The organism is Natronococcus pandeyae, assembly GCF_008122205.1.
Lineage (GTDB): Archaea > Halobacteriota > Halobacteria > Halobacteriales > Natrialbaceae > Natronococcus > Natronococcus pandeyae.
This window is the reverse complement of sequence record NZ_PHNJ01000002.1, coordinates 396,379-507,626: the sequence shown is the minus strand read 5'-3', so window position 1 is coordinate 507,626 and position 111,248 is coordinate 396,379. Positions and strand designations below refer to the sequence as shown.

113 protein-coding genes, 2 tRNA genes and 2 pseudogenes (1 of these 117 running past the window's edge) are annotated in these 111,248 nt (G+C 65.1%); 64 read left to right on the top strand and 53 right to left on the bottom strand.

Going from position 1 to position 111,248, the window contains the following annotated elements; all coding sequences use genetic code 11:
* Positions 1-1,081 carry the 5' portion of a helix-turn-helix transcriptional regulator gene (locus CV102_RS06075; RefSeq protein ID WP_148856992.1) on the bottom strand. 44 nt of this gene lie to the left of the window's left edge, so only the first 1,081 of its 1,125 coding nucleotides appear in the window; its start codon is at positions 1,079-1,081; its stop codon lies off the left edge, out of view.
* A gap of 90 nt (positions 1,082-1,171) precedes the next feature.
* On the opposite strand from CV102_RS06075, the pseudogene CV102_RS06070 reads away from it, so the two are divergent.
* From CV102_RS06070 to CV102_RS26360, 3 genes and pseudogenes are all read left to right on the top strand, one after another.
* A pseudogene (locus CV102_RS06070) lies at positions 1,172-1,351 on the top strand (DUF7554 family protein); the annotation flags it as partial.
* Positions 1,352-1,403: 52 nt separating this feature from the next.
* Positions 1,404-1,904: a 2'-5' RNA ligase family protein gene (locus tag CV102_RS06065; protein WP_148856990.1), complete on the top strand. Its 501-nt coding sequence runs from the start codon at positions 1,404-1,406 to the stop codon at positions 1,902-1,904.
* A gap of 13 nt (positions 1,905-1,917) precedes the next feature.
* Positions 1,918-2,091, top strand: coding sequence for a hypothetical protein (locus tag CV102_RS26360; protein ID WP_222863684.1), 174 nt, complete (start codon positions 1,918-1,920; stop codon positions 2,089-2,091).
* Positions 2,092-2,148: 57 nt separating this feature from the next.
* Here the strand turns inward: CV102_RS26360 and CV102_RS06060 are convergent, their stop codons facing one another.
* Positions 2,149-2,628 (bottom strand): hypothetical protein, encoded by a 480-nt coding sequence (locus CV102_RS06060; protein ID WP_233710638.1) that lies wholly within the window; start codon positions 2,626-2,628, stop codon positions 2,149-2,151.
* 145 nt (positions 2,629-2,773) lie between these two features.
* Here CV102_RS06060 and CV102_RS06055 point away from each other — a divergent pair, with 145 nt between their 5' ends.
* Positions 2,774-3,436: a helix-turn-helix domain-containing protein gene (locus CV102_RS06055; RefSeq protein ID WP_148856989.1), complete on the top strand. Its 663-nt coding sequence runs from the start codon at positions 2,774-2,776 to the stop codon at positions 3,434-3,436.
* Between the two features lie 66 nt (positions 3,437-3,502).
* Here the strand turns inward: CV102_RS06055 and CV102_RS06050 are convergent, their stop codons facing one another.
* The gene (locus CV102_RS06050) at positions 3,503-5,680 is read right to left on the bottom strand and encodes an ATP-dependent DNA helicase (RefSeq protein WP_148856988.1); all 2,178 of its coding nucleotides are present in this window, start codon (positions 5,678-5,680) and stop codon (positions 3,503-3,505) included.
* Between the two features lie 126 nt (positions 5,681-5,806).
* Between CV102_RS06050 and CV102_RS06045 the strand changes: the two genes are divergently transcribed.
* The 3 genes from CV102_RS06045 (at position 5,807) to CV102_RS26980 (ending at position 7,824) form a co-directional block, all read left to right on the top strand.
* A complete protein-coding gene (locus tag CV102_RS06045) occupies positions 5,807-6,202 on the top strand; it encodes a hypothetical protein (RefSeq protein ID WP_148856987.1) in 396 nt (131 codons plus the stop codon).
* A 646-nt stretch (positions 6,203-6,848) separates the two neighbouring features.
* Positions 6,849-7,370 carry a metallophosphoesterase gene (locus tag CV102_RS06040; RefSeq protein ID WP_148856986.1) on the top strand — a complete coding sequence of 174 codons (522 nt, stop codon included), beginning with the start codon at positions 6,849-6,851 and terminating at the stop codon, positions 7,368-7,370.
* 322 nt (positions 7,371-7,692) lie between these two features.
* A complete protein-coding gene (locus tag CV102_RS26980) occupies positions 7,693-7,824 on the top strand; it encodes a DUF7859 family protein (RefSeq protein WP_256493404.1) in 132 nt (43 codons plus the stop codon).
* Between the two features lie 15 nt (positions 7,825-7,839).
* On the opposite strand, the gene CV102_RS06035 is transcribed toward CV102_RS26980, so the two are convergent.
* Entirely contained in the window at positions 7,840-8,859 is a 1,020-nt protein-coding gene (locus CV102_RS06035) for a threonine aldolase family protein (protein ID WP_148856985.1), read from the bottom strand.
* A 92-nt stretch (positions 8,860-8,951) separates the two neighbouring features.
* Here CV102_RS06035 and CV102_RS06030 point away from each other — a divergent pair, with 92 nt between their 5' ends.
* The 4 genes and pseudogenes from CV102_RS06030 (at position 8,952) to CV102_RS06015 (ending at position 11,878) form a co-directional block, all read left to right on the top strand.
* Entirely contained in the window at positions 8,952-9,959 is a 1,008-nt protein-coding gene (locus tag CV102_RS06030) for a hypothetical protein (RefSeq protein ID WP_148856984.1), read from the top strand.
* A 19-nt stretch (positions 9,960-9,978) separates the two neighbouring features.
* Positions 9,979-10,176 carry a hypothetical protein gene (locus tag CV102_RS06025; RefSeq protein ID WP_148856983.1) on the top strand — a complete coding sequence of 66 codons (198 nt, stop codon included), beginning with the start codon at positions 9,979-9,981 and terminating at the stop codon, positions 10,174-10,176.
* Positions 10,177-10,236: 60 nt separating this feature from the next.
* Positions 10,237-11,331 (top strand): aminopeptidase, encoded by a 1,095-nt coding sequence (locus tag CV102_RS06020; RefSeq protein ID WP_148856982.1) that lies wholly within the window; start codon positions 10,237-10,239, stop codon positions 11,329-11,331.
* 133 nt (positions 11,332-11,464) lie between these two features.
* Positions 11,465-11,878, top strand: a pseudogene (locus CV102_RS06015) (universal stress protein).
* A 44-nt stretch (positions 11,879-11,922) separates the two neighbouring features.
* Here the strand turns inward: CV102_RS06015 and CV102_RS06010 are convergent.
* Both CV102_RS06010 and CV102_RS06005 read right to left on the bottom strand, forming a co-directional pair.
* Positions 11,923-12,696, bottom strand: a complete 774-nt coding sequence (locus CV102_RS06010; RefSeq protein WP_148856981.1) for an SDR family oxidoreductase — start codon at positions 12,694-12,696, stop codon at positions 11,923-11,925.
* An 86-nt stretch (positions 12,697-12,782) separates the two neighbouring features.
* Positions 12,783-13,313: a hypothetical protein gene (locus CV102_RS06005; RefSeq protein ID WP_148856980.1), complete on the bottom strand. Its 531-nt coding sequence runs from the start codon at positions 13,311-13,313 to the stop codon at positions 12,783-12,785.
* Between the two features lie 436 nt (positions 13,314-13,749).
* Here CV102_RS06005 and CV102_RS06000 point away from each other — a divergent pair, with 436 nt between their 5' ends.
* Positions 13,750-14,835: a glutamate-cysteine ligase family protein gene (locus tag CV102_RS06000; protein ID WP_148856979.1), complete on the top strand. Its 1,086-nt coding sequence runs from the start codon at positions 13,750-13,752 to the stop codon at positions 14,833-14,835.
* 59 nt (positions 14,836-14,894) lie between these two features.
* On the opposite strand, the gene CV102_RS05995 is transcribed toward CV102_RS06000, so the two are convergent.
* The 3 genes from CV102_RS05995 to CV102_RS25770 all read right to left on the bottom strand — a co-directional run bounded on the left by CV102_RS05995 (position 14,895) and on the right by CV102_RS25770 (position 17,481).
* Entirely contained in the window at positions 14,895-16,112 is a 1,218-nt protein-coding gene (locus CV102_RS05995) for a C45 family autoproteolytic acyltransferase/hydolase (RefSeq protein WP_148856978.1), read from the bottom strand.
* A gap of 463 nt (positions 16,113-16,575) precedes the next feature.
* Positions 16,576-16,650 (bottom strand) — tRNA-Arg (locus tag CV102_RS05990).
* Between the two features lie 381 nt (positions 16,651-17,031).
* On the bottom strand, positions 17,032-17,481 hold the full coding sequence (locus CV102_RS25770; RefSeq protein ID WP_187432868.1) for a hypothetical protein: 450 nt from the start codon (positions 17,479-17,481) through the stop codon (positions 17,032-17,034).
* A 365-nt stretch (positions 17,482-17,846) separates the two neighbouring features.
* On the opposite strand from CV102_RS25770, the gene CV102_RS05980 reads away from it, so the two are divergent.
* The 3 genes from CV102_RS05980 to CV102_RS05970 all read left to right on the top strand — a co-directional run bounded on the left by CV102_RS05980 (position 17,847) and on the right by CV102_RS05970 (position 19,889).
* Positions 17,847-18,434: an AAA family ATPase gene (locus CV102_RS05980; RefSeq protein WP_148856977.1), complete on the top strand. Its 588-nt coding sequence runs from the start codon at positions 17,847-17,849 to the stop codon at positions 18,432-18,434.
* Positions 18,431-18,844 (top strand): RNA-binding domain-containing protein, encoded by a 414-nt coding sequence (locus CV102_RS05975; protein WP_148856976.1) that lies wholly within the window; start codon positions 18,431-18,433, stop codon positions 18,842-18,844. The genes CV102_RS05980 and CV102_RS05975 overlap by 4 nt, the downstream gene beginning before the upstream one ends.
* 76 nt (positions 18,845-18,920) lie before the next feature.
* Positions 18,921-19,889 carry a CBS domain-containing protein gene (locus CV102_RS05970; RefSeq protein ID WP_148856975.1) on the top strand — a complete coding sequence of 323 codons (969 nt, stop codon included), beginning with the start codon at positions 18,921-18,923 and terminating at the stop codon, positions 19,887-19,889.
* 2 nt (positions 19,890-19,891) lie between these two features.
* Here CV102_RS05970 and CV102_RS05965 read toward each other — a convergent pair whose 3' ends face one another.
* Both CV102_RS05965 and CV102_RS05960 read right to left on the bottom strand, forming a co-directional pair.
* The gene (locus CV102_RS05965) at positions 19,892-20,860 is read right to left on the bottom strand and encodes a hypothetical protein (RefSeq protein ID WP_148856974.1); all 969 of its coding nucleotides are present in this window, start codon (positions 20,858-20,860) and stop codon (positions 19,892-19,894) included.
* Between the two features lie 97 nt (positions 20,861-20,957).
* The gene (locus CV102_RS05960) at positions 20,958-22,355 is read right to left on the bottom strand and encodes a signal recognition particle protein Srp54 (protein ID WP_148856973.1); all 1,398 of its coding nucleotides are present in this window, start codon (positions 22,353-22,355) and stop codon (positions 20,958-20,960) included.
* Positions 22,356-22,708: 353 nt separating this feature from the next.
* Between CV102_RS05960 and CV102_RS05955 the strand changes: the two genes are divergently transcribed.
* From CV102_RS05955 to CV102_RS05935, 5 genes are all read left to right on the top strand, one after another.
* Positions 22,709-24,061 carry an NAD(P)/FAD-dependent oxidoreductase gene (locus CV102_RS05955; protein WP_148856972.1) on the top strand — a complete coding sequence of 451 codons (1,353 nt, stop codon included), beginning with the start codon at positions 22,709-22,711 and terminating at the stop codon, positions 24,059-24,061.
* A 225-nt stretch (positions 24,062-24,286) separates the two neighbouring features.
* Entirely contained in the window at positions 24,287-24,505 is a 219-nt protein-coding gene (locus CV102_RS05950; protein WP_148856971.1) for a type II toxin-antitoxin system HicB family antitoxin, read from the top strand.
* A gap of 303 nt (positions 24,506-24,808) precedes the next feature.
* Positions 24,809-25,840: a DMT family transporter gene (locus CV102_RS05945; RefSeq protein WP_148856970.1), complete on the top strand. Its 1,032-nt coding sequence runs from the start codon at positions 24,809-24,811 to the stop codon at positions 25,838-25,840.
* Between the two features lie 184 nt (positions 25,841-26,024).
* Positions 26,025-27,470 (top strand): dihydrolipoyl dehydrogenase, encoded by a 1,446-nt coding sequence (locus CV102_RS05940; protein WP_148856969.1) that lies wholly within the window; start codon positions 26,025-26,027, stop codon positions 27,468-27,470.
* A gap of 32 nt (positions 27,471-27,502) precedes the next feature.
* Positions 27,503-29,128, top strand: coding sequence for a sensor histidine kinase (locus CV102_RS05935; protein ID WP_148856968.1), 1,626 nt, complete (start codon positions 27,503-27,505; stop codon positions 29,126-29,128).
* A 35-nt stretch (positions 29,129-29,163) separates the two neighbouring features.
* Here the strand turns inward: CV102_RS05935 and CV102_RS05930 are convergent, their stop codons facing one another.
* Positions 29,164-29,979 (bottom strand): sulfurtransferase, encoded by an 816-nt coding sequence (locus tag CV102_RS05930; protein WP_148856967.1) that lies wholly within the window; start codon positions 29,977-29,979, stop codon positions 29,164-29,166.
* A gap of 283 nt (positions 29,980-30,262) precedes the next feature.
* Here CV102_RS05930 and CV102_RS05925 point away from each other — a divergent pair, with 283 nt between their 5' ends.
* Complete coding sequence (locus CV102_RS05925; protein WP_148856966.1) at positions 30,263-31,123, top strand: sulfurtransferase; 861 nt, start codon at positions 30,263-30,265, stop codon at positions 31,121-31,123.
* Positions 31,124-31,172: 49 nt separating this feature from the next.
* Here CV102_RS05925 and CV102_RS05920 read toward each other — a convergent pair whose 3' ends face one another.
* On the bottom strand, positions 31,173-31,397 hold the full coding sequence (locus CV102_RS05920; protein WP_148856965.1) for a hypothetical protein: 225 nt from the start codon (positions 31,395-31,397) through the stop codon (positions 31,173-31,175).
* Positions 31,398-31,429: 32 nt separating this feature from the next.
* Here CV102_RS05920 and CV102_RS05915 point away from each other — a divergent pair, with 32 nt between their 5' ends.
* Together CV102_RS05915 and CV102_RS05910 are read left to right on the top strand one after the other, a co-directional pair.
* Positions 31,430-32,059 (top strand): rubrerythrin family protein, encoded by a 630-nt coding sequence (locus tag CV102_RS05915; protein WP_148856964.1) that lies wholly within the window; start codon positions 31,430-31,432, stop codon positions 32,057-32,059.
* A gap of 74 nt (positions 32,060-32,133) precedes the next feature.
* A complete protein-coding gene (locus tag CV102_RS05910) occupies positions 32,134-32,790 on the top strand; it encodes a helix-turn-helix domain-containing protein (RefSeq protein ID WP_148856963.1) in 657 nt (218 codons plus the stop codon).
* A 68-nt stretch (positions 32,791-32,858) separates the two neighbouring features.
* Here CV102_RS05910 and CV102_RS05905 read toward each other — a convergent pair whose 3' ends face one another.
* From CV102_RS05905 to CV102_RS05890, 4 genes are all read right to left on the bottom strand, one after another.
* A complete protein-coding gene (locus CV102_RS05905) occupies positions 32,859-34,256 on the bottom strand; it encodes a cytochrome P450 (RefSeq protein ID WP_148856962.1) in 1,398 nt (465 codons plus the stop codon).
* Positions 34,257-34,367: 111 nt separating this feature from the next.
* Positions 34,368-35,198, bottom strand: coding sequence for a hydroxyethylthiazole kinase (gene thiM, locus CV102_RS05900; protein WP_148856961.1), 831 nt, complete (start codon positions 35,196-35,198; stop codon positions 34,368-34,370).
* The gene (thiE, locus tag CV102_RS05895; protein ID WP_148856960.1) at positions 35,195-35,863 is read right to left on the bottom strand and encodes a thiamine phosphate synthase; all 669 of its coding nucleotides are present in this window, start codon (positions 35,861-35,863) and stop codon (positions 35,195-35,197) included. Before thiE ends, thiM begins: the two co-directional genes overlap by 4 nt.
* A 68-nt stretch (positions 35,864-35,931) precedes the next feature.
* Entirely contained in the window at positions 35,932-37,491 is a 1,560-nt protein-coding gene (locus CV102_RS05890; protein WP_187432867.1) for a S8 family peptidase, read from the bottom strand.
* A 188-nt stretch (positions 37,492-37,679) separates the two neighbouring features.
* Between CV102_RS05890 and CV102_RS05885 the strand changes: the two genes are divergently transcribed.
* Positions 37,680-38,369 (top strand): haloacid dehalogenase type II, encoded by a 690-nt coding sequence (locus CV102_RS05885; protein WP_148856959.1) that lies wholly within the window; start codon positions 37,680-37,682, stop codon positions 38,367-38,369.
* A 56-nt stretch (positions 38,370-38,425) separates the two neighbouring features.
* Here CV102_RS05885 and CV102_RS05880 read toward each other — a convergent pair whose 3' ends face one another.
* The 7 genes from CV102_RS05880 to pfdA form a co-directional block, all read right to left on the bottom strand.
* Positions 38,426-39,040: a GNAT family N-acetyltransferase gene (locus tag CV102_RS05880; protein ID WP_148856958.1), complete on the bottom strand. Its 615-nt coding sequence runs from the start codon at positions 39,038-39,040 to the stop codon at positions 38,426-38,428.
* A 66-nt stretch (positions 39,041-39,106) separates the two neighbouring features.
* A complete protein-coding gene (locus CV102_RS05875) occupies positions 39,107-39,997 on the bottom strand; it encodes an alpha/beta fold hydrolase (RefSeq protein WP_187432866.1) in 891 nt (296 codons plus the stop codon).
* A 100-nt stretch (positions 39,998-40,097) separates the two neighbouring features.
* The gene (locus CV102_RS05870; protein ID WP_148856956.1) at positions 40,098-41,852 is read right to left on the bottom strand and encodes a Coenzyme F420 hydrogenase/dehydrogenase, beta subunit C-terminal domain; all 1,755 of its coding nucleotides are present in this window, start codon (positions 41,850-41,852) and stop codon (positions 40,098-40,100) included.
* Entirely contained in the window at positions 41,842-43,542 is a 1,701-nt protein-coding gene (locus CV102_RS05865) for a nitrite/sulfite reductase (protein WP_148856955.1), read from the bottom strand. Before CV102_RS05865 ends, CV102_RS05870 begins: the two co-directional genes overlap by 11 nt.
* Positions 43,543-43,925: 383 nt before the next feature.
* Positions 43,926-44,768, bottom strand: a complete 843-nt coding sequence (locus CV102_RS05860) for an NmrA/HSCARG family protein (protein ID WP_148856954.1) — start codon at positions 44,766-44,768, stop codon at positions 43,926-43,928.
* Between the two features lie 110 nt (positions 44,769-44,878).
* Positions 44,879-46,330, bottom strand: coding sequence for a signal recognition particle-docking protein FtsY (gene ftsY, locus CV102_RS05855; protein WP_148856953.1), 1,452 nt, complete (start codon positions 46,328-46,330; stop codon positions 44,879-44,881).
* 23 nt (positions 46,331-46,353) lie between these two features.
* On the bottom strand, positions 46,354-46,809 hold the full coding sequence (pfdA, locus tag CV102_RS05850) for a prefoldin subunit alpha (protein ID WP_148856952.1): 456 nt from the start codon (positions 46,807-46,809) through the stop codon (positions 46,354-46,356).
* Positions 46,810-47,048: 239 nt separating this feature from the next.
* Here pfdA and CV102_RS05845 point away from each other — a divergent pair, with 239 nt between their 5' ends.
* Entirely contained in the window at positions 47,049-47,360 is a 312-nt protein-coding gene (locus CV102_RS05845) for an ASCH domain-containing protein (protein WP_148856951.1), read from the top strand.
* Positions 47,361-47,542: 182 nt separating this feature from the next.
* On the opposite strand, the gene CV102_RS05840 is transcribed toward CV102_RS05845, so the two are convergent.
* From CV102_RS05840 to thpR, 4 genes are all read right to left on the bottom strand, one after another.
* Positions 47,543-48,208: a translation initiation factor IF-6 gene (locus CV102_RS05840; RefSeq protein ID WP_148856950.1), complete on the bottom strand. Its 666-nt coding sequence runs from the start codon at positions 48,206-48,208 to the stop codon at positions 47,543-47,545.
* 2 nt (positions 48,209-48,210) lie between these two features.
* The gene (locus tag CV102_RS05835) at positions 48,211-48,489 is read right to left on the bottom strand and encodes a 50S ribosomal protein L31e (protein WP_148856949.1); all 279 of its coding nucleotides are present in this window, start codon (positions 48,487-48,489) and stop codon (positions 48,211-48,213) included.
* Positions 48,490-48,491: 2 nt separating this feature from the next.
* Positions 48,492-48,644 (bottom strand): 50S ribosomal protein L39e, encoded by a 153-nt coding sequence (locus CV102_RS05830; protein ID WP_148856948.1) that lies wholly within the window; start codon positions 48,642-48,644, stop codon positions 48,492-48,494.
* A 110-nt stretch (positions 48,645-48,754) separates the two neighbouring features.
* A complete protein-coding gene (gene thpR, locus CV102_RS05825) occupies positions 48,755-49,312 on the bottom strand; it encodes an RNA 2',3'-cyclic phosphodiesterase (RefSeq protein WP_148856947.1) in 558 nt (185 codons plus the stop codon).
* 104 nt (positions 49,313-49,416) lie between these two features.
* Between thpR and CV102_RS05820 the strand changes: the two genes are divergently transcribed.
* From CV102_RS05820 to sufU, 8 genes are all read left to right on the top strand, one after another.
* A complete protein-coding gene (locus CV102_RS05820) occupies positions 49,417-50,832 on the top strand; it encodes an FAD-dependent oxidoreductase (protein WP_148856946.1) in 1,416 nt (471 codons plus the stop codon).
* Positions 50,833-50,934: 102 nt separating this feature from the next.
* Positions 50,935-51,789 (top strand): tetratricopeptide repeat protein, encoded by an 855-nt coding sequence (locus CV102_RS05815; RefSeq protein WP_148856945.1) that lies wholly within the window; start codon positions 50,935-50,937, stop codon positions 51,787-51,789.
* A gap of 3 nt (positions 51,790-51,792) precedes the next feature.
* Entirely contained in the window at positions 51,793-52,086 is a 294-nt protein-coding gene (locus tag CV102_RS05810; protein WP_148856944.1) for a DUF424 domain-containing protein, read from the top strand.
* Between the two features lie 148 nt (positions 52,087-52,234).
* Positions 52,235-53,107, top strand: a complete 873-nt coding sequence (locus tag CV102_RS05805; RefSeq protein WP_148856943.1) for a hypothetical protein — start codon at positions 52,235-52,237, stop codon at positions 53,105-53,107.
* Between the two features lie 319 nt (positions 53,108-53,426).
* Positions 53,427-54,674, top strand: coding sequence for an aminotransferase class V-fold PLP-dependent enzyme (locus tag CV102_RS05800; RefSeq protein ID WP_148856942.1), 1,248 nt, complete (start codon positions 53,427-53,429; stop codon positions 54,672-54,674).
* 205 nt (positions 54,675-54,879) lie between these two features.
* Entirely contained in the window at positions 54,880-55,512 is a 633-nt protein-coding gene (locus CV102_RS05795; RefSeq protein ID WP_148856941.1) for an HD domain-containing protein, read from the top strand.
* A gap of 105 nt (positions 55,513-55,617) precedes the next feature.
* Positions 55,618-55,866, top strand: a complete 249-nt coding sequence (locus tag CV102_RS05790; protein WP_148856940.1) for a hypothetical protein — start codon at positions 55,618-55,620, stop codon at positions 55,864-55,866.
* Between the two features lie 154 nt (positions 55,867-56,020).
* Positions 56,021-56,440 carry a Fe-S cluster assembly sulfur transfer protein SufU gene (sufU, locus tag CV102_RS05785; protein ID WP_148856939.1) on the top strand — a complete coding sequence of 140 codons (420 nt, stop codon included), beginning with the start codon at positions 56,021-56,023 and terminating at the stop codon, positions 56,438-56,440.
* Between the two features lie 152 nt (positions 56,441-56,592).
* On the opposite strand, the gene radA is transcribed toward sufU, so the two are convergent.
* The 3 genes from radA to pspAB all read right to left on the bottom strand — a co-directional run bounded on the left by radA (position 56,593) and on the right by pspAB (position 59,823).
* A complete protein-coding gene (radA, locus tag CV102_RS05780; protein ID WP_148856938.1) occupies positions 56,593-57,624 on the bottom strand; it encodes a DNA repair and recombination protein RadA in 1,032 nt (343 codons plus the stop codon).
* 247 nt (positions 57,625-57,871) lie between these two features.
* Positions 57,872-58,951: an outer membrane protein assembly factor BamB family protein gene (locus tag CV102_RS05775; protein WP_148856937.1), complete on the bottom strand. Its 1,080-nt coding sequence runs from the start codon at positions 58,949-58,951 to the stop codon at positions 57,872-57,874.
* Between the two features lie 266 nt (positions 58,952-59,217).
* A complete protein-coding gene (gene pspAB / locus CV102_RS05770; RefSeq protein WP_148856936.1) occupies positions 59,218-59,823 on the bottom strand; it encodes a PspA-associated protein PspAB in 606 nt (201 codons plus the stop codon).
* Between the two features lie 83 nt (positions 59,824-59,906).
* On the opposite strand from pspAB, the gene CV102_RS05765 reads away from it, so the two are divergent.
* Positions 59,907-60,230, top strand: a complete 324-nt coding sequence (locus CV102_RS05765) for a hypothetical protein (RefSeq protein ID WP_148856935.1) — start codon at positions 59,907-59,909, stop codon at positions 60,228-60,230.
* A 100-nt stretch (positions 60,231-60,330) separates the two neighbouring features.
* Here CV102_RS05765 and htpX read toward each other — a convergent pair whose 3' ends face one another.
* A complete protein-coding gene (htpX, locus tag CV102_RS05760; RefSeq protein ID WP_148856934.1) occupies positions 60,331-61,206 on the bottom strand; it encodes a zinc metalloprotease HtpX in 876 nt (291 codons plus the stop codon).
* 401 nt (positions 61,207-61,607) lie between these two features.
* Here htpX and CV102_RS05755 point away from each other — a divergent pair, with 401 nt between their 5' ends.
* From CV102_RS05755 to CV102_RS05730, 6 genes are all read left to right on the top strand, one after another.
* Entirely contained in the window at positions 61,608-62,039 is a 432-nt protein-coding gene (locus CV102_RS05755; RefSeq protein WP_148856933.1) for a hypothetical protein, read from the top strand.
* Positions 62,040-62,257: 218 nt separating this feature from the next.
* The gene (locus CV102_RS05750; RefSeq protein ID WP_148856932.1) at positions 62,258-63,724 is read left to right on the top strand and encodes an outer membrane protein assembly factor BamB family protein; all 1,467 of its coding nucleotides are present in this window, start codon (positions 62,258-62,260) and stop codon (positions 63,722-63,724) included.
* A gap of 92 nt (positions 63,725-63,816) precedes the next feature.
* Positions 63,817-64,950, top strand: coding sequence for a 60S ribosomal export protein NMD3 (locus CV102_RS05745; RefSeq protein WP_148856931.1), 1,134 nt, complete (start codon positions 63,817-63,819; stop codon positions 64,948-64,950).
* Positions 64,943-66,181: a class I SAM-dependent methyltransferase gene (locus tag CV102_RS05740; RefSeq protein ID WP_148856930.1), complete on the top strand. Its 1,239-nt coding sequence runs from the start codon at positions 64,943-64,945 to the stop codon at positions 66,179-66,181. Before CV102_RS05745 ends, CV102_RS05740 begins: the two co-directional genes overlap by 8 nt.
* A gap of 41 nt (positions 66,182-66,222) precedes the next feature.
* Positions 66,223-66,321: a surface glycoprotein gene (locus CV102_RS05735; RefSeq protein WP_148856929.1), complete on the top strand. Its 99-nt coding sequence runs from the start codon at positions 66,223-66,225 to the stop codon at positions 66,319-66,321.
* 124 nt (positions 66,322-66,445) lie between these two features.
* A complete protein-coding gene (locus CV102_RS05730) occupies positions 66,446-67,252 on the top strand; it encodes a helix-turn-helix transcriptional regulator (protein ID WP_148856928.1) in 807 nt (268 codons plus the stop codon).
* A gap of 90 nt (positions 67,253-67,342) precedes the next feature.
* Here the strand turns inward: CV102_RS05730 and CV102_RS05725 are convergent, their stop codons facing one another.
* Complete coding sequence (locus CV102_RS05725; protein ID WP_148857113.1) at positions 67,343-69,181, bottom strand: helicase C-terminal domain-containing protein; 1,839 nt, start codon at positions 69,179-69,181, stop codon at positions 67,343-67,345.
* A 200-nt stretch (positions 69,182-69,381) separates the two neighbouring features.
* Here CV102_RS05725 and CV102_RS05720 point away from each other — a divergent pair.
* Positions 69,382-69,469 (top strand) — tRNA-OTHER (locus tag CV102_RS05720).
* Between the two features lie 93 nt (positions 69,470-69,562).
* Here CV102_RS05720 and CV102_RS05715 read toward each other — a convergent pair.
* On the bottom strand, positions 69,563-69,808 hold the full coding sequence (locus tag CV102_RS05715; protein ID WP_148856927.1) for a DUF7561 family protein: 246 nt from the start codon (positions 69,806-69,808) through the stop codon (positions 69,563-69,565).
* A gap of 80 nt (positions 69,809-69,888) precedes the next feature.
* On the opposite strand from CV102_RS05715, the gene CV102_RS05710 reads away from it, so the two are divergent.
* The 3 genes from CV102_RS05710 (at position 69,889) to CV102_RS05700 (ending at position 72,605) form a co-directional block, all read left to right on the top strand.
* Positions 69,889-70,872 (top strand): YkgJ family cysteine cluster protein, encoded by a 984-nt coding sequence (locus tag CV102_RS05710; RefSeq protein WP_148856926.1) that lies wholly within the window; start codon positions 69,889-69,891, stop codon positions 70,870-70,872.
* A 72-nt stretch (positions 70,873-70,944) separates the two neighbouring features.
* Entirely contained in the window at positions 70,945-71,898 is a 954-nt protein-coding gene (locus CV102_RS05705) for an NAD(P)H-binding protein (RefSeq protein ID WP_148856925.1), read from the top strand.
* Positions 71,898-72,605 (top strand): DUF7530 family protein, encoded by a 708-nt coding sequence (locus CV102_RS05700; RefSeq protein ID WP_148856924.1) that lies wholly within the window; start codon positions 71,898-71,900, stop codon positions 72,603-72,605. The genes CV102_RS05705 and CV102_RS05700 overlap by 1 nt, the downstream gene beginning before the upstream one ends.
* A 20-nt stretch (positions 72,606-72,625) precedes the next feature.
* Here CV102_RS05700 and CV102_RS05695 read toward each other — a convergent pair whose 3' ends face one another.
* Complete coding sequence (locus CV102_RS05695) at positions 72,626-72,799, bottom strand: DUF5786 family protein (RefSeq protein WP_222863685.1); 174 nt, start codon at positions 72,797-72,799, stop codon at positions 72,626-72,628.
* A gap of 180 nt (positions 72,800-72,979) precedes the next feature.
* Between CV102_RS05695 and CV102_RS05690 the strand changes: the two genes are divergently transcribed.
* On the top strand, positions 72,980-73,987 hold the full coding sequence (locus CV102_RS05690) for a DUF5784 family protein (protein ID WP_148856922.1): 1,008 nt from the start codon (positions 72,980-72,982) through the stop codon (positions 73,985-73,987).
* Positions 73,988-74,299: 312 nt separating this feature from the next.
* On the opposite strand, the gene CV102_RS05685 is transcribed toward CV102_RS05690, so the two are convergent.
* Positions 74,300-74,587, bottom strand: a complete 288-nt coding sequence (locus tag CV102_RS05685) for a DUF5789 family protein (RefSeq protein WP_148856921.1) — start codon at positions 74,585-74,587, stop codon at positions 74,300-74,302.
* A 323-nt stretch (positions 74,588-74,910) separates the two neighbouring features.
* Between CV102_RS05685 and CV102_RS05680 the strand changes: the two genes are divergently transcribed.
* Both CV102_RS05680 and CV102_RS25765 read left to right on the top strand, forming a co-directional pair.
* On the top strand, positions 74,911-75,687 hold the full coding sequence (locus tag CV102_RS05680; RefSeq protein ID WP_148856920.1) for a PHP domain-containing protein: 777 nt from the start codon (positions 74,911-74,913) through the stop codon (positions 75,685-75,687).
* A 59-nt stretch (positions 75,688-75,746) separates the two neighbouring features.
* Positions 75,747-75,911, top strand: a complete 165-nt coding sequence (locus tag CV102_RS25765) for a DUF6757 family protein (RefSeq protein WP_187432865.1) — start codon at positions 75,747-75,749, stop codon at positions 75,909-75,911.
* Between the two features lie 24 nt (positions 75,912-75,935).
* On the opposite strand, the gene CV102_RS05675 is transcribed toward CV102_RS25765, so the two are convergent.
* The 4 genes from CV102_RS05675 to CV102_RS05665 all read right to left on the bottom strand — a co-directional run bounded on the left by CV102_RS05675 (position 75,936) and on the right by CV102_RS05665 (position 78,760).
* Positions 75,936-76,259 carry a 4Fe-4S dicluster domain-containing protein gene (locus CV102_RS05675; protein WP_148856919.1) on the bottom strand — a complete coding sequence of 108 codons (324 nt, stop codon included), beginning with the start codon at positions 76,257-76,259 and terminating at the stop codon, positions 75,936-75,938.
* A gap of 171 nt (positions 76,260-76,430) precedes the next feature.
* On the bottom strand, positions 76,431-77,219 hold the full coding sequence (locus CV102_RS05670; RefSeq protein WP_148856918.1) for a TrmB family transcriptional regulator: 789 nt from the start codon (positions 77,217-77,219) through the stop codon (positions 76,431-76,433).
* Positions 77,220-77,284: 65 nt separating this feature from the next.
* Positions 77,285-77,437 (bottom strand): hypothetical protein, encoded by a 153-nt coding sequence (locus tag CV102_RS25760; protein ID WP_187432864.1) that lies wholly within the window; start codon positions 77,435-77,437, stop codon positions 77,285-77,287.
* A gap of 150 nt (positions 77,438-77,587) precedes the next feature.
* Complete coding sequence (locus CV102_RS05665) at positions 77,588-78,760, bottom strand: MFS transporter (RefSeq protein ID WP_148856917.1); 1,173 nt, start codon at positions 78,758-78,760, stop codon at positions 77,588-77,590.
* 341 nt (positions 78,761-79,101) lie between these two features.
* Here CV102_RS05665 and hemB point away from each other — a divergent pair, with 341 nt between their 5' ends.
* On the top strand, positions 79,102-80,124 hold the full coding sequence (gene hemB / locus CV102_RS05660; RefSeq protein ID WP_148856916.1) for a porphobilinogen synthase: 1,023 nt from the start codon (positions 79,102-79,104) through the stop codon (positions 80,122-80,124).
* A 414-nt stretch (positions 80,125-80,538) separates the two neighbouring features.
* Positions 80,539-82,272, top strand: coding sequence for an ammonium transporter (locus tag CV102_RS05655; RefSeq protein WP_148856915.1), 1,734 nt, complete (start codon positions 80,539-80,541; stop codon positions 82,270-82,272).
* Between the two features lie 67 nt (positions 82,273-82,339).
* On the opposite strand, the gene CV102_RS05650 is transcribed toward CV102_RS05655, so the two are convergent.
* Positions 82,340-83,275: a DMT family transporter gene (locus CV102_RS05650; protein ID WP_148856914.1), complete on the bottom strand. Its 936-nt coding sequence runs from the start codon at positions 83,273-83,275 to the stop codon at positions 82,340-82,342.
* Between the two features lie 106 nt (positions 83,276-83,381).
* Between CV102_RS05650 and hemL the strand changes: the two genes are divergently transcribed.
* A complete protein-coding gene (gene hemL / locus CV102_RS05645) occupies positions 83,382-84,728 on the top strand; it encodes a glutamate-1-semialdehyde 2,1-aminomutase (RefSeq protein WP_148856913.1) in 1,347 nt (448 codons plus the stop codon).
* A gap of 89 nt (positions 84,729-84,817) precedes the next feature.
* On the top strand, positions 84,818-85,504 hold the full coding sequence (locus CV102_RS05640; protein WP_148856912.1) for a hypothetical protein: 687 nt from the start codon (positions 84,818-84,820) through the stop codon (positions 85,502-85,504).
* A 5-nt stretch (positions 85,505-85,509) separates the two neighbouring features.
* On the opposite strand, the gene CV102_RS05635 is transcribed toward CV102_RS05640, so the two are convergent.
* A complete protein-coding gene (locus CV102_RS05635) occupies positions 85,510-85,878 on the bottom strand; it encodes a group I truncated hemoglobin (protein ID WP_148856911.1) in 369 nt (122 codons plus the stop codon).
* A 129-nt stretch (positions 85,879-86,007) separates the two neighbouring features.
* Here CV102_RS05635 and hemC point away from each other — a divergent pair, with 129 nt between their 5' ends.
* From hemC to CV102_RS05620, 3 genes are read left to right on the top strand one after another with little or no spacing between them, the layout of a single operon-like run.
* Positions 86,008-87,144, top strand: coding sequence for a hydroxymethylbilane synthase (hemC, locus tag CV102_RS05630; protein WP_148856910.1), 1,137 nt, complete (start codon positions 86,008-86,010; stop codon positions 87,142-87,144).
* The gene (gene cobA / locus CV102_RS05625; RefSeq protein WP_148856909.1) at positions 87,145-87,972 is read left to right on the top strand and encodes a uroporphyrinogen-III C-methyltransferase; all 828 of its coding nucleotides are present in this window, start codon (positions 87,145-87,147) and stop codon (positions 87,970-87,972) included.
* Positions 87,973-87,977: 5 nt separating this feature from the next.
* Positions 87,978-88,721, top strand: coding sequence for a uroporphyrinogen-III synthase (locus tag CV102_RS05620; protein ID WP_148856908.1), 744 nt, complete (start codon positions 87,978-87,980; stop codon positions 88,719-88,721).
* Positions 88,722-88,725: 4 nt separating this feature from the next.
* Here the strand turns inward: CV102_RS05620 and CV102_RS05615 are convergent, their stop codons facing one another.
* The 3 genes from CV102_RS05615 to CV102_RS05605 form a co-directional block, all read right to left on the bottom strand.
* Positions 88,726-89,670, bottom strand: a complete 945-nt coding sequence (locus CV102_RS05615) for a YndJ family transporter (protein ID WP_233710637.1) — start codon at positions 89,668-89,670, stop codon at positions 88,726-88,728.
* A 77-nt stretch (positions 89,671-89,747) separates the two neighbouring features.
* Positions 89,748-90,431 carry a DUF4166 domain-containing protein gene (locus CV102_RS05610; protein ID WP_148856906.1) on the bottom strand — a complete coding sequence of 228 codons (684 nt, stop codon included), beginning with the start codon at positions 90,429-90,431 and terminating at the stop codon, positions 89,748-89,750.
* Positions 90,432-90,502: 71 nt separating this feature from the next.
* Positions 90,503-91,372 carry an NAD(P)H-binding protein gene (locus CV102_RS05605; RefSeq protein WP_148856905.1) on the bottom strand — a complete coding sequence of 290 codons (870 nt, stop codon included), beginning with the start codon at positions 91,370-91,372 and terminating at the stop codon, positions 90,503-90,505.
* 226 nt (positions 91,373-91,598) lie between these two features.
* On the opposite strand from CV102_RS05605, the gene CV102_RS05600 reads away from it, so the two are divergent.
* Both CV102_RS05600 and CV102_RS05595 read left to right on the top strand, forming a co-directional pair.
* Positions 91,599-91,952 carry a hypothetical protein gene (locus CV102_RS05600; RefSeq protein WP_148856904.1) on the top strand — a complete coding sequence of 118 codons (354 nt, stop codon included), beginning with the start codon at positions 91,599-91,601 and terminating at the stop codon, positions 91,950-91,952.
* An 89-nt stretch (positions 91,953-92,041) separates the two neighbouring features.
* Complete coding sequence (locus CV102_RS05595; protein WP_148856903.1) at positions 92,042-93,637, top strand: DHH family phosphoesterase; 1,596 nt, start codon at positions 92,042-92,044, stop codon at positions 93,635-93,637.
* Here CV102_RS05595 and CV102_RS05590 read toward each other — a convergent pair.
* Positions 93,634-94,389 carry a PHP-associated domain-containing protein gene (locus CV102_RS05590; RefSeq protein ID WP_148856902.1) on the bottom strand — a complete coding sequence of 252 codons (756 nt, stop codon included), beginning with the start codon at positions 94,387-94,389 and terminating at the stop codon, positions 93,634-93,636. The two genes, CV102_RS05595 and CV102_RS05590, sit on opposite strands and share 4 nt — an antisense overlap.
* A 231-nt stretch (positions 94,390-94,620) precedes the next feature.
* Positions 94,621-95,004, bottom strand: coding sequence for a hypothetical protein (locus CV102_RS05585; protein ID WP_148856901.1), 384 nt, complete (start codon positions 95,002-95,004; stop codon positions 94,621-94,623).
* A 164-nt stretch (positions 95,005-95,168) separates the two neighbouring features.
* Between CV102_RS05585 and CV102_RS05580 the strand changes: the two genes are divergently transcribed.
* Both CV102_RS05580 and CV102_RS05575 read left to right on the top strand, forming a co-directional pair.
* Complete coding sequence (locus CV102_RS05580; RefSeq protein ID WP_148856900.1) at positions 95,169-95,486, top strand: DUF5783 family protein; 318 nt, start codon at positions 95,169-95,171, stop codon at positions 95,484-95,486.
* Between the two features lie 70 nt (positions 95,487-95,556).
* Positions 95,557-95,913: a NifU family protein gene (locus CV102_RS05575; protein WP_148856899.1), complete on the top strand. Its 357-nt coding sequence runs from the start codon at positions 95,557-95,559 to the stop codon at positions 95,911-95,913.
* Positions 95,914-96,004: 91 nt separating this feature from the next.
* Here the strand turns inward: CV102_RS05575 and CV102_RS05570 are convergent, their stop codons facing one another.
* Both CV102_RS05570 and CV102_RS05565 read right to left on the bottom strand, forming a co-directional pair.
* Positions 96,005-96,904: a ketopantoate reductase family protein gene (locus CV102_RS05570; protein ID WP_148856898.1), complete on the bottom strand. Its 900-nt coding sequence runs from the start codon at positions 96,902-96,904 to the stop codon at positions 96,005-96,007.
* A 39-nt stretch (positions 96,905-96,943) separates the two neighbouring features.
* Positions 96,944-97,243: a DUF7130 family rubredoxin-like protein gene (locus CV102_RS05565; RefSeq protein WP_148856897.1), complete on the bottom strand. Its 300-nt coding sequence runs from the start codon at positions 97,241-97,243 to the stop codon at positions 96,944-96,946.
* Positions 97,244-97,531: 288 nt separating this feature from the next.
* On the opposite strand from CV102_RS05565, the gene CV102_RS05560 reads away from it, so the two are divergent.
* Positions 97,532-99,247, top strand: a complete 1,716-nt coding sequence (locus CV102_RS05560; RefSeq protein WP_148856896.1) for a rhomboid family intramembrane serine protease — start codon at positions 97,532-97,534, stop codon at positions 99,245-99,247.
* 72 nt (positions 99,248-99,319) lie between these two features.
* On the opposite strand, the gene CV102_RS05555 is transcribed toward CV102_RS05560, so the two are convergent.
* Positions 99,320-102,949: a DNA polymerase II large subunit gene (locus CV102_RS05555; RefSeq protein ID WP_148856895.1), complete on the bottom strand. Its 3,630-nt coding sequence runs from the start codon at positions 102,947-102,949 to the stop codon at positions 99,320-99,322.
* Between the two features lies 1 nt (position 102,950).
* Positions 102,951-103,370, bottom strand: a complete 420-nt coding sequence (locus tag CV102_RS05550) for a PPC domain-containing DNA-binding protein (RefSeq protein ID WP_148856894.1) — start codon at positions 103,368-103,370, stop codon at positions 102,951-102,953.
* Between the two features lie 271 nt (positions 103,371-103,641).
* Between CV102_RS05550 and CV102_RS05545 the strand changes: the two genes are divergently transcribed.
* From CV102_RS05545 to CV102_RS05525, 5 genes are all read left to right on the top strand, one after another.
* Positions 103,642-105,315 (top strand): ABC transporter substrate-binding protein, encoded by a 1,674-nt coding sequence (locus CV102_RS05545; RefSeq protein WP_148856893.1) that lies wholly within the window; start codon positions 103,642-103,644, stop codon positions 105,313-105,315.
* Between the two features lie 103 nt (positions 105,316-105,418).
* Positions 105,419-106,417 carry an ABC transporter permease gene (locus tag CV102_RS05540; RefSeq protein ID WP_148856892.1) on the top strand — a complete coding sequence of 333 codons (999 nt, stop codon included), beginning with the start codon at positions 105,419-105,421 and terminating at the stop codon, positions 106,415-106,417.
* A 2-nt stretch (positions 106,418-106,419) separates the two neighbouring features.
* Positions 106,420-107,421, top strand: coding sequence for an ABC transporter permease (locus tag CV102_RS05535; protein WP_148856891.1), 1,002 nt, complete (start codon positions 106,420-106,422; stop codon positions 107,419-107,421).
* A gap of 2 nt (positions 107,422-107,423) precedes the next feature.
* Positions 107,424-108,542: an ABC transporter ATP-binding protein gene (locus CV102_RS05530; protein ID WP_148856890.1), complete on the top strand. Its 1,119-nt coding sequence runs from the start codon at positions 107,424-107,426 to the stop codon at positions 108,540-108,542.
* A gap of 16 nt (positions 108,543-108,558) precedes the next feature.
* On the top strand, positions 108,559-109,869 hold the full coding sequence (locus tag CV102_RS05525; protein ID WP_187432881.1) for an ABC transporter ATP-binding protein: 1,311 nt from the start codon (positions 108,559-108,561) through the stop codon (positions 109,867-109,869).
* Between the two features lie 516 nt (positions 109,870-110,385).
* Here the strand turns inward: CV102_RS05525 and CV102_RS05520 are convergent.
* Together CV102_RS05520 and CV102_RS25755 are read right to left on the bottom strand one after the other, a co-directional pair.
* Positions 110,386-110,904, bottom strand: coding sequence for a hypothetical protein (locus tag CV102_RS05520; RefSeq protein WP_148856888.1), 519 nt, complete (start codon positions 110,902-110,904; stop codon positions 110,386-110,388).
* 118 nt (positions 110,905-111,022) lie between these two features.
* Positions 111,023-111,184, bottom strand: a complete 162-nt coding sequence (locus CV102_RS25755) for a DUF7556 family protein (protein WP_187432863.1) — start codon at positions 111,182-111,184, stop codon at positions 111,023-111,025.
* Between the last annotated feature and the right edge of the window lie 64 nt (positions 111,185-111,248).

The following is a 111,248-nucleotide window of genomic DNA, read 5'->3' as shown; positions in this document are numbered from 1 at the left end:
CGTTCTCCCGGCCGATGCGGAAGACCTCGACCTCGCCGTTCTCGCGGAGACCACTGACGACCTGACTGGTCTTCGCCTCGGTCCAGTCGAGTTCCGAGACGACCTCTTGCTGTTTGACCCGGCCGCCGCGCTGCTCGAGCAGGTGCAAGACGCGCTCTTCGTTGCTCAGCAGTTCCGGTGGCGGCCCCTCCTGTGGCGTCTCGCCGGCGTCTGCCGGCGGTTCGCTGCGGCTCTCGACTCCGGGATCCGGTTCGCGTCGGTATCTGAGCCACCAGCCGACGACTGCGAGAGCGGCCAGCAGCGCGAGCGCACCGACGACTGCGAGCCACGGCATCGCCGGACCCTCCTCGGTTTCGGTCGGTTCGTCGGTGGCTTCGCTGTTTTCGATCAGGACGATTCGGGGCTGATCGTCGGTAAACTCGGTTCCGTCCCCGTCCCAGAAGACCGACCCCTCGCCCCGGTCGTCGGAGTCCGGATCGATATCGTAGGCCGAATAGCTCTCCGGCCAGAACACCTGCAGGGTCGTATCACCCATGAGCGTAAAGCCCGACAGCGCGTCGCCCGCCTCGATTCGGTTCAGTTCGACGTGGGAGAACGACGACCACTCGAAGGTGAACTCGACGTGGCCCAGGTCCCTCGGCGCGGAGCTTTCGTCGACACTGACGGTGAAATTCGAGAGGTTCATCTCTCGATCCGTCGCGTTTTCGCCGTCTGTCGCGACGTCGGTCCAGTCTTCTTCCTCCGACTCGAGGTACTCGCCGGGGTTCGACTCGAGGTCGTCACGGAACGCCTGCCACTCCTCCTCCGATTCGTTCTCGTCGTTGATGGGGAACCGATAATCGACGACGAACGTCGCCGAACCGTTCTCGTACAGGTAGATGTCGATGTGGATCTCGTCTGCGTCGTCGAGCTGGAGACCCTCGTCGTCCGCCTCCGGTTCGTCCTCCTCCTCCTGTAGCGTCAGCTGCTCGGTCTCGCCGCCCCCGTCAGCCACCACAGCCGACGCAGCCGGAATCGGCACGACCAGGCACCCGACCACCACCACGAGCACCACCAGGGCCCGCAGCCCCCTCACATCCATTACAAAGAGATGATGGAGCCGTCTAAATAGGTCTTTCCGACCACGACGACGGAGTGTTTTTTAGATTGTTCTTCGACATCATTCAGTACGATTGATACGCGCGGTGCACTCGAGGTCGGAACGCTGCTAAAAATCGTCCTCGCGTCAGTCGCCGTTCTGCTCGTGATCGAAATCCTGAGCGTGCTCGTCAGCGGCTTGCTCACCCTGCTGCGGCCACTGCTGATCCTCGCCATCCTCGTCGTGATCCTTCTCTGGCTACTCGATCGGATCTCGTCGCGCAGAACGCTACACTCATACATCGGTCGCCCCTACTGACGGAGACGTGTACAGCGTCAACGTCCCGGTCCCCGGACGCGTTCGCGAGGTCGCGGACGCCCTCTATCCCGAACTGGTCGGGTTCGAGACCGTTCGCGAGGACCACTCGTGTCTGCTCAAGCGCCTCGGCGACGCCGACCACGTCACGCAGTTGCAACACCGAACGCACCGCGCGCTCGAGGGTGCACCCGCCGTCGAGGCGCGGATCACCGGCGTCGACTACTTCGCCGACCCACCGCTCGGATCGGCACCCGTCGTCTACCTCGCAGTCGAGAGCCCCGGACTCGAGCAGCTTCACGACAGGCTGACCGAGACGTTCGGCGTCGTCGAGGGGCTCGAGGGGAACGACTACGTCCCCCACGTCACTCTCGCCCGCGGGGGGGACGAGGCGACCGCGAAACGGCTGGCCGACCGTGAGATCGACTCGATCAGGTGGACCGTCGGCGAACTCGAGTTCTGGGACGGAACGTACAAGCTACCGGTCAGCCGCGTCTCCTTGCCGTCGTAGCACACCTCCTCGAGTGCGAAGCGGACCGAACGGTCCGATCACTTCTCCGACCGGCTTCGTTCGCTGCAAGTACCGCAGGTTTCTCGGGAGGTGCATCGTTCTCGTCGTCAAATCGTACGTACCGCGGGTGGCCGGCGGCTACGACGCCTGGGAGCCGGAACCGCTCGAGGCCTCGAGTGGCGACTGAGTCACCGCTCGCGAGCGGTCGGCCAGCCGATTCCGGGATAGCGTAGCGCCATCTTCATCAGGACGGTACACTACGGGCCCACCGCCACCGATGTGCGGAGTAGACCGTCGCCACCAGTAACGTGCCGATGAGCCCGAACAACCACGCGAGGGCGACGTACCCGGCGTACGTGCTCTCGTACGGGCCGACGATGTCCCGGGGTGGCTCGGACGCCCACGGACCGAAGTGAGTCGCGACGACGACGAGGGTGAGCGCACCCAGAAGAACCGTCCAGTACTCCGCCCCGACTCGCTCCGTTAGCGTCAGATAGAGCCCGACCGCGATCAGCGGGTAAATCGCGAGGGTGTACGTGAACGGCGTGACCTCCGGGATCAGCGGCCAGCCGACGTGGTTGCCCCTGATGACGTGGTCGAGGTGGTGTCCAGCACCGAAACCCGTCGCCAGAACGAGCAACCCGTAGAGTCGCGTATCGACACTTTTCGGTCCCCAGTACTCGCTTCCATGGCGATTCTGCGCGCCGTTCTCCGCACCGAACATGGGTAGAATCACGTCGGACGCCGAGGAAGGTATTTCCCCAACGTGTTGGCGTAGCCGCGCGCCGCGGTCGTGGTCGCTACGGCACCCGGATCAGACCGGGCCTGGAAGTGTTGGTCACTCGCGTGTATAGGACAGATAGACGACGATGATTTCAGCATCAATCCGGATCCGATTGCCGGAGGAAACCTGGATCGCAGAGGTGTCTCGTTCGTTTCCCGGCGCGACCTTCCGCCTGCTGTCAGGCATCCAGACCGGCGAGACGGCGGTAGAACTAGGCGAAGTCGTCGCCGAGGACCCTCGGGACATCGCCGAGGAAATTACGAGCCACCCCTCCATCGAGACCTACCAGCGCCTCGAGGGGACCGACGATCGATCGCTCGCAAAGTACCGAACGAGGGATACGGGACTGTACAAGTTCATCGAAGCGTCTTCGCTCCCGCCCGAGTTTCCGATCGTCGTTCAGGACGGCTGGTTCGAACTGGACTTCACCGGGACGCGCCCCGAGTTCGACCGGCTGCGAGACGTACTCGACGCGGCGGACCACCCGTACGAACTCCGATCGATCGTCGAGGCCGCAGAGACGGCCGCGCTGCTCACCGACAGGCAGCGAGAGGTGCTCGAGGCGGCGCTTCGAGAGGGGTATTTCGAGGTCCCTCGGGAGTGCACGCTCGACGAACTCGCGACGAAACTCGACGTCGATAAATCGACGGCGAGCGGGATCGTCCGACGCGGAGAGCGGCGTATACTGACGCGGGTTCTGACGGGCGTTAGCGGGGAGCGACTCACCGAGTCCGATCGACCACTCTAGCGAGCGTCGCACACCGTGTCGCGTACAGCAAGTCGCGTTGTGCCCGTATCGGAAGAAAACCGACCGTCACGGCGACGGCGGCTCCCCGTCGTAGGCGTCCTGGTCGCCGTAGAAGTTGAGCATCGAAAACTTGAGCTTCGAGGGGTCGATGTCGATCAGTTCCTCGCGCTCCTCGTGGGGGAAGGTGCCGTTGACGCTGTACTTGCCCAGGTCGGACTTGGCGTCTCGAGAGTAGCGCCGGTCGAGCAGCGCGCGGACGCCGATATCCTCCGGCGAGCGGATGACCCGGCCGAGCGCCTGGCGCGTCTTTCGCACCGTGGGAATCTCGACGGCGTAGCGCCAGCCGGTGTCGGTGCCGTCGAAGGCCGCGTCGTAGGCCTCCTGGACCGCCTCCGCCCGGTCGTCGAGGTGCGGGTAGGGAACGCCGACGACCAGGACGGTTCGCGCGTCGTCGCCGTCGAAGCTCACTCCCTCGGAGAGCGTGCCCCACAGCGAGGTACAGAGCACGGCGTCGTCGTCCGCGACGAACTTCTGGCGGAGTTCCTCGACGGAGACACCCGGCTCGTCGACGTACACGGTCTTCTCGCACCGGCGCTCGAGTCGCTCGGCGTACCGGTTCGCCTCGCCGTAGTTCGGAAAGAAGGCGAGCGTGTTGCCGGGCGTCATCCGGGCCGCGTCGGAGATTGCGTCGGTGACGTCCGCCTGGACGTCCGGATCGTCCCTGTCCGAGGAGAACAGCGGCGGCGTCTCGACGGCGTACGTCCGGCGGTGTTCGTCGGGGAACTGCAGCCCGTAGGCCATCGTGATCGGGTCCTCGAGGCCCAGGACGTCCCTGGTGACGTCGAAGGGCTGGAGCGTCGCGCTCATCAGGATCGTCGCCGAGACCTCCTCGAACAGCTGCCCGGTGACCTGCCGCGGCAGGCAGGTGTACAGCTCCGCGCGGCCGTACACCTCGTCCGTGCCGGCGTCCCGCGTGACGGAGACGACGGGATACAACCCCTCCTTGGCCCCCTCGTTCATCCACGCGCTGACGAACGCCGCCGCCTGCAGGGTCTGACACTCCGCACGCGTCGCCGTTTCTCCCTCACGGTAGGCCTCCTCGTACTCCTCGTCGAGTTCCTGACCGAGTTCCATCGCGGCCTCGAGGTCCTCCTCGATACCCTGGCCCGAGTACTGCTGGAGGAAGGCCAGCGTGAGGTCGTCCCGGCGGTCCTCGTTCGCGATGGAGACGTCCTCCCAGTTCTCGCCGATCTGTTCGCGCTCGCCGAAGCTAAACGAGTCCTCGTAGGTGTCTATCAGTGCGCGGTGGAACGCCGAGAGGGCGTTCACCGCGTCCGCCGACCGCGGATCGTCGGTGTCTGCGAGTTCGTCCAGCGCGGAGTCGAACGTTCGCTCCGAGCAGGTCCGGGTCGCGTGCTCGCGGGCGGCGTCCTCGACGTTGTGGGCCTCGTCGAAGACCGCGATGACGTCCTCCGGTTCGCGGCCGAGCCACCGGAAGAACTGCTCGCGAATGGTGGAATCGAGCAGGTGGTGGTAGTTACAGACGACCAGGTCGACGCCCTCGATACCTTCCTTCAGGAGTTCGTAGCCGCAGAACTCCCGTTGCTCGGCGTACTCGTATATTTCGTCGGGCGTGCGGACGTCGTCGAACAGCCAGGCGAAGAAGTCGTCCGTATCCTGCGTGAGGTTGTTCCGGTAGTAGTCACAGACGTTCTGGTCCGCTAAGTCCTCGAGGCGCTCCTCGATGGAGTCGAGTTCGTCCATGACGGCGCTGCGGGCGTCGGCCGCGGTGCCGCCGTCGCTTCCCTCCTGGCTCTCGGCGAGCAGTTCGCGCTGGCGCCGTTCGAGCTGCTCCCTGTCCTGTTCGGCGTCGACGACCGCACGGGTGTTGTCCCGCAGGGCCTGGCACTCCTCGTAGCCGACGTCGATGTGACACATCGAGCCCTTTCCCTTGAAGACGACCGCGCGGATGTCCTCCTCGCGGGTGATCGCCCGGGCTTCGGCGACGAACTGGCGCATCTGCTGGTGGACGTTCGTCGTGATGACGACCGTCTTGTCCTGCTCGCGGGCGACCTCGAGCGCGGGAACGAGCGACGAGAGCGTCTTACCGGTTCCGCAGGCACCCTCGAAGAGCACGTTCTGATCGCGCACGAGCGCGTTGTGGATTCGATCCATCGCCTCGCGCTGGTTCTCGTACGGCTGCTCGTACGGGAAAAAGCGCATGTACCCGGCTGTCTCGGACACGGTACGTGATTGGTTCCCGCTTCGATAAAAGGATTCGTCTCGATCCGAACGGTCGCCCACCGGAGTGACCGCCGGCCGGCGTACGCGCGCTCCAGCGCCATATCGCTCGAGACCGTCGCCTCGAATATGACCATTCCCGGCTACGATTCCGGTGACATCGCGGAGTTCGCACTCGAGCGCGCGGGCGCCCACGTCGACATCGTCGCGGGCGTCGTTCCCGACGAGTTCAGCCTCGAGCGAAGCGTCCAGGAGCCACCGGCCGACGCTCTCGCGGAGCCGATCGACCTGGTCGGTCACGACGGGTTACGGGCGGTCGAAGCGTTCCGAATCTCACTCGTGTACGACCCGTCAGCCCTCCCGCCGGGTGCGAGTCCGACCGACGTCGCGGTCGCCGTCGACGACGACGACGGCTGGGAGACCCTCGAGTCGACGGTCGATCTCGAGGAGACGACTGTGGCGGCGACGACGAACGACCGGCCGCCGGGGTCGACAGTTGCCGCCGTCTACGACGGCGAGAGCTGATACGGTCGGTATAGTCCCTTACCGGTGATCGCTCGCCCGGTACAACGATCACTGGTAAGGGATTATAACAGGAATTGGTAATGCGATTTTGTTATTCAGTCTGGGCCGTGAATCTGAACTGGTCGATTCGGTACCGACAGATACGTACTGAACAACCGCCGTCGAGACTGTAGTGCCGATCAGCCGCCGTCGGGCGGGACTGAAAGAGGCCAGGGGCGTTCGCAGTACTCGCTCCGGGAGCAGGTCCTGCTCACACGAACACACGGGATGGCCACACCCTCCCCAGCCGACTCACTCGCCCACGGGCTCACGGCCGCTGGCCGTTCGCCGCTCCGCGGCGCTCCGCGCCGCGCTGCGCTCGTTCGTCCCTCGCACACTGGTGTCGACCGTCCTCACTGGTGCTCACGGTTCCCTTCGGTCACCGTTCGCTTTCCGAGGTGCTCGCAGGCTCGCACCTCGCTACGTTCGGCCGGTCGACAGCGCGCGCCACGGTAGGAGGGGCCAGGACGAAGTGAGACGTCGTTCCCTGTACGTAACGCGGTTTTCACGCGATGGTCTGAACGACAAAACCGTGCGACTATCTACTGATAACCGACCGTATGAGACGGAACGAAAGGACCGTCAGGGAGCCCCCTGTAGGGAGCGTATGAGTACGATCGCGATCTTCTCGGACACGCACAGTAGCGGTGGACACGAACTCACGGGCGATGCGCTCGAGGCGGCGCAGACCGCCGAGATCGTGATCCACGCCGGCGATTTCACGAGTACGACGGCGCTCGAGGCCTTTCAGAACGAGTGCGATCGGCTGTTCGCCGTCCACGGCAACGCCGACAGCGCGGCGGTCCGAGAGCGACTGCCGACAGCACGGGTCGTCGAAGCAGGCGGTGTCCGATTCGCCGTGACCCACCGGCGTGAGGGCGGTGCGACCGGCCTGGCAATGTTCGGCCGCTCGCGGGACGCCGACGTCGTCGTCTCGGGACACAGTCACCGACCTTCCGTCGTCGAGACCGACGACGTCCTGCTGTTGAACCCGGGGAGTCACGCCCAGCCGCGCGGGAACCGGCCGGGGTTCGCCGTGCTCGAGGAGGCGGGAGACGAACTGGTCGGCGAGATTCGAGAGCCGGACGGAACACTCGTCGCGGAGTTCGCCGTGGCAACTCGAGGATAGTCGCAAAGCAGTGTCGACAGTGCTGCGTGTGGAGGGCAGCGTCAACGGGAACCGAACCGGGATTGGGACGACCACCCGGAACCCCGTCCGGCGACGGTGGACCGGTGGCAGAGGGCAATCTGGCGCGTGGGCTGTGCCGGACGGGTGGCCTCGATGTCGACGGGCGGGCAGTATCGAGGCGCATCTGAAGCTACGAGACAGCTAGCAATATAGTCAGCGCAAGGTGAAAAACGAGTTTTAGCTAGCAGGCACGTTCCGAGACGACCGAACGCGATATCGAACGTCGAAACGGTTTTGCAGGCCGACACTGTAGCGGTCCTACATGGTCACTTTCATCCCCGACGATCCCGTCATTATTGCGATCGTCCTGATCCTGCTGTCGCTGATCTTCTTCTCGTACCTGCTCCTCCGGCGAACGATCCTCGAGTTCCGCGACGGAATGGAAGGACGCTGAGACGGGTAGCGGCGATCAGTCGAACGCCGCGGCGAGACCCGAAACCGCCCGGTCGAGTTCCTCACGCGAGACGCTGCGGTGGGTACAGAAACGGAGCGTCGTCTCGCCGAACGCCGACGCGAGGACGTTCTCGTCGCGGAGTCGCTCGAGCGCACCGTCGGCGTCGAGTCCGAGCCCCGAGACGTCTACGAGGACGATATTCGTCTCCGGTTCCTGGACGTCGATTCCGTCGATTTCGGCCAGCCCGTCGGCGAGCACTCGAGCGTGTTCGTGGTCGGTCGAGAGCTCGTCGACGTTCTCGAGCGCCTCGAGTCCCGGCGCAGCGATGATCCCGGCCTGGCGCATGCCGCCGCCGAACAGCTTGCGCACGCGTCGGGCCCGCTCGATGAACTCTTCGGTGCCGGCGAGCATCGAGCCGACCGGCGCGCCGAGCCCCTTCGAGAGACAGAACATGACGGAATCGACGGGCTCGGTGAGGTCGGTGACCGGAACGTCGAGCGCCGTCGCGGCGTTGAAGATCCGCGCGCCGTCGACGTGGACCGGGACGTCGCGGTCGTGGGCGGTGTCGGCCGCCGCTTCGATCTTCTCGGGTGCGATGGCGAGCCCACCGCGGGCGTTGTGGGTGTTCTCGAGGCAGAGCAGCCCCGTTCCGGGCCGGTGGAGGTCCTCCGCGACGTAGCTCGCGTCGATCTGTTCGGGCGTCGGCACGCCCCGCGGATCGGCGTCGAGCATCCGCACCTGCAGGCCGGCGTGCTGGGCGAAGCCGCCGAGTTCGTACTTCACGACGTGGCTCTTCCGGTCGGCGAGCACCTCCTGGCCGCGCTCGGTGTGGACGCGGGCCGCGATCTGGTTGCCCATCGTCCCGGTCGGGACGTAGAGCGCGGCCTCCGTGCCGACGCGGTCGGCGGCGCGGGCCTCGAGTTCGTTCACGGTCGGGTCTTCGCCGTAGACGTCGTCGCCGACGTCGGCCGCGGCGGCGGCATCCCGCATCGCCTCGTCGGGCGTCGTTACGGTATCCGAGCGGAGATCGATCATGCGACCCGATAGCCGGTGGATCGTCAAATAGCCGACGTTCCCGGCTTCCGGTGAGCGGAGGATTCAAGACGGTCGTGTTTGTTCGCTGTCGTATGGACCCCGATCACGCAGCCTCCACTTCAGGACCCGGTCCGGGCGGAAGACCCGGCAGTGAGGGTCTCCCCGGCACTCCTCGTGACGAACGGCCCCACTCGTTCCCGTGGCACGTTTCCCGCGTCCTGAACCGGTTCGGGGCGATCCTTTCCTTTGCACTCGTCCCACTGCTGACCTCGCTCTTCCCGCTCGAGAACGTCGCCCGGGCGCTCGAGGGCGCTCGCGGGATGTCGATCAATCTGGAGTTTGCCCTACCGACGCCGCTGCTCGATCTCTGGACGTTCGCCGATCCGCCCGAGCCGACACCTGGAACCGAGCCGCGGGACACGGCCGTAGATCCGGGGACCGGGATCGAATCACGCGAGTCGACGGCGTCGTCCGGCGGGCAGTTCGATCTGACCGTCGACACGCCCCTCGAAACCGTCGTCCTTCCGCTCGAGGGTGCCGGGCTCGAGATCGGCGCCTGGCTCGCGTTCGTTCTCGTCGCCTACGCCGCGGTCGCGGCGGTACTCGCGGCCGTCTACGTCGGCGGACTCGATCGACGCCTCCGCGGCGAACCCGCGGCTGTTCCGACGTGTGTGGCGGCGTACGGACCGCGGTTTTTCGCGTACAATCTCCTCGTCTACGGCGCGGTGGCAGCGCTCGTCCCGTTCGTGCTACTTTCGCCGACCGTGCTCCTGCTGGCGTTCCCTGCGCTCGTCCTCCTGGCCTATCTCTTCTACGCTGTGCCGTTCCTCTTCGTCGTCGCGGACGCCGGCGTCCTCGAGGCGTTCCGACGGTCCTACGGGTTCGCTGTCGGCGAACGAACGTACCTCACGTTCGCGCTCTGGCACGTCGGCGTCGCGGTCGTCAGTTCGCTCGTCCTCTCGCTTTCCGTCAGCGCCGGCGGCGCGGGGTTTTTGTTCGCGCTGGTCGTCGCCGTCCCGCTCGCGCTCGTGCTGACGGCGGCGTCGGTCTCGTTCGTCCGGGAACTGGTCGAGACGGAGGCGGTAGAACGACGTGCCTGAAGAACGCCACAGAGTAGATGTGCACGCACAGCAGCTCATCACCGTCCTGCGACTCGCGGCGGTCGTCCTCGTCGTGACCGGATTCGTTGGCTGGGCGACGGGCGAAGCGACCGCGTTCTCGCTCGAGTCGCCGTTTACCATCGCGTTTCTCGTCGGCGTCGCCTGCGCGGTAGCGTCGATCTACCTCGGCGTCTTCCTCGCGAACCGGGACGACTGACCGCCGGCGGAGGATTTCGATTCGAAAACGGTATGCCGACCGTGGCAGAATTTGCGTCATATGGACGCACGTATCCGCGAACACGCCGAGATCATCGCGAATCACTCCGTCGACCTCCAGGAAGGGGACAACGTCGTCGTCGACGCCCACCCCGTCGCCGAGGACCTGGTCGTCGCCCTCCACGAAGTGATCGGCGACCACGGCGCCAACCCGATCACGACCAGCCAGCGAACCGGGAAACGCCAGCAGCGCGCCTTCCTCCGCGCCGCCGACCCCGAGTTCGAGACGCCCGAGCACGAACTCGCGCTCATCGAGAACACCGACGTCTACATCGCGATTCGCGCGAGCGACAACGTCACCCAGACCAGCGACGTCGAGCCAGAGACGCAGGCGGCCTACCAGCAGGCCCACCAACCGATCCTCGAGGAGCGACTCTCGACGCGCTGGTGTCTCACCCAGTTCCCCGCGCCGGCGAACGCCCAGCTCGCAGAGATGAGCACGGAGGGCTACGAGAACTTCGTCTGGGACGCCGTCAACAAGGACTGGGACGAACAGCGCGAGCACCAGGCGAACATGGTCGAGATCATGGACTCCGCCGAGGAGATCCGGATCGTCAGCGGCGACACGACGGACGTCACGATGTCGATCGACGGCAACCCGACGCTCAACGACTACGGCGAGCACAACCTCCCCGGCGGCGAGGTCTTCACCGCACCCGAACCCGACTCCGTCGAGGGCGAGGTGCTGTTCGACATGCCGCTGTACCACCAGGGCCGCGAGATCACGGACGTCTACCTCGAGTTCGAGGGCGGCGAGGTCGTCTCCCACTCGGCCGAAAAGAACGAGGACGTCCTGACGGAAGTGCTCGAGACCGACGCGGGCGCGCGCCGCCTGGGCGAACTCGGGATCGGAATGAACCGCGACATCGACCAGTTCACCTACAACATGCTGTTCGACGAGAAGATGGGCGACACCGTCCACATGGCCGTCGGCCGTGCCTACAACGACACCGTCGGCGAGGGCAACGAGGCCAACGACTCCGCCGTCCACGTCGACATGATCGTCGACATGAGCGAAGATTCGTTTATCGAGGTCGACGGCGAAGTGGTGCAGCGCGACGGGACGTTCCGATTCGAAGACGGGTTCGACGAGTAGAGTCGGAAGAGGTTAGTTGCGGTCTTTTTCATCGAAGTTTTTGCGCGAGCGGTTGCCGAAGGCAACCCGAGCGGAAAAAGTTCGGCGTGCTTCGTGCATCGCGTTTATAATGTCGAACTGGGTAGCTAGGCGTATGGCAGTACTCGTCGCATACGACGGTTCGGCGTCGGCACAGAAGGCGGTAGAGTACGCGTTCGACTCCCACGCCGACGAGGAGATCGTCCTGCTGCGCGTCGTCGAAGCCGCGGACGGCTCGACGGAGGCCGGCATCAACCTCCTGCAGGAAGCGTTCCGGGATCGGGAGGAGGAGGCCTCGAGCTCCCTCCAGAACGTTACGGAGCCGCTCGACACCGCCTAAATCGAGTTCCGAACCGAGACGGCCGTCGGGAAACCCGAGCGCGAGGTCGTCGCCTTCGCCGAGGAGAACGACGTCGACCACATCATCATCGGCAGCCACGGCCGAGAGGGCGTCTCCCGCGTCCTGCTCGGCAGCGTCGCCGAAAAGATCGTTCGTCGCTCTCCCGTTCCGGTTACCGTCGTCCGCTGAGTCTCGAGGGCGAAGCGTCCAGCACCGGCAGCGATCGAGGTCGCTCACAGCGTATTGCTCATCCCTCCGTCGACCGTCAGCGACTCGCCTGTCACGTACGCCGAAAGATCGCTCGCGAGGTACACGGCCGCGTCTGCGACCTCCTCGGGCTGGCCCGCGCGGTGGGCCGGAATCCCCCCGAGGAATTCGTCTTCCGCTTCGGTGCCGATAATCGCGTAGTCGTCCGTCGTCATCGCCGTCTCGATCAACCCCGGGTGAATCGTGTTCACCCGGATGCCGTCGGACCCGAGTGTGGCCGCCATGGCGTAGGTCAGCAGCCTGACCGCACCCTTCGTTCCGCAGTACGTGACGAAATCCGCCGACCCCTGCAGTCCTGCGATCGACGAGAGGTTGACGATCGAGCCGCCGTCAGAGTCGACCATCCGCTTTGCCGCCGCCTGGGCACCGAAGTAGACGCCCTTGACGTTGACGTCCACCATCCGGTCGAAATCGCCCTCCTCGACCTCGAGGAACTCCTCGCCGTGGAAGATTCCCGCGTTGTTCACCATCGCCGTGACGCCGCCGAACGCCTCGGCCGCGTCGACCGCCGCCTCGAGGTCGCCGGGATTCGAGACGTCGCACTCGACGAACGTCGCGTTCGCGTCCGTCTCGTCGGCGATCAGTTCGTGGGTGGGATCGCCTCCTTCTCGAGGCGACTCCTCGATGTCGGCGATGACGACGTCGGCTCCCTCCGCGGCGAACCGTCTCGCGATTGCTCGTCCGATACCGCTCGCACCGCCGGTAACGACCGCGACGTCGTCAGCGAGTAGTGGTTCCATGCCACGCACTCTACGATGGCAGTCATCTAAATGACGCCACCCATTGGTACAAATTCGGACAGAAACGATCGTCGTCGGTTTCGGAGCTACGTATCCCCTTCCGACCCACCTTCTTCGTCGACGACCTCGAGGTCGCCGCGCTGGATCCCCGGCTGGTGTTCGCAGATGTAGATGCTCATCTCGGCGGTCGGAGTGAACGCGAGCGTTTCGGTTCCACCCTCGTCGTCGACGACGTCGGTCGCGTGCTCCTCGACGCGTTCGTCGTCCGCGTTCCAGATCGCCAGATTGTGCTTCATGTTGTCCCGGTTCTCCCAGGAAATCTCGTACGGTCGTCCCTCGAAGAGCACCAGCGTCGGATTCTCGACGCGGTCGATGTGGGCGGGTTCGACCCCGACCCAGCCGCCGACGTACCCCTCGAGGTGGATCTCCGCTACGTCCTGCCACAGGTCGGGATCGGTGTCCCCCTCGATCGCTTCCGCCTCCTCGACGATGGGGTCCGACTCGCCGTCTTCGTCGCCCTCGTCCTCGCCGCTCAGACAGCCAGCGAGCGATGCGGTCGCGAGCGTCGCAGCCACCCCCGACAGGAGCGTTCGCCTGTCCGCGACGGTCGGTGCCATGATCGAGTGTAGGCGGCTGAGCAACATAAGTGGCGTCCACGCGTGGGGTTCGTTCCCCTCGCTGCGGTCGCTACGTACCACGGGCGCTGCTTCAGGCTTTCCTCGTAGCGTCGGCGGTGACGCCAACAGTTCTCGACTCGAGGGAGTTCATAACACGTGTGCTGGTCGGTTCGCAGAGACTGGATCCGCGAGTAACGGCCTCACACGCCGGATATCGGATCGCGTTGGATTCAGTCCGACGTTTTCCCTTCACACGCAGGCTCAATCGCTTCACGTAGACCGTCCCTATCTCAGGATCCAGAAGCGGAAAAACGGACGCCGTCACCGGATTCGACACGCTCGTCGAGTTCGGGTCTCGGTGTCCGACCGATAGTAACGGCCCGGTGACGGCTTGCTCGAGGGCCGATACGACAAGCGCGGTCCAACGGAGACATCCATGAAAACCAGCCTCGAGGTGGAGTACTGGGTCATCGACGACGACGGCGACCTGGTACCCCCCGAAACACTGCTCGACGTCTCGACGCAGATCGACCCCGAGTTCGTCGAGCCGATGCTCGAGATCAAGACAACCCCGTGTTCGTCGACGACCGAACTCCGCGAGGAGTTCCTCGACCGAATCGGTACCGTCGTCGATGCGGCACGCGAACAGGGCAAGCGACTCGTCCCGCTGGCGACGCCGTTGCACGCCTCGCCAGCAGAGATCCCCTATCGTGACAAGCGGGGAACCGACCTCCAGCGCCGGATCGTCGGACCGACGTTCGACGACGCCCGCGTCTGCGCCGGCACGCACGTGCATTTCGAGCAGTCGAACGTCGTCGATCAGCTCAACACGCTGACGGCGCTCGATCCCGCCTTCGCGCTCGTCAACAGTTCGTCGCACTACCGCGGCGAACGAATCCACGAGTGTGCACGCCCCTACCTCTACCGGCGCTCGTGTTACGGGGCCTGTCCCGAGCAGGGCCAGCTCTGGCCCTACGTCGATAGCGTCGCCGAGTGGGAAGCCCGCCTCGAGGACGCCTACGACGGGTTCCGCGAACGCGCACTCGAGTACGGCGTCGACCCGGACGCCTTCGACGACGAGTTCGATCCCTACGACGCGGTCTGGACTCCGGTCCGGCTGCGAAAAGCGATGCCGACGGTCGAGTGGCGCTCCCCCGACGCGGCCCTGCCGAGCCAGGTGCTCCAGTTGGCGGAGACGGTTCAGTCGATCGTCACCCACGCGGACGCCCGCGGCACCGTCGTCGACGGCACCGAATCGTCGGCCGGCGACACCGGTGACGAAATGCCACTCCCCGCGTTCGAGACCGTCGAGGAGGTCACCGACACCGTGATCCACGACGGTCTCGACGACCCGAGCGTCCAGCGCTACGTACAGGAACTCGGCTTCTCTCCCTCGGCGTACGAGCCGCTCGCGGATCGGCTGCCCGACTCGCGGCTCACGAAAGGCCGCGCGAAGAAACTGCGACTCGAGGCCGCGAGACAGCTCGAGGCCGACCTCGAACAGCGCCGCGTTCGAGCCTGAATCCTACGTTTTGTCGGTAGATACCGCCGACAGCCGTACAGCGGTCTGTACGGTGAACGTTACTGTTGATCGAGCCACCGTTGTCCAGTCCGAAGATCCGTCGGAATCTCGTCGGCGAACGAACACCGTGTGCGCTCCCTCTCGCAGGGATTCCCCATCGCGACTTCGATCTCTGGCGATCCCCCCTGGAAGATGGCCGTGCTCGCGGTCGTCAGTTGGCCGAACGCGTGTGGTTCGTCCGTCTCGGGCTCCGGGTGCCGACAGATCGAGTCGTCGCCGGGCCCGTTCTCGTGATCCTGCGCGAACGTCCACAGATCGTCCCGATCGATCTGTTCCTCGCCCTCGAGGAGCGACAACGCCCGTTCCCGGCGCCTGGTCGAACTCTCCGTCTCGGTCGACTCCGACAGCACGAAGTGATTCGTTCGCGTCACGACCTCGTCGTCGTCGACGGCGATCTGCTCGGCCTCCGGATCGATCTCGAGCAAGATCGCGTCGGTTTCGTCGGCGAGAAACAGCGTCTGCCCCATCAGCTGGCGCGTCGGGTGGGACTCGAGCAACGTCCGGGCCTCCTCGACGGTGGCACACTCCTCTAACAGCATGCGGATGACGGTCCCGTTCCGAAGCTGATCCTCCGGATCGACGTCGTCTCGCTCGCTCTCGATGTAGGTGTTCGCCGCGACCAGACCCTGGTCGTTGACCCCCTTGAAAATCGAGATCGTTCCGCAGGTGTCGACCGTCAGAAATCCGTAGTAGTCGTCGATCGGCGGCTGTTCGACGATCGACTTCGGTCGGGTTCCTCGGCCCGCAATATCCCGGTTTTTGAGGACGAGCGGGCCGCCGCTCGCCGCGCTGGCGTCCGCGTCGGCACCGGTCTCGGCGGCGGATGCGGAGTCTCCCTTCGGCGGCGCGACGAGCGCGTTCGTACAGCCCTTCGGATGCTTCTCCGATCGTCCCTCCCCGTCGGCCAGTTTCTCACAGAGCTCCGAGTACGCGAAGACGTACACTTCGTAGACGTCCGGGTCACCGTCGAACTCCTCGGCCATCGCCTCGTAGGCCCGGCGGTGGCGGTCCGGCAGGCTCTCGCGGCTCCGACGGCTGTACTCGAGTAGCGGCTCGAGGTCAACCTCCTGTTCGGCGATCTCCGACGCGAGTTCGTCGACAGCCCACTCGACGACCTCCCGTTCGGTCGCCGCGCGCCGGCGCGCCTGCTCGGCGAACGTCTCCGGTTCAGCGATCGTCTCGGTGTACGCGACCGTCTCGACGTCCGTCTCGTCCATATCTGAAAAAACGACTCGAACGGGTTGTATCAGCGGCCTGCACAGTGAACGTGGGGCTGTCGACGGGGCAGAAACGGTACTGCTGACTCGAGACGTTCGATTAACTGGTGGCGAACAACGGTTAACTCGAGTCCTAACTCGTCGTGTCAGCTATCGGCACACTGGAGATCGATAGCAGCTCCTCGAGGGCGAATTCCGTGGCGAGAGCCTGCAGCGCCGTCAGTTGCAACGTTCACAACAGCGGGACAGAGGGTATTGAACGGAGCTCGAATGATCGTTTCACGCGGTTCGACGCTGTAGTTGGTGAAAAGCGTAACTCAGTTCGGTGGAGAACCGTCGCTCACGGGTAACTCGAGACAGAGCAAGCGACACGATGGGATTTGAACCACGCCGTCGACTCGCTATCGTTCGTCGCCCTCTGATTCAAATCCCACGTACCGGTTCGCTCACTTCGTTCGCTGTACGGGCACGATGGGATTTGAACCCACGACCGTCGGATTAGAAGTCCGACGCTCTTTCCGGACTGAGCTACGTGCCCTCGAGTACGAATCATCCATCGAGCGATATAAGCAGTTGGGATTCAGCCAGTCGCGCCGCGCTCGCACGGCCAGGTGTGCGATCGAGTACCGAGGTCGGGTCCCGAACGAGATCAGACGGTCCTCCAGAAGAGACTGCTCCGCCGACGGATGAAACTGATCACGGTGGGCGTGTGTCAGCTCCAGGCCGTGGACGCGAAAAACGGGCAGCGGCCAGCACGTCGAACCGCTATCTGTGACACACCATCAGTGTCGGGCCCTCGAGCCATCGTCCGGAATCGCCAACGCAACACGTGTCAGTGGCTACCGGTCGACTGCTCGAATCGAAAAGGAAGGTGATCAAAACTGACGTCAGCCCAGTTCGTCAGTTGTCGTTCACCGCGTTAGATGCCGTCGTCGTCGTCTTCGCCGAGGTCGTCATCTTCGTCGTCTTCGCCGAGGTCGTCATCTTCGTCGTCTTCGCCGAGGTCGTCATCTTCGTCGTCGTCGCCGAGGTCGTCGTCTTCGTCGTCTTCGCCGAGGCCGTCATCTTCGTCGTCTTCGCCGAGGTCGTCATCTTCCTCGTCGTCGCCGAGGTCGTCGTCTTCCTCGTCATCGCCGAGGTCGTCATCTTCCTCGTCGTCGCCGAGGTCGTCGTCTTCCTCGTCGTCCATCCCGTCGTCTTCGCCCATTGCGTCGTCGTCTTCTTCGTCGCCCATCGCGCCGTCGTCTTCCTCGTCGCCCATCGCGTCGTCTTCTTCTTCGTCGTCGTCCATACAACCTGCAATAGCCGCGACCATACCGGCACCGACTACCTTCGTGAATCGGCGCCTGTCGAGAGATGGTTTTGTCATGATATGCACTCGGAGCCAATGGCAGACTGATAAATAACGGCCCGACTCCGTTTCGACGATTGGTTTCGATTCAGACGAGTTCTCGACGGTTCGATCCGAGCAGATAAACGGTTGCGAACACGCTCGTTGTTTCTGAACTGAAAGCACTGGAACTCCGGAGACGCCCGAATTCCGTATCGTTATCCGGTCGAAATCGCGAAATAATCAACGGCTGGCAGCCCAGACCGGCGAAACGCGTTCCGTCTACATCGATTGCTAATGAGTTGCAACAGAGACAATCGGGGTGCTATCGACAGGGTAGTCGAACGAACGCTCTCGAGCGGCGAACACAGCCCTTATGCACGTCTCCCCGGTACGTTCCTTCGATGCACGTCATCGGAACGGTGGGACTTCCCGGCAGCGGCAAAGGTGAGGCTGCCACCGTCGCACGTGAGGAAGGAATCCCCGTAGTGACGATGGGCGACGTCGTCCGCCAGGAGACAGCCGACCGCGGACTCGACCCCGCGAAAGACCACGGGAGCGTCGCCCAGGCGCTGCGCGACGAGAACGGGCCGGCGGCCATCGCCGAGCGCTCGCTCCCGATGATCGAAGACCGCCTCGAGGATCACGACACGGTGCTGGTCGACGGCATCCGGTCCGACGTCGAGGTCGACGTCTTCGAGGACCGGTTCGACGAGTCGTTCACGCTCGTCAGCATCGAGGCCCCCTTCGAGCTCCGAGCCGAGCGTATCGACGCCCGCGGCCGCGACGTCAACGAAGACGGTGGCGGCGAGGCACTCGCCGCTCGCGACGAGCGCGAGCGGGGCTTCGGCATGGACGACGCGATGGACCGCGCCGACGTCGTCGTCGAGAACACCGACTCGCTCGAGGCGTTCCACGACCGGGTCCAGGCGATCGTCGAAGCGAAAGCAGACGCAATCGAAACACCGGACAACGAGGTTCGACAGCCATGACAGAGATCTACCGCGTCGACGTCGAGATCACGGCACCAGTGTACGACACCGAAGTGACGAGCCGCGTTGCAGACGCCGTCACGAACGTCTTCCCCAACGCCGAACTCGAGGAGGAGTTCGGCGAGATCAGGGGCGAGACCCACTCGCTGGATCACTTCTCCGAACTGTTGCACCGCCAGGAGATCCTCGATACCGCCCGCGGAGAGTTCTTCGCCAACCGCGAGGGGGACTCCTTCTCCTTCGCACTGAAAAAACAGGCAGCCTTCGAGGATCGGATCAACTTCTCGGTCGGCGAACCGGACGAACTCGGCGAGATCGCCGTCCGAGTACGCGTCGAGGAACCGGACCTCGAGAGCTACGTCGACCAGATCGCACCACCGACCGAGGACGGCAGACCGGTCGACACCTGAGCCGACTCGAGCGATCGGTCACACCGACAGTATGAGGGCCCGGTGTTGATAGGCCGAACCGGTGTAGGTCGTCGGTATGCACCGCACGATACCCGTCTCGGAGATCATGGTCACCGACGTCGTCACCGCCCGGCCGGACGCGACCGTCGCCGACGCTGCGACGCTGATGCGCGACAACCAGGTCAGTTCGGTCGTCGTCGTCCGCGATGACCGGCCAGTCGGTATCGTCACCGAGGGCGACTTCGCGACCTGTCTCTGCGACCGGCAGGATCTCGCCGGCATCGAGATCGCCGACGTGATGTCCCGGCCGGTCGAGACGATCGGCGCCCACGCCTCGATCGTCGACGCCGTCGAACGACTGCGCGCAGTGGGCCTCGAGCACCTCCCGGTCGTCGAGAGCGATGACAGTGACGGTGACGGGTCCGGAGCCGACGAGCGCGAAAACGGCGACGGCGAACTCGTCGGCATCCTCACGACGATGGAGCTATCCTACTTCGTCCCGCACCTGATTCATCACGTGGGCGGGACCGACGCCGAACACCCGCGACGACAGGTGCGGTCCGATACCCTCTACGAACGCGACGACTGGACCTTCGACTACCACGGCGAGGACGAGTCGACCGTCTCCGTCGGCGACGTCGCTACCTTCTCGAAACCCATCACGGTAGAAGACGTCGAGACGTTCGCCGAGGTGACCGGCGACACGAACCGCCTTCACCTCGACGCCGACTACGCTGCCGAGACGCGCTTCGGAAAGCCGATCGTCCACGGCGTCCTCGCGAACGGGCTGATCAGCGCGGCGCTCGCACGCCTGCCCGGGTTGACGATCTACCTCTCCCAGGAGAGTTCGTTTCTCGCGCCGCTCTCGATCGGCGACCGCGCGACCGCCGTCTGCGAGGTGGTCGACGATCTCGGACGCTCGAAGTACCGGATCGAGACGACCGTCCGCGACGACGGTGACGAAGTCGTCCTCGAGGGCGACGCGGTCGTTCTCGTCGACGAGTTGCCGCCAGAATCGGTTCTCGAGCAGGCGGCGACGGCCTAAGTCTAACAGTCTTCGACGCGCTCGAGCGCTGCCTCGGCGTCCTCCCGCCGCTGTCGTGCGGTGTGCGGATCGCGATCCATCGTCGCCTCGGCCGCCGCCACGAACTGTCTGGCCGCGGTCTCGAGGTGGCCGTTCTGGCACAGTCCGGTCTCGAACTGCGAGTCGAGTCCGGCCGGTGTATCCTCGCGGCCGTCTTCGAGAGATTCCGTCGACGCGGCGAACGCGTCCTCGGCGTCGAGGAACGACTCCCGAGCACGCTCGTGCTCATCGTCGTCGGCGTGCTCTTCGCCGCGCTCGAGACACTCGTCCCCCTCGACCGTCGACTCGAGCGCGGTCACGAGCGCGATCAGCGACGCCAGAACGTCGCCGAGCGCCTCGGCACCCGACTCGATCTCCGCGAGATCCACGATCGAGAGCGCGTCGAGTCTGTCGGCGTCGAGCGAGTCGAGGTCGGCCTCCGCAGCGTCGAACCGCTCCTCTGCGCGGTCGAACGTCTCGGTCAGGTCGTCGACGGTTTCCGACGCTGCCTCGAGTTCCCGCTCCGTTATCGCCTCGGAGACGTCGTCGAGGTCCTCCTCGTGGGCGTCGTCGGTGACCGTCTCGGCGACGTCGACCAGCCCCTCGAGAACGGTCGCGTACGCGCGCAGTTCGTCGACCTCGGGCTGGCGGTCGTCCTCGAGTTCGGCTGCAGCGGTCTCGAGGAACTCCCGCGCGTCGGCGAGCAGTTCGCGAGGCTCCTCGGGGTCGAACGCCGACTCGTCGTCCTCGAGGTCGTCGACCTCGAGCGCGAGCGCCGCATCATTTAACCGGCCGACCGCTCGGGAGAGCGCGCGCTCGCCGGTCCGGTCCGTCACCTCGACGTCGGTCTCGTCGTCCGATCCGGCGGCCGCGTCGACCTCGTCGAGACAGCCGGCGACCGAGACGCTGCACGCGAGGGCAACCCCGGCCCGGAGATACTGGCGGCGATCCATCTATACCCAGAAATTCGTCTAGAATACAATGAACGTTCTGGACGGCGATTCTCGAACGGTATCGGCTGTCAGAAGCTCGATGCGGCAGAAATCGGCGTTATCCGAACGGTCCCATCCCGCCCATGCCGCCGCCACCGCCACCGCCGCCCTGCTGTTGCATCTGTTTCATCATGCGCTGCATCTCCTTGTCCGAGCCCATCCCCTGGAACTGCTTGATCGTGCGCTCCATCATCTTGTACTGCTGGAGCAGTTCCCGGACCTCGTCCTCGCTCGTTCCGGAGCCGCGCGCGATGCGTTCGATCTGGCTCGCGCCGATCGCCTTCGGGTACTCTTTTTCGGCGTCGGTCATCGAGTCCATGATGACCGAGAATGTCCGCATCCGATCCTGGGTGACGTCCATCGCGTCGTCGGGGAGCTGATCCTTGATCCCGCCGCCGAAGCCGGGGATCATGTCCATCACCTGGTCGAGGGGCCCCATGTTGTTCATCGCCTCCATCTGTTTTTGCATGTCGTTCAGGGTGAACTGACCCTTGAGCATGTCTTCGGGATCCCAGTCCTCCTCCTCGACGTCGGTCTGGTCCATGGCGCGCTCGACGCGCTCGGCGAGCTGGCTGAGGTCGCCCATCCCGAGCAGTCGCGAGATGAAGCCGTTGGGTTCGAACCGCTCGATGTCCTGGACTTCCTCGCCAGTGCCGAGGAACGCGATCGAACTGTCGGTCTGGTCGACCGCGGTGAGTGCACCGCCACCCTTCGCTGTCCCGTCGAGTTTGGTGATGACGACGCCGTCGATGCCGATCGATTCGTCGAACTGCTGGGCCTGATCCTTCGCGCCCTGGCCGATCGCCGCGTCGAGCACGAGCAGGGACTTGTCGGGGTCGACCGTCTCCTCGATCTGCTCGATCTCGTCGATCAGGTCCTCCTCGAGCGCGTGGCGACCCGCCGTGTCCACGATGTGGACGTCGGCCTCGCTCGTCTCCTCGAGGCCGTTCCGGGCGATCTCGACGGGATCGTCGTTGTCGGGGTTGCCGTAGAAGTCGACCTCTGCGCGTTCGCACATCTCCTTGGCCTGGTCGTAGGCGCCGGGCCGGAACGTGTCCGTCTGGACGACGGCAGGTCGCAGTCCCTTCGTCGAGAACCACCAGGCCATCTTCGCGGCGGAGGTCGTCTTCCCGGACCCCTGAAGTCCGGCGAGCAGGATGGTCTGCTCCTCCAAGGGCAGGTCGGTCGACTCGCCGATAAGATCGACCAGTTCCTCGTAGACGATGCGGAGGACGAAGTCCCGCGCCGGGGTACCGGCGGGCGGTTCCTCCTCTAGGGCACGCTCTTTGATGTTGTCCGACAGCTCCATTACCAGCGAGACGTCGACGTCGGCGGAGAGCAAGGAGCGCTGGATCTCCTTGACGATCTCCTCGATGTCCTCCTCGCTGAGTCGTGACTTCCCGCGGAGTTTGTCGAGGGTTCCCCGCAGTGAACTCCCGAGATCGTCGAGTACCATTTGCTCGGTGTACGTGGCGACGGTGTTAAAGGCTTTTTCTCGGCCGTCAGCGTCCCTCGTCGGGGTCGGTCATCTCTCACGGCGATCGACAGTCGTGGTTACGCACAGGCCAGAGACACAGTAGAGAGCCTATTGGACCCATAGCTTGCTAGCAAAAATGTCGTGCTGAACGAAGAGGATGTGTTCAGCAAACCAACTTCGTTTATTCCGTTCGATCTAGACTGAATGAGTCGATCAGTATATCTGAGAGCGTCCTGCCGAGAGGCCTGGCAAATAGAGAGAACGGTAATGGAACCGTGCTGAACAGCGTGTGGTAACACTTAACACAGCACGTCCCCACTAGGGGAGCCAGTATGACGTTAGCGACGGTTCGGAGATATCGTCCCACTCGGAACCCTACCACGGAGGGGGAGGCAGTCGTGGTAGGGGGAAGTATGGCCGGTCTCCTCGCGGCCCGGATCCTCGCGGACAGTTATCGAGAGGTAACCGTGATCGAACGGGATCCGACCCCGACCGAACCGATCGCTCGTCGGGGCGTCCCCCAGGGCCGGCACGTCCACCTGCTGCTCGAGGCGGGGCGTGCAACCCTCGAGGACCTCTTTCCCGGATTCGGGGAGGAACTCGCCAGGAGAGGCGGGGTGATACTCGACGGTTCGCGTGACGTGATGCACCATCAGGAGGGCGATTTTCTCGCCGACGGAACTCGACAGTTCCCGTTGTACTTTGCCACCCGACCACTCTTCGAACACGTCGTTCGACGACGCGTTGCCGACCTCGACGCCGTCACGTTCCGATCGCGGTGTCAGTGGACCGATTACCTCGTCGACGGGTCGGCCACGGCCGTGACGGGAGTCGCCGTCAACACAGCAGAGGGCCACTCGGAAGAGCTGGGTGCCGATCTGGTCGTCGATGCGACCGGCCGGACGTCCAGGACGCCGACGTGGCTACGGGCGCACGACTACGACCCGCCGGCAACCGATGAAGTCCGCGTCGGTATGGCTTACAGTACGGCGTGCATCGAACGGCCCGTCGACGACCGGCAGATGGTCCTGGCGGCCCCATCGCCCGAACTCGGCCGTGGCGGATCGACGTTTCCGGTCGAAGACGGTGGACGGCTCGTGACCTTGTTCGGCCTGCACGGCGACCATCCGCCGACGGACGAGGACGGACTGATCGAGTTCGCAGCGGACCTCCCCGTCGGGCATTTCGAACGGCTTCTCGAGACGCGGACGTGGCTCTCCGAGGATATCGCGCACTACCCGTTCCCGACCAGTATCCGCCGGCGCTACGGAGACCTGGAGCGGTTTCCGGAGGGGTTGCTCGTCGTCGGTGATGCACTCGCCAGTTTCAATCCGATCTACGGACAGGGGATGTCGGTGGCGGCTTTGGAGGCGTTGGCGCTGCATCACGCACTTGCAAATGGGAGCCGCGAGGATCTTGCCCTCCGCTTTTTCGATCGGGTCGAAGACATCGTCGACGTCGCCTGGACGTTGTCCGTCGGCGGGGACTTTGCGTTCCCCCAAACCGAGGGTCCGAAGCCTCGCGGTACCGATCTGACCAACAGGTACATCTCCCGCCTGTTGCGTCGGTCCCACGACGACCGGGTGCTCCGGGAGGCGTTCGTCAGGGTGCTCATGATGGAACGGCCCCCGACGACACTATTCTCCCCTCACATCCTGTGGCGCGTCCTCAAGCCGAAGATGTGAGCGGAGATTCAGCCGCGTTCCGCGCACGCTTGGCCGTGCAGTAGTGGATCGACAACCCGACCAGCCATATCCAACATGTCGCTACCAAAACTACCGGTAGCTGATAAAAGCAACCGCGTTAGGGGTGTGCTCTCTGCGTCACATCTACTTCGGGCAATTTCGTGTGCGAACTACGGTCTCACGGTGTCGGAGCATATTTTACCCGCCGGCGGACAACGGTACGGTATGACCACTGATCCGGAGATCGACACGAGCGAGTATCCGGCCCTCGAGGACGCCGACGTCACCGTCCGCGTCGAGAGCGGGTTGTACATCGCCGACGACGAGGTAACGGGTGTCTCGAGTCAAGGTCCCTCCGAGGAGGAAGCGATCGCGAACCTCGCCGAAGCCGTCGACACCTACACCGACGGCCAGTCGGACGACACCGGCGACGACTGGCTGTAACGACTCCCGAACCGGTCGCTGTACCCTCGTCGAACTCCCGTTCTGTAGCTACGGTTTCGTCTGAAACAGCTGTTGCGTAGAGAGTGCGAACCCAACGCTGGTATCTCTGGCAGCGACCAGCGACGATGACAGAATCGGGTAAAGACGGGACTCGATTGCAGTACGCTGCGGTCCTCCTCTGAGAACGGGTCGAACGGTATCCGTTCGGGTGGTTCGTGATATCACAGTTCCCGAAAGTCGTTTATTTTAGATCCTGCTATCCAATATGTCGCCTTTCCTGCGGTAGGCGCGAGGTTCGAAGATATGACAAAGGTGCAGAATATGATGTTGTTCGGTGTGCTCGCTGTCGTGTGGGGATCAGGATTCACTGCGATCGAGATCGGGCTAGACTCACTCCCACCACTCCTCTTTGGAGCGCTCCGCTTCGATATCGCTGCACTCGTCTTCTTCGGACTGGTCGTCGCAAGCCGCGCGCAGTGGCTCCCACGGACACGCGACGACGTCGGACTCGTCCTGACGACAGGAATCCTGCTTATCGGTGTGCACTTCGCACTCCTGTTTCTCGGACAGAGCTACGTGACCAGTGGTGTCGCAGCGATCGTGCTGAGCTTTACGCCGATCGTTACCCCTGCACTCGCGCTCAAACTCCTTCCAGCAGAACGCGTCCGAGCAATGGACGTTCTCGGCTTACTCGTCGGGTTCGCCGGTGTTATCGCCATCGCCACCGCCGGGGGATCCTTCGGCGGCCGACTGATCGGCGTCGTGCTCCTGCTCGCAGCGGCCGTCGCGTTCGCGCTCGGATCCGTGCTCACGCAACGGTTATCCAGAACCCTTCCGCTCGTCTCACTGCAGGCCTGGTCGATGCTGGTCGGCGCAGCGACCCTCCACGCAACCAGTCACCTCCACCCACTGGAATCCGTCTCCGGCGTAGACTGGACTGCATCCGCTCTCGCCGCGATACTTTACCTCGGGATCGTCTGCACCGTCGGCGGCTTCCTGCTCTACTTCATGTTACTCGACCGTATCGGGGCGACCAATTCGAACCTCATCAGCTACGCAACGCCGATCGTCGCCGCAGTGTTCGGTATGGCCGTCCTCGGAGAACCGATTACGGGGACGATGGTACTCGGCTTCGCGCTCATCGTCGTCGGATTCGCACTCTGTAAGATCCGTCCCCTCTGGAAACTCACTCGTACCGTCCAGCGCTCGCGCCAGACTCCACCCGTGCCCGGAACGGCGACGGTACGAGTTCACGGGAACGACTACTCCCGCACGTACCATGGGACCTCGTCTCCTCCGCACACGCGTGCCGAGCACCCGATCGCAGACGACTAACAGACCGGGCCAGGAGACAGCGTCGGATACTTTTTCTCGAGCGGACGGTCGTTCGTGTCGTCTCGTCCTGGTGGGTCGTAGCCGAGTTGGGATCCGGACGCCGTCGCTGCTCGGTTCGCCGTTCGCGCGTTGTTTCATACGCATCCCGCTGTTTTACGATCGTGTTCGCCATCGTCTAGATGGTATGAACGAGTTCGACATCGTCGTGATCGGCGGCGGATCGGGGAGCCAGGTAGCCACCGCGGCGGCCGACGAGGGACTCGAGGCGGCCGTCGTCGAGCCCGGACCGCTCGGCGGCGCCTGTATCACCAGGGGCTGTGTCCCCTCGAAGGCGCTCATCCACCGGGCCGACGTCGTCGACGAGATCCGCCGCGCGGAGGAGTTCGGCGTCGAGGCCGACCTCGAGGGAATCTCCTACGCCGAGATCACGTCGTCGATTCACGACACGGTCTACGGGAAGGCCGACCGACAGGAGCAGTCGCTCGAGGCGGACGAGCACGTCACCCTCTACCGCGGCGAGGGACGGTTCGTCGACGATCACGAACTCGAGATCGATCTGGACGACGGCGGTTCCCAACGGATCCGGGCCGACACCGTCGTCATCGCGGTCGGCGGCCGCCCGATGACGCCGCCGGTCGACGGCCTCGAGGACGTCGACTTCCACACCAGCGACGACGCGCTCTTCCTCGACGAGCGGCCGGACGAACTCGTCGTGATCGGCGGCGGCTACATCGCGGCCGAACTGGGCTACTTCTTCGGTGCGCTCGGCGCGGACGTCTCGATCGTCGGCCGGAGCGACCGACTCGTCCCGCGAGAGGACGACGACGTCAGCGCGACGGTGACCGACGGCCTCGAGCGGTACTGCGAGCTGTACACCGGCTACGAAGCCGTCGAAGCGAGCGAGGACGGCGATCGGGTGACCGTCACCGCGGAGCCCGCCGACGGCGACGGCGAAGAGGGAGACGACGAGGCAGTCGAACTCGAGGCCGACGAACTCCTGGTCGCGGCCGGCCGACAGCCGAACACGGACACGCTCGACCTCGAGAACACCGGCGTCAAAACGGACGAGAAGGGCCACGTCGAGACCGACGAGTTCCTCGAGACCAGCGTCGACGGGATCTGGGCACTCGGCGACGTCGTCGGCGAGGAGCCGTACAAGCACGCGGCCGACTACGAGGCCAAGATCGTGACGACGAACGTGCTCGACACGGTCAACCGGGCGGTCGACTACGAGGCGATGCCCCACGCGATCTTCACCTCGCCGCAGGTCGCGAGCGTCGGCCGGACGGCGGCGGAACTCGAGGAGGACGGCCGGGAGTACGAGTCGGCACGCGTGGGGTACGATGCTGCGCCGCTGGGACTGATCCTCGAGGCCGACGAGGGGTTCGTCAAGGTGCTCGCGGCGCCGGACGGCGAGATCCTCGGCTGTCACATCGTCGGTCCACAGGCGTCGACTCTGATCCAGGAGGTCGTCGTCGCGATGGACAGCGGCGACGGGACCGTCGACGCCGTCGCGAACCCGGTCCACGTCCACCCGGCGCTTTCGGAGGTCGTCTACGCGGCATTCGACGAACTCTCCTCGAGTCCGTACTCGACGGCCCCGGACTGGCGGGACGCGAGCGTCGAGTGATTTATCCATCGGAACGCCGTTGCTTCGTTCCAATGACTGGAGAATCGGGGTCGCCGATCCCACCCGACGACGCGACGAGGGTATACGATCGGATCACCGACGCCGTTTTCGCGCTCGACGAGGAGTGGCGATTTACGTTCCTCAACGAGCAGGCCGAGCGCGTCCTTCGGCGGGACGAGGAAGAACTCCTCGGGACCGCCCTATGGAACGCGTTCCCCGACGCGGTCGGATCGACGTTCCAGCAAGAGTACGAACGCGCGATGGAGACACAGGAACCGGTCACGTTCGAGGAGTACCTCGAGTCGCTCGACGCCTGGTTCGAAGTGCGCGCGTATCCCTCGGAGACGGGGCTCACAGTCTACTTTCGAGAGACGACCGACCGCGTTCGTCGGGAAGACCAGATTCAGACACGCGAACAGGCACTGCAGGACGCCTACGAGGTGCTCGCGGATCCCGACCAGCCGCTCGTCGACCAGATCAGTTCGCTCCTCGAGGTCGTTCGGGAGACGGTTGGGACGGAGTATGCGACGCTGTCGCGCGTTCACCCGGACACCAACGAGTACACTTTTGAGGCCGTCGACGCACCCGACGACGCCGATCTCGAGGAAGGAGAGACGGTCCCGCTCGAGACGACGAACTGCGAACGGGTCGTCGACATCGAACGGACGCTTGCCATCAGTGATGTCGAGTCGGACGCACCGGAACTGGCCGATCGAACCGGGAACGTGGAGTGGGGGATCTCCTGCTATCTCGGAACGCCCGTTTTTGTCGACGGTGAGGTGTACGGAACGTTCTGTTTCTACGACAGGGATGCGCGTGCAGAAGGGTTCTCCGACTGGGAAGTGACGTTCGTCGAACTACTCAGCAACTGGGTCGGGTACAAACTCGAACGAGAACAGTACCAGCGGGAACTCGAGGCGTCGAACGAGGAACTCGAGCAGTTCGCCTCAGCGGTCTCCCACGACCTCCAGGAGCCGCTCCGAATGGTCTCGAGTTACCTTTCGCTCATTCAGGAACGGTACGGAGATGAGCTCGACGGAGAGGTCGAGGAGTTCCTCGAGTTCGCCGTCGACGGCGCCGACCGGATGCGCGAGATGATCGACGGCCTGCTCGCGTACTCGCGCATCGAAACGCAGGGCAATCCGTTCGAGCCGGTCGACCTGAACGCCGTCCTCGACGACGTGATCGACGACCTCCAGTTCAAGCTCGAGGAGACCGACGCGGAGCTTTCGGTAGGGTCGCTCCCCCGAGTCGAGGGTGACGACGACCAGTTGCGCCAGGTGTTTCAGAACCTGTTGAGCAACGCGATCACCTACAGCGGCGACGACCCGCCGCGAGTCGACGTCACGGCGGAGCGAGAGTCCGCCGCGTTCTCCGCGAGCGATTCCCGAGATCCAACGGTCTCTCGAGACGACAGCAGATGGGTCATCTCGGTTAGCGACGACGGGATCGGCATCGATCCCGACGATAGAAAGCGTATCTTCGACGTGTTCGAACGACTCCACAGTCGCGAGGAGTACGAGGGAACGGGGATCGGGCTGGCGCTCTGTCAGCGGATCGTCGAGCGCCACGGCGGCGAGATCTGGATCGATCCGAACGCGGACGAGGGGACGACGGTCCAGTTCACGCTGCCGGACGCATCGACGCACGAGTCGTGACGACGTCGCAGTCGCGTTCTCCCGCCGGCACGACCCTACCGGTTCGACGCCTCTGCTGACTCCGGTCCAGTTTCGACCGCGCCGTCGTTCGCGAGCCATTCCGTCAGGCTCCCCTCGTAGAAGGCCACGTCCTCGTAGCCGAGCGCCCGGAGGACGACGTATGTGTGGCTGATCCGTCGAGCGGTGTTGCAGTAGAGGACGACCTCGCGGTCGCGGGTGATGTCGCGCTCGGCGAACAGCGATTCGAGTTCTTCGACCGACTTCAGTCGTCGCGTCTCGTCGTCGACGACCGCGCGCCAGTCGAACCGGACCGCGCCGGGCAGGTGGGCCTCCACGAACTCTTCCGGATCGCGGGTGTCGACCAGCACGGCGTCGCGCTCGAGCACGTCCTCGACGGCCGCCCGGCCGACGAGCGGGCTCTCGGCGAAGGAAAACGGCTCGACCGCGTAGTCGGTGGGCTCGACGGTCGGCTCGTCGCTCGAGGTCTCGCGCTCGCGGTTCCAGGCGCTGAAGTCACCGTCCAGCAGTCGGACGTCGTCGTGGCCGTACGCCCGTGCGGTGACGAAGAAGCGGGCCGCGAAGACGCCGTGCGTGTCGTCGTAGACGACGATCGTGTCATCAGAATCGATGCCTGCGCGGCCGAGCAGGTCGCCGAACGCCGCCGCCCCGGGAAGCGTCCCCGGATCGTCGGCGGTCTCGTCGCGGTAGCTGTCGAACGGGACGTTCACGGCGCCGGGCACGTGACCGATCCCGTCGTACTCCCAGGCGTCCCGGACGTCGACGACGCGGACGGCCGGTTCCTCGAGTCGGGCGGCGAGCCAGTCGGGGGCAACGACGACGGATTCGTCCATCAGTCCGCACGTGCCGGCCCACACTCGAGTAGACACGGGTCGCGGCACGTCTCCCCTGGGTCCCGAGACGGTGGCAAGCTTTGCAGGTAGTTCGCCGCCGGCGGCGTCCGAGGGAGCCGGATATGTTAGGACTGCCCCCGAAGTCGACGCAAGCGGCCGCCTCCGGAGGGGAAGTCGGAATCGACGGCGCCGAGGTAGCGGCAACGATGACCGCAACGGTCGAGCGACGACCGAATTGACCGCTTCGCGTGCCCCTATGTCGTCCCCGTTCGATGTGTCGCACATGGCAACAAACGATTACGCCACCGACGCGGTCGTCTCGGCCGACTGGGTCGCCGACCGACTCGAGGAGTTCCAGAGCGACGACCCGGGCTTCCGGCTCGTAGAGGTCGACGTCGACACGGAGTCCTACGAGGAAGCACACGCACCCGGCGCGGTCGGGTTCAACTGGGAAACCCAGCTTCAGGACCAGACCCGACGTGACATCCTCGACAAAGCGGAGTTCGAGGAGCTGCTGGGCGGCCACGGCATCACCGAGGACTCGGCGGTCGTCCTCTACGGCGACAACGCGAACTGGTTCGCCGCCTACGCCTACTGGCAGTTCAAGTACTACGGCCACGACGACGTCTACCTGCTCGACGGCGGCCGCGAGTACTGGCTCGAGAACGACTACCCGACCACGGAAGAGGTGCCGGACTTCCCGACCGTCGAGTACGACGCCGCCGGCCCGCGCGAGAACATTCGCGCCTACCGCGACGACGTCGAGAAGGCGATCGAACGCGACGTGCCACTCGTCGACGTTCGCTCGCCCGAGGAGTTCAGCGGCGAGATTCTCGCCCCGCCGGGCCTGCAGGAGACCGCCCAGCGCGGCGGCCACATCCCCGGCGCGGTGAACATCTCGTGGTCGGCCGTCACGAACGAGGACGGCACCTTCAAAGATCCCGAAGAACTCGAGGAACTCTACGCGGAGGAAGGGATTACCGGCAGCGAGACGACCGTCGCCTACTGCCGAATCGGCGAGCGATCGTCGGTCGCGTGGTTCGCGCTGCACGAACTGCTCGGCTACGAGGACACCGTCAACTACGACGGCTCCTGGACCGAGTGGGGGAACCTCGTGAACGCGCCGGTCGAAACCGGCGAGTAAGCCGAAGCGTCGCGGGGACTCTACGGAACCGGTTTTTTTGGAGGCGGCGTCAGTGGACGTAGTTCGCCGCAAGATCCGTCGGCAGGGCGACCTCGAGTTCGCTCGCGGAGACGAGTCCCGCGAGGTGGGAGATCGTCGACTCGAGAGCGTCCAGCCCGTCGTCGTCGAGTTCTCGGTAGGTGATCGTCGTGATTCCGCGCACCGCCGCGGTCCGGTCGAGGAGGGCTCGAGCCGAGACGCGAAGCGACGAAACGATGCCTGTAGCGGCAACCATAACCCACCGCCGAACGAACGGCGAGACGAATCATGACCGACGCCGAGGCCGTACTCGAGACCGTTCGCGAGGCAAACGACACCGCGCTCTCGCGACTCGGCTCGTCGAAGTCGCTGTACGCCGAGACCGGAGGAGAGATCGACACCGAACCAGTTCTGCAGGCGACCGCCGACGCCGAGTACGCCGCCTGGCAGACCTTCACCGCGTGGGCCGACGACGAGGACCACGACGCCGCCCGCGACGCGTTCGAGACGACCGCGGCGGAGGAACGGGAGCACTACGAGACGGTCGACGAGCGACTCGAGGCGTACGAACCCGAGACGGTACCCGCGCTTCACGAGTACCTGCGCGGCCTCGAGGACACCGTCGAGCGGGCGGGCGCGTTCCTCGGCCGGATCCTCGCGAGCAAGCGCTCGAAAGACCAGGTCGTCGGCTACTTCGTCGGCGACGCCGACCCGCAGACCGCGGGGCTGTTCCGCGAGTTCGGCGACGACCTGGACGACCAACTCGAGCGCGGAACCGACCTGCTCGAGGAGGTCGCGACCGACGACGAGGACTACGAGCGAGCCGTCGATGCCGCGGGCGGCGCTATCGAGGCCGCCTACGGCGAGTACGTCGACTCGCTCGAGGAACTGGGAGCGAACCCGAAGCCGGTCTGCTGACGACGGTCGGGAGGAGGGCGGGAACTCACGAGGGACGCTGAACCTTCTTTGCGAATCGCAACCTACGGTCGCGTATGCGGTCCGCCGACCTCTCGCTTCGCGTTCCGGAGTCGATGCAGTTCCCGGTGACGGAGGGGTTCGAGGAGGCGATTCGTCGGGAGGAAGTCCTCTCCTGGGAGGTCGACGACGAGTCGGGGACGCTGCTGTTCGTCTCGGTGCTGGTCGGTGACCTGGAGCACGTGACGGAGGCGGCCGCGGCGCTCGAGCCGGTGACTCGATTCGAGGCGACACCCGTCGACGAGGAGACGTTCTACGGCTACGTCGAGGTCGATCTGGAGGAGATCGACCGATCGATACTCCACGTGTTCGACGTTCCGGGCGTGGTCGTCGTACCGCCGATCGTGTACACTGGGGGCGACGTCTTTCACCTCACCGTCCTCGGCGAAGAGCGCGCACTCTCGGATCTGTTCGCGTACGTTCCCAGTCAGTTCGACGTGGAGGTCGAGCGGGTGAGCGATCACCGGCATCGATCGGAGTCGCTCGCCGGACGGCTGACCGCGAGGCAACTCGAGGCACTGGAAACCGCTCGCGAGGTGGGCTACTACGAGGTCCCCCGAACCGGGACGCTCGCGGACGTCGCCGAGGCGCTCGAGTGCTCGGAGAGCACCGCTTCCACGCTACTGCGGACCGCCGTCTCCATCCTCGTGGACGCTGCGATCGGCCGAACCTGATCTCGTTTCGGTCGCAGGGATCGCAGAATCGGACGAAATCGGCGGGGATCGGCGACGTCTGGCGCCGGTCAGGTGGATCGCTCGCTGACGCGAACCCTGACGTCGTCGTCCGGTCGCAGAGTCACTCCGGGCGAGAGGTCGGGGTCCGGGTCGCTCAGCAGTTCGAAGTCGAACGCTCGCGCCAGGACCGCGACGACCAGTTTCATCTCGAGTCTGGCGAACCGCATCCCGATACAGTGTCGTGGGCCGCCGCCGAACGGGAAATACGCGTAATCGGGCACCTCCTCGGTAGACTCGATCCATCGATCGGGATCGAACCTGTCGGGGTCGTCGTAAAACCGCTCGTCTCGGTGCAGCCAGAACTGGGGGAGCGTCACCACGGTCCCCTCCGGGATCCGATAGCCGCCGATGACGACTGGCTCCGTCACACGGCGGAAGAGCATGTAGACGGGCGGGTACAATCGCAGCGCCTCGGTTATCACCCGCTCCGTGAACTCGAGTTCCGGCAGGTGCTCGGTCGTCGGCCGCTCGTCACCCAGCACCCGCTCGTGTTCGCGACGGAGTCGGGCGAGGGCGTCGTCGTGCTGGGCGAGGAGCAGGAACGTGTACGTGAGGCCGAGCGACGTCGTATCGTGTCCTGCGAACATGAACGTCATCATGTTGTCCCGGATCTCCGTCTCCGACAGCGTGTACCCCTCGGGCCCCTCCGCGTGGAGCAAGGTCGTGAGCAGATCGTCGGCCTCCTCGTCGCTCCGGCGGCGCTGTTCGATCAGTTCGTCCATCCGATCGCGGTACGCGCGGTAGGTCCGTTTGAATCGACGGTTCGCGGGCGTCGGGACCCAGATCGGGAGGAAGGTCGTCAGATTCCGCGGATCCAGTTGCTCGTTGAACGCGCGGGCGGCGAGGGCGATCACCTCGTCCGTCTCGCGCGGGTCGATCTCGAGGTCGAACAGCGACCGCGTCAGGATCTGCAGCGTGAGCGCCGAGAACTCCTCGTTCAGCGCGAGTTCCTGCCCGTCGTCCCACTCGGCGGCGGTTCGGGCCGCGTACTCGACCATCGAATCCGCGTGCGACCGGACGCGATCGATGGTGAACACGGGCTGCATGAGCGTTCGCTGTCGCTGCCACTGTTCTCCGTCGACGTCGACGAGCCCTTCCGGGTCGATTCCCAGCCCGAACGCTTCGAAGTCGTACTGCTCGAATCGGTCGGGTTCTTCCAGCAGGACCCGCTCGACGTGATCCGGATGCAAGAGCGCCGTGAAGGTGTCGATGACCGTCTCGTAGCGCACGACGTCGCCGTACGTCGCCAGGCGGTCGTAGAACCCCAGCGGGTCGCGAACGACGTCGACGGTGCTCCCGACGAGTGGATAGCCGTCCGCTTCCGGCGGAAGGGGGTACGTCTCGATCGGTCGATCGCGAGGCGGTCCCGCGTCCGCACGTTCGGCAGGTGATCGGTGAGCAGTCATACGCGTACGTTGGAGAGCAGCACCGATCGGTGTTCGCTCGAAGCAGTTCGAACTATTATGTGCGCCGGAAGATAGAGCGCCGTCCGAACGGACTCGAACGAAAACGACCCGTCAGTCGACGCGCTCGAGTCGATCTTCGGGCTCGAACTCCGCGGCGACGTCAGGCGAAAAACCGGCGACTGCGTCGTGGAAGTTCGTCCGGTAGCTCGCCGGACCTTCGTGTGGGAGCTCCGCGGCGCGTTCGCCGGCGAGCCCGAACGCCAGGGTGGCGTGGAGCGCCGCCGTGTAGGGATCCTCGAGCGCGCCGCAGAACCCGGCGATCGTCGCGCCGAGCATGCAGCCGGTGCCGACCACCTCGCCCAGCCGCTCGTGGCCCGCGGTGATCCGGGTGGCGCGGTCGGCGTCCGCGACGACGTCCTCGACGCCGGAGGCGACGACGACGGCACCGGTCGACTCCGCGACGGAGCGAGCCGTCTCCTCGATCTCGTCGTACTCGCCGATGGACTCGACGCCTTTCACCTCGGCTTCGACCCCCGCGAGCGCGCTGATCTCGCCGTAGTTACCCTTGATGACGGCGAACTCGGTTTCCGAGAGCAGCGCCTCCGCGACGCCCTCCCGCGTCGGCGTCGAGCCGACGCCGACCGGATCGAGGACGACCGGAATCCCGCGGTCGTTGGCCGTCTCGGCCGCCTCGTGCATGGCCTCGACCTTCCGTTCGGGCACCTGCCCGATGTTCAACAGGAGCGCGCTCGCGAGTTCGGCCATCTCGCCCGCATCGCCCGGCGAGTCGGCCATCACCGGGAGCGCGTCCCAGTGCAGCGTCAGGTTCGCCACGTCGTTCATCGTAACCTCGTTGGTGAGGTGCTGGACCAGCGGCCCGGTGTCGGCGAGGGTCCGAAGGGAGTCCTCGAGGGACGACCCGTTCGTGTCAATCGAACTCATCGTTCGGTATCCTCTGCGTCCTCGAGTACCTTCGCCGTTTCGACCGCCGACACGAGCTCCTCCGTCGCCGCCGTCGGGTCGTCGGCCGCAGTGATATCGCTGACGACGGCGACCCCGGCTGCACCCGCCTCGGCGACGGGACCGGCGTTGTCGGCGGTGATGCCGCCGATGCCGACGATCGGTATCGAGACCGCGTCGGCGATGGCGGCGATCCGTTCGGGGCCGATCCCTTCCTCGTCGGCGGGGACGTTCTTCGACGTCGTTCCGTAGACGGAGCCGACGCCGAGATAGTCCGCACCGTCGGCCTCCGCTTCGACGGCCTCCTCGACGGTCGAGGCCGAACAGCCGATGACGGCCTCCGGCCCGAGCAGTTCCCGCGCGACCGTGACGGGGAGGTCCGTCTGCCCGACGTGGACGCCGTCGGCGTCGATCGCTCGCGCGATGTCGACCCGGTCGTTGACGATCAGATCGACGTCCGCGTCGGCGGTCAGTTCACGTAACTCGAGCCCCAGTTCGTACCGGGAGCGCGCGCTCGTCTCCTTCTCGCGGAGCTGGACGACGTCGATGCCGCCCTCGATAGCCGATCGAACGATCTCGAGGGTCGAACGGCCCTCCGAGAGCGACTCCTGCGTGACGAGGTAGGCCCGCCAGTTCGAGGGATTCATGGGAGACAGTTCGAACGTCGAAATAAAAGGGACGGGGTTCGAGGTCGCCGGCGCCCGGCAGATCGGAATCAGTACGCGCCCGTCTCGCTCGTCTCGTTGCCGCCTTCGTCGACGACGGTGAGCCGAACCTCCTCGGGTTCTTCCTCCGAGCGCAGTTCGTGTTCGCCCGACGCGCTCGAGCCGTCGACGCTCGAGGAGTCCTCGTCGAGAACGGTTCCATCCGCGGCGAGCAACTCGCTGGTCACCGACTCGAGAGCGCCGTCGTCGTCGGAGACGGTCCAGTCGACGTCCGCACGGTTCCAGCGGCCGCTCGTCCTGGTTGAGACGGAGAATTCGTCGATATCGGGGTCGGATACCGGATCGGAATCGTCGTCATCATCGTCGTCACCGTCGTCGTTATCGTCGTCGCTCTCGAGGCCGAGCGCGGCGGCGACGTCGAGGAGACCGTTGCCCTGTTCGGTCTCCGCGAGGCCGATGTCCTCGGCGGTCTCGTTCAGCTGCTCGCGCGCTTCCTCGTTCGTGTATCCGTCTTCCATCAGCTGAGCGGCGGCGCCACTGACGTGCGGACAGGCCATCGAGGTACCGTCCCACCGTTCGTAATCGTCGCCGGGTAGCGAGGAAAGGACGTCCGCACCCGGCGCGGCGAGTTCGACCTCCTCGCCGCGCGAGGAGAACGAGGCGATGTCGTCGTCCTCGGTGGTCGCGCTCACGGCGAGACACTCGTCGTAGGCCGCGGGGTAGGAGACGCTGTCCTCGTCGGGCCCGTCGTTGCCGGCGGCGGCGACGAGCAGCGTCCCCTCCTGCTGGGCGTACTCGCAGGCGTCCTCGAGCGTCTCGGAGTCGCCGCCGCCGAGGCTGAGGCTGCCGACGTCGATTCCCTGGTCGGCGGTCCACTCGATGCCGGCGGCCACGTCGGACATCGAACCTGAACCGAGCGTGTCCAGCACCTTCACCGCGTACAGATCCGCTTCCGTGGAGACGCCGACGACGCCGACGTCGTTGTCGAGCGCGTTCGCCGTTCCGGCGCAGTGCGTGCCGTGGCCCTGGTCGTCGTCCCAGTCCTCCTCGCAGCCGAGGCCGATACACGAGACGAACGCCTTTCCGTCGACCACGTCGAGCGTCTCGTGTTCCGGGTCGATCCCCGTATCGATGATCGCGACGCTCGAGCCGCCGCCGGTCTCGCCCTCGTGGTGGGCAACCTCGGCGTCCACACGGTCGATTCCCCACGGGAGAACCTGTTCCTCGGAGGGATCACCGCCATCTTCGTCCGTCGAGTGGCCGATCGCTTCCATCTCGCCGTCTTCCTCGACGTATCGGACGTCGTTGCGCCGCTGGAGGTTCTCCCGCGCTTCCTCGGAGAACTCGCCGGCGACGGCCCAGCCGATACCACCGAAGTTGAGGACGTGTCGCACCTCGTCGGCCCGCCGTCGCGCTTCGTCGCGCCCGCCCCGATCTACCGTCCCAACGATGTACGGCTCGGAGTCCGAACCCGAGCCTTCGTTACCGCTGGCGACGCCGGCGGTGCCGACCAGTCCGACGGCGCCGGTCGCCCGAAGCATCTGTCGTCGGGAGACGAACCGGTCACCGCTCGAGTCATTGATTCTCGACTGAGTGTCATCCTCTGACATAGAGTCGTATTTTCTGAATTAGTATATAAAACCAGTTTTTTCTAACGGATAAAATAATTAGAGTTGTTCGTGTAGTAATAATAAGCTTACATTTCGAGGCGGGCACGAGCGATCACCGATTCAGAACGCGGGACGTCCGGTCCGGCGCGGGACGAGCGTTCATCACGCTGGAACGCGACGTACACCCAATGACGCTCGACCCCGACGCCGTCAGCACCGTCACGTTCGACTCCTACAGCACGCTCGTCGACGTCGACGCCGTCGAGAGCGCACTCGAACACCACACGTCCCTCGACGATCCAGCACCCGTTTCCCGGACCTGGCGGGAGCGCTCGATGCAGTACACCCTGGTCGCGAACCACCTCGAGGCGTACGAGACGTTCTACGAGATCAACCGCGAGGCACTCACGTACGCCCTCGCGGCCCACGACGTCGAGTGCAGCGACGACGAGCGCGAGGAGATCCTCGAAGCGTACCACGACCTCGAGGTGTTCGACGACGTTCGGGAGAGCATCGAGCGGCTGCGCTCGGCCGGCTACGACTGCTACGTCCTCTCGAACGGCAACCCCGAGATGCTCGAGTCGATGGTCGAGAGCGCCGACATCGGCGACCTGCTCGAAGAGACGATCAGTGCGCACGAACTCGAGACGTTCAAACCCGCACCGGAGCTCTACCGCCACGCCGCGGGCCGAACGGGGACGCCGATCGACGAAATCGTTCACGTTTCGGCGCTCTGGTTCGACGTCCAGGGGGCAGTCCACGCCGGAATGAACGGCGCGTGGCTCGACCGGAAAGGCGATCCGGAGGAGCCGTTCGGTCCCGAACCCGACGCCGTCGTGGCGGGACTCGACGAACTGGCGGACACGCTCGAGAACTGATCGACAATCGCTCGCGGAAGAGACGGGCCGGGTGAACGGGAGAGAAGCGCGAGGCGTCAGTTCGTCTTCCGCGACGCCTGCTCGAGTCGTGCCTCGCCGATTTCGAGCAATTCCTCGAAGTCGTCGTCCTCGCGTACCGACGGGAACGGGCGAGTCCGATCCGGATCAGTGGACTTCTCCGCAATCGGGTACCGCCACCAGGCGACGTCCTGCCAGTCGCCTTCGACGTAGCCCATCGCCGGGAAGTCGACCAGTCGCTCGAATCCCAGCCGCTCGTGGAAGCTGACGGTCGCCGGGTTCGGCAGCGTCGTCACGGCGTAGCCGTCCCGAATCCCCTGGCGCTCGAGGACGGCGAACAGCGACTCGTAGAGCGCCTCGCCGACGCCGGATCGGCGAGCGGAGTCGGCGATGTAGACCGAGAGTTCGGCGACCCACTGGTAGGCCCGGCGTTTGCGCAGCGGACCGGCGTAGGCGTAGCCGACCACGCCGTTTTCCCGTTCGCAGACCAGCCAGGGGTGCTCCTCGAGGGTCGAGGTAATGCGTTCGGCCATCTCCGCCTCGGTGGGCGGCGTCTCCTCGAAGGTAACCGCGGACGATTCGCAGAAGGGGGCGTAGATGTCCCGAACCGCCGCCGCGTCGGACGGGGTCGCAACTCGGATACTGGCATCCATAGGCGTGGGTTCCCGCAGACGTGAATAAGTTCGCTGAAGATGCCCCGACCACAGAACGAGGACGGCTCAGCGGTCGACCGTCAGAAACGTTCGGAGGTGGTCACGGAGCGCCGCTCGCGCGTCCGGTGACGGAAAGTGTGATTCGCCTTCGAGAAGGATGACGGGATCGAGGTTCGGAACGGCTGCTCGAGCGCGAGGCACGACGACGTCCGGCGGGAAGAACACGTCGTCCGCCGCGACCGCGAGCAGCGTCGGCGCGTCGAACTTCGAGAGTTCGTCCGCGATCACCGTCTTCGGGAACGATCGTTCGAGTTCGACTTCCTCGAAGACGGTCCCGACGACGTCGAGCAGCGCCCCATCGAGTTCGGCGGCTGGCTCGGAGAACATGGGTTGGACGGCGCGCTCGAGACGCACCCGAGTCGGCCGGAGCCGGTAGACGACCATCGGAAACACGATCTCGAGGAGCATGCGGCGCAGCGATCCGGTTCCGAGTCCCGAGGGGACCACGAGCGCGGCGCGTTCGATCCGTTCGGGCGCGTACGCGGCGGTCCGAAGGACGATCCCACCGCCGTAGGAGGGGCCGATCATCGGCACGCGATCGAGTTCGAGTTCGTCGAGGAGATCGGCGACCCAGACGCCGTAGCTCTCGTCGCGCGGCGAAAGCCGTGTCTGTGCGCTGAATCCCGGGTGACCGATCGTATCGGGGGCGTAGATCCGAAACTCGTCGGAAAGCGGCAGGAACCACTCGAGGCTGATCGGGTTCACCACGTTGCCGCCGTGGAAGACCACGAGCGGCGGGGCCTCGGCCGGGCCCGTGACCAGCACGTGCGTCTCACCGAATCGCGTGTCGACCCACCGACGATTGAACGACGCCTCGAGTTCCGCGAGAAGATCCTCGTAGAGCCGTTTGAGCGTCCGTTCCCCGCTCGCGGACCGGTAGATGCCGTCTCGGGTCACGACTCGACGTATCGCGGCGGGCGCACTAATCAGTACGCGAACTGGAACCGGTAAAGAATCGATCGAACGAGAACGGAGACGGTTGAACCGACGGACGCGATCAGTGTCCTTCGTCGTGGGGGTTCATCGCCGTGCCGTAGTTCTCGGCGTGGTCCGTGTAGTCGATAAAGCGCGGTGCGTCGGGATCGAACGGTCGCTCGAGGCTCTCGAAGGCCTTCTTCTTGTCCCAGCCCTGGAGCTTACCGACCGCGGACTTGTCCTCCAAGTCGTGGTAGTCGAGTTTCGGCTCCGTGAGCTCCCAGGCCTTCACACCCTGCTCGGTCCGGAGGATGACACTCGAGTACTCGTCGCTCGAGCCGACCGAACCGACCGTCACGTCGGCACAGAAGCCGGTGAAGTCGGCGCACTCGTCACAGCCCTTGAGCGCGGCGTCGTGGAAGTTCTCGATGTCCTCCTCGATGATCATCTCACCGTCGTGGTCGTAGACCATCAGCTTGCCGTGGAGGACGTCCATCTTGCCGATCTCGTCGGGCGAGACGTCGCGCTTCTCCTCGAGTTGCTCGCCCATGAGGCTGTAGTAGTTGAAGTTCTTCGTACACATCAGCGCGATCGTGTAGTCGACCGCGCGGATGCCCTCGTTCTGTTCCTGGTAGTCCCAGTCGAAGTCCTGGAGGGCGCGAAGCCCCTCGATCTCACAGGGCGTGCCGACCAGGGCGAGGCTGAGCTCGTCCCACTCTTTGTCGGGAAGCTTGTGCTCCCACTGCGCCAGGTCGAGGTTGCCGAGCGCGAGCGTCTGGTTGTAGACCGTGCCGGCGTTCTCGATGAGCTCCTCTTCCGTGGTCGCGAGGTAGCTCTCGGCCTTCCAGGCTTCCTCCTCGCTCTCGGTCGCGACGAGCGCGCCGTCGATCTCGCCCTCCTCGAGGAGCGTCGCGAGCATGCCGGTGACGACGCCGCCGTCCTGGGCCTCGTCGGTCCAGTCGTCCTCGACTTTCGCGGAGAACTCCGTGATCGGGTCGCCGGCGCCCTTGACGTTGTCGTCGCCGCCGGTGATCTTCCACTGGCGCTCGTACCGCAGCCCGCCGCGGGGACAGAAGTCCCAGCAGAGCGAACAGCCCGTACACATCTTGACGAGTTCCGGCAGGTCGTCCTCGCCGACGCCGATCGAGTCGGAGGGGCAGGCGGCGACGCACGTCCCGCACTGAATGCACCGCCCCTCGTCGATGACGGCCTCGTCCAGTTCCATGAACCAGGTCTTCTCGTCCGGCGTCTCGATGTCGTTCATCTCGGAGCGAATCGAATACGTCGGCGTGTCGAGGTCGACGCCCTCCGGGACCCCGACGCGGACGTCCGGCTCGCCGTTATCGACGTCCTGGCTGACGTCCTCGGCCGGTTCGGTGAACTCGAGGTCGCCGAGGTCGCCATTCTTGTCGACGTTCGCAACGCCCGCGCCATCGGTAGCGACCGGCTGGTCCCGTTCCGTCGTCTTCGGCGTTTTCTCGCCGCAGGTACACGAGTCAGGGCCGCAACTGTCGCCTGCAGCGTCGGTCTCGAGTGCGCCGTCGCGGGCGTGATCGGTCCCGTCGCGAGATCGCGGCGCGTCACCGCTGGTCTCGGGAACGATGACGGCGTCGTCTTCGTCGTCCGATTCCGGAACCCCCGGGAACGCGCGTTCGTTCTCGCGGTTCGCGGCGTCGCCGCTCACCCTATTCGAGGCCTCCCTTCGGTCGGCCTCGCAGTTCGCGGCGTCGCCGTCTTCTCGCGGGCTTCGCCCGCTCGAACGGTCCGCGGAGCTTCGCTCCGCGCTACTCACCCTATTCGAGGCCTCCCTTCGGTCGGCCTCGCGGTCAGTCCCCATGAGCAACACCTCCAGCGACCGGCGCGTCCGCGCCCTGCATGAGCGAGCGGAGCCGCTCGTTGTCGACGCGACGGCACCAGGCGTGGAACTTCTCGCCATCCTCGCGGTCGTCGGCGTAGGCGTCGAACAGCTGCTCGAGCGCTGGAATCACGGCGTGGGCCGGAACCGCGCTCTCGACCCAGTCTAAGAACTCGTTGTCCGCACCCAAGGAGCCGCCGAGCCCGAAGTCCATCCCCTCGACGATATTGTCTCCCTCGTCGTTCGGACTGTCTTCGTCGTCGAGCTTGACCGTCTCGCCCCGGAACCCGATGTCGGCGATCTGGGGCTGGGCGCAGGAGGCCGAGCAGCCGGACATGTGCATCCGGATCGCCTCGATGTCGTCGGGGACGTCGATCCGTTCGTCGAGTTCGCGGGCCCAGCGCTTGGTTCGCTTCTTGGTCTCGATGATCGCGTAGTTGCAGAACTCGTTGCCCGTACAGCCGACCGCACCGCGGGAGAACGGGCCGGGATCGGGCTGGTACTCCTGGGCGAACGGCTCCGCGAGGAGGTCGTCGACGTTCTCCTCGGGGATGTGGGTGACGAGGAAGTTCTGATCCGTCGCGAGTCGGACGGAGGCGTTCTCGGTACCGTACTCCTTCGCGGCGCGGGCCGCCTCGGCGAACTCGTCGCCGCCCATCCGGCCGGCGATGACGTTGAAGCCGACGTACTTGAGGCCGTCCTGCTTCTGGTCGCGGACGCCGACGTGGTCGCCCTGGTAGCCGACCGTCATGTCGGTACCCGCTGACGGGAGCTTGACGGTACAGCGGTCGCGGACGGCTTCCTCGAATTTCTCGGGACCCATCTGTTCGACGAGGTAGCGCATCCGACAGACGCCGCGGTTGTTGCGGTCGCCGAGTTCCTTGAACGTCTGGGCGACGGCGCGAGTGAACTCGACGGCGTCTTCGGGCCTGACGAAGACGTCGAGCTGCGAGGCCATCCGCGGGCCGTCGGAGAGGCCGCCGCCGACGCGGGCGTGGAAGCCGTAGAGGTGCTCGCCACCCAGTTCCTTCTTCGCCGGCACGAGCCCGACGTCGTTGATCTGCGACTGCGCGCAGTCGTGGGCACAGCCCGTGATCGTGAGCTTGAACTTCCGCGGGAGGTTGGCGTACTCGCGGTTCTCGGTGAAAAAGTCCGAGACGGCGTCGACGACCGGCTGGGCGTCGAAACACTCGTGGTCGTCGAGGCCGGCCGCCGGGCAGCCGAGCACGTTCCGGGCCGAGTCACCGCAGCCCTGGACCGTGGTCAGGCCGACCTCGTCGTAGCGCTCCCACATCTCGGGGACGTCCTCGACGCGGATCCAGTGTTTCTGGATGTCCTGTCGGGTCGTGATGTCGACGTAGGCGTCACCCCAGAGTTCGTTCTGCTCCGTGCCGCCGTACTCCTCCGGTGCGACGGCGTAGTCTTCGGCGCACTCGCCGATAACCTCGGCCTGCTCGGGCGAGAGGTAGCCGCCCGGGACCTTGGTCCGGATCATGAAAAATCCCTCCTGCTTCTGGGCGTACATGCCGGCCCACTTCAGGCGCTCCCACTCGCCGCCGCCAGCGCGTTCCTCGATCGCGTCGAAAGAGAGACCCTCCTCGGCGTAGTCGTAGACGTCGTCGATGACGTCGAGCGGGTGCTTGTTCTGCTTGTACTGTTCCGTCGTGTTCATCCGCACCACCGCCGGGCGGGCGCGCCGACGATTGCCGAACTGAGCGGTATCTCTTGAAGGACCATCGTTTGCTGGGTAATACCATCCCACACCTATACGGCCCCGCAATTCGGCGAACCCTGTCGGGGCTAGCATACCCCGGCAACGCTTGCCACCGCCGACCGGACTCGAGCGCGCAAAACCAGACAGGGCGGCCCACAATGCGTTTCAGGTGGTATCGAGCGAGGCGAGCTATCCGACAGATGCCGGCAACAATCTCCGGTATGACATACGTGCTGATGGCTCACCGTGTGCTGGCGACCCATCGGTGACGTACGTCGGCTGGCGGCCCTTCCGTAGAAATAGAAGCGCTCCTGCACCCCAGGTCGACGATCGCGACCCGCTCACCACGCTCGCTCGAGGTAGTCCTCGAGCCGGTTGAACGCGACGTCGTGGTCGGCCTGGAGGTCGTCGATCGGCGACTCGTAGCCGTCCTCGTTGAACCACTCGAACATCACGGCGAACTCCTCGCCCTGGCTCTCGCGAACGTCGTCGATCGAGAGGTGGTGAGCGCGGACCTCGCTCCCGAGCGCGTCTGCGAACCGAACGGCCATCGCCCGCAGCGGGAGTTCGTCGCTCGCGAGTTCGAACGCGTCGCCGACGTAGCGATCCGGATCGGCGAAGGCTTCGGCGACGAACGCGCCGAGGTCCTCGACGTCGAGCACCTGTAACGGGACGTGCGACTCGAGGCCCATCGCGAGGGTTCCCTCCTCGATCCGTTCGCGAAACCCCTCGAAGTTCTGTACGAAGAAGACCGGCCGGATGACCGTCGCCGGGAGCCCACGACCGTCGATCAACTCCTCGATCTCGAACTTGGAGTCGAAGTGCGGAATTCCCGTGTCCCGCTCCGCACCGCCCACGGAGGAGAACACGAGGTGGTCGATCCCCACCTCGTCGGCGAGTTCGACGACGTTCGTTCCCTGTTCGACCTCGTCGTCGTAGCCGTGCTCCCAGAAGTTCGTCATCAGAAAGACGCCGTCGGCCTGGTCGACGAGCGGTTCGACCGAGTTCTTCTCGCCGATGTCGGCCTCGACGACCTCCGCGCCGCGCTCGGCGAGCTCGTGTGCGTTCTCGCTATCCTTGTCGCGCGTCAGCGCGAGGACCTCCACGTCTCGCTCGAGCAGGTGTCTGGCGACGGCACCGCCCTGTGTCCCGGTCGCGCCGACGACGAGTACGGAATCGATCATAGTCACCCGCGCTACCACCGAGGGGGATAAGAAGCTCACACGGGCAATTTCGACAGGTCGCGGAGAAGACAGGAGAGACGGCGTGGCGCGAACGGGAAGCGCGACGACCGCTACTCGTCCTCGAGCAGCCGGTCGATCATCTCGTCGGGATCGAACCGCTCGAGATCGTCGTACCCCTGCCCGACGCCGAGGAACAGAATGGGTTTGCCGGTGACGTGGGCGATCGAGATCGCCGCGCCACCGTTGGAGTCGGCGTCGGCCTTCGAAAGGATCGCACCGTCGATCTCGGCGGCCTCGTCGAACTCTCGGGCGCGGTTGACTGCGTCCTGGCCGGCGACGGCCTCGTCGACGAACAGGGTCATATCGGGACCGACGACGCGATCGATCTTCTCGAGTTGGTCCATCAGCCCCTCGTCGGTGTGCAGTCGGCCGGCCGTGTCGCCGAGCACGACGTCGATGTCGTTCGCCTCGGCGTACTCGACGGCGTCGTACAGCACCGCGGCGGGGTCGCCGCCCTGTTCGTGGCTGATACACTTCGTCTCGAGCGCGTCGGCGTGCTCCTGGATCTGCTGGTTCGCACCGGCGCGGTAGGTGTCGCCGTTTGCCATCACGGTCGAGTAGCCGCGCTCCTCGAGGTAGCGGCTCATCTTGGCGATCGAAGTGGTCTTCCCGACGCCGTTGACGCCCGTGAAGATGATCGTGAGCGGTTTGTCCTCGATCGCGACGCGCTCCTCGAAGTCGAACTGACCGACGCTGATCACGTCGTAGATCGCGTCGCGAAGCGCCTCCTCGACGACCTCGCCGGTCGACGTGGTGAAGGTGCGGGTCTCGCCGACCAGTTCGTCGCGGATGTTGTCGAGGATCTCCTCGGCGACGCCCATCTCGACGTCGCTCGTGAGCAGCGCCATCTCGAGTTCGTGGAGCGGTTCCTCGAGGTCTTCCTCCTCGATGACGAACTTCCCCTTGACGAGCGAGCGGGCCTTGGCGCCGAATCCGGTTCCGCCGTTGTCCTCGCTCACGTCCTCGTCGTCCACTTCTGCGTCGACCTCGTCCTCGGCGGTCTCGGTCTTGGCGTCTGCGGGCTCTGAGGCTGTGTCAGCCTCGTTCTGAGGGACGGAATCGGGGCTACGGTCGGGGCCGGATTCGACCGCGTCGACTTCGCTCTCGAGGTCGGGTTCTGGCGTCGACTCCCGAGCGTCGGTTCCGTCAGTGGTCGAGACGTCCGTCTCCGCACTCGCTTCCGCCGTCTCGGTCGGCGCTGCCATCTCAGCCTCGAGTTCGCTCTCGGGCTCGGCAACGCTCTCGTCGACCGGTTCAGCGGTAGTATCGGGGGATTCCGATTCGGACACTGAGTCGGCGTCGACGTCGGTCTCGGCCTCAGCCTCGGTGTCGGTCTCAGCCTCGGCCTCGGTTTCGGTCTCAACCTCAGCTTCGGGCTGTGCACCGTCGTCGGGTTCCGCGTCCGCGAGTTCGTCGTCGTCGACCTCCTCGACGTTCTCTTCGGCGGCCGCTTCGGCGTCGTCACGGAAGCTCCCGAGCTTCTCCTTCAGATTGTCGAACATAGGTATCGGTGGCGGTCCCTACGCTACTCGTCCGGACCCTGCCCCTGCTGACCCTGCATCTGCTGCATCTGCTGTTGCATCGCCTGCTGTTGCATCTGCTGGGCCTGCTGTTCGAGTTCCTCGCTCTCCGACTCGAGCTCGGTGATCTCCTCGTTGAGCTCGTCGATCTCGTCGTCGAGTCGCTCCTTCTTGTTCTCGAGGGCGTCGACGGCGTCGTCCTCCTCGAACTCCGCGGCGTAGTCGGCACCGAGATCGACGATCACTTCGTCGATGTCCTCGATGGTCGCGCGCAGGTACGCGCCACCGCCGAGCGGGACCTGAACGGTCGAGTCAGACTCGAGGGTGCCGAGCGCCTCGATGGCCTCGTCGACCTCGTCCTGTTCCTGCCGAACTCCCTCGACGTTCTGCTGGAGAGTCTCGATCTGTTCCTGTACTTCCTGAATTTCCTGCGAAAGCTGCTGTAGTTGCTGTTGTCCCATAACCGTTCTTCTGCTCGGCAGCCGGAAGAATCTTCCCTTCCATAGAAGCCAGGCGTCGGGATACAACCCGTGACGGAACCGAGGACAGAGTCGCGTCTTCGGGCGTGGAACGCGCCCGACCGAGGCAGATATTCGTCCGGACTGTTGGGCCGACGGGTCCGGTATCGACCTCCGCGAGCCGTATCTGGACTCGACGAGCGGAACCAAACGGTTTTGCTCGTGCCGTCGTACCCGAGCCCATGAGCGAACTCGATCCAGCCGAACTGTTGCCGAGCGAACGGATGCGCGGTCAGGCCCTCGAAGGCGACGTCGAACAGATTCACCGCGGCCACCAGTACGCCGCGGAGGGCGACACGTTCACCATCGAGGGAACGACGTTCGAGGTGACCGACGTGACCGAGCGCACGCTCGGTGATCTCACCGACGAGGACGCACGAGCCGAGGGAATGGAGGATCTCGATGCCTACCAGGACGTGCTCGAGCGCGCTCACGAGAACTTCGAGTGGGACGACGAGAGCGAAGTGGTCCGCCACCGATTCGAGCGGCAGTAGCGACCGAACTACCACGATTCGGTAGCCGCCGAGCCGTTGGATTCCAGGCGGCTCTCCGCTTCGATCAGCACGGCTCGAGCCAGTCGGTTTCGCGCAGAACGGGACCTCGAGTCGGGTGCGGAAAGCGGTGCTCGTGTCTTCCTGTAGGGACTCGAAAACCGGTCGGAGAAAGAACCAGAACGTCAGTCCAGGTAGCCCAGCGCGTCCTCGATCCGGCCCAGTTCCGGTCCCGTCGTGTCGTTGCCGACGACGTAACCGGCGTCGTTGGCGATCAGCCCGGAGCCGACGAGCGGCGCGCCGTAGTTGATCGTCCCGACGTCGGCGCGGACGTCGAGCGCGTCCTCGAGGAAGTCCAGTTCCTCGTCCGTGGCCTTCGGATGACAGAGCACGCCCTTGTTCGTCGCGACGGCGGCCGTCCCGACCGTACGCACGCCGGCGAGGTCGCCGCGTTCGACGGGGACCTCGAGCGTGTCCTTGACGATCTGGATCGTCTCTCGCGGGAGGTCCGGATGGACGTACGCGCCGTAATCGTTGGCGAGCACGACGTTTCCGGCCGCGTTGATATTCCCCGGTAGTTCGGTGACGGGAACGTCGACCGCCTCCTCGAGACGGTCGAGTTCGGTTTCGAGCGCTCGAGAGCTGACGAGCAGCCCGTTTTCGTTACCCATCGCTAGCGCGCCGACCGTCGAAGAGCCGCCGACCGTCGTCTGGACGGCCGGCACCTCGAGTTCGTCGGTCAGGTCGGCGACGACGTCGTCGTCGACGTCCGGGCGAACGAGTACGCACGAGTCGGTCGCACGGGCGAAGACGCCGACGTAGGCCGACCCGGCGAATGCGAGGCGTTGCAAATTTACTCGGCGACCTCGGCTTCGACGACGGCCTCACCCTCTTCGTCGAAACGGGCAGCACGGACGCGGAGCTTCCGTGGCGGGTTCGATCGACCCTGCGACCAGATCGTCTCGTTGATCGAGGGATCGAGTCGGACGGCGTCCTCGTCGACCGCGAAGTGTTTCGCGAGGTGCTCGCGAATCAGTCGCATAGCGTAATCGGCGGCCTGGTGGTTGGGACCCTTCTTGACGTCGCGCAGTGGAACGGTGACGACCCGCTCCTCGAAATCGCTTGCACTCATGATTACTCGTCAGTGTCGCTGCGCCGCCAGTTGCGTCGCTTCGGGTTCCGCTGGACTTCCATGTCGGTCTTCATCATAACCCAGACCGGCACGCGGCTGTTCTGGTTCTCGAGTTTGGCAAGACGCTTTTTCTTGCCCTTCGACTTCTTACCCATAGTGGCCGGACGTAGCCCACGCTGGCTTAAAATCTTGTCCATCTTGCGGGGCACCGTCCATGTGCCCGTCAGCGGGTGGAAAACGCCCGTCACTCGAGTAGAACCCGTCGTCACTCGAGCGGGAACCGTTCGACCGTCGAGTACTCGGGGCCGTCGGCCGTCGTGGTGCTCTCGGTGAGTCGAACCTCGTCGACGCGCATCTCGCCGATGGTCGGCTCTCGCTCGCGAACGACGTCCTGGACCAGTTCCTTCCCGCCGGCGTGTTCCATCCGAGCGAGGGTGACGTGCGGGGTGAAGTCGTGAGACTCCGCCTCGAACCCCATCGCCGTCGTCCGTTCCTCGATGGTCTCGTGGAGGCGTCTGAGCTCCTCGCCTCCCGCCTCGGTGCCGAACCAGACGACGCTGATGTAGTCGAGGTCCGGGAACACCCCGAGCCCGTCGAATCGGACGGTAAAGGGTGACACACCGGCCTCGTCGACCGCGGCTCGAAGCTCCCGCGAGAGCGTCGGGACGCGATCCTCCTCCACGTCGCCGAGGAACTTCAGCGTGAGGTGGGCCTGCTCGGGGTCGGTGAAGTTCAGCCCGCTCGCCTCGGCGAGCTCCGCCTGCAGGTCGGCGACCGGTTCCGCGAGGTCGTCCGGCAGATCGACGCTGACGAACAGTCGCATACTCGCTCTTTGGAGGGGACGGTACTCAACGCTGATGGTGGGAAAAGCCGGCGAGATTACGCGACTGACTCCTACTTAAGCGGCTGTGCGTCTAACGGCCCCCCATGTCCGATACGTTCGTCGTCGTCGGTGGCGACGCTGCCGGAATGTCCGCGGCGAGCAAGGCCAAACGCGACGATCCCGACCTCGAGGTCGTCGTCTTCGAGAAGGGCGAGTGGGTCTCCTACGGCGCGTGCGGCCTGCCGTACTACGTCAAGGGTGAGATTCAGTCGCTCGAGGAACTCGTCTCCGTCACCCCCGAGGAGTTCCGCGAAGAGCGCGACATCGACCTGCGGACAGGCCACGAAGTCGTCTCGATCGACCCCGACGAGCGGACGGTCACCGCCGAGAGCGACGCCGGGACGGTGACGGAGTCGTACGACTCCCTGCTGCTCGCGACCGGCGCCGAAGCAGTGGTACCACCGATCGACGGCACCAACCGCGAGGGCGTCTACACGCTCGGCTCGATGAGCGACGGGAAAGAACTCCGCGAGTACGTCGCTCGAGCCCGCGACGGAGAGGGGCTCCAGCAGCCCGACCGCGGACCGGCCTGTCGCTACCTCGAGGACTGTTCCGGGCCCGTGGCCGTCGTCGGCGGCGGTTACATCGGGATCGAGATGGCCGAGGCCCTCGCGGCGAACGGCTTCGAGGTCAACCTGTTCCAGCGCGGGGATCGGCTGTTGAAGGGGTTCAGCGAGGCGACCAGCGAGGCCGTCGCCGATCACCTCCGCGAGCAGGATATCGTGTTGCACCTCGGGAGCGGGGTCCGCGAACTCGCCGGAGAAGAGGCCGTCGACGCGGTCGTCACCGACGGCGGACGCGTCAACGTCGAGATGGTGCTGCTCGGCACCGGCGTCCGGCCGCGGACCGACCTGGCCGCGGACGCGGGCGTCGAACTCGGCGAAACCGGTGCGATCGCGACCGATCCCTACCGCGAGACCAGCGTCGACGACATTTACGCGGCGGGCGACTGCGCGGAGGCGATCCACGCCGTGACCGGCGAACCGGCGTACGTCCCGCTGGCGCTGACGGCGAACCGACACGGCCGCGCGGTCGGACAGACCGTCGCCGGACAGCCGACGACGGGCGGCGCCATCGCGGGAACGGCGGCGATCAAGGCGTTCGAAGTCGAGGCCGCCCGAACCGGGATTCTAGATCACGAGGAGGCGCTCGAGGCGGGCTTCGACCCGATCAGCGAGACGATCGACGCGAAGTCGCGAGCGGGCTACTACCCCGGCGGCGGAACGGTCACCATCACGCTGACGGCCGACCGCGACACCGGACGCCTCCTCGGCGCGAGCCTCGTCAGCGAGTACGGCGAGGGTGCGGTCCACCGGAGCCACGCGCTCGTCGCGGCGCTGACGGAGGGTGCCGCCGTCGACGACCTCGAGAACTACGATCTGGCGTACGCGCCGCCGTTCAACACGACGTGGGACCCCGTCCTCGTCGCCGCGAAGGTGCTCTCGGGGAATCTTCGATAAAACGCGTCGTCGGGTGGACCGGCGGAAGACCACCACAAACACCGAGCACGACCGTTCCAGAAGGTCGCAGCCCTTAACAGTCGTCGCTGCCACATTCCAGCAATGACTGATCGAGAGGGCGACAGCGACCATCCGTTCTCCGAAGGGGAGGGCTTCGGAGACGACTACGACGAGTTCGATCTCGACCCGCCGGAGCTAGGCGTCGACCCCGCGAAGGTCGACCCCGTCGACTCCCGCGTCATCACCGACACACTCGACAAGCACAGCATCGACAGCGACGACGTCGAGGCGAGCGAACTGCTCGACGTCGGGCTGAACTACATGCAGATCAACCGCTACGAGCAGGCGACCGAGGCCTTCGATCGAACCGCCCAGTTCGCCGAGGACGACCGCCTCGAACAGGAGGCCTGGGTGAACAAGGGAGCCGCACACGCCGAACTCGAGGAGTACGACGAGGCGATCGGCGCCTACCGCGAGGCACTACGGATCGACGACGAGAGCGAACACGCCGCCACCGCCGAAACGAACCTCGCGTACGCGCTCTGGGAGTTCGGCGAGACCGCCCAGGCGCTCGAGCACGCCGAGCGCGCCGTCGAGATCGACGAGCGGTTCGCCGAGGGCTGGTTCAACCGCGCCTTCTTCCTCTCGGAGCGCGGGCTGGCCGAAGAGGCGCTGCACTGCATCGACAACGCGGTTCGACTCGGGATGCGCAACGCGAAAGTGCTCGAAGAGAAGGCCGAGATCCTGGAGGAACTCGGCGAGTACGACGAGGCCGAGGAGATCGCCGAGGAGGCAAACGAGATGCGCGAACGGGCCGAACAGCGACTCGTCGAGGAGCGCGAGGAGATGGCCGGACAGCCGTCGGGCGCCGGCGGCCAACCGCAGCAAAGCGAGGACGTAGACATCACGGATCCGGGGCGGGTGTCGAAACGCGACGGCGAGTGGGAACTCGAGTAACGCATGATCGTCAACGAGCGCGAAACCGAAGAGGGGCTGCTCGTCGCCGTCTGTGACGCGGACGTTCTCGGCGAAACGTTCGAGAGCGGCGACCTCTCGCTGACTGTCACCGAGGAGTTCTACGGCGGCGAGACGGTCGACGAGAGCGCAGTCGTCGACAGCCTCTCGCGGGCGACCGTCGCCAACATCGTCGGCACCCGCGCGGTCGAACTCGCGGTCGAGGAAGGGTTCATCGACGAGGCGAACGTCCTCGAGGTCGGAGCGACCCGCCACGCGCAGCTCTTGCGGATGTACTGAGCCGTTCCGACCTGAAACGGCCGTGTTCGAATACTACCGTGAGTGAGCAGCGTCCGGTGTTCGATTCTCTCAGCGAGTCGGTGTACGCTGAACACCGTCCCTGAAACCGACGGAACGCTTTTTGATTCGTGGACTAGTCTGACGAACGATGGTCGATATCGCAGCGTTCACCGAGCGGCTTCGGCAGCCGGAGTACACGGGTGACAACCGCTGTACACCGTGTACGGTGGTCAACGTCGCAATCGCGGGCCTCCTCGCGATCGGCGTCGCCGTCGTCTCCGCTCCGCTGGCGCCCATCGTCCTCGGCCTCTCGCTGGCGGCGATCTATCTCCGGGGATACCTGGTTCCCGGAACGCCGAGTCTGACGAAGCAGTACGTTCCGGACTGGCTGCTCGCGATGTTCGACAAGGGCCCCGAACCAGCAGTAACGACCCTCGAGAACGAGCACGACGGTGAGATCGACGATGGTGCTGAACCTGAGCCCGAGCCCGTCGACCCCGAACAGGCATTCCTCGAACACGGCGTCGTCACACCGTGTTCCGGGACGACGGACGGCGGCGCGACTGCGGCCGATGCCGCGGAGGACCTCTGTCTCACCGACGGGACCCGAACGGCGTGGCGGGACGCGATCGAGGGGATCCGCGACGGCGAGCGAGAGCGACAGGTTGCGACGTTTCTCGAGTCCGAACCCGGGGCGGTGACGGTCACGCAGACGGATGGCCACGCCCTCGCCCGCGTCGACGGCCGACTGGCCGCCAAGTGGGAGTCGGACGCCGCGCTGGTCGCCGATCTCGCTGCCTCGCGAACGCTCACAGATCGGCTCCCGAACTGGGAGTCGCTGGATCTCGAACAGCGAAGCCGGCTCGCCAGCGGGCTGCGCGCGTTCGCCGAACGCTGTCCCGCCTGTGACGGCCCGGTCTCGCTCGACGCCGAGACCGTCGAATCCTGCTGTCGCTCCTACGAAGTGTACGCGATCACCTGCAACGACTGCAGCACACGGGTGCTCGAGGTCCAGCAGTAGTCGCCGTCGCCGCTGACGAGACGAGAGGGATGCTCTCGAAACTGTGCCACGTCGGTCGGCGATCGTGATACCAAATCCTGTTGGGGACAAGGGTATTGGCAATGCCCCTCTACGTTGTAGTACGACAGGGCCCCCACCCCACCCACCACCACCACTGAGTCGTTCGACACCCCCTGTCGTGACACACCACCACCACCACCCACTTTTCCCCTCTCGTGACTTCGTCGACGAGCGACTGCAACGGCAGTAGCTCGAGGTATCCGTCGGACCAGCCCACGGACCGAAGGAGTGTTTTGTCTGGGAACCCTGCTAGTTACCAATGAGTCAGCAGAACCTCGAGGCACTCGACGTCGAGGCCATCCGCGAGGAGTTTCCGATCCTCGAGCGGGAGTTCGACGACCAGCAGGTCGTCTACCTCGATAACGCGGCGACGACGCAGACGCCGGATCCGGTCGTCGACGCGATGAGCGACTACTATCGACGGTACAACTCGAACGTCCACCGGGGGATCCACCACCTGAGTCAGGAAGCCTCGGAGGCCTACGAGGAGGCCCACGACCGCGTCGCGGAGTTCATCGGTGCCAGCGGCGGCCGCGAGGAGGTCATTTTCACGAAGAATACGACCGAGAGCGAGAACCTCCTCGCTTACTCGTGGGGGCTGAACGAACTCGGCCCCGAGGACGAGGTCGTCCTCACCGAGATGGAACACCACGCCTCGCTGGTGACCTGGCAGCAGATCGCCATGCGGACCGGCGCCAGCGTCGAGTACATTCGGGTCGACGAGGAGGGTCGTCTCGACATGGACCACGCAGAGGAACTCATCACCGACGAGACGGCGCTCGTTTCGGCGGTCCACGTCTCGAACACGCTCGGCACGGTCAACCCGGTCTCCGAACTCACGGATCTGGCCCACGAGCACGACGCGCTCTCGTTTATCGACGGCGCCCAGGCCGTCCCCAACCAGCCCGTCGACGTCGAGGAGATCGACGCCGACTTCTACGCCTTCTCGGGCCACAAGATGGCCGGTCCCACCGGGATCGGCGTCCTCTACGGCAAGAAGGAACTCCTCGAGGCGATGGAGCCCTACCTCTACGGCGGCGGGATGATCCGCAAGGTCACCTTCGAGGAGTCGACCTGGGGCGACCTCCCCTGGAAGTTCGAACCCGGCACGCCACCGATCGCCGAGGCCGTCGGCCTCCACGCGGCCGTCGACTGGCTCGAGGAGATCGGCATGGACCGCATCCGTGAGCACGAACAGGACCTCGCCCGCTACGCCTACGAGCGACTCGAGGACGAGGGCGACGTCGAGATCTACGGCCCGGAACCCGGCCCCGACCGTGGTGGTCTCGTCAGCTTCAACCTCGAGAACGTCCACGCCCACGACCTCACCTCGATCATGAACGACCACACGATCGCCGTCCGCGCCGGCGACCACTGTACCCAGCCGCTGCACGACAAGCTGGGCGTCCCGGCGTCGACTCGAGCCTCGTTCTACGTCTACAACACGCGGGAGGAGGTCGACAAGCTAGTCGCTGCACTGGACGACGCACGACAGTTGTTCGCGTAAGCGAACGACGGAGTTCGAGGAGAGTGCGCTCGACGACGTCTTCGCGAGTGAACAACGGAACGAACGAAGGCCAGCGAGACTGAGTCTCGCATGGCGCGACAGCTGTTCGCGTAGAAGGATCGGCTCGACGCCGACAACGCGGATCGGAGAGAGACGACCGGTCAGACGTGTAACCTTATTACGACCACCGCGAAACGCGACTGGTATGCTCGAGACCGTTCGTGACCGCGCCCGCCCGTACTTCGAGGACGCCCCGCCGGCCCACGACTGGCACCACGTTCAGCGCGTCACAGCCCTGGCCGAAACCCTCGTCGCGGAGCACTCCGAGCCCGTCGATGAACGCGTCGTCCAACTCGCCGTCGCCCTTCACGACGTCGGCCGCGAACGGGAGGACCGCGGCGAGATCGACGATCACGCGACCTGGGGCGCTCGAGAGGCCGGACAGATTCTCGAGGACCTCAGCGCGGGCGAGCAGACGATCGAGCGGGTACAACACTGCATCCGTTCACACCGCTACTCGAACGACGTCGACCCCGAGACGCTCGAGGCCGAGATCGTCTCCGATGCGGACAACCTCGACGCGCTCGGCGCGGTCGGCATCGCCCGCGTGTTCGCCCACGGTTCGGTCATCGGGAGTCCGATCCACGATCCCGCCGTTCCTGTAGTCGACGACGACACTGCGGCCGGCCGGTCGCAGTACAACCACTTCTACAAGAAGATCCTCGATCTGCCGGATCGGATGTACACCGGCGCCGGGCAAGAACTCGCCGCCGACCGCGCGGAGTTCGTTCGCGACTACCTCGAGCGATTCGACGCGGAAGCGGCTGGCGACGCGTAGCCGATCCGGCACCAGTATCGCAGCAGTAGTCGGTCGGGCAGTAACAAACTCCCAGAAAGTTTTTTCAAATTCGGCTGCGTACGGGTAACCGCCGAGGTGAGAACGATGTACGAAACTGCGCGCAAACGATCCGGACGGGATCCGTTCGATGCCCTGGTCGACGTTCTCGCCGCGGTAAACCGGTACGATTTCGTGCTCGGGATTATCCCGATCGCGTTCGTGGTCGCTCTGTCCGCCGCGAGCGTGCTGAGCCTGCCGATCATGCACGCACTCCTGATCGCGGCGATCATCGGCGTCATCACAATCGTCGACGCCTGTTACCTGAACCCACCAGTCGGCCGGGGTTCAACATAACAGTATCGTCGATCAACCGATCGTGACCAACCCGACACGTTCCGGATGCGGCGTTACATCCGAGACCGGTTTTTCGATCGATACCGGATCCGTAGCGACGGCTCTCGTCCTCCCCGGAACCCTTTTACAACGCACAGCCGTACGCGTATCCAAGATGGGACTCGGCTCTGATATGTACCGACAGCAGATCCTCGACCACTACAAGAACCCGCGTAACTACGGGGAACTCGAGGATCCGACCTTCACCCACATCGGCGAGAACCCGATGTGTGGTGACGAGATTCGAATGGACGTCAAACTCGCCGACGACGAGGAGACGATCGAGTACGTCGCCTTCTCCGGCGACGGCTGTGCGATCAGTCAGGCGTCGGCGAGCATGCTCTCCGGAGAGCTCAAAGGGAAGAGTATCGACGAGTTGCTCGAGATGGACCGCGACGACGTCATCGACATGCTCGGCGTCGACATCTCGCCGATGCGAGTGAAGTGTGCCGTCCTCGCGGAGAAGGTCGCCCAGGACGGCGCGGAGATCTACCAGGGCGAACTCGACAAGGACAAGACGACGACCGAAGACTAACGAGTCTGACTCGTCCCATACGGAATTTTCCTCGCGCAGCGAGTCCGCGAACTAGTCCACGGTGCTCGAGCCACTCGCAAAGCGATCAGAGGAGAAACGATCAAGAGAGAAGCGATCCGGGTACCGTCAGCCGACGAGCGTTCGTCGGGCCGTTACTCGGGCTTCAGTCCGCCGTCCTCGACGCGCATGACAGCCTCGCCGTCGGCGAGGTTCGGTGCGTCGACCAGGCGGACGATCCGCTTGTTCCCCTTCGACTTCCGGAGGTAAATCCGGAAGGTCGACTTGTGGCCGAGGATGTTGCCACCGATCGGCTGGGTCGGGTCGCCGAAGAACGAGTCGGGGTTCGAGGCGACCTGGTTCGTGACGATGATGGCGCAGTTGTAGAGGTTGCCGACCTTGTCGATGTCGTGGAGGTGCTTGTTGAGCTTCTGCTGGCGGTCCGCGAGTTCGCCACGACCGACGTACTCCGCACGGAAGTGGGCGGTCAGCGAGTCGATACAGAGCAGGCGAACGGGGTACTCCGAGTTCTCATGTTCGCCGGCGAGTTCCTTTGCCTTCTCCGCGAGCAGCATCTGGTGGTTGGAGTTGAACGCCTTCGCGACGTGGATTTTCTCGAGGACGTCCTCGATGAGTGCGTCCATGGCGTCTTCGTCGCCGGGTGAACCCTCGATCTCGCGGTCCTCGAGCGTGGCCTCGATGACCTCGTCTGGAAGCCCGCGAACCATGTCGTCGATCCGCTCGGGGCGGAACGTGTCCTCGCTGTCCACGAAGATGGCGCGACCGTGGAGACCGCCGACCTCCTTGGGGAGCTGAACGTTGACGGCCATCTGGTGTGTGACCTGGGACTTGCCCGAGCCGAACTCACCGTACACCTCGGTGATCGACTGGGTTTCGATACCGCCACCGAGGAGGTCGTCGACCGCGTCGTTGTGCCAACTCAGTTTGCCGATCTCGTTTCGTCGCTCGAGGACGGTCGAACCGGTCTCGAAGCCGCCGACGTCGGCTGCGTCGCGAGCCGCACGGACGATGTCCGAGGAGGTAGACTCGCCGACGTCGGCCGTGTTCGAGAGTTCGGAAGGCGAGGCGACGGCCAGGCTCTCGAAGGAGTCGAAGCCGGCTTCGTGAAGCTTGTCTGCGGTTGCTGGTCCAACACCGGGGAGCGTTTCGAGGTCTGCTTCTGGCATTACTCACTCGTTGTGACGGAGCCCCCATAAAGCCTCGTTAACAGGGGAGTGGAAGTGAAAGTGCACGGAGGGAGCGAGGTGCTCGAGTCGGTCGGCTGCAAGTTTAGGTACGAAGGCGCGATCCGCCCGCGGCGAGGAACGACGGTGAGAACCGAAGGCGAAAAGCGTGACTGTGAGAAGCGAGGACGAGTGGTGAGAAACGAGGGGAACGACGACGGGAACGAACGAAACGCGGTCTTCCGCCGGGTCAGACTCTCGGTTCGCTGGACGACCACTCGAGACAGTAGAGACGGTCGCCGCCGCCGACGTACAGTCGTTCCGGCGCAAGTGCGAGGGTGTGTGCGACGGTGTCGCCGACGTGGAAGTGCCAGAGCAGATCGAACTCCGTGGCGTCGACGCCGTACACCGAACCGGTCGAGTCGCCGACACAGAGGACGTCGCCTGCGACGACCGGACTCGCGTGGACCTCGCCGTCGAGCGCGATTCCCTTCTTCGAAAAGAACCAGCCGCGAACCTTCCGCCGCCCGAACCGCGTGTCGGTAACGTGGAGGTAGCCGTCGTCGGCGCCGACGAACGTCGTTCCCTCCTCGGGGAGCACCGTCGCCGAGGACGTGAACGAACCCTGGATCTCGTAGCTAAACCACGTCTGTCCGGTTTCGACGTCGAGTGCGAGCAGCGTGCCGTCGTCGTCGCCGACGTAGACTCGTCCGTCGGCGATCGTCGGGCCGTCGGTGACCGCACCGTCGGTCGGCGCGGTCCAGACCTCTTCGCCCGTCTCGGTCTCGAGACAGCACACCTGCTCGCCCTCGGTGCCGGCGTACACCTGGCGGCGGTCGTCGCCGATCGCCGGACAGCCGACGACGGCCGAGTCGGTCTCGTGCGTCCAGCCGATCTCGCCCGTCTCGGTCTCGAGCGTCGACAGTCCCGACGCGTGGCCGGCGTAGAGGCGGCCGTCGGCGAACGAGAGCGCGGACTCGAGCGCGTCCGGGAGGTCGGTTTGCCACACCAGATCGCCCCTCGCGGGGTCGAGCGCGTAGACGGTTCCGGCCTCCGTAGCGGCGTAGACGTGGTCGCGCGTGACGACCGGCGTCGCATCGGTCCCGTCGGCCGTCTCGAAGACCCATCGCCGGTGACCCGTTTCACGGTCGAACGCGTACAGGTTCCCCCGCGCCGTCCCGACGAAGAGCGTGTCGCGGTCGAGAACCGGCGAGCCAACCGGGCCGGTGAGATCAGCGGTCCAGGATTCTTCGATGCGGTGGGGTCCCTCGAGGTCGCGTCGCACTCCCGAATGTTGTGGATCCCGTTTGAACTGGTTCCAGTCGCTCACTGGTCGGGCGTACCGATTCCGATCGTATAATGGATTCGACACGGAATCCGTCCGCGGCGCTCTCGAGTACGGGACGAGGTCGTCGCTAGAAGGGGTGGGAGCGGAAGGGGGTAGGTGGTGGTAGGGGTTTCGGCAGGACAACTGGTGTATGGCGCAGTTGATGATGTGACGTCCTGCCGTATATCTACACAGGGGGTAGGTTGCAATACCAGTGGCTCCAAACATGTTTGGGTCGGGTGTCAGCCGCCGTGAACACCCTTCGGAACTCACTCCCAGGGGTGGGTCCCGCCCTCGCTGGGCCACAGCGGGTACCAGTACTCCTTTTCGCGTTCGATCTCGAGTTCGCCGTCGAGCGTCGACTCGAGTTTGAACTCCGCGCTCGAGTCCCGCTCCCGGCCGGGACGCGGCGCGAACGGGTAGAACCGACCCCGGCGGAACGAGTAGATCCAGTAGGCTGGCCCGTCCTCGTTCCGGTAGGCGAAAACGGCCGCGAGCAGCCGAGAACCGTAGCCGTGTTCGATGAACGTGTCCGCGGCGAAGTGCAGACTCGTGATCAGGTCCTCGGGATCCTCGTCCTCGAGGACGACCCAGTGGTAGCCGTGGTCGTCCTCCGAGACCGAAAACTCGGTGCCGGTATCCTCGCGACCGGCCTCGAGGATCGCCTCGACCTCGTCGACGGCATCGCGAAAGCTGCTCGAGTCGACGCCGGAGAAACAGAGCGCGCCGGCGTCGGCCGACTCGTAGCCGAGGTCGGCCTCCATCGTGAGGTAGGCGGTGCTCATCCCGAAGAGGTCCTCGGGGTCGGCGTCGCGTTTGGCGTCCGACTCCGCGCGGATCCCGAGCACGGAGCGGATCCCGTCCAGTAGTCCCATAGGAAGAGCAACGACGGCGACCCTTTCAAAAGGTGCCATTCGACTGCAGAAGAACGAACCCGGCCCGCGTGCTACGGTGGACCATGGATAGCGACAGAACCGATCGGGACCCGATCGTCAGCGAAGGAACGTACGCGGTCGTCGACGCGACCGACGACGAGTCGGCCGACTACTGGCTCCGCTCGGACCGCGGCGACGAGTTTCCGCTCCGACAGGACGACCTCGAGGACGCCGTCACCGCACTCTCCCGGGTACACAAGCAGCGCTCGGACCCCGAGGGCGCGCCCGAGACGACCGAACTCACCTGCCACGACTGCGGCAAGACCTGGCAGTACGCTGGCGCCGACGAGCACGCGACCTGCCCGAACTGCGAGACCGAGGTTCCCGTGGAAGGGATCGGTCCGTAGCGAGCGCAGTCGAGCGGTCAGACGGTCGGTTAGAAGTCAGTACCGGGGCAACTGCGAACCGTCGTGCGGTTGCCCCGGTGACCAGTTACGACCGACCGTATCAGAGCGCTTCCATCTCACGCTCGAGGTCCCGTAACTGCTCGACGCGGCGCTCCGTCGACGGGTGGGTGCTGAAGAGGCGGCCGACGATCCCCGACTTCAGCGGGATGATAAAGAAGGCGTTCATCTCGGCCTCCTCGCGGAGGTCCTTGTCGGGGACCTTGTCGACCTCGCCCGAGATCTTCATCAGGGCGGACGCGAGCGCCGAGGGCTTCCCGGTGATCGCCGCCGCGCCGCGGTCGGCGGCGAACTCGCGGTATCGCGAGAGCGCGCGGATGAGGATGTAGCTGATGATCCAGACGAGCAGCGAGACGAGGATGGCGACCATGATCCCGCCCTGGTTGCGGCTCCGGCCGCCGCCGAAGAACGCCCCCCAGCGGACGATCATGAACGCGATCGTCGCGAGGAACGAGGCGATGGTCATCACCATCATGTCGCGGTTCTTGACGTGAGCGAGTTCGTGGGCGATGACGCCGTCGAGTTCGTCCTGGTTCAGCGTGCGCATGAGCCCCGTCGTCACGGCGACGGCGGCGTTTTTCTGGTTGCGGCCGGTCGCGAAGGCGTTCGGAACCTTCGAGTCGACGACCGCGACCTTGGGCTTCGGCAGGTCGGCCTGCTGCGAGAGCCGTTCGACCGAGGTGTGCAGTTGCGGATACTCGTCGGCCGACACCGTCTTCGCGCCCATACTTTTGAGGGTGAGGGTGTCGCTGAAGTAGTACTGCACCAGCGAGAAGCCGCCGAAGATCATCGCGAACAGCAGGATACTACCCTGCATGTAGGCGGTGAGCACGCCGGCGAAGACGATGTACAGCACGAACAACAAGAACATCGTCACGAACATTCGCACCCGCAGACCCCAGTCCGGCTGCCAATCCATACGTCGAATGAGGAGCTACGAGCAAATAAGTATCACCGATGTGCTGGTTCCATCCGAAACGGGATCAGGCGCGGCGAACCCCCTCATTTCACCTGGAGACCGCATCACGTGAGAACGTCTGACACGTCCGAGTTCGAGAACGTCTGACGGCGATCGTATCAACAAATACAGAATGTACTTATTGGTATCGAGAAACGAATTCCAGTACTATCATACCGCTGACTCGGCGGAGGTTCCTCTGCACGACAGCAGCGATACCGCTAGCTAGCTTTTCAGGTTGTCTCAGCGGCGTTCGAACGGGTGAGAACGGCGAAACTGAACCGTCAACCTACGACGTTCGAGACTCCGCGGACGAACTTCCGGAAACGATCGACTATGCAGCGTCTGTAACCGGTGGCGGTTTGCGATATTCTGGCAGCCCGCTCGCCTTGACCGTCGAACTGACGAACGAAACGAACGAAGAGATCGCGTTCGTGGAACGACGAAGCGCGTTGTTCCACGGCGTTCGAAACGAGACCGATGACCTCGTACTGATTCCGGACGTGGACTCGAACGAGGACGGCTACGAGTTCAGTGATAGCTGCTGGACGGAAACGATAGCGGGCGGTGGTGTCGTCGGGAACGGCGAGCAACAAGTCGGCTACCTCGATCCCGGTGAAACCGTACCGCAGCCGCTCCTGTTGCTCGTCCGGATGGACGCGTCCTGCCCCGAGTCGCCGCTCGAGGCGGTCTCGTTCGCGACGACCATCGCGGTACGGCGCGACGCCGACGCGTCGGACGATGCCGACTCGTGGGAGGAACACGGGTGGGAGTTCACGCTCTTCGAAGCGTAGCGCCGCGAACGCGAACCCCCCTCGTTTCAGCTGGAGTTGTCAACTCGTGAAAGGTGCCGAAACGATAATTTGGGGTGTTGCGGGTCAGAACGAGAGCTGACGACGGTGTCCCGATCGCTGTTGCTTCGTTCGAACGATTGTACTGCCTGCGTTATCCGGCTGGAACGATACTACCGTGACTATAGGAAAGGGGGAGGGCTGTCGACCTTCGGGTGAACATGTCTGCCCACGAGAGACGGGAGGTGCTGAAGTATGCGGGGCTCGCGGTTGCCGCTGGGGGGGTACTCTCGACGAGCACGGTGACTGCCGACGAAGACGGAACGGACGGTCTGCGCGGCTGGTCGTCGCTGCGCGGAAACGCGGGTAACACCGGGTACGTGTCGGGCGAGAGCGGACCTGACGGGTCCGCGGCCGTCGCCTGGGAGTACGACCACGGCGGTCCGGTCGCCGTCGTCGACGGGATCGTCTTCCTGGCCGTCGACGGATCGATCCACGCACTCGATGCAGACGACGGGGAACTGCTCGGAGAAACCGACGACGTCGGTGCGGCCGGCGCGCCGGTGGTCGTCGACGATACCATCTACGTCGGTGGCGACCAGTTGACCGCGATCGACCTCGGAAGTGGCGAGGTCGACTGGGCGATCGACCTCGAGCCCGAGGACGCCGTTCCCTCGCCGACCGTCGTCGACGGCACGGTGTTCGTCGTCGCGGACGGAACGCTCTACGCGTTCGAGGGCGACGACGGAGACGAAGCCTGGCAGTTCGAACCCGACGACGAGGCGCTGATCGAACAGCCCGTTGCGGCCGCCGGCGGGGCCGTCTTCACGACGAACGGGGAGACGCTGTACGCCACCGAGATCGACGACGGGAGCGAGCGGTGGACGAACGACCACGGGGAGTACCGGAAGCAGACCATCGTGGCGACCGACCGCGCCGTCTCGCTCCAGGCCGGCGGCGAGGACCTGGTGGCCGTCTACGAGACGGAGACGGGCGACCTCAACTGGGCGAAAGACGGGTCCGTCGTGGGACTGGCCACCAGCGATCACGTCTACACGTTGGCGGAAGACGACATCGTCGGCTACTACCGGGATTCCGGAGACGAGTTCTGGCAGCCGTCGATCGACGATGCGACCTTCGGCCAGCCGGTGGGTGCTGGCCCGACCCTCTACGTCGGGATCGACGGCTCGAGCGACGGAACCGGCCTCGCCGCGTTCGACGTCGTCGACGACGAACTCGAGTGGGTCGTCGAAACCGAGACGCGCCCGGAGGACCTCGCGTTCGCCGACGAAACGATCTACGCCAGCGACGACGGACTCGTCGCGATCCGGTCCGCGGAGGACGAGGGCGGGGCCGATGACGAGGACGAAGAGCCGGGCGAGGACGGCGAAACTGGTGACGAAGAGCCGGCGGACCAGGACGAAGAGACGGGCGACGAGGAGGAGCCGGCAGACCAGGACGACGGGGAAGAGCCGGGAGACGAAGATGACGAGGAGGACGATGACACCGACGACGAAAACGACGTCCTCAGCGACGACGGTCAAGACGACCAGGATGACCACGACGATCAGGACGGACAGGACGACGACGGGATGCCCGGATTCACGACCGGGGCAGGCGTCGCCGGCGGTGCAGTCGCACTCGAGTGGCTCCGCCGCAAGGGAATCGTCGCGAACGACGAGGAGTAGACCGATGGCGTTCGACGCTCGCCGTCGAACACTACTCCGAAGGCGTCGGTCGGAACGGGTCGTTTAACATCGTGAATCCCCAAACGGGAACAATGAGTGAGTCGCGTGCGTTCTGTCCCCGGTGTGGGGATCCGGTGCCTGACCGATCGGCGAGCGACGCGGACGAGCAGGCACCCGATCCGCTTCGACCCGGGACGGAGGTCGAACTCTGTGACAGCTGTTACTTCGACGACTTCGACTTCGTCGACGCGCCGGACCGGATCGACGTGCAGGTCTGTGCCCGGTGTGGCGCCGTCCACCGTGGAAAGCGGTGGGTCGACGTCGGCGCGAAGGACTACACGGACATCGCCATCGAGGAGGTGAGCGAGGCGCTCGCGGTCCACGTCGACGTCGAGGACGTCGCCTGGCAGGTCGAACCCGAACAGATCGACGAGAACACGATTCGGATGCACGCCTACTTTACGGGCGTCGTTCGCGAGACGCCCGTCGAGGAGCAGGTGATGGTGCCGGTCAAGATCGCCCGCCAGACCTGTGCCCGCTGCGGTCGGATCGCCGGCGACTACTACGCCAGTATCGTCCAGATCCGCGCCGAAGATCGGACCCCGACGAACGAGGAGATCGAGCGAGCGAAGGAGATCGCGAACACGGTCGTCGCCGACATGGAGGCGACCGGCGACCGCAACGCCTTCGTCACCGAGATGAGCGAGACGGACGACGGACTGAACATCAAGATTTCGACCAACAAGATCGGCAAGAAAATCTCGAACAAAATGATCGAGGAGTTCGGCGGGAGCGTCAACGACGCCGAGACCCTGGTCACCGAGGACGAGGACGGGAACGAAGTCTACCGGGTGACCTTCGCCGTCCGCCTCCCGCCGTACATTCCGGGGGACATTATCGACCTCGAGGACGACGAGGGCGGTCCCGTCCTCGTCCGCAGCGCCCGCGGCAACCTGAAGGGAACCCGCCTGACGACCGGTGAGCGCTACGAGGCGGGCTACGAGGAGGGCAACGCGCCCGACGCCCGCAGGCTCGGCGACCGTGACGATGCCGTCGAGACGACGGTCGTCACCGTCGAGGACGAGAACGCCGTCCAGGTGCTCGACCCCGAGACTTACCAGGCCAAGACCGTCGCCCGCCCGGACTACTTCGATCCCGACGCCGAGACGGTGCCCGTCCTGAAGAGCCGCGCCGGCATCCACATCCTTCCCGAAGACGATGAGTGACGGCGGGAACGGGGGCGGGGACGGGTTCGATACAGCCGTCGACGACGTCCTCGAGCGATCCGACACGCCACTCGCCGCAGTCGTCGAGAAGTCCCGGACGGAGACGGCCATCGAGTCCCTGCGAGCCGAGGGCGTCTACGACGACTCGAGGCGAGTGCGAGGTGTGAGCGGTGCGATGCACGACGGGGAGCGCATCGGTGACGCGAACGGGGAACAACGCCCCGTGAGCACCGCGACCCGTGAGCGTGGCGTCAGCGAGGACGACCCCGACAGGATCGCGTTGCCAGTGACCGAGCCGCCGACGGAGACGGCGGTGCTCGAGGTCGTCAGACAGATCGATCCCGAGCCGCGAACCCGCGACCTCGAGGACCTGCTCGAAGAACGGGGCTGGAACGAGGCGGACCTCGAAACTGCGCCGGGCTCGTGGGCCGTGATCGGCTCGGTCGTCCTCGTGACGGTTCCGGAGGACTGCCCGGACGAGGGCGCGCTGGCCGAGGCGCTGCTCGAGTTACACGGCGACGCCGAGAGCGTGCTGGCCGACGAGGGGATCGCGAACGACGGCGAGGCCGGCACCTATCGCGAGCCGCGGACGCGACTGCTCGCGGGGGAGAGCGATACCGAGACGATCCACACGGAACACGGGACGCGGTACGGTCTCGATCCCGCGGCGGTGATGTTCTCGCCAGGCAACCAGGCCGAACGGGCCCGGATGGGTGAGACCGTCACGGCCGGGGAGCGCGTGTTCGACATGTTCGCCGGTATCGGCTACTTCACCCTCCCGATGGCCCGCGCCGGCGCGCAGGTGACGGCGACCGAACTGAATCCGACCGCGTTCCGCTACCTGGTCGAGAACACCGTGTTGAACGACGTCGGCGACCGGGTCGACGCCTACATGACCGACTGCCGGGACCTCGCGAGCGAACTGGCAGTCGACCGGGTCGTCATGGGCTACTACGGCCGCTCCGACGGTCGAGACGGCGACCACGGGGTCGGCACCAGAACCGACGAGGCACACGAGTTCCTCGACGACGCGCTCGAGGCCCTCGTTCCCGGCGGCGAGATCCACTACCACGAGGCGACGCCGGAGTCGCGGCTCTGGGAGCGACCGAGAGCGCGCCTCGAGGCGGCGGCCGACGCGGCCGGACGCGACCTCGAGATCCGCGACCGTCGTCGCGTCAAGAGCCACAGCGCGGGCGTGGCACACGTCGTCGTCGACGCCCGATTCGAGTAGCTCGCGGCCCGTGGGTCGTGACATTCATGTTCTCGGAGTGAGTGGTTTCGCGCATGGACAAGAATCAGATCATCGCGGTTCTCTTCGCGTTTCTCATGGTGACGTCGATGATCGCCTGGGGCGCACTCCACATCTTCTAATTCGTCCGGCCCCCAATCCGGATCCGGAGAGCGCGACGAGCAACCGCTCGGCTGCGAGCACCGTCGTCTCCCGACACTCGACAAACGAAACGATTTACTTCGATTGCTCCAAAGAGACAGTTCAATGACAGCCGTTCCGGAGTCGGAGCGCGGTATCCGTTACCTCTCGGGATCCCCGACCCGCGTCGCCGTCCTCGAGCAGGTGTGCGACGGGCCGACCAGTCCTGCGGCCCTCGTCGACGCGACCAACGTCTCCCGAACGACCGTCCACCGAACACTGACCGACCTGGTCGAGCGAAACTGGGTCGAGCGCACCGACGGCGGGTACGCCGCCACCGCTGTCGGCGCGCTCGCGCTCGAGGCCTACCGGAACGCCCAGACGCAGTTTCGGACGCTCGAGCGCGTCGAACCGTTTCTCGCCCGCATCGACACGGGCGTCGACGACCTCGAGATCGAGTGGTTCCGGACGGCGGAGCTGTCGACCGTGTCGGAGTCGAACCCACACCAGCCGCTGGAGTGGTACGCCGATCGGCTCGAGGCCGCCGATCCCGAGCGTCTGCGCGGCGTGGCGCCGGTCATCAGTCGCCAGTTCATCGCCGTTCACGCGCCGGTCCTCGAGCAAGGGACGCCGGCCGAACTCGTCATCGACGAGCCGACCTACCGAACGATCGCTGAACAGTATCCGGATACGCTTCGATCGTCGGTCTCGCTTCCGAACTACGAGCTGTACGTCGCACGCGAAAGTCCGTCAGTCGGGATCACGCTCATCGACTCGGCGGTCTTTTTGGGCGTGTACAACGACGGCGGACAGCTCGTCGCGACGATCGAGAGCACCGACGAGCGGCTCCGAGCGTGGGCGGCGGATCGATACCGGGAGTACCGCGACGAGGCACAACAGCCCACTCTCGACGCAGTCCCGCAGCCGGACTGACCCGAGGCGCCGACTGCTTCGGAAAACGTGTTTCAGAACGTAGCTAGTTTACTGTCGAGTCTCACCAGCCGAGCAGCCGGGAAGCGATCCTCAGCCGTCCGTCTCCCAGACGTCGGCCAGCGGGCTCGAGCGGGACGACCGCCGGGAACGCCCGCCTCTCGAGGACGAGTTACCGCGGGTCCCCCCTCGACCGGTCGCCGATCCGGACGACCCCTGTGACTCTGCCGCCGAGTTGCCGAGGGCAGCTCCGGGATCGAACGCCGGCAGTTCCGGTCGGTCCATTCGGTCGACCTGCGCCGCGAACCAGTCCGGCATATCCGTCCGGGCGCGATCGAAGAGGTCGACGAGACTCGAGTCCGCCAGATACGTCGCGCCGTAGTCGTCGGGCGCGCGGACGACCCGGCCGCAGGCCTGGATCACGGTTCGGAGGGCGGTCCGGTAGTACCACGCCCACTGACCCTCCTCGAGACGGTGGGCAACGCGCGAGTCGCCGGTGTTGAGGAAGGGTGCCTTACAGAGCACCTGCCACCGACAGAGATCACCCTTCAGATCGAGCGCTTCCTCCATCTTGACCGAGAGGAAGACGTCGGACCCGTCGCTGGCTTTCCACTCCTCGAGGGCGGCGTCGCGGCCGTCGCGGTCGTGGATCCGGATCCGGTCGCCGACGCCGAAGTCCCGGAGGAGGTCGGCGAGACGCTCCTGGATGTCGTAGGAGTGAGCGTGAACCAGCCCCTTCTCGTCGGGGTGTTTCTGCATGAGTCGAACGATCGTTCGGGCGATCTTCGGCGTCGTCTCGTCGCGCTGCTCGTAGGTCATCTTCCCCTGCGTGACGTCGTACAGCGGGCGGTTTTCGACCGGGAACGTGTGTTCGACGTCGACCAGTGCGACCTTCCCGGGATCGAGCCCCACCTGTCGGCAGAACGCGTCCTTGTTGAGAATCGTCGCCGAGAGCAGCGCGAACTTGTTGCCGCGATCCCAGACGGTGTGTCTGAGGTACCGTTCCGGATCCATCGGCTTGATCGTGAGCGGCCCGCCCTGGGGTTCGTCGTCCGCATCGGTATCAACATCGGCGTCGCCGTCGCTTTCGCCGGAGCGCGGTTCGGACTGGTCGACCAGCCACGTCGTCGCGCTCTGGGGATCCCGGTAGTCGGAGACGAACCAGTCGAGTTCGCCGATCAGTTCCTGGAGACGGTCGCGCTGGCGGACCTCGCGGGGCGTGAGCGACTCCTGTGAGAGCAGTTCGTCCTTCCGGCGAGTGCAGATCTGGGCGACGTTCTCGGCGTAGCGCGCCGCCCGGTCTAGGCCCTCGACCTCCGGGACGCGAAGGTCGTCCCAGAACGGCACCGTCCGCGGTCCCAGTTGAATCGTCGCGTACATCTCCGCCCACTCGGCGAGACCGTGAGCCTCGTCGACGACGACGACGTCCCGCTGGCGAAAGACTTCGCTGCCGGCGGTCTGCATGAAGTACGCGAGCGTCATCGCCGCGATCTCCCGGTTCGACGCGATCGCGCGGTCGGAGAAGTACGGACAGCGATGTTTGACCGAGCAATCGTATCCTCGCTCGCGGACGCAGGGCGCCTGGTTGACCGGCGTGTTCCGTTCGTCCGGCAGGATACAGCTGTAGTTCGACTTCCCGCGGATAACGTTTAGATCGGCGAGCAGGTCGTCCGACGCGACGTCGTCCAACTGCGAGACCTGCGGCGTCGTGTAGTAGGCCCCGGACGCCTCGCTCGGCTCCGCCTCCTCGACCGTCCGTGCACAGCCGGCGACGGCCCGCGCGAGCAGGGACTTGCCGCTCCCGGTCGGCGCGCGTACCAGGACGACGTCGTTGCCGGCCGCGAACGCGTCGCGGATGTCGCGGAGGGCCTGCTTCTGGGTCCCGCGATAGCTCGGCGCGGGGAAGGACTCGAAGATCCGCTCGGTGTTCACCGTTCGACTCACGGACCGGCCGCGTCCTAAAGGCTGCGAACCGTTTCGCGCCGTGCAGCGCCGGCGCCGGACCCGCCGCTCTCGAGCGCGACTGAGCGAGTTCCGACTCGAGAAATCACCCCCTATCGGGACGTAGGGAGCGGATACGGCCGGGTAGCCGGCCGATTACAAATACGGAATCTCCCATCGGATTCGAGTGCGGAAGGGTCGCTCAGCGGTAGAGCACCGCGGTGCCCTCGGCCCGCGGCGGCCTTCGTGCCTCGTGGCGTTCAAATCCCACCCCTTCCGCTCACAGCGTCGTCCCATCGTGGTTGCAAACGTGGTGTCAGTGGTGTGTCACACGCTTTCACGCAACTTCCCCTGTCTCTCCGACGCTGCTTTTTACACCGGACCGAGTCGTGACGATTCCTCGTCGATCTGTTCCAGTCGCGCGACGTCCTCGGCGGTCGGTTCGTCGGGGAGGGCCGCGATACACGGATAGCACAGCAGGTGATCCGACCCGTCCTCGAATTCGAGCATCATCGCGGACCCCTCACTGCCGTCGTCCTCGCCAAACGTCCAGAGGTTCGCGATGCCGCCGGCGACCGAGACCGGTCGTCCGCAGCCGTCGCAGGAGTCCCGTGCCATACGCGAATATCGGTTCCGAACGTAGAAAGTCGTTCCCCCGTGACCCAGTCGTTATACGGCCTACCGTGATACCCCTGCTCATGGAGGTGAACTGTCGGGGCTGTGCCGGCTGTTGTCTCGACTGGCGACCGCTGCTCGAGTCCGACGAGGGACGCAACGTGAGCGGGCGCGGAGCCGCCCGGTCGGCGTCGATCGAGAACGAGCACGAGCGAGCGACAGCCGGGCGCGTCCCTCTCGGCGGCAGCTACAACTTCGTCGCGCTCACCCGCGACGAGGTTCGGACCTACCTCGAAAGCGGCACGGCTGCGGCGCTGACGCCGCGGTTCTGGCAGGTCGACGACGAGCGCGAGGGCGTCGAGGTCGGCGGCCACCACGTCGCCGCGGTCGCCGGTCGTCCAGTCTTTTTCGTCGGGCTTCGGAAGCCGCCGAAACCCGTCGCGCCGTTCGGCCGCGAGGAGCCGACGTGGCTCCCGACCTGCGTCTTCCTCGATCCGACGACGCTGCAGTGTCGGATCCACGAGCACGAACAGTTCCCGGACGAGTGCGGCGCCTACCCCGAGCACAACCTCGCGCTCGAGCAGGAGACCGAGTGCGAGCGCGTCGAGTCACAGTTCGGTGACGAGCGCCTGCTCGACGACCGTCACGACGACCCCGAGGGACTGCTGCTCGGCCCCCAGGCGCTCGGAGCGAAGCTCTTCTGTCATCCCCGTCCCGACGACCTCGAGGGGGTCGTCGGCCGACTCGCACGGGACGAACTCACGCCGGCCGATCGCGCAGAGTGTCTCGCCGTCGCCGCCGCCTCGAGTCCGGGCACGTTCGCGACCTCGCCGCCCCACTACGAGTGGGGGTACGAGCGTGCACTCGAGACGCTCGAGGGGAAAGACGACGCGGCCACCGACGACTCGGCGACTGGCGAAGACGCCGAGTGGGTCGGTCCTGCGATCGACGACTGGCACCAGTGTCGAGCCGAAGCGGACGAAACGGTTCCTTCGCCGTCGATCGCGGAGGGAGTCGAAGAGGATCGGGGCGCACCGGAAACCCCCGGCTGGGACGCACTCGAGTAGCGTCCGACGACGTCGATCGGGGAGGGTCGCTGCAACACAACCCGTTAAGCACTGCTCGTCCGTATCGACTGTATGAACGTGCTCGTGACGGGTGCGGCCGGATTCGTCGGAAGCCGCCTCGTCGGTACTCTCCGAGCGAACACCGACCACGAGGTGACGGTCCTGGTCAGGGACGTCGGCAGCTACGACCCGCCCGACGACGGGGTCGCCGTCGCCGAGGGAGACGTCCTCGAGGAGGGGAGCCTCGAGGAGGCGCTCGCCGACGTCGACGTCGCGTACTACCTGATCCACACGATGCGCGACAACGACGACTTCGTCGAACGGGATCGCCGCGCCGCGCGAAACTTCGAACGGGCGGCGACCGAGGCCGGACTCGACCGAATCATCTATCTCAGCGGCCTCGGCCACGACGGGGACGAGCTGTCGGACCATCTGGCCTCACGTCGCACGGTCGAATCGGTGCTGGGCGAGGGAAGCGCGGACGTAACCGTCCTTCGGGCAGCGATCATCATCGGAGCCGACAGCGCGAGCTTCCGGCTCGTCCACCAGCTCGCGACGCGCCTCCCGGTGATGGTGACCCCACGATGGGTTCACGTCGACTGTCAGCCGATCGCCATCGACGACGTGATCGCGTACCTGCTCGCCGTCCTGGAGCGAGCCGACACTTCCGGTGAAATCTACGAAATCGGCGGCCCGGACGTCCTCACGTACAGAGAGATGCTGACGACGACAGCGACGATCGCGACCGGACGGGAACCGCTCATCGTCCCAGTTCCGGTGTTGACGCCACAGCTGTCGGCGTACTGGGTCGACCTCGTGACCGACGTCCCGGCGAGCGTGGCCCACCCGCTGATCCAGGGAATGCAAAACGCCGTCGTCGTCGACGACGACCGTCTGCAGCGACTCGTCGGCCTCGAGTTGACGCCGTTCGAGACCGCGGTGCGTCGGGCACTCGACGAAGATCCGGCGAGAGACGACCGGGCGTTCGCGGGCGTGCTGCCGGAGGAAAGCCGAAACCCCGAGTAATGACAGGGACACCAGAGTACGGCGAGACGTGGGTCTACGAGAGCATCGTCGGCGCGCTACCGGGAATCGAGCTCTCGGATCGAGTCGCGATCGCCGTTCAGTTCGTCGCGTTCGAGGCGGCACTCGTCGCGGTGGCAGCCGCGTACGGCCTGTGGGACGCGTTCGTCCCGGGGACGGTCGCCGTCGTCGTCGCGGCGGGCGGCAGCTGGCTCATGCTCCGATACAGCCAAACCGTCCGCGGGCTTCGGCCACCGGAGGGGTACCGGCGCGTGCTGTTCGGCTCGAGCATCGAGGTCGTCCTCGGCGTCGTCGCGTTCGTCCTGCTGGTCACGTACCTGTTCGTCACCGACCCGCAGACGAGCGAGCAGTCACTGCTGACCGAGTTTCTCGGGCCGGAGCCGCCGGCCCTCGCGGTTGCACTGGCGCTGCTCATCCTCTGGGACGTCGTCTACCGGATCGGCACCTGCTGGTGGGCGACCGTCGCCGGGCTCTGGCGAGCAGTGGCCTACGAGTTCGGTGCCGAGACGACCCGCGCGTACGCTCGTGCGGACGGCCTCAACGTGGTGTTCGCTGCTCTCCAGCTCCTGTTCGTCCCGTTCGTGCTCGGTCACCCGATTCTGGTCGGGGTACTCGTCGGCCACGTCCTCGCTGTCGTCACCGTCGCGACGCTCTCGGTGCTGGTCCAGTGGCGCTCACAGGGAAAATAGCCCGGCTCGGCGGAGCGTCACTAGTTCGATTTGATCTCCTCGAACTTGCTCAGGAGTTCCTCCGCGGAATCTCCGGAGTCGTACTCCACTTTGCCGTGATAGATGGTCCGCTCGTCGTCGAAATCGGCGTCCACCCTCGAGGCTTGCTCTTCGCGCCGCTCGTGTTCGTCTTCGTCATAGGCACCCATTGACATGGCAAGTACACACATAGTAGGAAGCTGACGCATATCAATGTAACGGTCCCTCACACCTCCGGTTCCGCTGAAGAGAAATCGATCACCGGAAACGAGAGACGGGTCGTCGACCGAGTTCGGCGACGGGCAGGGGATCGAGACAGCGAACAGTATATGCACCCGCGTCCCGTATCGTGAGGCGTGGCACGGCCGCTTCGCTTTCGTTACTCGCCAGAACACTGGAGCGAGCAACGAGTTCGACAGAAGATTTTGCAACCGCTCCGGTCGAATATCGGGGCTCGAGCCGTCACGCCGCGGTTCGAGATCGGCGCCGACTGGGAGACGCACCGCTTCGAGATGCAAAACGGCGATATCGCGCTTTTCGCCCGCAACGGCGACGAAGCCTACTGGTTAGGAAACACGGAGACGCCCTCGTCGCTGTGGCGAACCGACAAGTTCGGCTGGCAGGAAGTCCCCTACCATATCACTCGGTGGGCGCAGCGAGAGCTTCTCGCGACGCTGCACGAGGAGGACCCCTGGCTCGCCGACTACCCGCACCTCTCGTGGTTCTTCCTCCCCGTCTTTATGTCCAAGGACGGTCGCGAGTCGACGCGCGCGTTCTTCCGCGAGCACGCGGCCGGCTTCCCCGACGCCGGCCGTCGGGAGACGACGCGCTACTTCGAAGACTTTCTCGAGACGGGCGTGTTCGACGAGTACCGGCCGATCATGGCCGGAAAGCTCGGCACCAGCGACCACGTCGACCGCGTGCGGATGAGCGCCGCGCTGGGTGAGTTCATCGCCGCGAAACTCCTCACCGACGCCGGCTACGAGGTCACGCCCGAAATCGAGGTGACGACCGGTCACTCGCTCGACTACCGGGCCGAGGACGAGGAGACGAACGTACTCGTCGAGGTGACGCGACCCCAGCCGCCGGCAAACCGCGCCGCGGCGGGCCCGGTCGCTGCGGTCCGAGATACCGCGGAGACGAAGACCAACGGCCAACTCGCCGAGCACGGCGGCGGCGCCGTGCTGTTCGTCGACTGCTCGAGTTTCCGCGACGACGCCTGGGCAGCCGTTCGCGGCGAACAGCCCGACGTCCGCCACCGCCCGGCAGTCGTCTACCGCGCCCGACCGGACGGACGCATCGAGGGCTACACGAAGGGATCGGTACCGCTCGAGTTGGACGACGCACTCGAGTTCGTCGACTGACCGAGTACGCTCTCGCCGAGGTAAGCTTCATCACCACGAATACCCTGTAGCACCCGCTCTGTACATCGCTGGTTCTTCTCAGGGGCCCACGGAAGTACCGAGCGCGCCGTCGGCGCGCTCGGTGTTTCTCTGTGAGTTCCGGCGGAACGAACGAGGTCGTTCGAAACGGCAGAGCCGTTTCGTGATGCCGAAAACGCGCAGCGTTTTCGGGCAGCTCGGGAGAGCAAGCTCTCCCGTTGTTTTCATCGAAGTTTTTTGGCTGGGTTCGAAGCGACCGAAGGGAGCCGAGGACCCAGTTGAAAAACTTCGTCTCTAGAACGAGACGCTCTCCGGTGAGTACGGGCTGCCCGGCGGCGTCGGGTCGCGGTCGCTGTAGCCGACGCGGCCGACCGCCTTGTTACTCACTGCACAGTAGACGGCGAACCGCGCCTCTTCCGGATTAGCGAAGGTCTCGGACTCGAGGCGGGCGAGTACTTCCTCGACCGTCTCGGACCCGTTCGGGAGTTCGAGGGTCCGGTCGCCGTAATCTGCGATCAGTTCCTCGGTGGTCGCGGGATACTCGTGGTCGTCGATGACCTCGCCGGTGCCGTTGAGCAACATTACACCAGATCTTGTGTGAACGATGATTATAAACATTTTCCATAATCGATTACTAGCACTCCCCTACACCTTATACACCTAGAACGGAGCCGAGTTCAGATACTACTGTGAGTGAGCAGCGTCCGGTGAGACCACCACGAAAGTCCCACCTGAGTCGGCTGCCCGGCCAGCCACCGCGGGGTGGGACTGAAAGGGGCTGGGCCGCTCGGGGACGGCGGGCGACGCAAGCACGCGAGCGCAGCGAGCGCGCAGCGAGCCCCCCGACTCGAGTGCGAGACGGCGAGAACAGTGCGTTTACCACCCCGCGCTGGCACGAATAAGGCATGCCCTACGCCGATCTGCACGTCCACACGACGCGGTCCGACGGCGCGCTGGAGCGGGCAGACGTCCCCGAAGCCGCCCGCCGCGCCGGCGTGGACGTCGTCGCGCTCACCGATCACGACCGCCGACAGCCGTTCGACGAACCGGTGATCGAACGCGACGATGTGACGATCGTTCACGGTATCGAACTCCGGGTCGAGACCGAACGCGGACAGCGCGTCGACCTGCTCGGGTACGGGATCGAACCGACGGCTGACCTCGAGGCGGTGACCGAACGGATCCAGGGGAACCGCATCGAGCGCGGACAGGCCATCGTCGACTGCGTCGAGGATCGGCTCGGGATCGATCTCGGCGTGACGGTCGACGACGGTTTCGGCCGGCCACACGTCGCACGAGCGATCGCCGCCCATCCCGACGCTGACTACGACTACGAGGGCGCGTTCGACAGCCTCATCGGCAACGGTGATCCCTGCTTCGTTCCGCGAGACATCCCGTCGTTCGAACGCGGACGGCAGGTGCTCGCCGAGGCGGGGGGACTCGTCTCGTTGGCTCACCCCCTGCGATATCGCGACTCCGAGCGTGCGCTCGAACTGACGGCCGATCTCGACGCCGTCGAGTTACACTACCCCTACGGTCGCGAGGTCGATCGCCGTCCGGTCGAGCGTGCGATCGAGCGCTACGACCTGCTCGAAACCGGTGGCAGCGACGCTCACGACGACACGCTCGGCGTCGCAGGGATCTCTCGAGAGGCCTATCGACGGCTGGAGATTGACAACTAACCAAGGTGAAGACAGCCGATAGCGGAGGGTTCAATGCATCGTGGCCCATAGACGCGTACATGAACTGTCACTACTGCGACCGTGAGGCCGCCTTCGCCGCCGATTCCGACGGGCTCAAGGTCGGTCTTTGCGAGGAACACTTCCGAGAGCGGTTGCAGGAGCTCGCCGAAGCCGACGGACTCGAGACGCTCAAGGAACAAGTGGACGTCGACCGCGCCGAATAGTCGCGGTCCCGGATTTCGTCGCCCTCAGGCGGTTCGTCCGGCGTCGACGTCGATCGCATCGACCGGACAGACGTCGACACAAAGCATACAATCGATACACTGCGCTTCCTTTGCGGGATCTGCCTTCTTTTCGCTCTCGGGGTGACCCGGCGTGTCGACCCACTCGAAGACGTCGACGGGACAGTCCTCGAGACAGGCACCGTCGGCGATACAGAGATCGAAGTCGACTGCGACGTGTGTGCCGTGGATACCGAGTTCCTCGGGTTCGTCGACGGGCCCCCAGACGGCGTGACCGTTGTGCTCGTCGACTTTCTCCCGGTTTTCGGTGAACTGTGGATCTATGGCCATTGCTAACAGTTGCAAACGTGTGGTGAACACTTAAAAGTATGTACCGGTTTCTCGGAGGCCCGGGATCCGGAAGCGACGAAATTCGACGGGCGGGGCGGACCCGAGTTCCTCGAGACTGTACCGCCGAGCCGTATCACGAGGAGAGAAACGACGAGCTATCGCATCCGAAACTCACTCGTCTCGATCCCGGAAGGCACGCCGGTCGTCGAGCAACTCGCGAATCCAGACGGCAAAGCCGTGATCGTGTCCGTACGTCCAGATCGCCGTCTCCTGGACGACGTCCGGAAGATCGCTGTTTTTCGTCGCGGCCGCGACGACCGACTCGTGGTCGACGAGCAGGAGCTGGGCTGGCCACTCCGAGTAGACGGCGTTCGTCGTCTCGAGGTCCGGTGCGACGAAGACGGTCGCCTCCGGAATCTCCTTCTGGAACTCCTCACGGTGTTCGTCGGTCGGTACCTCGAGAACGACGTCGACGCCGCGGCCAGTAGCCTCACGCAGCCCGGCGCGGATGTCGTCCGTGAGCACCTCGTCGTTCGCGAGAATGTAATGGATCGACTCCTCGGCGAGATCGAGGAAGGTGACGATACGGTCGGTGACGTGGTCGGTGCTCGAAATCGACCAGACGCCCTCGTCCTCCGTGGACTCGGGCGCCTCGATCTGGTGGAGCGCGTTCTCCGCCGTGTTGATCCGCGAGTCGTAATCCTCGCGAATGCGCCGACAGGCCGTCTCGATCTCGGTGGCTCGGTACTCGCGAGGATCGGACTGCTGGACGTCGACCAGCCCCTTTCGCTCGAGTCGCTCGATCGTGTCGTAGACCCGCGATCGAGGAATGTCCGAGACCTGACTGATCTCCTTTGCCGTCCCCGTCGAGATCTTCGTCAGCGCGACGAAACAGCGGGCTTCGTACTCCGTGAGCCCGAGTTCTGCCAGCGCGGAGACTGCCTCCTCAGTTTTGGACATACTGTGACCACGGGGCCTCCCGAGTAAAAGCCAGCCGTTTCGGAGACCGTCTCGAATCGGTGTCGCTACTCCAGCATCCGGAAGCTCGTTCCGCCACAGGGACAGCCCGCCGCGCTCCCGATCGGATTCATCTCACCCGACGGCGACACCCAGACAGCAAGCGCCTGACCACAGTCGGTACAGCACGCCGCCGCTTTCTGTCGAGTCTCACTGGACATGATTGGCAGTAGTCTATACCGGTATTTATGCGATTTGTGAATACAACAGGGACACACGTGCTGTTACTCCGAGAGTAACAACAGCGTCGGCACGTCGAGATCCGTCGACGTGAACGCGGTTACCGCCCAGTATCGGAACGCGATCGCTGCTCAGTATCCGAGTGAGAGGACCCTGTTGACGACGAGCGCACAGAAGACCAGCGCGAGCAGTCCTGCCAGGATCATAAACGCGACGCCCCAGCCGAAGACGTCCGCCAGCGCTCCGGTGACGACCGATCCCAGCGCACCGATGAAGCCGTAGACCGTTCGAATGAGGCCGAACCCGGCGCCGCGCTCGGCGTCGGAGAGGACGTCCATAAATCGCGGAAGCAGCGCTGCACCCCAGCCGAGGCCGGTCCCGAGCAACACGACCGCTGCCAGAAGGGCGGCCGTGCCGGAAACGGTGACCAGCAGGACGAACCCGATCGACGCGAGGATCATACAGCTCGCAGTCGCGAAGTCCCGCCCGTACCGATCGGAGACCGCGCCGACGCCGACCTGGGTCGTCGCCTGCACGACGAAATAGCCGCCGAAGACCAGGCCAGCGAGTTCCTCCGACTGCCCGCGGTGTTCCATGAGAAACAGCGGCAGGAACGAGGAGGTCGCCTGCCAGACGAACGCCCCGCCGATCGCGAGCGCGACCGGGAAGGCGATCTGCGGCCGCGAGAGCAACTCGAGGATGGCCTCGAGGTCGACCCGATCACCCATCGGCTGGCTGGGCCGGCGCGGTTCCGTAGGGTCGATGCGCCAGGTAAACAGCACGAAGATCAGGATCGCGATCGGCACCGCGATCGCGACGGCGGGCCGCCAGCCGTAGCGGACGCCGACCCAGGCCGCGATGGGCGGCGCGATCAGGCCGGCCGCGGGGCCGCCGCTGTTGTGGACCCCGATCGCCGCGCCGATCTCGTCGTAGGTCCGGGTCAGCAGCGTCGTCGCCACGCTGTAGTGGAGGCCGGCGACGGCGCCGAGGAGGATCGTTCCGACCACGAAGACGGCGAACGCCGGCGCGAGCGCGAGGAACAGACACGCGACCGCCGTTCCGCCGACGGCGACGAGGATGACGGGGCGTTCACCGAACCGGTCCGCGAGGATGCCACTCGGGTACTGCGAGGCGAAGTAGGCCATCCACATTCCCGTCAGTGCGACACCGATCACCGAGTTGGAGACGTCGAACTCCGCGGTGATCTGTCCGACGACCGGACTGATCGCCAGCCGGCCGGCCATCGTCGCGAAGAACGCGAGCGTACACAGCGCGAGAACCGTCTCCTGATATCGCCAGCGCATCGTCGTGAACCATCACCTGCGGTCGGTACGAGTGACCACCTAACCGTCACCAGTGGGGCCGTATGAGAGCGTTGATACCGGCAGCCCGGACCGCATCGTGACCCGGAACGATCGTCGCTTCACCGACGATCTCCTCGCGCTCGTCACGCGGCTAACGAACATCAGGATCGGCGTGTTCGCCGCGTCCGCCGCGTTCAGCAGTATTCGACGGCGAGAAAATTCGTGAACTCGCGAGCCAGGACGTGGCTTGGCTGTGTGCCGGCGACGTGGCCCCGGACGACGACGGACTCCGTCAGCCTGCGAGCGTGGTGCTTTTGCGACCGGCCTCGAATACGCATAGTATGGACCTCACCCACCGTCCTCGACGGCTCCGACAGGACCGGGTTCGCGGGCTCGTCAGCGAGACGAGCCTCGAGCCCTCGGACTTCATCGCCCCGGTGTTCGTCGACGCGACGACCGACGAGCGCCAGCCGATCGAGTCGATGCCCGGCCACGAGCGGGTGCCGATCGGCGAGAGCGTCGCCCGCGTCGAGGAAGTGCTCGAGACCGGCGTCGAGGCCGTCATGCTGTTCGGGATCCCCGAGTCGAAAGATTCCGAGGGAACCCGCGCCTGGGCCGACGAAGGGGTCGTCCAGGAGGCGACGCGGCTGATCACCGACGAGACCGACGCCTACGTCATTACCGACGTCTGTCTCTGTGAGTACACCGAACACGGCCACTGCGGTCCGCTGGAAGAGGAACTTCACGGCGAGGACGTCGCGGAGAGCGGCCCCGCTTGCGACCCGATCCAGACCGTCGACAACGACGCGACGCTCGAGAGTCTCGAGCGGATCGCGATCTCCCACGCCGAAGCGGGCGCAGACATGGTCGCGCCGAGCGGCATGATGGACGGGATGGTCGCGGCGATCAGGGAGGCGCTGGACCGCGACGGGTTCGAGCACGTCCCGATCATGAGCTACGCCGCGAAGTACGAGAGCGCCTTCTACGGGCCGTTCCGCGACGCCGCCGACGGGGCGCCGTCGTTCGGCAACCGGCGCCACTACCAGATGGATCCCGCGAACGCTCGTGAAGCGATGCGGGAGGTCCGTCTCGACGCCGAGCAGGGTGCCGACGTCCTGATGGTCAAACCCGCCCTGCCGTACCTCGACATCGTCAGCGAGATTCGACGGGAGTTCGATCACCCCGTCGCCGCCTACAACGTCTCCGGCGAGTACGCGATGCTCCACGCGGCGAGCCAAAAGGGGTGGCTCGACCTCGAGGCGGTCGCTCTCGAGTCGCTGCTGTCGATCAAGCGTGCAGGTGCGGATCTGATCCTGACGTACTTCGCCGAGGACGTCGCGGAACGACTCTCCGCTCGGAACTGACGCGAGGCGAGCGCCGGGGAGAGATTCGGACGAACGTCCACTCCGGGGAGAACGGGAGCCGGACTGCGGCAATTTTAACCGCGCGCGAGTCTCGAGAAGCCCGTTCGAGGCGCATTCGGTACGGAATGCCGACGGAACGACTGCGGTTCGGTTTACAAACGACATAGTATTATTCGATACAACGATGAATCTTCCACTCCAGACACCCTTATATGGATTAAATTACCTCTAGATATGGACGGATAGCCCTATTACAGAATGGAAAACAACCGATTGTCAACGCTAACCCTTATATTCTCCACCTCCATCAGCCGTAGACGTGAATTCGAATACAAACACGCAGGCTGTCGGAGGAATAGTGGGCGTTCGTCTACGGATGTCGAACAGCGGTTCGGGAACTGAGGTGAAGACGGAATGGTAGAGACGACCGTCCTCGAAGTCACCGCCGCCGACCTCGAACAGCTCGCGACGGGAATGAACCTGATGTGGGCGCTGACGGTGACGTTCCTGATCTTCTTCATGCACGCCGGGTTCGCGATGCTCGAGGCGGGACAGGTTCGCTCGAAGAACGTCGCGAACCAGCTAACGAAGAACATGCTGACCTGGGCGATCGGCATCTTCGTCTTCTTCGTGATCGGGATGGGGATCTCGAACAACGTGGGTGCGGTCCTCGGCGGCGGCGAGTCCACGCCGCTGACGATGTTCGGCGAGGGATCGTTCGACTGGGCGATGTGGTTGTTCAGCGCGGTGTTCGCGATGACCGCCGCCACGATCGTTTCCGGTGCAGTGGCGGGCCGCGCGAAGCTTCGCGCGTACGTCACGTACACGTTCCTGCTCGCCGCGGTCATCTACCCGGTCGTCGCGGCGATGGTCTGGTACGCTCCCGGCGGCGAGCCGATTCTGGCGAGCCTCGGGTTCGCCGACTTCGCGGGCGGGATGGTCGTCCACGGCGTCGGCGGTATCGCCGGCCTCACCGCCGCCTGGATCCTCGGCTCCCGGATAGACAAGTACAACGAGGACGGCAGTATCAACATCATTCCCGGCCACTCGATGACGTTCGCCGTGCTGGGAACCTTGATCCTCTGTTTCGGCTGGTTCGGATTCAACGTCGGCACGGCCGCGACGGTCATCAACCCCGAGACGTTCGAACTGGCCGACTTCGATTACGTCGGGAGCGTCGCGATGGTCACCGCCCTGGGCATGGGCCTCGGCGCGCTCGGCGCGTCCACGGTCTCGCTGGTGATGAACGGCAAGGTCGACACGCTGTACGTCGCCAACGGAATGCTCGCCGGCCTCGTCGGCGTCACCGGTCCGACGGACCTCATCACGCCGATGGGTGCAATCGCGATCGGCTTCATCGCCGGCGCACAGCTCCCGATCGTCTTCAAGTTTGTCGAACAGCGGCTCAAGATCGACGACGTCTGTGCCGTCTTCCCCGTCCACGGGAGCGCGGGGATGCTCGGGCTGCTCATCTACCCGCTCTGGTCGATCGAGGGAACCGCGATCGGTGGCGGACTCGTCGCCGGCGGAATCCTCTCGATCGAAGCCAGCGCGTTCGCCCCACAGTTCATCGGCGTCGCGGTCATCACCGTCTGGACGGTGCTCGCGACCGCAGCCATCTGGGGCGCGTTCAGAGCGGTTGGACAGGCCCGCGTGACCCCCGAACACGAGCGCGACGGGCTGGACGTCGCCGAACACGGCGTCGACACCTACCCCGAGTTCGGCAAACCGGATCTCGCCGCCGACGGGGGACGCGCCGTTAGCGACGACGTGATCCGCGCAGATGGCGGAGAACCCAACGACGGACAGATCAAGATGGTCACCGCGATCGTCCGCCCCGACCGCCTCGGCGCGGTCAAGAAGGCCCTGGCGGAAGCCGGTGCCCCGTCGCTGACCGTCACGAACGTCTCCGGCCGCGGCTCACAACCCGCGAAGAAGGGACAGTGGCGCGGCGAGGAGTACACGGTCGACCTCCACCAGAAGGTCAAGATCGAATGCGTCGTCGCCGACATCCCCGCCGACGAGGTCGTCGACGCGATTCGGAAGGGCGCGAACACCGGCGAACCCGGCGACGGGAAGATCTTCGTCACGCCCGTCGAGCGCGCCGTTCAGATCCGTACCGGGAAGACGGACACCGACGCGGTCTAACGAGACGAACTGGCTCGAGAACGGTCCTCGCTGCGGTCCTTCGGTCCTCGCTGCGGTCCTCCACTTCTTATCGCTGGTCGTCGTCTCCGGTCACTCTCGATGCCCCACGAGTCCGGCCGTCGACGAGTCGCGCCAGCGCGCGTCGCTTGACCAGCGCGAAGCCGATCGCGACGACGACGAACCCGGCGACGGTCGTCGACTCGAGGGCCTCGCCCAGCGCTATCCACCCGACGAGCGCGGCGAACACTGGCAGGAGGTACGAGACGAGGTTGAGTTCGACCGAGCCGAGTCGATCGAGCAGATCGAAGTACAGCAGGTAGCCGAGTCCGCCGGCGATCGGGACGAGGTAGACGAACGCGAGCGCCGCGGCCGGCGTCCACTCGACCGACTGCGGTTCGCCGAGCGATATGCTCGCGACGTGCAGGATCGGCGCACCGACGACCATCATCCACCCCTGGAGGGAGGCGACCGGAAGCGAGGTCCGAGTTCGCTGGATGACGACCGCCCCGTACGCGAACGCGATGGCGGCGCCGAGGACCAGGAGGACGCCGAGCGATTCGGCCGTATACAGCGCCGCCGGATCGGGGTTGGCCACGATGGCCGTCCCGAGGAAACCGAGACCGAGGCCGATCACGCCGACGATGCCGAGGTCGGTAGTCGGGAGGAGGAGCCGCGAGAGCGCCGCGGTGATGATCGGGACCGTCGCGACGACGACCGCGGCGACGGCGCTCGTGACGTACTGCTGGCCGGCGAACAGCAGCGCGTGGTGGAGCGCGATCAGGAGCACGCCGCCGGCGAGAATCCCGGCCCACTCGTTCCGACGGGGCCGAATTCGATAGCCGCGAACGGCGGCGTAGCCGAGTACGAGGATCGCGACGGCGTCGAAGCGAAGCGCCGCGAACAGGACCGGTGGCACGACTTCGACGCCGGCCCGGACGGCCGGAAACGTCGAGCCCCAGATGGCGGCGACGAGCAGAAACAGGAACGGGGTTCGATAGCGCATTTGGCAGTATTCAGCGAGTCGATAAAGCAGCTGTTTAACCGTACTGATCCCCGGACGGCGATCGAACCTCGGTACTACTTTCCCCTCCGATCGCAAAGGCTCGTGCATGAACGACGAGCACTCACGCGACCTGTACGATCGGGCGCTGTCGGTGATGCCCGGCGGCGTCAACTCGGCGGTTCGTGCGGCGATCGAGCCCTATCCCTTTTTCGTCCAGAAGGGCGACGGCGGCCACGTCATCGACGCCGACGGTAACCGCTACGTCGACTGGGTGATGGGACTGGGGCCGCTGCTTCTGGGCCACGACCTTCCCGAACAGGTTCGAGCATCGATTCAGCAGAAGGCGAGCGAGGGCCCGATATACGGCACCCCGACCGAGATCGAGGTCGACCTGGCGGAGTTCGTCGTCCGGCACGTCCCGAGCGTCGAGAAGATCCGGTTCGTCAACTCGGGCACCGAAGCGACCACCTCCGCCGTCCGACTCGCGCGCGGCTACACCGGTCGGAACAAGATCGTCGTCATGCAGGGCGGCTACCACGGCGCTCAGGAGTCGACGCTGGTCGAGGGCGACGCCGAGAACCCCAAACCGTCCTCGGCGGGCATCCCGCAGTCGTTCTCCGAGCACACGCTGCCGGTGCCGTTCAACGACGAGGACGCGGTGCGCGAGGTCTTCGAGAAACACGGCGACGACATCGCGGCCGTCCTCACGGAGCCGATCCTGGGTAACTACGGCATCGTCCACCCGGAGGAGGGCTACCACGAGTTCCTCCGCGAGATCACCGACGAGCACGGCTCACTTCTGGTCTTCGACGAGGTCATCACCGGCTTCCGCGTCGGCGGCCTGGGCTGCGCCCAGAGCGAGTTCGGGATCACGCCCGACCTGACGACGTTCGGCAAGATCGTCGGCGGCGGCTTCCCCGTCGGTGCGATCGGCGGCCGCGCCGAGATCATCGAACAGTTCGCCCCCTCCGGCGACGTCTTCCAGGCCGGCACCTTCTCCGGCCACCCCGTGACGATGGCGGCCGGCCTCGAGACGCTGCAGTTCGCCGCCGAGAACGACGTCTACGACCACGTCAACGGATTGGGGGACCGACTCCGAAGCGGCCTGACTGACATCGTCGCCGACCAGGCGCCCAGCTACACCGTCGCCGGCACGGACAGCATGTTCAAGGTCATTTTCACGCGCGAGGGTCCGGGTCCGGACTCCCTCGAGGAGCAGTGCTCGTCCGGCTGCCGACAGAACCCGACCTGCCCGCGCTACGACTACTGCCCGAAGAACGCGGCCGACGTGAAAGCCGCCGAGACGGATCGCTGGCGGCGCATCTTCTGGGGCCAGATGAAAGAGCAGGGGATCTTCCTCTCGCAGAACCAGTTCGAGTGCCAGTTCGTCAGCTACGGCCACACCGAGGAAGACGTCGAGGAGACCCTCGAGGCGTACAAGGAGGCGCTGTAGTCGCGCGACCCGATGCCGGAAACCGATGACGACGGCCGGACGGTGAGCGAGACGACGGGCCGCTGCCGGTCGATCACGGACGCCGAGTGATGGCGCTCGAGCTATCGTCGGCGACGGACGAGATCGACTGGGCCCGGGTCGCCGAGCGGTTGCTCTACCTCTTCCCGCCGGTGATCGGCGTCGGGATCGTCGGTATCCTCCAGGACGTCGAGCCCGGCGTACCGGGCCTCCAGTGGGGACTGGTCCTGTTCAGTTCCTTCGGGTACACGTTCCTGTCGCTGGGGCTGGCAGCCGCGCTCTTTCTCGACGCCCGACGGGTCCGACGGCGCCCGCAGGCGAGCGGTCACTGGCAACCGAACCCGTTGTTCAACGCTATCTTCGCGCTGCTCTGGGCACCGGTCGCGGGCGTCGTCTACCTGTTCCGCCGGCATCGGCGCTTCGGGACGCCGCCGGCGTGGTCTGGCTGGTGGCTCGTCGTCGCGGTCTCCCTCGCGGCGACGCTGATCGGAACCGTCGCGGCGGTGATCGCCGTCGTCTTCTCTCTCCCGCGGCTGCTGACGACTGCGGTCGGACTGGCCGGTGCGATCTCGTTCGGCGCGTTCCCCGTCGCGATCCACCAGGACGCCGCCTACGTCTGCACGAGAGCCGACTCGTGGCGACCGAACCCCGGACTCTACCTGGGGTTCGCGTTCCTGAGTCTGTTCGTCCCGCCACTCCAGCCGATGCTCGCGGGCTACTACCTCCTCCGGCGACGGCGAGCGCTCGGCGTCCCCTGAGCGCGTCAGTCCGCCGCGGCGGTCACGATCGCGTCCTCGTAGCTCGCGACCTCCGAGAGCACCGCCTCGCGGTCGTGCGCGTCGACCTCGAACTCCTCGAGCGTCTCCTCGAGGTGGGTCGCGACGACGGCGAACTCCGCCCGACTGATGTCGAGGTGCGTGTGTGCTGCTTCCATGTTCTCACCCGTGTAATCGACCGGGCCGCCGGTGACCGCACTCAGGAACTGGGTCTGGTGGGCGACCTGGCGTTGCATATCGATATCCTCGAAGAAGTGTGCGACCCGGTCGTCCTCGAGCATCCGTTCGTAGAACCGGTCGACGACGGCGGCGATCGCGTCCTGGCCGCCCAGCCGATCGTACAGCGTATCACTCATTCAGGTCTTCGTACCGGTCCCGTGTAGATAAACACGGTCCCGAACATGTGTCGAGAGCCAACGTCGGGGCGCTGACAGTCGGGCGGGACAAGCGTGCGCTTTTCATACCCCAGGCGACGAGTACCGCCCATGAGAACGCGCGGGACGTTGCGACTGGCGACACGGGGCTCTTCACTCGCCCGACGGCAGGCCGCACTCGTAAAAGAGGCGCTCGAGGACCGACGGTACGAGGTCGAACTCGTGACCGTCGAGACGACGGGCGACCAGATCCGGGACGAACTGATCCACCGACTGGGGAAGACGGGCGCGTTCGTCCGCGAACTGGACGAACGCGTCCTCGAGGGGGAACTGGACGGCGCGATCCACTCGATGAAGGACATGCCGACCGACCAGCCCGAGGAGCTGGTGACCGCGGCCGTCCCGGAACGGGGCCAACCCGGCGACGCCCTCGTGACACCCGACGGCACGACGCTCGAGGAGCTACCAGAGGGCGCGATCGTCGGCACCTCGAGTCTGCGCCGCCGCGCACAGCTCCTGTCCGAACGACCCGACCTCGAGGTCGAGCCCCTGCGCGGCAACGTCGACACGCGCCTCGAGAAGCTGCTCGCCCCCGCGCTGCAGGCGGAACACGAAGAACGGACGGAGGCGGACAAGGAACGCAAGGGGAACACCGGAAACGACGATTTCGAACCCGAGTTCGACCAGAACGTCGACGAGTGGTTCGACGGCCTCTCGGAACTCGAGAAACAGGCCCTCGGCCGCGAGATCGAGACCGAGTACGACGCCATCGTCCTCGCCGAGGCCGGACTCGAGCGCAGCGGGCTTGCCCACTACGTCGACTACCAGCGGCTTCCGGCCTCGAAGTTCGTTCCCGCGCCGGGACAGGGCGCTCTCGCCGTCACCGCGACCGACGGGGAAACCGCCCGTGAGATCCAGTCGCTGATCGACCACCCCCGGAGCCGCGTCGAGACGACTGCCGAGCGCACCGTCCTCGCGGAACTCGGCGGCGGCTGCATCGCCCCAATCGGCGTCTACGCCGTCCTCCAGGGCGAGTACGTCCACACGTCGGTGACCGTCTTCGACCGCGACGGCGAGGAGTCCGTGACCGCGAGTCGGGACCTGCCGGCCGAGCATCACGCGGAGGCCGCTCGCGAATTCGCCAACGATCTGGCCGACCGGGGTGCCGCAGAGCTGATCGCCGACGCCCGCGAGGAGGCCGAGAGCGAGGACGAACCCGCGCCGGAAGACCAGCCCGAGGGGAAATAGATGGGGGACCCGACGACCGATCCGGATCCGAAGCCCGGCACCGTCTACCTCGTCGGCAGCGGCCCCGGCGACCCCGACCTGCTGACCGTGAAGGCGAAACGCCTGCTCGAGTCCGGGGACGTGGTCCTCCACGACAAGTTGCCGGGCCCGGAGATCATCGAGATGCTTCCCGAGGACCGTCGCGAGGACGTCGGGAAGCGCGCCGGTGGCGAGCGCACGCCCCAGTCAGAGACCAACGAGCGGCTGGTCGAACTCGCCCGCGAGGGGAAGAGCGTGGTCCGGCTGAAGGGCGGTGACTCGTTCGTCTTCGGCCGCGGCGGCGAGGAAGCCGAGTATCTCGCCGATCACGGAGTTCCGTTCGAGGTCGTCCCCGCGGTCACCTCGGCCATCGCCGCCCCCGCCGTTGCCGGAATTCCGGTCACCCACCGCGACCACGCCTCGTCGGTCTCGTTCGTCACGGGCCACGAGGACCCCACGAAGGAGGAGTCCGCCGTCGATTGGGGGGCCCTGGCCGACACCGGGGGAACGATCGTCGTCCTGATGGGCGTCGGTCGGCTGCCGGACTACACCAGGGCGCTGCTCGAGGCCGGCATGGCACCCGAAACGCCGGTTGCGCTCGTCGAGCGCGGCACCTGGCCCGGCCAGCAGGTCGCGACGGGCACCCTCGAGACCATCGTCGACGCCCGCGACGAGGCCGGAATCGAGCCGCCCGCGGTGACCGTCATCGGCGAGGTCGCCGCGACCAGAGAGGCGGTCATGGAGTTCCTCGCGAACGAAGCCGACGGGGCGGACGACCGCGCCGAACCGAACGTGACCGACGAGGTGTAATCCGAATGCGAGACCTCACCGTCGCCGTCTTCCGACCCGACGACGAGCGACTCGCGAGCGCGGTCGAACTGATCGACTCGCTGGGCGCGACGCCGGTTCCGGATCCGATGCTCTCCGTCGATCCCACCGAGGCCGCTCCCCGCGAGGACGCCGACTACGTCGTACTGACGAGCAAGACGGGCGCGGAACTCGTCGCGGACGCCGGCTGGGATCCAGGCACGGCGACCGTCTGCGCCATCGGACCGAAGACGGCCGCCGCCGTCCGCAAAGCGGGGTACGAGGTCGATCTCGTTCCAGACGAGTACACCTCGAGCGGTCTCGTCGCCACCCTCACAAACGACGTCGACGGGGCGCGAGTCGAGGTCGCCCGCAGCGATCACGGCAGTCCGGTGCTGCTCGAGGGGCTCGAGGCCGCCGGCGCCTACGTCCACGAGACGATCCTCTACCGGCTGGTTCGTCCCGAAGGCAGCGGCGAGTCGGCCGAACTCGCCGCCGCTGGCGAGCTCGACGCCGCCTGTTTCACCTCGTCGCTGACGGTCGCACACTTCCTCGAGGCCGCCGCGGAACGTGGCGTGCGCGAGGAAGCGGTCGCGGGGCTCGAGGACGCGACCGTCGGCGTCATCGGCGAGCCGACGCGGAAGACCGCGGCCGAGCACGGCATCGACGTCGACGTGGTGGCGAACGAGGCGACGTTCGACGCGTTAGCTTGCGAGACCGTCGAGACGGCTGCGCCGACGTATCACGACTGAGTGGTCACGATTTTTGGAGTAACCGAAACGCGAGCAGCGCCGGCAGCGCGAACCCGAACGCGTTGACGCTGCCGTGCCAGCGAACCATCTCCGGGATCGTGACGAGTACTTGTGTTCCCGGTAGCGACGAGTAGGCGAAGGCGAGCGCCAGCGCCATCGTCCAGAAAACGGACAGCGCTGCGAGGGCCAGGAGCATCCCTGGAAGCCGCGGCACCGCCGGAACGACCTCGCGGAGCAGCACCGACGCGAATCCGATCACGCCTGCCGTGAAGACGGCGACCGCGACGACTTCGATCAGCGGCGAGAACGTGATTCCGACGGCGACCAGGACGATTCCGACGACGATCACGACCGTCGACGCTGCGGCAACGTGATCCGCAACCGTAGTCTCGACCCGACCGTCCTCGGCCGCGACGATTCGCCCCGCCAGCCCGACGACGAGCGGGAGCGCGAAGCCGGCGTAGTGGAAGTGGACGGCCGTCAGGAGGACGATGATCGGCGCAAAGCGCAGGCTGATTCCGGCTGCGTGCAGGGAGAGGAAGACGGCGGCCACGGGGACGTAGAGGCAGGCGGTGTCAATCGCGAGTTCGTGTAGCGGTCCGCCGCGTCTCGTGACCAGGCGCTGGACGCCGAGCAGCGCGATCGATCCCGTGACGCCGAGCCAGGGGACGACGAGCGCCACCGCAACGAGTGAGCCCTGCGGGGCGGCGAGTCCGGCGACGACCGCCAGTGCGGCCGGGAACTGCCCGACGACGGCGGCCGTGTACGGAGCCGTACCGGCAGTCGCGTCTCGAGCCGGCTCGAGGAGTCCGAGCCCGAGCGGGACGAGGACGAGCGCCGCGAGTGCGACGTACAGTTCCACGGCCGTCAGTCCGACCGTGCCGCTGCGGACGGCACCGACGAGCGCGAGCCAGACGACGCTACCCGCTGCGGCGCTCAGATCGGTCACGCGTCGGCCTGCGAGTCGAGGAGAGGCGTGCGCCGAGACGTTCGGCCGTGACCCCGTCGGCCCGGTCTCGAGACGACTCACGCGTTCTCACCTGGCAGGTCGATCCCGTCGAGTGCCGCCTCCGGTGGGTCGTCGGTTCCGGTCTCCCTCGAACGGAACTCGTTTTCGAACGTTCCCTCGTAGCCGAAGACCGTTCCGAGCAGCGGGTTCGTGATCTCGGCCGCCACGCGGTACTCCTCCATCGCGTCGTCGTACCAGTCGCGGAGCCGTCCGTCGGTCGAGAGGTGTTCGGGAAGGGCAAGGTACCGCTCGCCGACCCGGAGCCACTGCGTCCCGATCGAAAGCGCCAGTGCACCCTCAGCCGCCTCGATCTGGAGGTCCGCGGCGACGACACCGCGTCGACCGAACAGATCCGTGATGCAGCCTCGAGCGGGGTTCCACCGGAGCGTGTCGACGAACGTTCGTGGCGGCGACGTCTCGAAGCGTCGTCGGAGAAACAGCGCCTCGTTGCCGGCGGCGTCGACGAACGGCTCCGTCGTGATCGTGAACGGGACGTCGGTCCCGGCCTCGGGAAAGAGAAAGTCGTCGACGGTGCCGAGCCAGAGCGCCGGCAGCGCGAGCGGGTGGCGCTCGAGTTCGTCCATCCGGCCGACGCCGACCGCGATGCGACTGTCGCCGGACTCGAGGCCGTATCGCTCGCGAACGCGAGGGTGGAGTCGGATCCACCCCTCGCCAACTTCGCGCTCGAACAGCCCGGTCACGGCTCGTCGCCTCCGGCCGTCTCGAATCGACTGCGTTCGACTGTGTTCGGGTGCATTGCTCGATCGGTGATTCAGTGGCGTTCCTCCGACAGAGACGCCGACAGCGTCCGGAGCGACGCCGGCGAGACGCCGAACGCCGTCACGTCGTTGGTCGCCGTCGTGTTGTCTTCCGCGAGCACGCGATACTGGTCGCGGCCGAACGGGATCCAGGGGATCGGATCGACGGCGGCCGCGAGAACCGCGGCCAGCGCCATCGGAATCGGGACGACGATCCCGCCGCCGCGGATCTGCGTGACTGTCTCCGCGAGCGTGAGTCGCTCGGGACCGCCCAGTTCGTAACACTGGCCGGCATGACGGTCCGCCTCGAGCCCGTCGGCGATCATCGGCGTCAGGTCCTCTACCCAGATCGGCTGGAGGCGCATCTCGCCGCCCGGCAGCGGGACGAGCAGCGGTGGCGCGATCCGTTCGACGAACGGCACGAACGCACAGCCCTCGCCGAAGACGACCGACGGCCGGTAGATCACCCACTCGAGCGACGAGTCGCGGACGACCCGTTCGGCCCGTCGCTTGGCCCGGAAGTAAGCCGTCTCGACCGTCGACTCGACGCCCAGGCCGCTCAACTGGACGAACCGGTCGACGCCGGCCCGCTCGCTTGCCGCCACGAGGTGGCGGGTGCCGTCGAGGTGAACCGACTCGTGGCTCCGGTCGCGCGGCTGGACGTGAGATGGGAGTGCCACGAGGTTCACGACGGCGTCGTGACCCGCGACGGCGTCCTCGAGCGGCGGCTCGGTCACGTCGACCGAAACCGTCTCGGCCGCCGCCGGGAGTCCGGCTCCGTCGGGCGTTCGCGAGGCGACCGTCACCGCGTGCCCGCGCTCGATCAGCACGCCGCAGAGCGAGCGTCCGACGAATCCCGACCCGCCCGCGATCAGGACGTCCATACCGTTCTCTTCGACCACGATCGCATAACAGTTCGGTTCGCTTACCTGTTTTCGGACGGGAGCCTCGATGCCGCTGCCGTCCACGACGTGTGTTAGAGGGGGTTTCAGGGCCCGAGGAAGAGATCTCGGAGAGCGATTCCGACGAGCGTGAACGCCGTGTGATTTCGTCTCAACCAGATTTCGCAAGGCGTCCCCATAATCCCACTGAGCACCTACTAGAGACCATATGGACGTACATTCAGCTTTCGAGACCGATCTGGATCCGCCGGGATCGCTCGGGCTACGACTGGCGTTTCTCACGCTGTGGGGTATCGACATGGTCGCCGCCACCCTCTTCTTTCTCGTCCCCTACGCGACCGAACTCAACCCGATCACCGTCCTCTTTTACGGGCTGTTCGGATTACCGGGTGTCGCGCTCGCGGCGGTGTGCTACGCTGCGATCGTGATCGGTCTCGGCCACGTTCTCTCGGATCCGATCGATCGCCGGTTCGTGAGCACAATGGTGGCGGTGTATCTCGCGCTCGCAGCGAACAACGTCTTCCTGCTGCTCTTCCGCGAAGCGCCGCTGACCCCCGGATAACCCTCGAGAGACGCGACCCGAATACTGGCGACCGTCACCGAAGCCGGAAGTTTATCCCGTATGACGACCCATCATCGACCGATGAACCGATGACCGGGCCGGTTCCCGAACTCGAGGATCGAGCGATCGCGTGCGCGGAACATCTCTGTGACTGCGATCGCGTGTTGCTCGCCTCGCACATCGACGCCGACGGGCTGACCAGCGCCGCGATCGCCGCGCAGACACTCGAGCGCGCGGGGGTTCCCTTCGAGACCGTCTTCGAGAAGCAACTCGACGAGGACGTCATCGCCGGGATCGCGGCGACCGAGTACGACACCGTCCTCTTTACGGACTTCGGGAGCGGCCAGTTAGACGTCATCGGCGAGCACGAGGATGCCGGCGCGTTCACGCCCGTCATCGCCGACCACCACCAGCCGGCCGATCGAGAGACCGAGTTCCACCTCAACCCGCTCCTGTTCGGAATCAACGGCGCCTCGGAACTTTCGGGTGCCGGGGCGAGTTACGTCCTCGCGCGGGCGCTTGCCGAGGTTGCGGACGAAACGGCCGATAGCGGCGAAACGGTTACCGCAGCCGACGGCGGTGAGCGAACTGGGAGTTCGCGATGCTCGTCGGAGCGGCGCTCCGACGGCGGGACGGCGACGGCCCGCACCGACAACCGCGACCTCGCCGCACTCGCCGTCGTCGGCGCCGTCGGCGATATGCAGGACTCGGAAGGCGAACTCCACGGCGCGAACGCGAAGATCGTCGCGGAGGGCGTCGAAGCCGGCGTCGTCGAGACCGGCAAAGACCTCGCGCTCTACGGCAAACAGACTCGTCCGCTGCCGAAGTTCCTCGAGTACGCCACGGACGTCTACATTCCCGGCATCTCGAACGACCAGAGCGGCGCGTTGCGGTTCCTCGACGAACTCGACCTCGATCTCAAGTCCGACGGCGAGTGGCGCTGCTGGGCGGCGCTCACGAGCGAGGAGAAACAGACCGTCGCGAGCGCGCTCGTCAAGCGGGCTGTCTCGCGCGGCGTTCCCGCGACCAAGATCGACCAGCTCGTCGGCACCAGCTACGTCCTCAGTGCGGAACCCGTCGGAACGGAGCTCCGGGACGCGAGCGAGTTCTCGACGCTGCTCAACGCGACGGCCCGGTACGACCGCGCCGACGTCGGTCTCGGGGTCTGTCTCGGAAACCGGGAGGGGGCGCTCGAGCGCGCCCGCACGCTCCTGCGGAACCACCGTCGAAACCTCTCGGAAGGGATCGACCTCGTCACGACGGAAGGCGTCACCCAGGAGGAACACGTCCAGTGGTTCCACGCCGGCGACCGCATCCGCGAGACGATCGTCGGCATCGTCGCCGGAATGGCGATGGGTAACGACGGCGTCAGCCGATCGAAGCCGATCTTCGCGTTCGCGGAGAAGAGCGCGGAGCGTAGCTCCGCGAACCAAAGCGGCGAAGCCGCGGAGGAGAAGACCGATGGCGACGACGAGGCCGACGAGGAGATCAAGGTCTCGGCCCGCGGCACCCACAGCCTCGTCCGGAAGGGACTCGACCTCTCGCAGGTGATGGGCGAGGCCTCGCGGGCGGTCGGCGGCGACGGCGGCGGTCACGACGTCGCTGCTGGCGCCACCGTCCCGGCGGGTCGTGAAGAGGAGTTCGTCGAACGCGCCGACGAAATCGTCGGCGAGCAGCTTTCCTAGCTCGAGCGATCCATCGACGCCGGCACCGTCGGCACCAGCGGCGCGCGCGAGGTCAGCAGATACGTCGACTTCCGGACCGCACCCTTGGCGTACTGGATCGTGCTCTTGTGGACCGGCGTGCGCTTTCCGCGGATCTGCGTGCGACCCTCGAGGATGGCGTCGATGAGGTCGTCCCCGTCGATGTCCGCCTTGGTCGGGTTCGCTTCGTCGGGCGTGACGAGAATTTCGGTGTAGGCACGGCCGACGTTCGGCAGGTAGTGTGCGTCGCTCGCGCCGATCTCGGGGTAGCCGCGCCGCCTGGCGAACGTCCGCGCGCGACGGTTTCGGTAGCCGGTAAAGAGCATCGAGTTGTAGACCTCGATCGCGTCGGCATCCCGGATGTGGCGCTTTCGGACGCCGTGGCGACTTCGCTGGAAGGGGTGGGGGATGATCGCGACACCGCCGAGTTCGCGGACGGTCTCGACGGTGTCCATGAACGGCTGACCGGGATCGGGTCGCTCCTCGACGCCGATCGCGAGCAGATGGCCGTGCCGCGTCGAAACCTCGACGCCCGGAATGCCGACGAGCCCGTATTCGGGGGCGAGTTCCGCAGCCCGGAGGGACTCGCTGATCTCGTCGTGATCGGTGATAACGACCCCGTCGAGTCCGATGTCGGCCGCGTGCTCGAGAACGAGCTCGATCGGTTCGTGACCATCGTAGGAGTCGTCCGAGTGGACGTGGAAGTCAATGGCGAAGGGGATCTGAGATGTCATGGGACCGTACTGGGAAATCCGTTACAGACGATACTCCGGACGATCGCATAAGCGCTCCGACGGCGGTCGACGGCAGAGAACGCGGTTTTTCGTATCGTAATATGAGGTTTATCGATCGGCGTTCGCCGACACGAACGGGGTATCCAGTGACGACTGGTCGAGGACCCACTGCTGAGAATTCTCGGGGTAGAGAATCAGTTGCCGACGCTTCGAGCGCGCCGTACGGACTCGCTACGTCGACCAGCCGTCCGGAACGGAGTCCGTGAGACCGACGCCCTCGAGGATGCCCAGTATCTCGACCGGATCCGACGGGTTCTCGACGGAGTCGGAAATGCGAGACATACACTCGAAAAGACCGTCGACTGCGGCCTGGCGGGTCGAGACCCGACCAACTATCTCGGTGATCGACCGATCCTCGAGTGAGTACCGGTACTGGAGGTCCCAGCAGTAGCCCAGTCCGAGTCCGGGGTGTGAACCATCGGCGGGAGTGCGATCCGCGATGAGTTCGATCGGCAGTCGAGTGTGACGGTACGCGAGGTAGCCGTCGCAACACTCGACAGGGCCCCATTCCGGTGGGAGTGCCTCCAGTGGAATGGGATGTTGATCGGAATACATTGTGGACCGCTATCGCAGTGGTGGGTGTGTCGGTTCCGCTTGCATACTCATCCTCCGTATGTAGGATACCCCTACCGTGTCATTCGTTTGACCGGTTTGGCGGAGTGTACACGAGCGATCGTCCGATCGTCCGACTTTTGTCTTCGCTCGCGCTCGTATCGAGTATGGCAGAGTTCGATCCCGAGAAATTCGAAGACAAGTACGCCAACTACTTTCCCGAACTCCAGCAGGCGTACAAGAACGCGTTCAACCGGATGAACGACCGGTACGACTCCGAACTCGTACACGCGATCGACCAGCAGGTATTGAACGAGAGCGAACCCTTCTACGAGGGAGACGGAGAGTTCCGAGTCGAGCTCCCCGACGATCCGTACGATCGAGTGACCGGCGTCCTCGTCGAGGAAGAGCGGTTCGAAGAAGTCCTGGAGATCCACGTCGAGGAGATCGAATCCGAACTCGAGCGCGTCTTCGGGTTTGCCTGAACCGTCCCGCGCAACGAGGGCGAACGGGAACGACGGAAGGTTTAGGGAGTCTCGTCCCCAACGCCGATACATGAGCACCGAAACCCAGGACGGAGACGACCTCGAGGACCGCGTCGCGAACTTCCTCCGACGGAACTTCCCGCAGATTCAGATGCACGGCGGTAGCGCAGCGATTCAGGACCTCGACCGCGAGACAGGCGAGGTCACGATCGCGCTCGGCGGCGCCTGCAGTGGCTGTGGGATTTCGCCGATGACGATCCAGGCGATCAAGAGCCGGATGGTCAAAGAGATCCCCGAAATCGAGAAGGTCAACGCTCACACCGGTATGGAGGGTGGCGACGATATGGGCGGCGGCATGAGTCCCTCCTTCCCCGGCGAGACCGTCGACGACGGCGAGGCAGACGAAGGCCCCGAAGCGCCGTTCTAACCGGGTCGTCGCTTGGGCAGCGGTTTTCTCTTCGCATTTTTACGGACGAATAGTCGTCACGCCGCGCGTTTTCGCGGCCCGTAGCGCCGCGCTACCTGCACCCACGGCCGCGTTCCCAGGCGCGGACGAGCGTCGTGAGCGTGCGATTGGTCGGCACCTCGAGCCCCCACTCTGCCGCTCGATCGACGACGTAGCCGTTGATCGCGTCGATCTCGGTCCGGCGATCGGCGAGCACGTCCTGGCGCATCGAGGACGTGTTCGCGGCCGTCTCTCCGGCGACCTGTTCCATCGCAGCGAGTGCATCACGGTTCGAGAGTTCCACCCCCTCCGCACGAGCGACGCGTGCCGTCTCGCGAGTGGCGGCGCGAGCGAGATCGTTCGCCGGCGTCTCGAGGACGGCACCGTTTTGCGTGGCCGTCAGCGCCGTCACGGCGTTGATCCCGGCGTTGACGGCGAGCTTTTCCCACAGCCGTCGGGGCATCTCGTCGGAGACGGTCGTCTCGAGACCGCTCGACGCGAACGCGTCCCCGACCCGTTCGGCGGCCCGTGAGCGACCGCCTCGCCAGTCGCCGACCACGACCTCGCCGACTCCGGTACACTCGACGACACCCGGCTTCCGGAGGATCGCACCGTAGGACGCTGTCCCCGCGAGAACGGCGGCTTCGAGTCCGGAAGCGAGCGTCTCCTCGTTTCCCATCCCGTTCTGGAGCGACAGGACGGCGTCGAACGACCCCGTCGCGAGCGTCTCGGCGGCCGCCGCGGTGTCGAACGATTTGACGGTGACGACGGCGAGTTCGGCCGCGAGTCCCTCGCCGTCGGTCGTCGCCCGCGGCTCGACTTCAGCCTCGAGTTCGCCCCCGAGAGAGAGCCCGTTCTCGCGGATCGCGTCGACGTGGTCCGCGCGTCCAACGAGCGTCACCGCGTGCTCACGCGCGAGGGCGGCGCCGACGAGACTCCCGAGGCTTCCGGCCCCGAAAACGACGATATCCATGCCGACAGGTGATCCAGTGCGGTAAAAACTGTTTTCGTCCTAGTCCTCGGTCCAGTAGTACAGCTCCTCCCGTTCGGCCCCGCAGGACGGACAGTTTTCGGGCAGGTCGTCCTTGAGATCCCCCATCTCACCGCACTCGAGGCAGCGCCACATCAGCTCCGCCTCGCCGAGATTCTTGCCCGATCGGACGTGCTGGACGCTCATCCCCTCGAGACCGTCCCGAACCGTCACGTAGAACCCCTCCTCGTCGAACCCGCGAATACGGCCAACTTTCGTTCCATCTTCCGTATACACTTCCGTGCCGAATCCGAGACGCGGTGGTTCTTGCTCTTCGGCCATGTGACATCCTAACATTCTGCATCAGTATAAAGGGAGTACGGGGCCAGAACGCCCGGTTTAATCGATTTCGGGACAGTCATAGTATCTTCTCGAATCGCGACTGAACGAAACCATAAACCAGTAATCGCGATACAAAATGTGGGTGGACAGAACTGAGTGAGCAGAAGCTGTATCGTCCGTCTCGCTGCAAACGGCATCAGCACTCGTCTCGCGACCTGATTTCAGCAACCGCGACAGTTCAGCAGCCCGCAGAACAGCGATAACTACCGTCACGGTATGACGGCTACTATGGCGTGGGACGGTTTCACGGCGTGGAGTTGGCAACTCGCGGTTCTGCTCTCGCTACTGGTGTCGCTGCTCGTCCTCCGACGAATTATTCGACCGCAGGGACGGTGGAGTCGCACGCTTCGCGAGCGGTTTCTCCTGGGCGTTCCCTGGGGATCGATACTCACGATCGTGGGCGTGCTCTCGGTGTATCTCTTCGTTCAGGGAGGGTTCTGGCACTGGGACCGACCTGTGACGATGGCGTTCACTGCCTCGTCGTACCTGTATCCGATGGGTGTGCTGTTTGCCGCGTTCTCGCACTCACATCCCGGTCACCTCCTGAACAACCTCACGAGTGCGCTCGTCTTCGCGCCGCTGGCCGAATACGTCTGGGGACACTACGCCCACGAAGGAAAAGCGACTCCGGACTCCCGACCGGCACTCGAGTTACGGTGGACGAATCCGTGGATCCGTGCGTTCGTACTCTTTCCCGGGGCGATCTTTCTCGTCGGCCTGGCGACCGCGCTATTCTCCTGGGGACCGGTTATCGGGTTCTCGGGCGTCGTTTTCGCGTTCATGGGGTTCACGCTCGTACACTATCCGTTTCTTACGATCGTCGCGATGGTAGCCCGCCGCGGCGTACGAGCGCTCGTCAACACGCTCGCCGAGCCGGTCGTCGTCGCAGAAACGACGGTCGAGTTCGCCCAGCCGTGGTGGTCGGGGACGGCCGTTCAGGGACACATCCTCGGCTTTCTTATCGGCATCCTCTTCGGGGTGCTTCTGGCGTGGCGTCGAAACGAACGCCCGGATCCGCTCGAACTGTGGATTGCATCGGTTCTCGCCGGACTGTGGCTGTCGCTCTGGACGTTCTGGTGGATCCGCGGTCCCGAGACGTTCGTGCTCTACGGGGCACTCGGTGTCATCGCCGTGCTCGCGCTCTCGTTGGCGATCACGGTCGCAGTGAGCGCGACCGACCGACCGATCTACGGCCGGATCACGCGCCGATCGGCGGTGGTGTCGATTCTCCTCGCCTTGCTCGTGGTGATGAGTCTCGTTGCCGTCCCGCTCAACCTCGTCGCCGTCGAGTCGGACGACCGTGACCGGGCACTCGCCGTGGACGAATACACGGTTTTCTACACCGAAGAGACCGAAGACAAGCGGGTTTCGTACGTCGACCTGACCCTGTTCGGCGAGACGACCGATCTGACGACCAGCGGCGTCATCGTCGTCAACGAGAACCGACACACCTGGCATCGAGCGCTGTCAGCCGACGAACTCCGGGCGTACGGCGACGCACGCGTCACCGTCGGTGGCCTGGGCTGGCAATCTATCGTCGACGTAGACAGAACCGGCTGGGACGTCGCCGGCAACGAGACCGCCTATCACGTCCACCTCGAACACGAGGGTGAACGCGTCCACGCCTTCGAGTCGGGATCGGTCGAAGCCGAACCGATCGTCGACGATCGTCGGATCGCACTCGTCGCTGAAGGAGGAGAGTTCTCTCTCGAGGTCGAGCACGACGGGACCGTCGAGCGGGCTCCCATACCCGACGAGAACGAGTTGGTGACGGCGAACGAAATCGCGTTCGTCCGAGAGAACGGAGCGATCGTCGCGGAATCGGGCGAGACGCGCGTCACCGTTGCCGAACGAGAGACGTACGACGACGACGAACCACCGGACGAAAACGGTGACCGACTCCGGGTCGAAGACCGCCCCGCCTCGATTACGAATACGTCGTGAAGGATCTGCGCTCGAACTGTTCGGCGGAAAGCTGTGGAGTTCGTTCGGTGTCGCACCGACGAGTCCGTGAGGTTACATGAAGTCCTCGATCCCGGACTGTTTGTTCTTGTCGTTCTCGAAGACGCTCTCGAGCGACCGCTCTAGAACCTCGAGGCGCTGTTTCGTGTAGGTCCGGCAGTCGTACTCCTCGGCGACCTCGATCGCGGTCTGCATGTACTTGTTGACCGATCCCTGGTGGACGGTGAGGTTCACGCGGCCGCCACACTCCCGGCAGCTCTCGGTCAGGGGCATCCGACGGAACTTCTCGCCGCAGTCGAGACAGCGCGTCTCCTGTCGGGAGAACGCCCGCAGATTACCGATCAGGTCCGGCAGGAAGTGGTACTCGATGACCCGCTCGGCGACGTCGGTCTCGTCGACCGCCGCGAGCTTTCGCGAGAGCTCGAGCTGGGCGTCCATCTTCTCCATCATCGACCCCAGGGTCTTGTACGCCGAGAGGTCGGGCCCCATCGCGATGTCGGTGGTGTCGTGAGTGTGCTCGAAGCCGGTGTACTCGCCGTCGGTTCCCAGCGTGTCTTCGCCGATCTGGATGTCGACCTCGTCGGCGTCGGCCTGTTCTAAGGTCGCGAGGTAGAACTCGCGGGGGTACTGCGAGACGATGTCCATGTTGTGAGCCTCGTCGTCGATCTCGGAGGGGTCGATTCGGGAGGACATGACCAGCGGCGCGTCCATCTTTCCGCCTCGTTGATCTGGCAAGAAACTTTCACTAAAGTTCAATAGACCGTCCATCAGGAGCATCACGCAATCCTCGTCGCCGTCACAATTGCGCCTCTTAGCGGCGTGAAAGTACGGATGAGCGTACCCGACTGCTGCGCTCGTGAATCCTATCACCCTTCCGACAGTCGCCGCCGACGTGTGCGGCGCCATCCCGAAGACGAGTTCGCCGACCAGGTCCTGTCGGTCCTCGAGTTCGTAGAAGGGCTCGAGCCCGTAGTACTGCTCGAGCAGGTCGTCGATGAAGGCGGCGGTCTGCATCATGTGCTCGGCCGCGCCGTTCGAAAGGACGATGTCCTGGACCTTGAGTTCGACCAGTTGATCCTCGTGCGTGAGCGGTTCGCCATGGATGTCCTCCTCGTAATCGAGCGCCCGTAGCTGTCCGACGTCGACGTCGAGTTCGCTCGCCCGGACCGAGGTGACGGGAAGGTCGGTCATGTCGTAACGGACGGTGCCGTCCTTGAACGACGAAACGTCGTGTTTCGCCCGCAGAACTCCTTTTTCGATCGGTTCGGGGATCTTGGTCGCCGAAGAGAGCCCCTTGACGCCCTTCAAAATCTCGAAGGCGTTCTCCCGCTCGCCGACCGACTCGAGGGCGTCGCGGTACTCCTCGTTGATGTCGATTTCGCGTCGGTCGACGCAGGTCGCCTCCACCTCACAGTGGCCACACTCGACGCGTCCGGCCTCGTCGGGTTCGATCTGGCTGTCACAGTCCGGACAGCGGTAGTCCGGCGTCGTTCGGTCGCCACAGTCCGGACAGCGGTTCTTGAACGTCTCCGTGCCACAGGACTCACATCGCTGGCGGCCGATCTGAACTTCGACGACGCCGGGGGTATCCGACATCGTCTCGGCGTGTTTGGCCGCGTCCGCGACGTTGCGCTGTGCGCCGCCGGCCTCGCCGATCGGGAAGAGGGTGTGGACCGGCGGGCTCAGGTCCCGGCGCTCGGACTTCTCGGGTCGGCCCATCCGGTTGCCGACTCGTGTCGGCGCGCGCTCGCGGACCGCGAAGGGGGCCACCTCGTTGACCGCCTCGATAGCGTTGTCGCCCGCCGATTCGTGCCCCCAGCTTCGGGCGCGTTCGGAGAGGTCGTCGTCGGCCCAGGTCCGCTCGAGGCCGAGGCCCGGTTCGTCGAGTTCGGGGCCGTCGGCGGCGTCGGCCGATCGCTCGGAGGCGCCGTCGGTCGCCGTCTGCCGAATCTCGCAGCCGGCAGCGTGAACGAACGGCTTCCAGTCGTCGATCTCGAGGCGGTCCTCGCGCTGCCGGTGTTCGATGACGATCCGCTCGAGGGCAGCGCGAACGGTGTCGGTGTGCTCGAGAACGAGCGTCTCGCCGGCGTTCGTGATTCGTCCGTTCGAGACGGCTTCGGCGAGGGTAGAGAACTCCTCGACGGTGAGGTCGTGCCAGAGGTAGGTGTACTCGGGGTGGAGGGGGGCGTCGTACTCGTGGGCCCACTCGAGAGCCCGCTCGGCGGGCGGGAACTCGAGGTCGATCCGGGGGTCGTCCCGGAGTGCCTGGACGTCCGCGCCTGCGGCCTCGAGGTCCTGTATCCACCACTCGTAGGTGTACGACGCCGGCGCGAGCGGGTGGTTGTTCTCGACGAACTCGCCGTAGTTGACGAGGTACTCGCCGAGGTCGAGGATCTTCTCGACGCCGTTTCTGATCTCGAGTGCTTCCTCGGGGTCGTCGACCCGGCGGACGTCGCCGTTGGCGAGTTTGACCGTCGGCCCCTCGAGGGAGTCGACCGGGACGACGCCGGCCGCCTTCCCGGGTCGCTCGGTCTTGATCTGGGTGCCGGTCGCGAGGAAGTCGTCGACCAGGTGCATCGCGGCAGGGTGGACGCCGGCGGTCGCAAAGCCGTGATTACGCGCTCGGCCGTAGCGCAGTCGGAATCCGCCGTTCGCACAGGGATGGGAGAAGACGGGCCGGCCGGCGATCAGGTCGCGGAGGAACTTCGTCGACTCCTCGACGCGAGGCGGTCCCGTCGATTCGTCGCTCGCACCGGAGTCGGCTTCGCTTGCATCCGAGTCTGTGTCGCCATCGGTCTCGTCGTCGGACTCGTCCGCGTCGTCGGCGTCCGCCTCACCGTCACTAGCGTAGTTGCCGTCGATGAGGTCCTGCAGCCAGGGCCAATCGATCTCGTCGAGAGCCGACGTGTAGCGCTGGATCTTCGGCGCCTTCAGCGCGATTCCCTCGGCCAAGACGAGACACATCCCGCCGCGGGCGTTGTTGGTGTCGACGCGCTCTAAGTCGCGGAAGCCGGAGACCTCCTCGTCGCCGGTCGCCTCCCCGTCGAGCATGATCGGGAGGTGTTTGGCGATAAACTTCGTCTCCTTGTCCTTGGGTGTGTACTGCAGCCCCGTCTCCTTGTCGTAGAGGCCGATCTCCTCGGCGTAGCGTTCGACCTCCTCGCTTCGGGCGTCGTACTGTTCGATTCCGACGAGTGCGCGCGTGTAGTCGGCGACGAGGACCGAGAGTGCCTGGGCGGTCCCGCCCGCCGAACGGATCGGACCGGCGTAGTAGACGTTGACGAACTCGGTACCGTCGTCGTTCTCGAGAATTTCGACCCTGTCGATCCCCTCGATCGGTGCGGCGACGACACCCTCCGTGAGCAGGGCGACGGCCGTCCGGACAGCACCCTCGACCTTGCCGGCTTTCGTCTCGTAGTCGCCGACCCGGCCCTCCGCGAAGTCCTTCGCGAGTTCGAGCGCCGCCTCTTCCCTGCTCATCTGGCCCTCGAGTTCGCGGACGCGCTCGGCGACGCCGTCGATCCCGAGAATGTTCTCGACGCGGTCGGCCATGTCCTTGGCAACCGGAATCTCGACTTCGGGTTTGGGATCTCCGCCGCGCTCTTTGGCCCGCTCGGCGACGTCGAACGCGTCGTCCAACTGGGACTCGAGTCGCTCGAAGTACTGTTCGTCTGCCTCGCGCATGTCAGAGCCAGAGGTCGAGTTCGGTCGTCTCGTCGTACTCGCGCTCGAGGGGTTCCTCGAAGACGCGCAGATGGACCTCGCCGGCCCAGACCGTCGCTTCGTTCAGGTGACCGGCGTAGGTAGTGCCGTCGGGGTCCGAAAGGACGGCGTGGGTGTGGGCGAATCGCTCTCCATCCAGGAGCGAGATGTTCCCGATGCAGCTCGCGACTTCGAGCGGTTCGTCGAACTCGATCGGATAGTACTCGCACTCGTCCTGATCGTAGAACCAGAGTTCGGCGTCCTGGACCGCTCCGAGCGCGCTAAACCAGCCCGCGTCGGCGTCGACCTCGTTCGCGAGCGACTCGATCTCGGCCCGCCAGTCCGCTCCCGTCTCGAGACGAGCGACGTACTCGTCCACAGTTTCGACGGCTCGATAGTTCATACGCAACTACTGTGTCGGCCGAGAGAAAAAGACCACTGGTCGCCCACGCGGTGATGGCTCCCAAGAGCGACTCTCGATTCTGATGGTGTCGCCCCGACGAAATTGGGTGCGTCCCAGAGCCCCTAATGATACAATTATCGGTCAAGAGGCTCGAAATATTCAGTCAGAGAGTCGAGACGGGTTCGGTTTTACGAATCAAAGGGTGATACCAGGTGTCATTCACTAAAGACCAAAACATATATGTCTTGTTGTCACGGCCATTACTGTGAGAATGGCAAACAACCAGAACTTATGGGCCCGACGGCGAATTCTCGCCACGGGTGGTGCGGTTTCCGCAGCAACTATTGCAGGGTGCATCGGTGGGAACGGAGACGACGACAACGGCAACGGCGACGACGAGGTCGCGGACATCAGCGAGTACCAGCACGACGGGGAAGAGCCCGACGACCAGGATCGAAGCGACTCGCTCGAGTTCCTGCAGCCGGCAGATCCGGACGAGGACTACGACCCCGTCATCTCCTTCGACTCCTACAGTATGCAGGTCGCGAACCTGGTGTTCGACGGCCTCTACGAGTGGGACGACGAACTCGAACTCGAGCCGAAGATCGCAGATGGGATGCCCGACGAGGAGGACGACGGCGAGACGTACATCTTCGACATCCAGGAGGGAATCGAGTTCCACAACGGTGACGAACTGACCGCCTCGGACGTCGCCCACTCCTTTACCGCGCCGGTCGAGGAGGAAACCCAGAACGCGGCGACGTACGCGATGATCGAGTCCGCCGAACCGATCGACGACTACTCGCTCGAGGTCACCCTCGAGCACCCGTACGGTCCGTTTACGATGTCGACGATGGCAGTTCCGGTCGTCCCGGAAGACGTCCGAACCGAAGACCCGGAAGCGTTCAACACGGATCCGATCGGCTCCGGTCCGTTCCAGTTTGCAGAGTTCCAGCCCGGCGAGTACGTCGAACTCGAGCGCTGGGAGGACTACTGGGATGAGCCGATGCCATATATTCAGGACATCCGCTTCGAGGCGGCACCGGACGACGCCAACCGTGTCGCACAGGTCCTCGCAGGGGACACGGACGTCATCGACACCGTTCCGGCGACGGAGTGGGACGAAGTAGACGGAGCGGACGGCGTTCGTATCCACGGAAGCCGGAGTCCGTCGTACATGTACCTCGCGTTCAACTGCAACGAGGGCGAGACGACGGATCCCGACGTCAGACGCGCCGTCGCGCACTCGTTCTCGATGCAGGAGTTCGTCAACGAGCACCTCGGCCCCGCTGCCGACCCGCTGTCGAGTCCAATTCCGGAGGTCACCGACGAATCCGGTGGCTGGGAGTTCCCGATGGACGAGTGGGAAGAGGAGATGCCCGAGTACGATCCCGACCAAGCCCAGGAACTCCTCGAGGAGGCCGGCGTCCCGGACGACTGGGAGCCGCGCATCATCGCCCCGGAGGGCGGTCCGCGGGAGGCGCTGGCCGAGCGGATCGGCTCGCGACTCAGCGAGATCGGCTACGGCGCGGACGTCCAGGGGATGTCCTTCGCGACCCTCGTCGACACGTACAACACCGGCAACGTCGACGACTACGAGATGTACCTGCTGGGCTGGACCGGCGGTCCGGACCCCGACGTCTACTACTACAACCTGTTCCACGAGAGTCAGGAGGGCGTCGGTCAGGGTCACTTCTACGAGGGGCAGGGCGACTTCCACGACAACATCCTGAACGCCCGAGAGAGCGCCGACCAGGACGAGCGCCGTGACCTGTACGTCGACGTCACCGAAGAGATCATCGAGTATCTCCCGGTGCTCCCGGCGTACTCCGAACACAACACGATGGCGGCACGCGAGGAGGTCGAGGACATCCACGCGCATCCCTCGGTGAGCTACAACCCGCGCATCGTCTCCGACTACCAGAACACCTGGATCGACGAGTAATCCCTCGTCGACGCCCGGCGAACCGTTTCCCTCCTCACGTAAACAAGAGAGCAAGGAAGGAATTAAATAATCACGAAGAAATAAGCCGATTACAGTCCAAGATATGGGACTACTTCGCTACACAACCTATCGATTCATTCAAGCAATTCCCGTCCTGATTGGTATCTCTATCCTTACATTCATTCTCGCGAACCTGACACCGGGAGATCCAGTCAGACTCATGACACAGGGCCAGGAGGTCACTCCGGAACAGATCGAGCGAATCGAGGCACAGTACGGCCTCGACAGACCGCTACACGAGCGGTACCTCGATTACATGGCAGGACTGGTGCAGGGAGATATGGGCCACAGTTTCCACCGGAACCGGCCCGTCACGGACCTGATCGCCAGTCGAATCGGACCGACGCTGCTGCTCGTGCTGTCGGCGTACGCGTTCGCACTCGTCACCTCGATCCCGCTCGGAATCATCGCCGCCAAGCGACGCAACGATCCGTTCGATCACGTCTCCCGGATCGTTGCACTGTTCGGCGTGAGCACGCCCTCGTTCTGGATCGGGATTATGTTGATCCTGATTTTCGCCGTCCAGCTCGGCTGGCTCCCGTCGGCGGGGCTCGTCTACCCGTGGTGGTCACCGGAGACGTACGGCCATAGCGGCTACTTCGAGCACCTTATCGAAACGATGCGCTACCTGCTGTTGCCGATGATCGCGCTGGGAACGCTGCAGATGGCGACGCTGATGCGCGTCGAGCGCACGCAGATGATCGAGTCGCTGCAGGGGGAGTACGTCAAGCTCGCCCGGGCCTACGGCGTTCCCGAGCGGACGATCCTGCGAAAGCACGCGTTCCAGGTCGCCCAGCTGCCGATCATCACGATCGTGGGACTCAACCTGTCGACGGCGCTCGGCGGTGCCGTCCTCATCGAGTTCGTCTTCAACATCAACGGACTCGGCCGGCTGTTCTACGAGGCGATCATACAACTCGACTATCAGCTCATCATGGGCATCACGATGATTATTGCAACAATGTTCGTTATCGGCGTCATTATCACAGATATTGCATACGCGTACATCGATCCACGCGTCACGTACGGGGAGAGTGAGTAACGATGGCAGTAGGTGAATCACAGGTCGGAAGCGGCTCCGAACCGGCTGAAAAGGAAGTCGAAGCGCGAACGGGGTGGCGAAATACCCTCAAAAAGATCAAGCGGGACACGACCGCACGCTGGGGACTGTACGTAATCGGGTTCGTGCTTGCTGTGACGGCCTTCACGCTCGTCGACAGCAACCTCTCCCGGTTCACGTTCGGTGCGATTTCGGACTTCGCGCTCGCCGAGGCGCTCCCCGTCCTCGAGCATCCGGAACGGCTGCCGGCGCCCGGTGAAGCCGAGACCAACCAGCCGCCGATGTTCCACGCCGACGGCTCGCTCTCGAATCCCCTGGGGACCGATCCGAACGGACGTGATTACTTCACTCGAATCGTCTACGGTGCGCAGGTGTCGGTCAGCGTCGGCATCGCCGCGACGTTCCTCGGTCTGGTCGGCGGAACAGCCGTCGGCGCAATCGCCGGCTACTACGGCGGCTGGATCGACGACATGCTGATGCGCGCCATCGAAACCGTCTACGCAATTCCCCCGCTGATCCTGATCATCGTCTTTACGGTCTTCGTCAGCGGCGGAAGTCCCGACGTCCGGTTCGCGATCATCGGCGTCGGAATCGCCTTCATTCCGGTGTTCGCCCGGATCATCCGCAGCGAGGTGTTGTCCGTCCGCGAGATGGACTACATCGAGGCGGCACGGGCGGCCGGAGTGAAGGATCGAAACATCATCCTGCGACACATCATTCCGAACAGTTTCGCGCCGGTACTGGTCTACGCGACTCTCCAGATCGGCGTGACCATCCTCATCGTCGCCGGCCTCTCGTTCCTCGGCTTCGGTGCCCAGCCGCCGACCCCGGACTGGGGGGAGATGCTCAACACCTCCCACGGCTACATGCACTCGAACGTCTGGCTCTCTATCTGGCCCGGACTGGCGATCATGATCACCATCATGGGCTTCAACCTCTTCGGCGACGGCCTGCAGGACGCACTCGACCCGCGAATTAACGACTAACAATGAGTTCTGAACCACTACTCCGCGTCGAGAACCTCAAGACGCAGTTCTTTACGGACGCCGGTACAGTACGCGCAGTCGACGGAATCTCCTTCGAGGTACACGAGGGCGAGATCGTCGGACTCGTCGGGGAGAGCGGCGCCGGTAAAAGCGTCGCCTCGATGAGTCTGCTCCGACTCGTCGAGAGTCCCGGCGAGATCGTCGGCGGCGAGATCACCTACAGGGGCGAGACGCTCTTCGGTCTCGAGGAAGGACCCGACGGCGAACTCCGGGAGCGAGACGATATGCTCTCGAACGAGGAGATGCGAACCCGGATCCGGGGCAACGAGATCGCCGTCATCTTCCAGGACCCGATGGAGACGCTCAATCCGGTGTTTACCGTCGGCGGACAGCTCCGGGAGTTCATCGAACTCAACCGCGATCTCTCGGGGAAGGAAGCCCGAAAGGAGGCGATCGAGATGCTCCGTGAGGTCGGCATTCCCGACCCCGAAGAGCGCTACGAGGAGTATCCACACCAGTTCTCCGGCGGGATGCGCCAGCGCGTGCTCATCGCGATGGCGCTGGCCTGCGAGCCGAACCTCATCATCGCCGACGAGCCGACGACGGCGCTCGACGTCACCGTCGAGGGCCAGATCATCGACCTCGTCGACGAACTGCAGGAGAAGTACGACACGAGCTTCGTCTGGGTCACCCACGACATGGGCGTCGTCGCGGAGATCTGCGACCGAGTGAACGTCATGTACCTCGGCGAGATCATCGAACAGGCACCGGTCGACGAACTGTTTCACGACACCAAGCATCCCTACACGGAGGCACTGCTGAACTCGATGCCACGGCCCGACAGAACGGTCGGCGAACTCGAGCCGATCGAGGGCGTGATGCCCGAGGCGATCTCGCCGCCCTCCGGCTGCCGGTTCCACCCGCGCTGTCCGGACGCCAGGGAGGTCTGTCAGCGCGTCCATCCAGAGAACAAGGAAGTCGCTCGAGCGGACGGCTATCCCCACAACGCGGCCTGCGTCAAGCACGACGTCTTCGACGTCGGCTACGACGAGAGCGTCCCGCTCGACAAGGAGCCACAGATGACCGCAAGCACGCCGAGCGCAGGTGATGACGGTGAGTAGTCCACTCGGATCCGAGATGAGCGGCGAGGACATCGCCTACGGAGACTCGCTGGTCGAGGTCGACGGGCTAAAAAAGTACTTCAACCAGGATTCGGGGCTGTTGAGCGGTGTCTCCTTCGACCCGAATCAGTTCCCGCCGATCGACGTCGGACAGCAGCGCGTCAAAGCGGTCGACGACGTGAGCTTCGAGATCCGGCGCGGCGAGACGCTCGGTCTCGTCGGCGAGTCCGGCTGTGGAAAGAGTACGCTCGGACGGACGATTCTTCGCCTGCTCGAGCCCACCGACGGGACTATCAACTTCAAAGGTGACGACCTCGCGACGCTGAGCGGCGAGGAACTTCGTCAGAAGCGCTCCGAGATCCAGATGATCTTCCAGGACCCACAGTCGTCGCTCGACCCGCGGATGCGGGTCGGCCAGATCATCGAGGAGCCGATGCGCGCCCACGACATGCTCGACGACGAGGGTCGAGAGGAACGGGCGAAAGAACTGCTCGAGAAGGTCGGGCTGGATCCCCACCACTACAACCGCCATCCTCACGCCTTCTCCGGCGGACAGCGCCAGCGGGTAAACCTCGCGCGTGCGCTGTCGGTCAACCCCGACTTCATCGTCTGTGACGAACCCGTCTCCGCGCTGGACGTCTCCATCCAGGCGCAGGTGCTGAACACGATGGAGAAACTCCAGGAGGAGTTCGGGCTGACCTACCTCTTTATCGCCCACGACCTCTCCGTGATCCGCCACATTTCGGATCGGGTCGCCGTGATGTACCTCGGCAACATCGTCGAACTGGCCGACAAGGAGGAGCTCTTCGAGAACCCGCAACACCCATACACGGAGGCGCTACTCGAGTCGATTCCCGTCCCCGACCCGCGGAAAGGCGAGGCGCGCGGCGTCCTCGAGGGCGAGGTACCGAGCCCGATCAACCCGCCCTCCGGCTGCCGGTTCCGCACCCGGTGTCCACGCCTGATCGCGCCCGACGAATACGAGTGGACCGACGAGAAGTGGGACCAGACCCGGGCGTTCATGCGCGCGGTCAAGCGGCGAACGTTCGAACCCATGACGGACGAAGAGCTCCGCGTCGAGTTCTTCGGCGGCACCCTTCCCCAGGGCGAGCCAGGAGAGATCGTCGAGGAGGCGATCGACCTCATCGCCACCGACCACGCGAGCGACGAACTCGAGCAAACCCAGGACGAGTGGGACGAAGCGCGCGAACTCCTGCTCGATTCGTTCGCCCGCCAGAGCATCTGCGCGACGGAAGAGCCCGCCTACGAGATCGAACCGGAGTACGGGACCGACGCCCACTTCGCCGCCTGTCACCTGCACCGGTAGCGAGTCGAAACAGGCGAATCGCTTATTTTCGCGATTTCTGGGCGTCAATGGTCGACCGTCGATCGTGGGATCGATGCCGAGCGCGATTCACGAACACGTCAACCGTCACTCGGACGCTACTATCCCGTTTGCTGATATTCTATCACGTTGTGAGTAGTTCACTAATCTCGTTGAGAACAATTATACAACATTGTCATTAATCGTAAAAAGGCTTAAACAGTCGACGCCATTATTAACTCGTATATGAGTAAGACTATGTCAGTGCTGACGATGGCGATCGGCATCACCACGAAAGTACAGCGAGCGATCGATAACTCCCCACAATTTTCGGGAGTGCAGCGGAGCGAGAGCGGACGTCCAGATACGAACCTCCCGCCAGGCGGGTTCCTCACGGGATAACTCGTCGGGGGGGTCGGTCGTAATCCGGCGAGCAGTGATCTTGTTTTTTACAGGTGGTTCGAGGCGAATGCCACAGGGCTTGACCTCGAGGCGGTTCACCAACGGCAGTTCGTCCCGCTACCGAATCGTAATGATCGTGGAGTCGCTGGGCTCGAAGGCACCCTCGTGTGTCGCGACGAAGACGCGAATCTCGTACTCGCCGGGATCGGGGATCACGGACTCGCGGTAGGACCCGTCGCGATCGCGCTCGAATCGACCGTTCCAGGTGAACGTCGTCTGTTTTCGCTCGCCACCCCTGAAGTCGAACGACGAGGGGCGATCACGCGTGTAGCGCCGTTCGTCGCTGGCCTCGAGTTCGCCGTCGATCGCCCATCCCCAGCGGCGCCGTTCGGGCGTCGGGATCTTGATCGGAACCGGCAACGGATTCTTGAAATCGACGGTGATCTCGACGGGGTCGTCACGGTCGTAGACGTCCCGATCGGTCTCGACCGAGACCCGGATAACGCGCCGGGCGAGCGCCGTCGGGATGAGTGCCGAGAGGAACGTCGCGGTCGTATACCGGGAGTCATCGGTCTCGCTTCGGACGCTGTTACTCGCGTCCCGTCCGGAATCGTCTCGAGGGCGCGGACCAACCATTTATCGAAGACACAGGTGTCTGAGAATCAAATAGTGTACGATACGCGGGGCAGCGGCCGCTCGCATGAATCCGCGCCGCCAGGGGACGCTCACAGTCAACCGCGTCGAACAGCGGAACTCACCGCATCGCCGGAAGTGTCGGCGCGTCGTCGGCCCGCATCGAGAGCCACGCGTCGTCGACAGCGATGTCCGCGATGATGAACTCGTCGGCAGACTCGGTCGCGTCGATCGCGCCGACGACAGTGTCGCCAGAGGAGACGGTGTGAGTGTCTAACACCATGTGCGTATGTCAATACCACCCACATATAAACGCGTCGAATTGGAACGTCCAGTTTCACGACTAC

What these genes read in the sequence shown, in the direction of transcription:
- CV102_RS05540 (WP_148856892.1), top strand. Translation starts at nt 105,419, where the DNA reads ATGGGACTACTTCGCTACACAACCTATCGATTCATTCAAGCAATTCCC.
- CV102_RS05800 (WP_148856942.1), top strand. Translation starts at nt 53,427, where the DNA reads ATGAGTCAGCAGAACCTCGAGGCACTCGACGTCGAGGCCATCCGCGAG.
- CV102_RS25755 (WP_187432863.1), bottom strand. Translation starts at nt 111,184, where the DNA reads ATGGTGTTAGACACTCACACCGTCTCCTCTGGCGACACTGTCGTCGGC.
- CV102_RS05870 (WP_148856956.1), bottom strand. Translation starts at nt 41,852, where the DNA reads ATGGGGACTGACCGCGAGGCCGACCGAAGGGAGGCCTCGAATAGGGTG.
- CV102_RS05600 (WP_148856904.1), top strand. Translation starts at nt 91,599, where the DNA reads ATGGACGTACATTCAGCTTTCGAGACCGATCTGGATCCGCCGGGATCG.
- CV102_RS06010 (WP_148856981.1), bottom strand. Translation starts at nt 12,696, where the DNA reads ATGGAACCACTACTCGCTGACGACGTCGCGGTCGTTACCGGCGGTGCG.
- CV102_RS05765 (WP_148856935.1), top strand. Translation starts at nt 59,907, where the DNA reads ATGGATAGCGACAGAACCGATCGGGACCCGATCGTCAGCGAAGGAACG.
- CV102_RS05585 (WP_148856901.1), bottom strand. Translation starts at nt 95,004, where the DNA reads ATGTATTCCGATCAACATCCCATTCCACTGGAGGCACTCCCACCGGAA.
- CV102_RS05940 (WP_148856969.1), top strand. Translation starts at nt 26,025, where the DNA reads ATGAACGAGTTCGACATCGTCGTGATCGGCGGCGGATCGGGGAGCCAG.
- CV102_RS25760 (WP_187432864.1), bottom strand. Translation starts at nt 77,437, where the DNA reads ATGTCCAGTGAGACTCGACAGAAAGCGGCGGCGTGCTGTACCGACTGT.
- CV102_RS06030 (WP_148856984.1), top strand. Translation starts at nt 8,952, where the DNA reads ATGGACCCCGATCACGCAGCCTCCACTTCAGGACCCGGTCCGGGCGGA.
- CV102_RS05525 (WP_187432881.1), top strand. Translation starts at nt 108,559, where the DNA reads ATGAGCGGCGAGGACATCGCCTACGGAGACTCGCTGGTCGAGGTCGAC.
- CV102_RS05675 (WP_148856919.1), bottom strand. Translation starts at nt 76,259, where the DNA reads ATGGCCATAGATCCACAGTTCACCGAAAACCGGGAGAAAGTCGACGAG.
- CV102_RS05620 (WP_148856908.1), top strand. Translation starts at nt 87,978, where the DNA reads ATGCGAGACCTCACCGTCGCCGTCTTCCGACCCGACGACGAGCGACTC.
- CV102_RS05670 (WP_148856918.1), bottom strand. Translation starts at nt 77,219, where the DNA reads ATGTCCAAAACTGAGGAGGCAGTCTCCGCGCTGGCAGAACTCGGGCTC.
- CV102_RS05930 (WP_148856967.1), bottom strand. Translation starts at nt 29,979, where the DNA reads ATGGACGAATCCGTCGTCGTTGCCCCCGACTGGCTCGCCGCCCGACTC.
- CV102_RS06020 (WP_148856982.1), top strand. Translation starts at nt 10,237, where the DNA reads ATGGACGCACGTATCCGCGAACACGCCGAGATCATCGCGAATCACTCC.
- CV102_RS05635 (WP_148856911.1), bottom strand. Translation starts at nt 85,878, where the DNA reads ATGAGTGATACGCTGTACGATCGGCTGGGCGGCCAGGACGCGATCGCC.
- cobA (WP_148856909.1), top strand. Translation starts at nt 87,145, where the DNA reads ATGGGGGACCCGACGACCGATCCGGATCCGAAGCCCGGCACCGTCTAC.
- CV102_RS05795 (WP_148856941.1), top strand. Translation starts at nt 54,880, where the DNA reads ATGCTCGAGACCGTTCGTGACCGCGCCCGCCCGTACTTCGAGGACGCC.
- CV102_RS05575 (WP_148856899.1), top strand. Translation starts at nt 95,557, where the DNA reads ATGAGCACCGAAACCCAGGACGGAGACGACCTCGAGGACCGCGTCGCG.
- CV102_RS05685 (WP_148856921.1), bottom strand. Translation starts at nt 74,587, where the DNA reads ATGTTGCTCAACGGCACCGGCGAGGTCATCGACGACCACGAGTATCCC.
- CV102_RS05995 (WP_148856978.1), bottom strand. Translation starts at nt 16,112, where the DNA reads ATGGACGAGACGGACGTCGAGACGGTCGCGTACACCGAGACGATCGCT.
- CV102_RS05980 (WP_148856977.1), top strand. Translation starts at nt 17,847, where the DNA reads ATGCACGTCATCGGAACGGTGGGACTTCCCGGCAGCGGCAAAGGTGAG.
- CV102_RS05555 (WP_148856895.1), bottom strand. Translation starts at nt 102,949, where the DNA reads ATGCGCGAGGCAGACGAACAGTACTTCGAGCGACTCGAGTCCCAGTTG.
- CV102_RS05665 (WP_148856917.1), bottom strand. Translation starts at nt 78,760, where the DNA reads ATGCGCTGGCGATATCAGGAGACGGTTCTCGCGCTGTGTACGCTCGCG.
- CV102_RS05745 (WP_148856931.1), top strand. Translation starts at nt 63,817, where the DNA reads ATGAGTGAGTCGCGTGCGTTCTGTCCCCGGTGTGGGGATCCGGTGCCT.
- CV102_RS05595 (WP_148856903.1), top strand. Translation starts at nt 92,042, where the DNA reads ATGACCGGGCCGGTTCCCGAACTCGAGGATCGAGCGATCGCGTGCGCG.
- CV102_RS05580 (WP_148856900.1), top strand. Translation starts at nt 95,169, where the DNA reads ATGGCAGAGTTCGATCCCGAGAAATTCGAAGACAAGTACGCCAACTAC.
- CV102_RS05950 (WP_148856971.1), top strand. Translation starts at nt 24,287, where the DNA reads ATGACCACTGATCCGGAGATCGACACGAGCGAGTATCCGGCCCTCGAG.
- CV102_RS06055 (WP_148856989.1), top strand. Translation starts at nt 2,774, where the DNA reads ATGATTTCAGCATCAATCCGGATCCGATTGCCGGAGGAAACCTGGATC.
- CV102_RS05695 (WP_222863685.1), bottom strand. Translation starts at nt 72,799, where the DNA reads ATGTCAATGGGTGCCTATGACGAAGACGAACACGAGCGGCGCGAAGAG.
- CV102_RS05880 (WP_148856958.1), bottom strand. Translation starts at nt 39,040, where the DNA reads ATGGATGCCAGTATCCGAGTTGCGACCCCGTCCGACGCGGCGGCGGTT.
- CV102_RS05805 (WP_148856943.1), top strand. Translation starts at nt 52,235, where the DNA reads ATGGTCGATATCGCAGCGTTCACCGAGCGGCTTCGGCAGCCGGAGTAC.
- CV102_RS05885 (WP_148856959.1), top strand. Translation starts at nt 37,680, where the DNA reads ATGACGCTCGACCCCGACGCCGTCAGCACCGTCACGTTCGACTCCTAC.
- CV102_RS05530 (WP_148856890.1), top strand. Translation starts at nt 107,424, where the DNA reads ATGAGTTCTGAACCACTACTCCGCGTCGAGAACCTCAAGACGCAGTTC.
- CV102_RS05545 (WP_148856893.1), top strand. Translation starts at nt 103,642, where the DNA reads ATGGCAAACAACCAGAACTTATGGGCCCGACGGCGAATTCTCGCCACG.
- CV102_RS05975 (WP_148856976.1), top strand. Translation starts at nt 18,431, where the DNA reads ATGACAGAGATCTACCGCGTCGACGTCGAGATCACGGCACCAGTGTAC.
- CV102_RS06040 (WP_148856986.1), top strand. Translation starts at nt 6,849, where the DNA reads ATGAGTACGATCGCGATCTTCTCGGACACGCACAGTAGCGGTGGACAC.
- CV102_RS05565 (WP_148856897.1), bottom strand. Translation starts at nt 97,243, where the DNA reads ATGGCCGAAGAGCAAGAACCACCGCGTCTCGGATTCGGCACGGAAGTG.
- hemC (WP_148856910.1), top strand. Translation starts at nt 86,008, where the DNA reads ATGAGAACGCGCGGGACGTTGCGACTGGCGACACGGGGCTCTTCACTC.
- CV102_RS05550 (WP_148856894.1), bottom strand. Translation starts at nt 103,370, where the DNA reads ATGAACTATCGAGCCGTCGAAACTGTGGACGAGTACGTCGCTCGTCTC.
- CV102_RS05820 (WP_148856946.1), top strand. Translation starts at nt 49,417, where the DNA reads ATGTCCGATACGTTCGTCGTCGTCGGTGGCGACGCTGCCGGAATGTCC.
- CV102_RS05810 (WP_148856944.1), top strand. Translation starts at nt 51,793, where the DNA reads ATGATCGTCAACGAGCGCGAAACCGAAGAGGGGCTGCTCGTCGCCGTC.
- CV102_RS05700 (WP_148856924.1), top strand. Translation starts at nt 71,898, where the DNA reads ATGACAGGGACACCAGAGTACGGCGAGACGTGGGTCTACGAGAGCATC.
- CV102_RS05860 (WP_148856954.1), bottom strand. Translation starts at nt 44,768, where the DNA reads ATGATCGATTCCGTACTCGTCGTCGGCGCGACCGGGACACAGGGCGGT.
- thiE (WP_148856960.1), bottom strand. Translation starts at nt 35,863, where the DNA reads ATGAATCCCTCGAACTGGCGGGCCTACCTCGTCACGCAGGAGTCGCTC.
- CV102_RS05655 (WP_148856915.1), top strand. Translation starts at nt 80,539, where the DNA reads ATGGTAGAGACGACCGTCCTCGAAGTCACCGCCGCCGACCTCGAACAG.
- thiM (WP_148856961.1), bottom strand. Translation starts at nt 35,198, where the DNA reads ATGAGTTCGATTGACACGAACGGGTCGTCCCTCGAGGACTCCCTTCGG.
- CV102_RS06005 (WP_148856980.1), bottom strand. Translation starts at nt 13,313, where the DNA reads ATGGCACCGACCGTCGCGGACAGGCGAACGCTCCTGTCGGGGGTGGCT.
- CV102_RS05970 (WP_148856975.1), top strand. Translation starts at nt 18,921, where the DNA reads ATGCACCGCACGATACCCGTCTCGGAGATCATGGTCACCGACGTCGTC.
- CV102_RS05910 (WP_148856963.1), top strand. Translation starts at nt 32,134, where the DNA reads ATGCGGTCCGCCGACCTCTCGCTTCGCGTTCCGGAGTCGATGCAGTTC.
- CV102_RS05865 (WP_148856955.1), bottom strand. Translation starts at nt 43,542, where the DNA reads ATGAACACGACGGAACAGTACAAGCAGAACAAGCACCCGCTCGACGTC.
- CV102_RS05560 (WP_148856896.1), top strand. Translation starts at nt 97,532, where the DNA reads ATGGCGTGGGACGGTTTCACGGCGTGGAGTTGGCAACTCGCGGTTCTG.
- pspAB (WP_148856936.1), bottom strand. Translation starts at nt 59,823, where the DNA reads ATGGGACTACTGGACGGGATCCGCTCCGTGCTCGGGATCCGCGCGGAG.
- CV102_RS05935 (WP_148856968.1), top strand. Translation starts at nt 27,503, where the DNA reads ATGACTGGAGAATCGGGGTCGCCGATCCCACCCGACGACGCGACGAGG.
- CV102_RS05945 (WP_148856970.1), top strand. Translation starts at nt 24,809, where the DNA reads ATGACAAAGGTGCAGAATATGATGTTGTTCGGTGTGCTCGCTGTCGTG.
- CV102_RS06000 (WP_148856979.1), top strand. Translation starts at nt 13,750, where the DNA reads ATGAAAACCAGCCTCGAGGTGGAGTACTGGGTCATCGACGACGACGGC.
- pfdA (WP_148856952.1), bottom strand. Translation starts at nt 46,809, where the DNA reads ATGGGACAACAGCAACTACAGCAGCTTTCGCAGGAAATTCAGGAAGTA.
- CV102_RS05650 (WP_148856914.1), bottom strand. Translation starts at nt 83,275, where the DNA reads ATGCGCTATCGAACCCCGTTCCTGTTTCTGCTCGTCGCCGCCATCTGG.
- CV102_RS05570 (WP_148856898.1), bottom strand. Translation starts at nt 96,904, where the DNA reads ATGGATATCGTCGTTTTCGGGGCCGGAAGCCTCGGGAGTCTCGTCGGC.
- CV102_RS05790 (WP_148856940.1), top strand. Translation starts at nt 55,618, where the DNA reads ATGTACGAAACTGCGCGCAAACGATCCGGACGGGATCCGTTCGATGCC.
- CV102_RS05710 (WP_148856926.1), top strand. Translation starts at nt 69,889, where the DNA reads ATGGAGGTGAACTGTCGGGGCTGTGCCGGCTGTTGTCTCGACTGGCGA.
- htpX (WP_148856934.1), bottom strand. Translation starts at nt 61,206, where the DNA reads ATGGATTGGCAGCCGGACTGGGGTCTGCGGGTGCGAATGTTCGTGACG.
- CV102_RS25770 (WP_187432868.1), bottom strand. Translation starts at nt 17,481, where the DNA reads ATGACAAAACCATCTCTCGACAGGCGCCGATTCACGAAGGTAGTCGGT.
- CV102_RS05920 (WP_148856965.1), bottom strand. Translation starts at nt 31,397, where the DNA reads ATGGTTGCCGCTACAGGCATCGTTTCGTCGCTTCGCGTCTCGGCTCGA.
- CV102_RS06060 (WP_233710638.1), bottom strand. Translation starts at nt 2,628, where the DNA reads ATGTTCGGTGCGGAGAACGGCGCGCAGAATCGCCATGGAAGCGAGTAC.
- hemL (WP_148856913.1), top strand. Translation starts at nt 83,382, where the DNA reads ATGAACGACGAGCACTCACGCGACCTGTACGATCGGGCGCTGTCGGTG.
- CV102_RS05890 (WP_187432867.1), bottom strand. Translation starts at nt 37,491, where the DNA reads ATGTCAGAGGATGACACTCAGTCGAGAATCAATGACTCGAGCGGTGAC.
- CV102_RS05925 (WP_148856966.1), top strand. Translation starts at nt 30,263, where the DNA reads ATGGCAACAAACGATTACGCCACCGACGCGGTCGTCTCGGCCGACTGG.
- CV102_RS05590 (WP_148856902.1), bottom strand. Translation starts at nt 94,389, where the DNA reads ATGACATCTCAGATCCCCTTCGCCATTGACTTCCACGTCCACTCGGAC.
- CV102_RS05955 (WP_148856972.1), top strand. Translation starts at nt 22,709, where the DNA reads ATGACGTTAGCGACGGTTCGGAGATATCGTCCCACTCGGAACCCTACC.
- radA (WP_148856938.1), bottom strand. Translation starts at nt 57,624, where the DNA reads ATGCCAGAAGCAGACCTCGAAACGCTCCCCGGTGTTGGACCAGCAACC.
- CV102_RS05680 (WP_148856920.1), top strand. Translation starts at nt 74,911, where the DNA reads ATGCCCTACGCCGATCTGCACGTCCACACGACGCGGTCCGACGGCGCG.
- CV102_RS05965 (WP_148856974.1), bottom strand. Translation starts at nt 20,860, where the DNA reads ATGGATCGCCGCCAGTATCTCCGGGCCGGGGTTGCCCTCGCGTGCAGC.
- ftsY (WP_148856953.1), bottom strand. Translation starts at nt 46,330, where the DNA reads ATGTTCGACAATCTGAAGGAGAAGCTCGGGAGCTTCCGTGACGACGCC.
- CV102_RS05835 (WP_148856949.1), bottom strand. Translation starts at nt 48,489, where the DNA reads ATGAGTGCAAGCGATTTCGAGGAGCGGGTCGTCACCGTTCCACTGCGC.
- CV102_RS05605 (WP_148856905.1), bottom strand. Translation starts at nt 91,372, where the DNA reads ATGGACGTCCTGATCGCGGGCGGGTCGGGATTCGTCGGACGCTCGCTC.
- CV102_RS05535 (WP_148856891.1), top strand. Translation starts at nt 106,420, where the DNA reads ATGGCAGTAGGTGAATCACAGGTCGGAAGCGGCTCCGAACCGGCTGAA.
- hemB (WP_148856916.1), top strand. Translation starts at nt 79,102, where the DNA reads ATGGACCTCACCCACCGTCCTCGACGGCTCCGACAGGACCGGGTTCGC.
- CV102_RS05715 (WP_148856927.1), bottom strand. Translation starts at nt 69,808, where the DNA reads ATGGCACGGGACTCCTGCGACGGCTGCGGACGACCGGTCTCGGTCGCC.
- CV102_RS05815 (WP_148856945.1), top strand. Translation starts at nt 50,935, where the DNA reads ATGACTGATCGAGAGGGCGACAGCGACCATCCGTTCTCCGAAGGGGAG.
- CV102_RS26980 (WP_256493404.1), top strand. Translation starts at nt 7,693, where the DNA reads ATGGTCACTTTCATCCCCGACGATCCCGTCATTATTGCGATCGTCCTG.
- CV102_RS05845 (WP_148856951.1), top strand. Translation starts at nt 47,049, where the DNA reads ATGAGCGAACTCGATCCAGCCGAACTGTTGCCGAGCGAACGGATGCGC.
- CV102_RS05520 (WP_148856888.1), bottom strand. Translation starts at nt 110,904, where the DNA reads ATGGTTGGTCCGCGCCCTCGAGACGATTCCGGACGGGACGCGAGTAAC.
- CV102_RS05905 (WP_148856962.1), bottom strand. Translation starts at nt 34,256, where the DNA reads ATGACTGCTCACCGATCACCTGCCGAACGTGCGGACGCGGGACCGCCT.
- CV102_RS06035 (WP_148856985.1), bottom strand. Translation starts at nt 8,859, where the DNA reads ATGATCGATCTCCGCTCGGATACCGTAACGACGCCCGACGAGGCGATG.
- CV102_RS05730 (WP_148856928.1), top strand. Translation starts at nt 66,446, where the DNA reads ATGACAGCCGTTCCGGAGTCGGAGCGCGGTATCCGTTACCTCTCGGGA.
- CV102_RS05960 (WP_148856973.1), bottom strand. Translation starts at nt 22,355, where the DNA reads ATGGTACTCGACGATCTCGGGAGTTCACTGCGGGGAACCCTCGACAAA.
- thpR (WP_148856947.1), bottom strand. Translation starts at nt 49,312, where the DNA reads ATGCGACTGTTCGTCAGCGTCGATCTGCCGGACGACCTCGCGGAACCG.
- CV102_RS05705 (WP_148856925.1), top strand. Translation starts at nt 70,945, where the DNA reads ATGAACGTGCTCGTGACGGGTGCGGCCGGATTCGTCGGAAGCCGCCTC.
- CV102_RS25765 (WP_187432865.1), top strand. Translation starts at nt 75,747, where the DNA reads ATGAACTGTCACTACTGCGACCGTGAGGCCGCCTTCGCCGCCGATTCC.
- CV102_RS05750 (WP_148856932.1), top strand. Translation starts at nt 62,258, where the DNA reads ATGTCTGCCCACGAGAGACGGGAGGTGCTGAAGTATGCGGGGCTCGCG.
- CV102_RS06045 (WP_148856987.1), top strand. Translation starts at nt 5,807, where the DNA reads ATGACCATTCCCGGCTACGATTCCGGTGACATCGCGGAGTTCGCACTC.
- CV102_RS05740 (WP_148856930.1), top strand. Translation starts at nt 64,943, where the DNA reads ATGAGTGACGGCGGGAACGGGGGCGGGGACGGGTTCGATACAGCCGTC.
- sufU (WP_148856939.1), top strand. Translation starts at nt 56,021, where the DNA reads ATGGGACTCGGCTCTGATATGTACCGACAGCAGATCCTCGACCACTAC.
- CV102_RS05640 (WP_148856912.1), top strand. Translation starts at nt 84,818, where the DNA reads ATGGCGCTCGAGCTATCGTCGGCGACGGACGAGATCGACTGGGCCCGG.
- CV102_RS05830 (WP_148856948.1), bottom strand. Translation starts at nt 48,644, where the DNA reads ATGGGTAAGAAGTCGAAGGGCAAGAAAAAGCGTCTTGCCAAACTCGAG.
- CV102_RS05915 (WP_148856964.1), top strand. Translation starts at nt 31,430, where the DNA reads ATGACCGACGCCGAGGCCGTACTCGAGACCGTTCGCGAGGCAAACGAC.